Raw genomic sequence first — 96458 nt, 5'->3', positions numbered from 1 at the left:
CCTTCGGCGCTCAGTTGCTCGTAAGCGGCAACCGCCAGTTCCACTTCAGAGCCTGTTGCAATCAGAATTAGCTCAGGTTGGCCTGCACAATCTTTCAGGATGTAACCGCCTTTAGCGATGTTCGCGACTTGCTCTGCGCTGCGTGGTTGCTGCGCAAGGTTTTGACGCGAGAAAATCAGCGCAGATGGCGCATCTTTACGCTCGATGGCCAGTTTCCAAGCCACTGCCGATTCCACTTGGTCACATGGGCGCCATGTGCTCATGTTTGGTGTCATACGCAGAGAAGCGATTTGCTCAACTGGTTGGTGAGTTGGGCCATCTTCACCCAGACCGATAGAGTCATGCGTGTACACTTGGATATTTTGCACTTTCATCAGTGCTGCCATACGCATCGCGTTACGCGCGTATTCCATAAACATCAGGAAGGTTGCACCGTAAGGGACAAAACCGCCGTGCAGCGCGATACCGTTGATGATGGCCGTCATACCAAACTCACGCACACCGTAGTGGATGTAGTTGCCTGACGCATCTTCTGCTGTCAGTGACTTAGAGCCAGACCACATGGTGAGGTTAGAAGGCGCCAAGTCAGCAGAACCACCCATAAATTCTGGCAGCAGTTTGCCGAACGCTTCCAGCGCATTTTGTGATGCTTTACGCGATGCGATGTTGGCAGGGTTAGCTTGCAGGTTAGCGATAATCTCGCTGGTTGCGGCTTCCCAATTCGCTGGCAGCTCGCCCGCTACGCGGCGTTTGTATTCAGCAGCTTCGGCTGGGTAAGCTTTCGCGTAAGCGGCGAATTTCTCATTCCAAGCGGCTTCTTTGCTTGCGCCTGCTTGTTTTGCATCCCACGCTGCGTAGATGTCCGCTGGGATTTCAAACGGAGCGTGTTCCCAACCCAAGAATTCACGTGCAGCTTTGATTTCATCGTTGCCCAGAGGCGCGCCGTGACAGTCGTGTGAGCCCGCTTTGTTTGGAGAGCCGAAACCGATGATGGTTTTGGTACAAATCAGCGTTGGGCGAGAGGTTTCTGCTTTCGCCGCTTCAATTGCTGCATTAATCGCGTCTGCATCGTGACCATCAACCGCTGGGATTACGTGCCAGCCGTACGCTTCAAAACGTTTTGGTGTGTCGTCTGAGAACCAGCCTTCCACGTGGCCGTCGATAGAGATACCGTTGTCATCCCAGAACGCAATCAGTTTGCCAAGGCCAAGTGTGCCCGCCAGTGAACACGCTTCGTGCGAGATGCCTTCCATCAAACAGCCGTCACCCATGAACACATAAGTGAAGTGGTCAACGATGTCGTGACCCGGTTTGTTGAACTGCGCCGCCAGTGCTTTTTCAGCAATCGCCATACCTACGGCATTGGTGATGCCTTGGCCGAGTGGGCCCGTAGTCGTTTCGATGCCCGGTGCATAACCGTACTCTGGGTGACCCGGTGTTTTGGAGTGTAGTTGACGGAAGTTTTTCAAATCGTCAATCGACAGCTCATAGCCGCTCAGGTGTAGCAGCGAGTAAATCAGCATAGAGCCGTGGCCGTTAGACAGTACGAAACGGTCGCGGTCAGCCCAGTTTGGGTTTTGTGGGTTGTGGTTTAAGTGTGAACGCCACAGCACTTCGGCGATATCCGCCATGCCCATTGGGGCTCCCGGGTGGCCAGAGTTAGCTTTTTGAACGCCGTCCATGCTCAGGGCGCGGATAGCATTGGCAAGTTGTTTGCGAGAAGACATGTCGACTCCTAAATGGGAAGTAAGCGAAATGAATGGATGCGGAAAATCAGTGGCGGCTATTGTCGCAAAGCCCCCCTGCTGCTGCAAACGATTTACTGGTGCTTTGCTCCGATTTTGTCACACTTTTTAGCACATTCTCGCTTTGTAGTGGCAAAGCTGACTTTTTTAAGCAAACGTTTGGTTATGCGCTAAATAGAAAAAGAGCTTGTAATTTGAGCGCCCGATACTAGAATAGCCGTCTAGATGTAGAAACGCCTACAAAATGTACTAAATTGATCGATAACGTCATTATCTCTAAGCGACTCGAACCATAGGTCGAAAAGAACTGAGACGTTAGCGAATAACCACAAATATTGGAGCTATCATGGCGATTAAGCACCTGTTTACTTCAGAATCGGTATCAGAAGGCCATCCAGATAAAATTGCAGACCAGATCTCTGATGCAGTGTTGGACGCGATTTTTGAGCAAGATCCTAAAGCTCGCGTTGCTTGCGAAACTTACGTAAAAACTGGCATGGTGATGGTGGGCGGTGAAATCACGACTTCCGCTTGGGTTGATATCGAAGAGATTACTCGTCAAACTGTTCGTGAAATTGGTTACGTGCACTCAGACATGGGCTTCGATGCCAACTCTTGTGCGGTACTGAACACCATAGGTAAACAATCGCCAGACATCAACCAAGGTGTTGATAAAGCCGATCCTAAAGAGCAAGGCGCGGGCGACCAAGGCATCATGTTTGGTTATGCAACCAACGAAACTGAAGTGCTGATGCCAGCACCGATCACCTATGCGCATCGTCTGATGCAGCGCCAAGCTGAAGTTCGTAAAAATGGCACACTGCCATGGCTGCGCCCTGATGCGAAATCTCAGGTGACCTTCCAGTATGACCAAGGCAAGATCGTAGGTATTGATGCTGTAGTTCTGTCGACTCAACACAGTGATTCAATCTCTACCGCAGATCTGCGTGAAGCGGTAATGGAAGAGATCATCAAGCCAGTTCTGCCAGCAGAATGGTTGAGCAAAGAGACCAAATACTTCATCAACCCAACCGGTCGTTTTGTGATTGGTGGCCCAATGGGTGACTGTGGTCTGACCGGTCGTAAGATCATCGTTGATACCTACGGCGGCGCAGCGCGTCACGGTGGTGGTGCATTCTCTGGTAAGGATCCATCCAAGGTTGACCGTTCAGCGGCTTACGCAGCACGTTACGTTGCGAAAAACATCGTTGCGGCGGGTATGGCTGATCGTTGTGAAATCCAACTCTCTTATGCTATCGGTGTCGCGGATCCAACGTCGATCATGGTGGAAACTTTCGGTACTGAGAAAGTGTCGCAAGAGATCATCATTGAAGCCGTTCGCCAGTTCTTCGATCTGCGTCCATACGGTCTGCAAGAGATGCTGAACCTGCTGCAACCTATCTACAAGAAAACCGCAGCTTACGGTCACTTCGGCCGCGAAGAGTTCCCTTGGGAAGCCACCGACAAAGCCGCGCTACTGCGTGACTTCGCTGGTCTAAAATAAGCATTATTTCAACTCATCGCTGACAAACGGCGAGGATTGCAATACAGTTCAAGGCCCTTTCTCATGAAAGGGCTTTTTTTATGACGTCGCAATAGAAGTGAGTACTCGTAATGGTTCGTTTTGATCTGCACTGCCAAGCTGAGCAGAAAATCAAACAGTGTATCGCCACCGCCAGCGAGACTTTACAACGCCCTTTTAAACTACCTAAGCTCAACTACCGTTTACGTGGGCGCGCCGCCGGTAAAGCCTATTTACAGCTGTGGGAAATCCGTCTTAATCCGGTGCTGTTTACCGAAAACGTCGATGACTTCCTCCAGCAAGTGATCCCACACGAAATCGCGCATCTGATTACGTATCAGCTTTATGGCCGAGTACGTCCACACGGAGCCCAATGGCAACAAATGATGAGCCAAGTCTTTAATCTTGAGCCAAAAACCACTCACACCTTTTCTGTCACTTCAGTACAGGGCAAAACCTTCCACTACCGCTGTGCGTGCCGCGAATATCCGCTCACCATTCGTCGCCACAATAAAGTGCTGCGTGGTGAAGCTACCTATCGCTGTCAAAACTGCCAACAAAACTTGATCTACCAAGCCTAACCTTTGATTGGCTGAAGCCACTTCTATAGGTTTTGCCTTGCTCTCGCCAAAAAAACTGACAAAAGCATCAACGACAAAGGCAATTTATGAGTGTTAAACTGATAAAAAACCTACTTATCTACGTCTTTTATGATGATTTTTCGTTTCGTTACCACGCTTGCTGCTAGCTTACCTCTGCTCACCTTTGCCGCCCCCATCTCTTTTAGTCATGCCAAAAATGAAGCGGTGAAGATTTATCGTGATCATCCGGTCTCTTTTTACTGCGGCTGCGAGATTCGCTGGCAAGGCAAAAAAGGCATCCCGGATCTGGAGAGTTGCGGCTATCAAGTGCGTAAAAATGAGAATCGTGCTTCGCGGATTGAATGGGAACATGTGGTGCCGGCTTGGCAATTTGGTCATCAGTTGCAATGCTGGCAACAAGGTGGCCGTAAAAACTGCACTCGTACTAGCCCTGAGTTCAATCAGATGGAAGCCGATCTGCACAACCTCACTCCGGCGATTGGCGAAGTGAATGGCAATCGATCCAACTTCAGTTTCAGTCAGTGGAATGGAATTGATGGCGTCACCTACGGCCAGTGCGAAATGCAAGTAAACTTCAAAGAGCGCACAGCCATGCCGCCAGAGCGTGCACGCGGGGCGATTGCGCGTACATATCTGTACATGAGTGAGCAGTACGGTTTGCGACTTTCCAAAGCGCAAAACCAATTAATGCAGGCGTGGAACAATCAGTATCCGGTCAGCGAATGGGAATGTGTGCGTGACCAAAAGATCGAAAAAGTGCAAGGCAACTCGAACCGCTTTGTGCGTGAGCAATGCCCGAACTGATGGGCAGAATCTCACCCTGCCCCCTTGTATTTTGCCCCACTTGCATCCATGTTAGAGGCCAGATATCCCTCTTCCAACTGAAGTTACCGCTTTACGTTGGAAGACGGTAACCTCGTTTAATGATTAGGAATTATCCGCATGCGCATCCCTCGAATTTATCATCCAGAACCGATCCACCAGCTTGGCACCGTAGCCCTGAGTGAAGATGCCGCAGGGCATATCGGTCGCGTATTGCGTATGCAAGCTGGGCAAGAAGTGCTGCTGTTTGATGGTTTTGGGGCTGAATTCCCAGCCGTGATCAGTGAAGTTGGCAAAAAACAGGTATTGGTCAATATCACTGAGCGCGTAGAAAACAGCATTGAATCGCCGCTCGATCTGCATCTTGGGCAGGTGATTTCACGCGGCGATAAGATGGAATTCACCATCCAAAAATCGGTGGAATTGGGCGTCACTACCATCACCCCTCTGCTTTCTGAGCGTTGTGGCGTGAAGCTGGATGAAAAACGCTTCGAGAAGAAGATCCAGCAGTGGCAGAAAATTGCGATCAGCGCTTGCGAGCAGTGTGGCCGTAATACCGTGCCAGAAATCCGCCCAATTATGGATCTCGAAGCTTGGTGTGCAGAACCCACCGAGGCACTGAAACTCAATTTGCACCCACGCGCTAAATACTCGATCAACACCTTACCCACCCCAGTGAGCAAAGTTCGTTTGCTGATTGGTCCTGAAGGCGGCTTGTCAGCGGAAGAAATTGATATGACTCGCCGTTACCAGTTTGAAGAAACCTTGTTAGGCCCACGCGTACTGCGCACAGAAACTGCGGCACTCACAGCGATAACTGCACTACAAGTTCGTTTCGGCGATCTTGGCTAAATGGAGATAAACCATGATTAAACTCGGTATTGTGATGGATCCCATCGCTTCCATTAACATCAAAAAAGATTCCAGCTTTGCCATGATGCTTGAAGCGCAGCGTCGCGGTTATGAAATCCATTATATGGAAATGAATGATCTACACTTAGAGCAAGGTGTGGCACTGGCCGATACCAAGGTTGTCGAGCTGAAAGAAGATCCCAACGGTTGGTATCAATTCAAATCCGAGCAAACTATCGCCCTTTCTGAATTGGATGCGATTTTAATGCGTAAGGATCCGCCGTTCGACACCGAATACATCTACGCAACCTACATTTTGGAACGTGCGGAAGATGAAGGCGTATTGGTGGTGAACAAACCACAAAGCCTACGCGATTGTAATGAAAAACTGTTCACCGCTTGGTTCCCTGAGCTTACGCCGATCACTATGGTGACGCGCAAAGCCGAGAAGATTAAAGCCTTCCGTGAACAGCATGGGGATGTGATTCTAAAACCCCTCGATGGCATGGGCGGTGCTTCGATTTTCCGCGTTAAAGAGGGCGATCCAAACCTCTCAGTGATCATCGAAACCTTAACCAACCACGGCCAGAATTACTGCATGGCGCAGACCTTTGTACCAGATATCAGCAACGGTGATAAACGCATTTTGGTGGTCGATGGTGAACCTATGCCTTACTGCTTGGCGCGTATCCCCGCCAAAGGGGAAACCCGCGGTAACTTGGCGGCCGGCGGTCGTGGTGAGCCACGCCCACTGAGTGAAACCGATAAGAAAATTGCCCTAGCGGTCGCACCGACTCTCAAAGAGAAAGGGCTGCTGTTTGTAGGCTTAGATGTCATTGGCGATAAACTGACCGAAATTAACGTCACCAGCCCAACCTGCATTCGAGAGATTGAAGCTGCGTACGATATTTCCATCACAGGCAAGCTGATGGATGCCATTGAGCGTCGCTTAAAAGCGACGGCGATGTGAGCAACCATAGCAGTGACATAGAGGTTGGACACAGTATGAATCTTACCAATCATTTTCTGGTTGCCATGCCAAGCATGAAGGATCCTTACTTCAAGCGCAGCGTGATTTATATTTGCGAGCACAACCAAGATGGTGCGATGGGGTTAATGATCAATGCGCCGATCGATATTACGGTCGGCGGCATGCTCAAGCAGGTCGATATTGAGCCCGCTTACCCACAATCGCACCAAGAGAGTCTGAAAAAGCCGGTGTTTAATGGTGGTCCGGTGTCGGAAGATCGTGGGTTTATTCTGCATCGTCCGCGCGATCACTATGAATCGAGCATGAAGATGACCGATGATATCGCCGTCACCACCTCGAAGGATATTCTCACTGTACTGGGTACCGAGGCGGAGCCTGAAGGCTACATTGTCGCGCTGGGCTATTCGGGTTGGTCTGCTGGCCAGTTAGAGGTGGAACTCACCGAAAACTCGTGGCTCACCATAGAAGCGGATCCTGAGCTGATTTTTAACACGCCCGTGCATGAGAAATGGCAAAAGGCTATTCAAAAACTCGGCATCTCCCCTGCGCAGCTTTCCAGCGACGCCGGACACGCCTAACCATATCCAAGGCTGCGATCACGCAGCCTCATTTTTACTGTCATTTTTTATTGAACATTTTTTATTAAAAGAGATATCGCATGTCACGTACCGTTATGGCCTTTGATTACGGCACCAAAAGCATTGGCAGTGCAATCGGTCAAGAGATCACGGGCACGGCGTCTCCGCTGAAAGCGTTTAAAGCCAATGATGGCATCCCCAATTGGGATGAAATTGAAAAACAGATCAAAGAGTGGCAACCCAATTTATTGATTGTTGGCCTGCCTACCGATCTGCACGGCAAAGATCTGGACACCATCACCCCACGCGCGAAGAAGTTCGCTCAGCGTTTGCATGGCCGTTTTGGTTTGCCCGTAGAACTGCATGATGAGCGTCTTTCCACCACCGAAGCGCGCGCAGAACTGTTCGCCATGGGCGGTTACAAAGCACTGAGCAAAGGCAATGTGGACTGCCAATCGGCGGTGATTATTCTAGAGAGTTGGTTTGAAAGTCAGTGGGGCTAACCCCACTGCTTTTCTTGGCCGAGTAGAATCGCTGTGATTACTCAGCCAAACCTTCCAATTTGATCAAAGCAAACTGCTTCTTACCGCGTTGCAACACATAGTAGCGATCAAACAGAGCAAAGCCGGATAACACACCCTCTTGCTGTACTCGCTCACCATTGACGCGAATCGCACCATTCTCCAGCCACTCGCGCGCTTGGCGCTTAGAACTGGCTAAACCTGAGCTAAGCAGAAAATCGAGTAAGGAATCGCTGCGTGATGCCGCCACACAAGGCAAACCATCCAGCTCTAACTGAGCCAACTCACTCAAGCTGAGATAGCTGACATCCCCGCTAAACAGCGCTTGAGTAATCCGCTGCGCCGCGGCGAGTCCCTCTTCACCATGCACAAAACGGGTCACGTGCTCTGCCAAAATCTGCTGCGCTTGTGGCTTGCCTGCACGTAACGCATCGGCTTGGCGGATTTCCTCAATCTCAGCCGTGCTCAAAAAGGTGTAATACGCTAAAAAGCGGTATACATCCGCATCATCACTGTTTAACCAAAACTGGTAGAAGCGATACGGCGAGGTTTTACTGCTCTCAAGCCACACGGCACCACTTTCGGTTTTACCAAATTTAGTGCCATCGGATTTGGTAATGAGCGGCAGAGTTAAACCACACACCTCAGCCCCATTCAGGCGACGGGTCAAATCAATTCCGCTGACAATATTGCCCCACTGATCATTGCCACCAATTTGCAGTGCGCAACCAAACTCACGATTGAGATGCGCAAAGTCATAAGATTGCAGCAAAGAGTAACTGAACTCAGTAAAAGAGATGCCTTGATCCGGACGCGCCAAACGCTGCTTTACCGATTCACGATTAATCATAGTATTGACTGAAAAGTGCTTGCCCACATCGCGGAAAAAATCGATCAGATTGATCTTGCCGATCCAATCGGCATTATTGACGGTCATCAGCGATGCGCAGTTTTCGCTCTGCGAGACCATCAATTGCGTGATTTGCTGGCTTAAATCACTCACCCACTGCTGCACGGTTTGCGCACTATTGAGCACCCGCTCGTTGGCTTTAAAGCTTGGATCGCCAATCATGCCTGTAGCCCCCCCGATAAGCGCAATCGCTTGATGTCCGGCGTTTTGAAAACGCTTAAGCATCAGCAGTGGCACCAAATGACCGATGTGCAAACTGCCTGCGGTGGGGTCAAAACCGCAATACAGCACTTGCGGTGTGGCAAAGCGCTCAACCAGCGCCTCCAAAGGTGTGCTTTGCGCGATCAAACCGCGCTGCTGTAAATCATCAAAAAGTTGCTGTGAATTCATTCTGCCTCCCAAAAGTCTTGGCAAGCAGAGTAACCAACTTTAAACCTGAGGCGCGATGTCCCTAAAGGGACAATCTTGGTGATTGATGACCGAAGGAAGAGAGACAGCCTAATCCGCGGCTGCGCCAATCAGATGATTGAGAAACAGTTGAAACAGCTCGCTTAACGAGCTGACATGCAGCTGCGCATAGATGCGTTTACGATGATTTTTGACTGTGCCGTGGCTGATGGCCAGCGCATCGGCAATTTCTTGTGAGTCTAAACCTTGGATGAGCAGTGCGGTGATCTCCTGCTCTCGCGGGCTTAAACGCTGCGCGCCAAAACTCTGGATCGCCTGTTCAACCCAAGTCCGTAACTCTTGGCTTGGCTGCGCACTTTCCGCTAACCGCAGTGGCTGCTGCTGCCAATGCTGCTGACACAAGGCTTGCAACACGGTAAACCGCTGTTGCAACGCGGCAATCTGTTCGCGTGGAAAAGAGCGCGGCTTAAAGCAGCCGAGATACACCACAATCGAACGCTCGCCATCAAGATTGACCACCAAACTCACTTCATCTTGCCAACCGGTTTGCGCATAAAACTGGTGTTGATAGGCTTTTTGCTGTGGATTGAGCGGCATTAAATCGGAAAGATGAAACACCCCTGAGCGCGTGTTGTGCTGCAAAGCGCTATAGAAAGGATCATCAAGATAAGCATGAGTCAGATAACGCTGAAACAGCAGCTCACGCTGGATCGAGAGCGAGTCATACAGATAAATCGGATGTTTGTTGGGACGATAGCCCAAGATCACCGCGCAATCAAAATCGGCAATACAGCGTAGCACTGCCACAAGATGCGACGTAAATTGCGGCGTCTTTAACGCCGCAATCGCGTCACCTAATGCGAGATACTCTTGAGTCGTGATCGGCATGCGCACTCCACCCATTCAGCCGAGAAAGTGGCAGTATGCCCAATCCAGACTCGAAGCTCTATCCCAAACTCGCTTGAGTTGCAGGGCGTAAAAGCAAAGCGCACAAAGTAACCATCGCTACTCCATATCAATCTTCACATTCTGCAAAGAGCCGCTGCCGTAGTCATCACCACGCTTGGTTTTGAGCATCAAACGCAGATCGTTGGCTGAATCGGCACTGTGCAGGGCATCTTGCTCACTGATTTTGTCATCCACCACAAGCTGGTATAAGGCTTGATCGAAAGTTTGCATCCCCACTTCTTGCGAACGAGCCATGGTCGCTTTCAGCTCATGCAGTTCACCGCGGCGAATTAAATCCGCGATACGCGGGCTATTGAGCAACACTTCAAACACCCCATGTCGACCTTTGCCATTTTTATCGCGCAATAATTGCTGGGCAATCACGCCTTTGAGGTTGAGTGACAAATCGAGCAAAAACTGCTCACGCTGCTCTTTCGGCACTAAATGCAAAATCCGCTCTAACGCTTGGTTGGCGTTATTGGCGTGCAGCGTGGCCATACACAAATGCCCCGTTTCCGCGAAAGTCATCGCGTATTCCATGGTTTCTCGGCTGCGGATTTCACCAATCAAAATCATATCGGGGGCTTGGCGCAGCGAGTTTTTCAGCGCCACTTCATAACTTTCGGTATCCAGCCCGACTTCTCGCTGCGTCACGATACAGCGCTTATGTTCATGTACAAACTCAATGGGATCTTCGACCGTCAAAATATGCCCGGTGCGATGCTGATTACGATAGCCAGTCATGGCTGCCATAGTGGTCGATTTACCCGAACCGGTTGCGCCAACCACCAACACTAAACCGCGTTTGGCAATCGCCAAATTTTGCAGCACTTCAGGCAATTTCAGTTCTTCAAAGGTGGGAATGCGCGTTTCAATCCGGCGGATCACCGCCCCCGGCAATTCACGTTGGAAAAATGCACTGACCCGAAAACGGCCACTGTCACGCACCACAGCAAAGTTCGCTTCGCGCGTCTGCTTAAATTCTGCTTGCCTTGCGTCATCCATCATCGCATGCAATAAGGCCGTCACATCCGCCACGCTGAGCGCTTCACCTTGTGCACGCAATTCACCATCGACTCGATACAAAATCGGTGCACCCACCGTAATGTACAGATCCGATGCTTTATGAGTCAGCATGCTATCCAGATATTGATTCAACTCCATCTGTCTTTACCTACCTAAAATGCTTTTAAATCCAACTCGATTTTGCTCTGTACTTCTTGCGCATCCACCACACCACGAGCGATCAGCTGTTTGGCGTTTTGCTCCATGGTTTGCATGCCGTGTGCGGCACCGGTTTGGATGATCGAATACATCTGCGCCACTTTATCTTCACGGATCAAGTTCCGGATCGCTGGCGTTGCCAGCATGATTTCATGACACGCGACACGGCCACCCCCGACGCGTTTTAGGAGTTTTTGCGCAATAACCGCACGCAGCGATTCCGACAGCATGGAACGCACCATGTCTTTGTCGCTGCCCGGAAAAACATCGATAATCCGGTCAATAGTTTTCGCCGCCGAGCTGGTGTGTAGAGTGCCAAACACCAAGTGACCGGTTTCTGCCGCAGTAAGCGCCAAGCTAATGGTTTCTTGGTCACGCAGCTCACCGACGAGGATCACATCTGGGTCTTCACGCAATGCCGAGCGCAATGCATTTTTAAAACTGTGGGTATCACGGTGCACTTCGCGTTGGTTGATCAAACACTTATTGTTGCTGTGCACAAATTCAATCGGATCTTCAATGGTCAAAATATGCTTATTGTGATGAGCATTGACATAGTTCACCATCGCCGCCAAGGTCGTCGACTTACCCGAGCCCGTTGGCCCAGTCACTAAAACTAACCCTTTTTCATAATTGGCAATTTTGCTGAAGATTTCAGGAGCATCCAGTTGCTCTAGCGTCGGGATGACAGTGGGAATGGTACGAAACACCGCCGAGCATCCGCGCGCTTGATGAAACGCGTTAACCCGGAAACGGCCAACATTAGGCAGTTCAAAAGAAAAATCGACTTCTAATTTCTCTTCATATTCACTGCGCTGGGCATCATTCATGATCTCAAAAATCAAGCGATGTACATCAGAATGGGTAAAAGCAGGCACGCCAAGCTTCCTAACTTCGCCATCAATCCGTACCATAGGCGGAACACCTGCGGAAAGATGTAGATCTGAGGCGTTATGTTTTACACTAAATTCCAGTAACTCAGCGATATCCATTTAAATTCCTTAATAAAGTCTGGCTATGCGTAGTATTCAACAAAACATTGAACATATCACTGCACAGATTGAGAGCGCACAACAAAAGTGTGGACGCGCTCGAAGCAGTGTGCAACTTCTCGCGGTAAGTAAAACTAAACCCGTCGAGGCAATTCTTGAGGCGACTCAAGCAGGTCAACGCTACTTTGGTGAGAATTATGTGCAGGAAGGCGTGGATAAAATCCGCTATTTTGCCGAACATCACCCGCAGTTAGCACTGGAGTGGCACTTTATCGGTCCACTACAGTCGAATAAAACGCGCTTAGTGGCAGAGCATTTTGACTGGGTTCACACCATTGATCGCGAGAAAATTGCCTTGCGCCTCAGTGAACAGCGCCCTGTGGATATGCCACCGCTGCAAGTGCTGATTCAGGTCAACACCAGCGGTGAAGCCTCAAAATCTGGCATCGAACCGCAGCAATTATTTACATTAGCTGAATTGATTTCTCGTCTGCCAAACCTCACCTTAAGAGGGCTGATGTCAATTCCTGAGAACGTGCCGGATTACCCTGCGCAACTGGCGGCATTTTCCCAATTAGCCGAATTGCAGCAACAACTGGCTCAGAAATACCCGCAGATTGACACCTTATCCATGGGTATGAGTGGCGACATGCAAGCAGCGATTGAAGCAGGCAGCACCATAGTGCGTATTGGTACCGCGATTTTCGGCGAGCGCGATTACAGCCGCAACGCTTAACGTTTGGGATGCTCATTGCAACGAGTGCCCCTTTTAAATTTGAGAGTATCGAATGGAACAGAGAAGCATCGCCTTTATTGGCGCAGGTAACATGGCACGCGCCATCATTGCGGGATTGATTGCCAGTGGTTACGCCGCCGATAAGATCATCGCAACCGCCCCTTCACTCACGCGCCGCGAGCCTCTTGAAGCGCAATACGGTATTCGCACCACCAGCGATAACCAGCAAGCGGCGCAACAAGCGGATGTGGTGGTGTTAGCGGTCAAACCGCAGCTGATGGCTGAGGTGTGTAAACCGCTGCAAGCGGTCGATTTCTCTGGAAAGTTAGTTATCTCGATTGCGGCGGGTGTGTCAGTCAAAAGACTCAATGAGATGCTGGCCACCCAGCTCAATTTAGTGCGTGTGATGCCCAATACGCCATCACTGGTAAACCTTGGCATGAGCGGTTTGTACGCCCCTGATTCGGTAAGCGAAGCGGATAAAGCCTTTACCACACAACTGATGCAAAGCGTGGGCGAAGTGTGCTGGGTAGAAAACGAATCCGGCATCAACAGCGTGATTGCCGCCGCAGGGAGTGCTCCTGCTTATTTCTTCTTGTTTATGCAAGCCATGCAGCAAGAGGCGATGGCGCAAGGCTTTGATGAAGCCACCGCCCGTTTATTAGTACAACAATCGGCTCTCGGTGCGGCCGCCATGGTCAAAGCCAACCCTGAACTCTCACTGACCACTTTGCGTGAACAAGTGACGTCAAAAGGCGGCACCACGGCGCAAGCGATCCAGACGTTTAACGATCACCAACTCAGCGACATCGTTGCCAAAGCGATGCAAGCGGCGGTAACACGCGCGCAAGAGATGGAACAACTGTTTTAATGTTTAAGGCGTCCACTCAAACTGAGCGGTCGCCAAATCAATAAGGGCAACTTATGAATTCACTGAGCTTTCTCATCAACACCCTATTTGACCTCTACATCATGGTGGTCATTTTGCGCATTTGGCTGCAAGCCGCGCGCGCTGATTTCTACAATCCGTTTTCTCAATTTATCGTAAAAGCGACCCAACCCGTGGTCGGCCCGCTGCGCCGTGTGATCCCATCGATTGGCAGCATTGATTTAGCCACCATCGTTTTTGCGTACGTCCTATGCGTACTGAAATTCATGGCCTTAGTCTTGATTGCCTCCAGCGGCTCCGTGTCGTTCAGTGCAGATTTCCTCTTCCTCGGCTTGCTCTCTCTGATCAAAGCTGCAGGCGGCTTGTTGTTCTGGGTATTGTTGATCCGCGCTATCCTAAGCTGGGTCAGCCAAGGCCGCAGCCCAATCGAATACGTGTTCCATCAATTGACTGAACCTATGCTCGCGCCGATCCGTCGCATTATTCCGGTGATGGGCGGCTTTGATCTCAGCATTCTGGTGCTGTTTATTGTGCTGCAATTTGCCAACTTCCTGATGGGCGATGTGATTGGTCCTATCTGGTATCAGTTGTAATGGCTGCCGTATGGCGCGAAGGAGATGACTTACTGCTGCGGCTCTATATTCAACCGAAAGCGAGCCGCGACAGCATTGTTGGCCTACATGGTGAAGAACTCAAAGTCGCCATCACCGCGCCGCCGATTGATGGTAAAGCCAACGCACACTTGAGCAAGTATCTCGCCAAGCTGTGCAAAGTGGCGAAAGGTTCGGTGGTGATCGAAAAAGGCGAGCTAGGACGCCACAAACAAGTGCGTATCCTACAGCCAAGCCAGATCCCAGCTGAGATTACAGCACTGATTGAATAATCACACTCCCTCTTTGAGGGAGTTTTTTCACAAGGAGAATCGATTATGCGTAAATGGATGATGTCACTACTGCTCACCCTATTGGCTTTGCCAGCGAGCGCTGAGCAGCAAAAAACCATTAAAGATATTGAAGTTCACTATTCGGCGTTCAACTCAACCTTTTTAACCCCGAAGGTGGCGAGCAGTTATCAGCTGACGCGCAACGGCTATACCGCAATTCTCAATATCAGCGTGTTAGATCGCGCGTCACTCGGCAAACCGGCGACCGAAGCCAAGCTGACCGGCCATGCCAAAAACCTGATTGGTAACTTGCGTGAACTGAGCTTTAAGCAAGTCAAAGAAGGCAACGCGATTTACTACTTGGCGGAAGTGCCGATCAGCAATGAAGAGATGCTGACCTTTGATATTGATGTCGATGCTGGTCTGAAAGGGGCGGGAAAACTGACCTTCAGCCAGAAGTTCTATACCGAACAGTAATTTTATACAAGATCAGGGGAATCTACGACGCAGCCGTCGGGTTTCCCCATATAAACCACAGAGAACAGCATGAAAAAGATCGTTTTAGCCACGGGCAATCAAGGCAAAGTGCGTGAAATGGCTGACCTATTGTCCGATTTTGGGTTTGATGTCGTCGCGCAAAGCGAATTCAACGTCCCTGAAGCGGCAGAAACAGGCACCACTTTTATTGAAAATGCGATCATCAAAGCACGTCATGCCGCGCAAATTACCGGCTTACCGGCGATTGCCGATGATTCCGGTTTGGAAGTGGATTACCTAAACGGCGCGCCGGGCATCTATTCTGCGCGCTACGCGGGCGAGCATGCCAGCGACGGCGACAATCTCAATAAGCTGCTAGCGGCGATGCAAGATGTGCCAGACAACCAGCGCAGCGCGCGTTTTCATTGTGTGCTGGTGTTGATGCGCCACTCCGATGATCCAACGCCTATCGTTTGCCACGGCAAGTGGGAAGGCAAAATCCTCACCGCACCACACGGCAGCAATGGCTTTGGTTACGATCCGATTTTCTGGGTTCCGGAAGAAAACTGCGCTTCTGCTGAGCTAGAACCGGTGCGCAAAAAGCAGCTATCCCATCGCGGCAAAGCCCTGCAAAAACTGTTCAAAGCGATCGAAGAGCAGCGTACATGCTAACGCCTCCACCGCTTAGCCTATACATTCATATTCCGTGGTGCGTGCAGAAATGCCCGTATTGCGATTTCAACTCGCACGCGCAGAAAGGCGATATTCCTGAGCAAGAGTATTTGGATGCGCTGCTGGAAGATCTGGATCGCGACATCGAACGTTACCAGCTCAAGGGAGATCCGCGCCTGCTGCACTCGATCTTTATTGGCGGTGGTACACCGAGCCTTATCTCTGCGGAAGGGATCGCGCGTTTGCTGCAAGGCGTTGCCGAGCGTATTGCGTTTAAGCCAGAGATTGAAATCACCATGGAAGCCAACCCCGGCACGATTGAAGCGCAGCGTTTTGCTGGCTATCGCACCGCTGGGGTTACACGTATTTCGATTGGTGTGCAGAGTTTTGAGCCAGAAAAATTAGCGCGTTTAGGGCGCATTCACGGCCAACAAGAAGCGGTTCGCGCCGCTCAGCTCGCCCACCAAATTGGCCTCAACAGCTTTAATTTGGATTTGATGCACGGCTTACCGGATCAAACGCCCGAGCAAGCACTGGCCGATTTGGATCAGGCGATCGCGCTCAATCCGCCGCATCTCTCTTGGTATCAACTGACGATTGAACCCAACACGCTGTTTTACTCGAAACCGCCTAAGCTACCGGATGAAGATGCGCTATGGGATATTTTCGAGTTAGGACATCAAAAGCTCAGTGATGCAGGGTATGTGCAGTATGAGATTTCTGGCTACAGCAAGCCGGGCTATCAGTGCCAGCACAACCTCAACTATTGGCGCTTTGGTGACTACCTCGGGATTGGCTGTGGCGCGCACGGCAAACTGAGTTTTGCTGATGGGCGCATTGTCCGCACCACCAAAACCAAGCACCCGCGCGGCTACTTGGCAGCGTTGAACAATCTGGCCAAAGCTTATTTGGATAGCGAGCAGTTGGTTGCCGATCAAGACAAGCCGTTTGAGTTTTTTATGAACCGCTTTCGCTTGATTGAGCCCTGCCCGAAAGCCGATTTTACCGCCACCACGGGACTTACGATTGACGTGATCCGCCCAACCTTAGATTGGGCGCTCAATGAAGGCTATCTCAGTGAAGATGATCTGCACTGGCAAATCACAGAAAAGGGCAAACTGTTCCTCAATGATCTGCTCGAAGCCTTTATGGCTGATGAAGAAGAATAACCAAGAGGCGCGTGCGCCTCTTTATTTTTATCTTTTATACCCAAACGACTTGCAGTTGCAGGCAGGCGGCAAACGAGTGACAAATTTGCACAGCCATCGGCTTGCCTTTGGTGAGAGCTAAGGATGGCTCTCATAATCCCCATGAGCATAGATCCACTATGTGATTGGGGTGAGCGAATGCTGCCAACACCGCTGCAGCTTCAAGTAGAAAGGGGATAGCTTAGAAAATTGAGCGACCAATCCGCTGCGCGAGTAACTCTAACGCGCGAGTCCCCGCGAGCGAGTTACCCGATTGATCCAGCGCGGGGGACCACACTGCAATCGTCATTTCTCCCGGCACCACAGCAATAATCCCACCGCCAACACCTGATTTTCCGGGCATACCAACTCGATAGGCAAATTCTCCTGCCCCATCATACAAGCCGCACGTGGCGAGTAAGGCATTGGTTTGTTTGCTTTGGGTTGGGGTGATCACCGTTTCCCCCGTCACCACAGAAACACCTTTGTTGGCAAGATAGCTGAAGGTTTTCGCCAGCTCAACACAGCTCATTTTCAATGCGCAGGCGTGAAAATAGTTGTGCAGTACCGGAATAACCTCATTGTGGAAATTGCCAAAAGAACGCATCAAATAGGCAATCGCCGCGTTGCGATCACTGTGCATCATCTCCGATGCTGCCACGACTTTGTCATAAGCAATGAGCGGCTCACCGCTGAGTTGGCGTACAAACTCCAACAGACGCTGACGAGGTGCAGAGAGGCGACTTTGCAGCATGTCGCACACCACAATCGCGCCGGCATTGATAAATGGATTACGCGGAATTCCATGCTCCATCTCAAGCTGAATCAATGAGTTAAATGCTTGCCCCGAAGGCTCTTTACCCACGCGGCTCCACAGTTCATTTGGCTGATATAAGCCCATCGCGAGCGTCAAGCTCAGCACTTTGGAGATCGACTGAATCGAAAACCCTTCCTGCGCATCACCGGCCGAGATCACTTCCCCTTGGTTGGTGAATACGGCGATGCCCAACTTTTCACTTGGTACTTTGGCGAGTGCGGGAATGTAATCGGCGACTTTACCCTGCCCAGTGAGCGGGCGAACTTCTTCAATAATGCTGGCTAAAATCTCTGCTGTTGGCTTCATGGTTGACTCTTTATTATTAGTTTGTCTCAAGCTACTTCAGCTGTTCAATAGCTCGAGGATTAGGGTCAAAAAAGCCAACATCAAATGTTGGCTTAAGCAAAATTCTCTATACCCAAACTACTTGGAGTTGCAGCTAGGCGGCAAGTGAGTTCATCCCCATGAGCATAGACAGACTATGTGATTGGGGTGAATGAACATAGCCAACACCGCTGCAGCTTCAAATAGGAAGGGGATATTTAAGCAGTGCGTTGGTACTTAATATCCCACACTCCGTGACCTAAACGGTGACCACGCTGCTCAAACTTAGTCAGCGGGCGCTCATCAGGGCGCGGGATGTAATCGCCATCGGTTGCCAAGTTAGCAAAACCGGGTGCTTGATTCATCACTTCAACCATGTGTTCTGCGTAGTTTTCCCAGTCAGTTGCCATATGGAATACACCGCTGCCGATGATGAGCTTTTGGCGTACCATTTCAGCAAATTCAAGCTGCACGATACGGCGCTTGTGGTGACGCTTCTTGTGCCAAGGATCTGGGAAGAACAATTGCAAAGTGTGCAGGCTGTTATCTGGGATCATGTGTGCAAACACTTCCACCGCGTCATGGCACATCACACGCAAGTTAGTGACACCCGCTTCACGCGCCGAAGCCAAACAAGCACCGACACCTGGGCTGTGTACTTCAATGCCGAGGAAGTTTTTCTCAGGTGCGTTTTTCGCCATTTCGACCAAGGACGCGCCCATACCAAAACCAATCTCCAGCACAACCGGATTGTCGTTACCAAACACCTGTTGCCAATCCAACAGCTCTGGCTGGTAATCAATCCCCATGGTTGGCCAGCACTCTTTCATTGCGGCTTCCTGGCCTTTGGTCAAACGACCTTCACGACGAACAAAGCTACGAATACGACGCAGCACTTTGCCATCTTCGGTATATTCCTGGGTGATGACTTCGCTCATTTCTATTGCCTGCACATTACTAAATCAGAGCGGGAATTATCCAAAGAATCGTCAACGGTGCAAGTGTTATTACTGACCGTTCACTATCCTGCCCTCAAACTCTTTGCCGCTGCCGCCAACACCTCCACAGCTTCGAACAGGAATGAGGAGAATATCCCCAATGTTTGTCGGTTTTACTTCACCACCAATCTGTGGTGCAATTTTGCTCCACTAGTTTAGACAATAATAATGAGCAAGTCGTGACTCCTTTTGCACAGGCCATCCTTACTTGGTATGACGCCTACGGCCGCAAAAACCTGCCGTGGCAACAAAATAAAAATGCGTATCGCGTTTGGTTATCGGAAATCATGTTACAGCAGACTCAAGTCGCGACCGTGATCCCCTACTTTGAACGCTTTTTAGAGCGCTTCCCGACCGTACACGCCCTCGCGGCAGCGCCGCAAGATGAAGTGCTGCATTTCTGGACGGGGCTTGGCTACTACGCCAGAGCGCGCAATCTGCATAAAGCAGCGAAAATGGTTGTGAGTGAATATAGCGGCGAATTTCCCACCGATTTAGAGCAGATGAATGCGCTACCCGGTGTTGGCCGTTCCACCGCGGCAGCCGTGCTCTCTTCTGTGTATAAAAAACCACACGCCATTTTGGATGGCAACGTGAAACGCACGTTAGCGCGCTGCTTTGCCGTTGAAGGTTGGCCGGGGCAAAAAAGTGTCGAAAACCAGCTTTGGCATTATGCAGAAATGCACACGCCCAAAGTGGATGTTGATAAATACAACCAAGCCATGATGGATATGGGCGCAATGATCTGCATTCGCAGTAAGCCCAAATGCAGCCTGTGCCCAGTAGAATCGTTTTGCCTTGCCAAGCAGCAAGGCAATCCCCAAGAGTATCCGGGCAAGAAACCGAAAACAGATAAACCCGTCAAAGCCACTTGGTTTGTCATGCTCTATCACGACAATGCCGTCTGGCTTGAGCAGCGCCCGCAAAGCGGAATTTGGGGCGGTTTGTACTGCTTCCCGCAATCAGAGATCGCCAATATTCAAACCACCATAGATCAGCGCGCCATCGGCGATAGCACAATAACATCGCAGAAAACCCTGATCGCATTTCGCCACACCTTTAGCCACTACCATCTCGATATTACGCCGATTTTGCTGCAATTAAGCCGCAAACCGGACATCGTCATGGAAGGGAGCAAAGGTCTTTGGTATAACTTAAGTCAACCCGATGAGATTGGTCTCGCGGCACCAGTGAAACAACTGTTGCACAGCTTACCTTTCGACATTGATAGCCACATTTAAAGAGGAAGAGTGAATGGCTCGCACCGTATTTTGTACCCGATTGCAGAAAGAAGCCGATGGCTTGGATTTCCAACTCTATCCCGGCGAACTGGGCAAACGCATTTTCGACAACATCTGCAAAGAAGCTTGGGCACAATGGCAGACCAAACAGACCATGCTGATCAATGAGAAAAAGCTCAACATGATGGATCCTGAACACCGCAAGTTGCTGGAGCAAGAGATGGTGAACTTCCTGTTTGAAGGTAAAGAAGTCCATATCGAAGGTTATACACCGCCTGCAAAGTAGGAAATTTCGGATTTCATCTGCTTGCAAAAAATGACATCATGCCGCTGGGTTATGATGTCATTTTCGTATCAGGAGTAGCGAAAGCTCGCTTTAGGAGGCGCATGAGAAAGTTAGTGTTATGTATCACCGCTCTATTATTGAGTGGCTGTAGTCGTGAATTTATCGAGAAAATTTACGATGTTGATTACGAACCCACTAACCGTTTCGCCAAGAACTTAGCCGAATTACCCGGACAGTTTCAGAAAGACACCGCCGCACTGGATGCATTGATCAACAGCTTTTCCGGCAATATCGAAAAACGCTGGGGACGCCGCGAGCTAAAAATCGCTGGAAAAAATAACTATGTCAAATACATAGACAACTACCTTAGCCGCTCTGAAGTCAACTTCACCGAAGGTCGAATCATAGTAGAAACCGTTTCACCTATCGATCCTAAAGCCCATTTACGCAATGCGATCATCACGACCTTACTGACTCCCGATGATCCCGCGCACGTCGATCTTTTCTCCTCAAAAGACATTGAACTCAAAGGCCAACCCTTTTTGTATCAGCAGGTACTCGATCAAGATGGTCAGCCGATCCAGTGGTCATGGCGCGCTAACCGTTACGCCGATTACCTCATCGCTAACCATTTGAAAGTGAAGCAAGTCGATTTCAAAAAAGCCTATTACGTCGAAATCCCCATGGTCAAAGATCAAATCGACATCCGTGGCTACAAATACGCCAATATCGTGCGTAAGGCCTCTCTCAAATACGATATCCCGGAAGATCTGATCTACGCGATCATCAAAACCGAAAGCAGTTTCAACCCCTATGCGGTGAGTTGGGCCAACGCTTATGGCTTAATGCAAGTGGTGCCTAAAACCGCAGGACGGGATGTGTTCAAGCTAGTCAAAAACCGCTCTGGCGAACCCAGCCCCGAGTATCTGTTTAACCCAGAAAACAACATTGATACGGGTACGGCCTATTTTTACATCCTGAAAAATCGCTATTTGAAAGAGGTTCGCCACCCCACATCTCTCGAATACAGCATGATTTCTGCCTATAACGGCGGCACTGGCGGAGTGTTGAGTACCTTTAGCAGTGATCGTCAACGCGCCATGCGTGACCTTAATGCCCTGCAACCTAACCAAGTGTATTGGGCGTTAACCAAAAAACATCCGAATGCGGAAGCGCGTCGTTATCTGGAAAAAGTGACCAAATTTAAGAAGGAATTTAACGCGGGATAACAAAAAGCCCGCCGTTTGCTGAAAATAACGGCAATCAAACTGATTTTTCGAAATATTTCAAAAAACAGGTTGACGGGGAAAGGGAAAATCCGTTTAATAGCGCTCCGTTGCCCGGATAGCTCAGTCGGTAGAGCAGAGGATTGAAAATCCTCGTGTCGGTGGTTCGATTCCGCCTCCGGGCACCACGAATTTTAGATTGTTGGTGTAAGACACAAACAGCAAAGGTTACGTGTGCCGGCTTAGCTCAGTAGGTAGAGCAACTGACTTGTAATCAGTAGGTCGCCAGTTCGATTCCGGCAGCCGGCACCACTTAAAATTTGCCTCGATAGCTCAGTCGGTAGAGCAGAGGATTGAAAATCCTCGTGTCGGTGGTTCGATTCCGCCTCGAGGCACCACTATTAAAAGTTGTGCCATAGACACAATAAAAATTGTTCCTCCTTAGCTCAGTCGGTAGAGCGACGGACTGTTAATCCGCAGGTCGCTGGTTCGAGCCCAGCAGGAGGAGCCACTTTTAGAAACCCAGTCCTTGACTGGGTTTTTCTTTATCTGCATTTGGGATTTCGCTTCTCACTTCCCAAACATCCCGCTTCTCACTTAACTCATCGTTCTCACTTCTTCTTTTTTATTTCGAGGCAAAAATTTAATCCAACTCATACTTTCACACTTACTTCGTATCAATAAATAAGCAAGCTCATTACTATCTCGCCGACATCAAACCGCCACAAAAATTTAATCTGCTTACACCTTCCCCATAGGGTTCAAACTATGAAATTAAAAACCCAAGCTTATTTATTATCTGCCATCATTCTCGCCGCTCTTCTCGCGCTAACCGCGACCGGACTGTGGACGTTACGTGTGGCCAGCAATCTCGATAACAAAGCGCGTGTAACCGAGCTGTTTAATAGTGCCTACAGTATTTTGACTGAGGTAGAGAAGCTGGCTCAAGAAGGCAAAATGTCGGAGCCAGAAGCCAAAGCGCTCGCCACCCGCCTAATGCGCAACAATCTCTACAAAGATAATGAATATGTGTATGTGGCAGATGAAAATATGACTTTCGTGGCGACGCCGCTCGACCCACAACTGCATGACACCAGTTTTCACGATTTTAAAGATGGTAAAGGCAATAGTGTTGGCCGCTTAATTCAAGATGTGCTGCGTCATCAATCCGGCAAGTTGGTGGAATATACGTGGACACAAAAGCAAGCAGATGGCTCGATTGAAGAAAAGCTCTCCATCGCGCGCAAAACGCCACACTGGGGCTGGGTTGTCGGCACGGGTATTGGTTTTAACGAAGTGAATGAGCGTTTTTGGTCTACCGCGCAATGGCAACTAAGCTTATGTGTGGTGATCGCCGTTGCGATTTTATCTCTGCTACTGGTCGCGATTCGTAAAATACTGCTGATTATCGGCGGTGAACCAAATGAGGTACGCAGCGCAGTACAAGCGGTGGCACAAGGCCGCATTCGTCGTGAATTTGTGATAAAAGCCCCTAAAGAGAGTATTTATGGTGCAGTGCAGCAGATGAACAGCTCACTTGCAGACTTGGTGGCTAAGCTTGAGCAATCCATGGTTGCTTTACGCTCTGAATTAGCCGGCGCAGGTACTCGTGCCAAAAGCATTGCCGAATTAACGGATAGCCAGCAGCAATCTACCGCCATGATTGCCACTGCAATGACCGAAATGGCCTCTTCAGCGAACCAAGTCGCCGATTCTGCGCGTGATACCGCATTCAACACCGATCAAGCGGATCAGCAAAGCCAGCATACGCAAAAGCTCATCCACAACACGGTAAGCAATATTCAAGGCTTGGCGACCCAATTACAAACTGCGAGCACCGCGGTTGCCGATCTGGATCTGGATGTCAAAAACATCGCTAAAGTACTGGATGTGATTGGTGATATTGCAGAGCAAACCAATTTACTGGCGCTGAATGCCGCGATTGAAGCAGCACGCGCTGGCGAGCAAGGGCGCGGTTTTGCCGTCGTGGCTGATGAAGTGCGTAACTTAGCGGGCCGCACGCAAACCAGTACCAAAGAGATCCAGCAGATGATCCACAATTTGCAGGAAGGGTCGCGTAATGCGATTCAAACCATCCAGATTTGTGGGCAAACCAGTCAAAGCAGTGTGCAAGAGTCAGAAAATGCCGCTTCTGCGCTGGCATTGATTGTCAGCGCACTCGAAAGCGTCTCTTCGATGAGCCATCAAATAGCCACGGCGGCCGCTGAGCAAACCCAAGTCAGCGATGATATTGCGCGCCGAATCAATATGATTGAAGAAAGTGGCTCAAAACTGAGCCGAGTGGTGATGGAGAGCCACAATAGTACGCAAACTCTCACCAAACTCGCCCGCGAGTTAGAACAGTGGGCTGCGCATTTTGAGGTCACTCGTTAAGCATACTTTCAGTTCAGTGAGCGCAAAACGTTTCACTGAACTGATGGGTTACCCGTCGTTATGATACCCAAACTTCTTGACGTTGCCTGTCGTCAGCCAGTGCATTCATCCCATGAGCCTACCTACTCTATGATTGGGATGAATACACTTAACCAACACGGCTGCAGCTTCAAGTAGGAAGGGTATAACTGAAAATATTTATCAAGCAGGTATTTTTACGTACTTTGTGATTTTCTGGCTACGCTTAAAACTCTCTATTTCACTGAGCATGTGGGTCTTGTGGTTCATTTAGCGATATTTTGGTAAACGAAATGGACAAAAACAGGCCATTAAGTATAGAAAAACAACAAACGATATTTTTTTTAGATTTTCATGTTGACGACTACCACGAAAAACCTTTTAATACACCCCGTCGCCCGGATAGCTCAGTCGGTAGAGCAGAGGATTGAAAATCCTCGTGTCGGTGGTTCGATTCCGCCTCCGGGCACCACAATTTTGATTGTTGGTGCTTGCACGAACAATAACAAATGTGCCGACTTAGCTCAGTAGGTAGAGCAACTGACTTGTAATCAGTAGGTCACCAGTTCGATTCCGGTAGTCGGCACCATTAAAAAGAATAATTCCTCCTTAGCTCAGTCGGTAGAGCGACGGACTGTTAATCCGCAGGTCGCTGGTTCAAGTCCAGCAGAGGAGCCAATTTCTCACTTGCCTTGCAAGTAGATTTGCCGACTTAGCTCAGTAGGTAGAGCAACTGACTTGTAATCAGTAGGTCACCAGTTCGATTCCGGTAGTCGGCACCATTAAAAAGAATAATTCCTCCTTAGCTCAGTCGGTAGAGCGACGGACTGTTAATCCGCAGGTCGCTGGTTCAAGTCCAGCAGGAGGAGCCACTTTTAGAAACCCAGTCTATGACTGGGTTTTGTTTTATCTGTCGAAAGTTTTATCTATCGAAAACCGCCCCACTCTAATTGCTCTTTTGCCTGAAAAGAAAGGCAAACAGTTAAGTTTGCCTTAGAAAAGGTAAGCGCATAATGACGATGAGCTTACTTAATGCCTTTCTCCTTTCGGATCAGCTCATAAGCGTGTTGGATTTGCTGAGATTTCTCTTTCGCGACGTTCATCATCTCTGGCGGTAAACCTTTCGCCATCAGCTTATCTGGGTGGTGCTCATTCATCAGCTTACGATAAGCTCGCTTCACCTCTTGCGCACTCGCACTTTCGCTCACCCCAAGCACTTCGTAGGCATCGGCCAATTGATGGCGTGATGAAGGCTGCTGCCATTGCTGCCCACTATGGGATTGCTGCTGCGAACCACCAAAGCCACCACCTTGTTGAAATCGAAACGCCGCTTCCTGCATCCGTAAACGGCGCTCTAACTGCTCGGAAGAAAAACCAAGCCCACGCGCAATACGATGCAGTACTTTACGCTCACTCGGGTGTACATCCCCATCAGCAAACGCGGAAGAGACTTGCAGCTCAAGGAAAAACTGTAGCAGGTCAAAACGCCCGCCCGTGGCGATTTTCACGCGCTCTAACACTTGCTCTAGAGGAAAATCGCTTTCTTTCCCGTCACGAAACGCATCTTGTGCAGCACGTTTTTGCTCTAGGGTCAGGTTCATGCGATCCATCATGATGGTCGCGAGTTGGATCTCTTCTTTGGTGACTTGACCCTTGGCTTTTGCTACATGCCCCATCACCGAAAATGCGGATTTAAAAAACTCCTCTTGGCGCTCCGCTTGGCTAGGACCTGCACCAAATGTACCACTTTGAAAGCCAGCCTGATTTAAACGACGCGCCTTATCAAACTGGTGGCCAAGGAAGATCCCAAAGATTGCGCCAAAAGGGCCACCAAACAGGAAGCCAAAAAAAGCGCCAAGAATTTTGCCAAAAATATGCATTATGTGCTCTCAATCTATGAATTTTTCTGGAGTGAAGCGGTCTGATAGTGGCGCAAGCGTCAATTTCCTTTATGATAAGGACCGTTTATATTTCAGGCTCCTAAGTTCGGAATCCATCAAGTTCAACAGGCCACAAGTTCAACAGGATGTACAACCCCATGTCATGCTTTTCCCGCACGTTTTTAGCCGCTTCGATTAGCGCTGCACTCTTTGCACCTCAGATACAAGCAGAAGCAAGTGTGGATGACAATCGCGCTCAATTACCTAATGGTGAGCAGTGTTTAGTCAACCAGCCTGAGCCTACTAATCCCGGCCAACAGCCTATCAATGTCGAAGCGGATAAGCTAGAGGCAATCAATGGGCAGAAGGCGACCTATTCGGGGAATGTCGTTGTCGTGCAAGGTAAGAAACGCATTGCCGCGGATAACGTGACTTTGCATCAGCAAGAGAATGTGGTTGTCGCTGAAGGTAATGTTCAGTTCAGTGATGGTGAGATAAAAACACACTCCACCAAAGCGACCAACCATCTCAATACCGATGAAATGACGCTGGAAAATACTCGCTACCAGTTTTTGTGTGAACCGGGCCGTGGTGAAGCGGTGTATGTTTCGAAAACGGGCAAAGCCGTGTATGAAATTGAAGATGGCTCCATCACCTCATGTCCTGATGGTGATAATGCATGGCGGATGCGTGCTTCCAGCATTGATGTGGATCAGAATGAAGAGATTGCGACCTTCTACAATCCGCGTCTTGAAGTGCAAAACGTACCTGTGTTCTATCTCCCCTATTTGACTGTGCCAATCGGTGATACGCGTAAAACTGGTTTTCTATACCCGACGGCCTCTTACGGCTCACGAAATGGCTATTCGTTTGAAGTGCCAATTTATTGGAACTTGGCACCCCAATATGACTTAGAAACCACCTTTAACTATATGCAAAAGCGCGGAACACAACTGAATAGTGTGTTCCGTTATCTGACCGATTTTGGTGCGGGTCAAATCAAATCTGAATATCTTGCCGACGATCAGCTGCACACTGAATTAGGCGATCGCTGGGCATTCCAATATGAGCATAACGGCATTTTCCAACAAGCTTGGAAATTTGAAATCGACTACTCCAAAGTCAGCGATATCAACTATTTCTCTGACTTAGATTCGGGAGTCGGTAATCGTGAAGATGGACAACTCATCCAAGAAGGGCGTGCCACTTACCGTAGCGACAACTGGGATTCTGCGCTGTTGGTGCGGGATTTCCAACTACTGACCAAGGATACCACTAGCACGAACTTGCCTTATCGGTTAATGCCCCAGCTCAGCTACAACTACTATGCTCCAGAGACGATGAAGTATCTGGATCTTGACCTTGTCAGCCATGTCTCGCGCTTTGAAACCGATGCAAGAGGCAAACCCTCTGCAACTCGAGTACATATTGAACCTGGGCTCAAAATTCCGTTCAGCAACACTTGGGGCAACTGGACAACCGAAGCACGTGTCTTGGGCACCTACTATCAACAAGATCTTGATAAGACCACAGATGCCAAACTGGAAGAGAGTGTGACACGCGTTATCCCTGAGATTCGCAGTGTAGCGGGCATTGTGCTTGAACGAGATACGGTACTGCTTGATGACTACACTCAAACCCTTGAACCCAAAATTCAATATCTCTACGTGCCAGAAAAATATCAGGACAATATTGGTCTGTATGATTCCACTTTGCTGCAAACCGACTACTACGGGCTATTCCGCAGTCGCAAATACAGCGGCGTAGACCGAATTGAGTCCGCCAACCAAGTCAGCTACGGTGCATCGACTCGTTTCTTTGATAGCAACTATAAAGAGCGCCTCAATATCGCGTTTGGTCAGATTTTCTATCTGGACAGCAAGCTCAATCCGTCCAATAAAAATCCAGACAGCACATCGGATAAAACCAGCTATTCCGCTTGGGCCGTTGAGATGGACTTTAACTTTGCTGACTATCTGTTCTATCACGGCGGCATTCAATACGACATCGATAGCCAAGCCGTTCAACTTGGCAACAGTACATTAGAATATCGAGTCGCCAGCGGTTATATTCAAGCTAACTACCGCTATGTTGCTAAGGATTATATTCGCAATACCGTCGGTGACAGCATTACCAATATTGATGACATTACCCGAGACGGTATTTCACAAGCGGGCATTTTGGCGGGTTACCAGTTGAGTCGTAAATGGTCGGCTAGCGGTCAATATTACTATGACCTGACCACAGACGAGGCGTTAGAGTGGCTGGCTAACCTGACTTACACTTCAGATTGTTGGTATGTGGGCTTTACTTACAGTAACCAATTAAAAAGCTGGAATGGCAACTTTGTTACGGATCCTTACGCGACTCCGATTTATGAGAATAACTTCAGCTTTAACATCGGGATTATTGGTTTTGGCACCAGCATTGGCGCAGGCTCAAGCATGACAGGTGTCGATAGCGCAGGTAACTCACTCGGTTATGGTCGCCCATTCTTCCTGAATAACTAATTCACCTAGCCTGAGGAAACTCAGGCTTAAAACATTTTAGATAGGACTGCACATGAAATTGTGGAAACCCACACTAATTAGCGTTCTCAGTGCGCTGACTCTCTTCAACGCTCACGCAGAGCCCAAACAACTCGATAGCGTGGCAGTGATTGTCAATAGCGGCGTCATACTACAAAGTGATGTGGACAGCGCCCTGAAAACCATCAAAGCCAATGCCAAGCAGAACAAGCAGCCTTTGCCACAAGAAACGGTGCTGCGCGAACAAGTATTGGAAAAACTGATCATCGATACTTTGCAGCAGCAAGAAGCGGATCGGATTGGGGTAAAAATTGATGACAACCGCCTCAACGAAGCGATTAAAGAGATAGCGAAAAACAACCAACAGACTCAGGAGCAGTTGATTGCTTCGGTAGCGCAAGAAGGCTTAACTTACCCAGAGTTCCGTGAGCAAGTCCGTAAAGAGATGGCGGCGAGTGATGCACGCAATGCCTTAGTTCGTCGTCGTATCAACATTCTGCCCGCCGAAGTTGATACGTTAGCTGAGCTGCTGGCGCAGGAAACCGATGCCACCGTGCAATACAAAATCAGTCATATTCAACTGCGAGTCGATGACGGACAAGATAAAAGTACCGCGGAAACCTTGGCCAACAAGCTGGTCAACGACCTAAGAAATGGGGCAGACTTTGCGCAAATGGCGTACGCCTACTCCAAAGGTCCCAAAGCCCTGCAAGGGGGAGATTGGGGATGGATGCGCAAAGAAGAGATGCCAACCATCTTTGCTGATCAGATCAAAATGCAGAACAAAGGCAGCATTATTGGCCCGTTTCGCAGTGGTGTCGGTTTTCACATTTTGAAAATAGATGATGTCAAAGGCCTAGAAACGGTCGCGGTCACAGAAGTTAATGCTCGTCACATTTTGATCAAACCGACCATCATCCTCAGCGATGAAGGCGCGCAAAAGCAGCTCAATGAATTTGTACAGCGCATCAAAAATGGCGAAGTGACCTTTGCAGAATTAGCACAGCAATATAGCCAAGACCCCGGCTCTGCCGCGCAAAAAGGTGAACTGGGCTATCAAACTCCTGATCTGTATGTCCCAGAGTTTAAACACCAGATTGAAACCTTACCCGTAGGCCAAATCAGTGAACCGTTTAAAACCGTACATGGTTGGCACATTGTAGAAGTGCTCGATCGTCGCGAAGTGGACAGAACTGATTCCGCACTGAAAAACAAGGCCTACCGTATCTTGTTCAATCGTAAATTCAATGAAGAAGCCAGTGCTTGGCTGCAAGAGCTGCGTGCCAGCGCCTTTGTTGAAGTATTGAAGGACGAGAAGGATGAGCAGTAAACGCATCATTGTCACAGCCGGTGAGCCCGCGGGGATCGGTCCCGATCTGGTGCTCGCCCTCTCCGCGCAAGATTGGCCACATCAACTGGTGGTGTGTGCCGATAAGGCGTTATTGGCGCAGCGGGCCACGCAACTTGGCATACAGGTTAAGCTACTGGATTATCAACGCGATAATCCAGTGCAAGCGCAACAAGCAGGAACCTTGTTGGTTGAGCATATTCCTCTCGCGGAACCCGTCGTCGCCGGTCAACTCAATCCAGCGAATGGACACTATGTGTTAAAAACGCTGGAAAGAGCGGCAAAAGGCTGTATGAATGGCGAATTTGATGCTATTGTCACCGGCCCTGTGCACAAGGGGGTGATCAACCGTGCGGGGGTGGCTTTCAGCGGTCATACCGAATTTTTTGCTGAACAGTCAAAAACTCCCCTCGTCGTGATGATGCTGGCCACAGAAGGCTTACGTACTGCGTTAGTCACTACACATCTGCCACTCGCAGAAGTGCCGCAAGCGATAACTTGTGAACGTCTAGAACAGATTGTTCATATTCTCCACAAGGATTTAGTCGAGAAATTTGCCATTGCTGAGCCTAAAATCTACGTATGTGGGTTAAATCCACACGCAGGTGAAGACGGTGTATTGGGCATGGATGAGATCGAAACCATCACTCCTACCCTACAGCGTTTGCGTGAGCAATATGGCATGCAATTGGTTGGTCCTTTACCAGCCGATACTATTTTTAGTGAAAAATACTTGCAACAAGCGGATGCCGTTCTCGGCATGTACCATGATCAAGTGCTTCCAGTGCTGAAATACAAAGGCTTTGGCCGCTCAGTCAATATTACGCTCGGGCTGCCTTTTATCCGCACTTCGGTCGATCACGGTACGGCACTCGATCTGGCTGGAACGGGTCAAGCCGATGCGGGAAGCTTTTGGACTGCATTAGCTTACGCAATTGAATTAGTTGATAAAAAAGCGCAATAACTTAGAGAAAACTATGAGAAATGATGTCCACTTAGGGCACAAAGCGCGTAAACGCTTTGGTCAGAACTTCCTCAATGATCCTTACATCATTGATGGTATTGTGTCGGCAATTAATCCCAAACCGGGGCAAAACTTGGTTGAAATCGGCCCAGGGTTAGGCGCCATCACAGAACCGGTAGGACGTGAAGTGGATAAGTTCACTGTCATTGAGCTTGACCGCGATCTGGCAGAACGCCTGCGTAATCATCCAGAATTAGCCAGCAAGTTGACCATTCATGAAGGCGATGCGATGCGTTTCGACTTCAAGCAGTTGGTGAAACCCAATAACAAACTTCGCGTGTTTGGTAACTTACCTTACAACATTTCAACGCCGCTGATGTTCCACTTGTTTGAATTCCACCGTGATATTCAAGACATGCACTTCATGCTGCAAAAAGAGGTGGTGAACCGATTAGCCGCAGGTCCGGGAACCAAGGCCTACGGTCGACTAACCGTGATGGCGCAATACTACTGTAAAGTGGTTCCGGTACTAGAAGTGCCACCTAGCGCATTTGTGCCACCACCAAAAGTGGATTCGGCCGTGGTACGTTTGGTGCCTTATGAAGATCTCCCTCATCCAGCAACCAGCTTAGAGTGGTTAGATCGCGTGGTACGTGAAGGCTTTAACCAACGCCGTAAAACGGTGCGTAACTGTTATAAAGGTTTGGCTGAACCGGAAACACTGGAAACTCTGGGCATCAACCCAGGTATGCGCCCAGAAAATCTGACCTTGGCTCAATTTGTGGCATTAGCGAACTGGCTTGATGCCACACACAAAACTCACGCATAATCGATAAGGACGACATTCAGTCGTCCTTTGTTTATCTGCCAATATCTGACTACTAAGCTGAGGAGTCGCTCATGGATGTTTCGCTGCCCTGTATCAAAATTCAGGTTCAAACTCGCTACATTGAGGAACAATCAAATCCTGAGTATCAGCGCTTTGTGTTCGCCTATCTCATCACCATCAAAAATCTCAGCTCCCAGACCGTCCAACTGATGAGTCGGCGCTGGTTGATCACGGATGCCGATGGCAAACAGACCGTGGTTGAAGGCGATGGCGTTGTGGGAGAGCAACCTCGCATCAAAGCTAACGATGAATATACCTACAGCAGTGGCACGGCCTTAGATACTCCCGTCGGTGTGATGCAGGGGCAATATTTGATGATCGATGAACAAGGTGAGTCTTTCACGGTTGAGATTGAACCATTTCGTTTAGCCGTTCCGCATGTATTGAATTAAGGGAGTTTGTGTGGCGAATTATATCGTTGGAGATATTCAAGGCTGCTTTGACGAGCTACAGCAACTGCTCAAGCAGGCCGAATTTAATTCTCAGCTTGATACGCTGTGGTTTGCGGGAGATTTGGTCGCTCGTGGTCCAAAATCACTAGAAACCTTGCGTTTTGTCTATCAGTTAGGGGATGCAGCACGAGTCGTGCTCGGCAATCATGATTTGCATTTGCTCTCAGTAGCACTCGGTCACCACTCCGCTAAACGGCGCGATCAAACCCAAGCGGTTTTAGATGCGCCTGACGCCGCGCCATTACTCGATTGGCTACGTCAGCAGCCTTTGCTCGCTGAACATCAAGAGTTTGTACTGTGCCATGCTGGCATCTCACCACAATGGGATCTCGCCACTGCACGCCAAGCTGCGCAAGAGGTCGAGTCTGTACTTCGCAGCCCCGAGTGGAGCACCCTGATTGAGCAGATGTACAGTGACCAACCCGACGCATGGCATCCAACGCTACAAGGGATAGATCGCTTGCGTTATATCGTTAACGCATTTACTCGTATGCGCTTTTGTTTCCCAGATGGTCGTTTAGATATGCAATGCAAACTGCCACCGAAAGAAGTGACTGACGGTAGCTTACTACCTTGGTTCCAATTACCGCAGCGTATTGCTCTTGAAAAGACGGTGATTTTTGGCCATTGGGCGGCATTAGAAGGGTATGTGAGTGAAACGGTGATCGGCCTAGATACGGGTTGTGTGTGGGGCGGAACCCTGACTATGCTGCGTTGGGAAGATAAACACTACTTTAGCCAAGCAGCGCTGCCAGCATAAAACAACACCCGTTAATACGGGTGTTGAGTGTATTTTCTCTGACGATACCTGCAATGACGATCCCCAAACGACTTGGAGTTGCAGGTAGGCGGCAAAATAAGTGACAAATGTGTCTAGAACCAATTTGCGCAGCCAACACTGCTGCACATCAAGTAGGAAGGGGATATTGGCGTTCAAAAATCACAAAATCCATCCCGTAGGCATTTTTTTCATCGGCAGGATAATGCTCACGAGAGCGCTCTAGCCAATCACTCCCCCATTCAGGAAACTGAGTATCACCATCCAATTTTGCATGGATCTCGGTAATATACAGTTTATGGGCCATCGGCAAACAGGCCGCATACAAGCTACCACCTCCGATGATCATCACCTCGTCGACCTCACCCGCTTTCGCCAGCGCCGCCTCAATGGAGGTCACCACATCCACCCCCTCAATCTGCAAACTCGCATCACGGGAGATCACAATATTGTGCCGCCCCGGTAAAGGACGTCCGATCGATTGGTAGGTTTTACGCCCCATCACTACAGGCTTACCTAATGTACAGCGTTTGAACCACGCGAAATCAGCCGGTAGATGCCAAGGCATCTGGTTATCTTTACCAATAATGCGCTGGTCTGCCATCGCGGCAATCATACTGATCATCATTTTTCTCTTACCTTAAATAATCGGTTTGCGGCGGTAGAATAACAGTCCAGGTACAGCAAGGCCAACCGCCAAACCCGCAATGATAAACATGGCTTTAAGGAAGTTTTCTAATAAGGCTTCCATCAGCTCGGGCGAAAAACCCACATGGTTAATTTCGACTAACGCGATCATGGCTTTAAATGCAAAAACACCAGGAACCATCGGGATAAGCGCAGCAACCGTAAACACTTTAGGATGAGCCAGAAAACGACGAGACCAATAAACACCAACCATACCCACTAGAGTAGCGGCAAAAAAACTCGCCCACTCAATCGGTACGCCAAAGTGCATCATCAAATAACGCGAGCCATGACCAAGTGCACCACCTAACGCACAATATTTCAATGCGGGCACAGGCACATTGAAGACTAAAGCAAACCCAACCGCCGGAATCGCGGCAAAAAACATGTCGTTGAGTAGTCCGAAAAACAGATCCCAGCTTAACATTACCACCCCCAAATTCCGGTGATGCTCATTGCCGCGACAATACCGAGCGCCGTGGCTAGAGTCAGCAAACTCGCCATCACAAAGCGTGCGATGCCCATATTGATATAACCTTTGAGCATATCTGCGACCGCATTAATTAATGGAAAGCCGGGCACCAGCATTAACACGGAAGAGGCCATGACGATCGTCGGTTTGTTGCCGAGTTGATAAATCACAGCTTGGGCAGAAATCACTGAGGTCACGAAAGCCGTTGCCGCAAAATTGATGAGTGGATTGAACTGACGATGGCCGATTTCTTGGCGAACGATCATCCCAACTGACGAGGCGATCAAGGTAATCAAGAACACCATCCAATCGCCCCCAGCCAAACGGCTGAATGCCGCGCAAGAGAGGCCAATCATGACCACAACTAGCCAACGATTGTAACGCTCTGGACTGATGTGATTGAGTTTTCGCTGCGCTAAGCTGTGATCGAGAATGCCTTTTTCCATCATGATGCAGATCCTTTGAATCTGCGTCACCACACGCATATTGATGCCGCGATCTGGGCTGCGTCGCGCAGTCGTAATGCAGTGCTCTTTATAGACGGTCGTCACCACAAGCGAGCTCGCCGAGAGAGAGACTTCGACTTCACTCATCCCACTCGCCAACCCCATACGGCGCATTATATCGCCGACTAAAGTACTTTCTGCGCCATGCGCTAATAACATCTGCCCTGCCTGAGCAATCAAACGAGAAACGGCTCTCTGTTTGGATTCCATGATTCCTTTCCTAAAACCTAAATATGCCGAAGAGAGAGTAAGTGTGCCCGAAACAAACTTTAGGAAAGTTGATTTAGACACAAAAAAGCCGCAACTAAGTTGCGGCATACCAGTAAGTTAATCAGTCACGAACATAGATAACGTGGCCGTCATCTTCTTCATCGTCCCAATCATCCCAATCGTCATCATCTTCAGTGATCACTTCACGACCAGCCAATCCGTCTTTATGGTTATAATCCCATGTGAAATCGACTTTTTCGGCTTCTGTTTTCTCTTCCGCTTCTCTTGGTAAGGTATCCATGAACTCGGCAAGCTTCATGCACAGCTCTTTGGTGCCTTGACGATTCGCCGCAGAGATTTTGAAGTAATCGCCTTCCCATGCCAGAGCATCGATGATGTTTTGAATGATCTCATCCGCTTCTTCTTCTGACATCAGATCAACTTTGTTGAACACTAACCAACGTGGCTTTTTCGCCAGCTTTTCACTGTACTGTTCAAGCTCATCAATAATGGTCAACGCATTGTGTGCAGGATCGCTTTGATCAGCAGGCATGATATCAATCATGTGTAGCAGCACGCGACAACGTTCAAGGTGCTTAAGGAAACGAATCCCTAAACCAGCCCCTTCCGCAGCGCCTTCAATCAAGCCTGGGATGTCAGCCACCACAAAGCTTTTCTCCGGCAGCACGCTCACCACACCAAGGCTTGGTACTAGCGTGGTAAACGGGTAATCCGCCACTTTAGGTTTAGCCGCAGAAACAGCACGAATGAAGGTCGATTTACCCGCATTTGGCATGCCGAGCATACCAACGTCAGCCAACAGCAGCAGCTCTAAACGAATATCACGCAGCTCACCCTTGGTACCCAAGGTTTTTTGACGTGGAGAGCGGTTCACCGAGGATTTAAAACGGGCGTTGCCCAAACCGTGCCAACCACCTTTGGCGATCATGACTTTTTTGCCATGTTCGGCCACTTCACCAATGATTTCATTGGTGTGAATATCGACGGCACGAGTACCTACCGGTACGCGCAGCTCTTTGTCTTTACCGCTTTTACCTGTACAGTTACCGCCACCGCCGTTTTTACCACGCTCCGCTTCATAAAAGCGCTGGAAACGATAGTCAATCAAAGTGTTGAGGTTTTCATCAGCGACCATATACACATCGCCGCCATCACCACCATCACCACCATCAGGGCCGCCATTGGTAACGAATTTTTCACGCCAGAAGCTCACAACACCGTTGCCGCCATCACCAGCTTGAACTTTAATTACCGCTTCATCTACGAATTTCATTTTTCCTCCACTCAATCTCGTGGGAAATCTTAATCAGTCTAGTAAACCTGAGAACGTAGATCCCAGAAAACAATCGCCTGCTTGGATCAGGCTACATTCAGGTCTAGGGTCTAGGGTCTAGGGTCTAGGGTCGACCACACTTTCGATAAATAAAAAACCCCACCAAACGGCAGGGCTTTTAAATTCATCAAGAAACTTGGCTTATTCAGCAGTTTCGATGCTAACGAATTTACGGTTGTTAGGACCTTTAACCTCGAACTTCACTTTACCATCAGATAGAGCGAATAGAGTGTGATCTTTACCGATACCTACGTTAGTGCCAGCGTGGAACTTAGTACCACGTTGACGAACGATGATGTTACCTGCAAGTACAGATTCACCACCGAAACGCTTAACACCTAGACGTTTGCTTTCTGAATCGCGGCCGTTACGAGTAGAACCACCAGCTTTTTTGTGTGCCATTGTTGAACTCTCCTAATAACTTAAGCGTTGATACCAGTGATTTTCACTTCTGTGAACCACTGACGGTGACCTTGTTGCTTACGAGAGTGCTTACGACGACGGAACTTAACGATTTTTACTTTATCGCCACGACCGTGTTGTACCACTTCAGCAACTACTTTACCGCCCTCAACCAGAGGAGCACCTACTTTAATGTCTTCACCGTTAGCAACCAGCAGAACTTTATCAAATTCTACAGTTGCACCAGTTTCAACGTCTAATTTCTCTAAACGAAGAGTTTGACCTTCGCTTACACGGTGTTGTTTACCACCAGATTGGAAAACAGCGTACATATTTTACTCCGCTCTTTCCGCACAGCCTATGCTTATATTTTATGCGATAAGGGTGTGCGCTAAACTAATCATCAATAGGGCGCAGATTCTACGTGAATGATGTGCCTATGACAAGCCATATTTTGAAAAAAATGGCGAAAAGCTAATCGCCAAACAAAAGTGCCGCAATCATGCCTTTAAGCCATGTATTAATCAATGATTTTTAGTGTATTATGCAGCGATTCCAGAAGACTAAATGCCTTACACGCTCTTATTTCAGCCGGATTTACGATGGATTTTAAAGCTATCCAAGCGCTTACTGCCAATGACATGGCAAAAGTGAACGAAACGATTCACGCTCAACTCAATTCTGACGTTTCCCTAATCAACCAACTTGGTTTCTATATCATCAGTGGTGGTGGGAAGCGTTTACGCCCATTGCTGGCGGTTTTATCCGCCAAAGCGCTCGGTTATCAAGGGTCACATCACACGACTGCTGCTGCGTTTATTGAATTCATTCATACGGCAACCCTGTTGCACGATGATGTGGTCGATGAATCAGACTTGCGCCGCGGTAAAGCAACCGCCAATGCCGCGTTTGGTAATGCCGCCAGCGTATTAGTCGGTGATTTTATCTACACTCGCTCGTTTCAGATGATGACAGAATTAGGATCAATGAAGATCCTGAAACTGATGAGTGATGCAGTAAACGTGATCGCTGAAGGTGAAGTACAGCAATTAATGAACTGTAACGATCCTGATACCACCGAAGCCAGCTACATGCAGGTTATTTACTCCAAAACTGCACGTCTGTTTGAAGCGGCAACCCAGATTGGCGCTATCCTGTGTGATGCTTCTCCTGAAGTCGAACTGGCGATGCAAAACTACGGTAAATACCTAGGCACAGCCTTCCAACTGATTGATGATGTGATGGATTACACTTCAGATGGTGATGAGATGGGTAAAAACGTCGGTGACGATCTGGCAGAAGGCAAACCTACCCTACCACTGCTTTATGCGATGCAGCACGGGAATCCTGAGCAAGCCGCGATGATCCGTGAAGCCATCGAGAAAGCCAATGGCATGTCGCGTCTTAATGAGATTCTCGCAGCGATGGAGCAAACCGGTTCTTTACAATACACCATTGAAAAGGCGCTGCATGAAGCGGATAAAGCCATCGCTGAACTTGCGATTTTGCCAGAAAGCGAATACAAACAAGCCTTGATCACGCTCGCCCATATGGCGGTCAATCGCAGTAAATAGTCTGCAAATTCGGTGAGATGACCACAGCAACTCACTCGAGAATGGATTACGTTTTCTTACTAAAAAACCCCTCAGCTCTACGAGCTTGAGGGGTTTCTTTTATCCGTCCCGAGCTTTAGACAATGTCGACTATGGCATCAACGCTATTTTACCAAGCGCCTTGCCAAAGCATGCCTGCCGCCCCAACGGCAAACAGCAGTAGGGTGCTGGCTCCGACCATTTCTCGGCCGCAGAATGCTTTTACACCTTGCTCACGCTTTGCTTTGAGATAGAAAGCGAAGCCCGGTACATACAACAGGGTTGAGAGCATCAAATAGTGCAAACCTGATGCATACAGCAACCATAGACCATAAGCCGTTGCGCCAAAGCCAATCAATAGCAACTTCCCTCGATCTCTTTGCTCCAGAGCAAGCTTAAGGGTAAAAGCGCCCACCAGAAAATACGGCACTAAAATCATCTCTGAGGCAAAGATCAATAAGCTATCGTAAGTGCTGGAAGTATAGCGCACCAAGATCAAGGAGACTTGGATACAGAGTGTGGTTAAGAACAAGGCATTAACTGGACTTCCCGCTTGATTCTGCTTGGCAAAATGGCGGGGAAACATCTTATCTTTGGCGGCAAGGAAAGGCGCTTCGGAAGCCAATACCGTCCAACTCAAAAACGCACCGCAAACCGAGATCAAAAGCCCAACCGCAATAATGTACTTACCCCAAGGACCAATAATCGTAGTCAACACTTGCGCCATAGAAGGATTCGGGTATTGCGCCAACTGATTGACTTGAATCACGCCCATCGACAACAGCGTGACTAAGACATAAATCGACAGAGCCGTGAGTAACCCAAGAATGGTCGCGCGACCGATGTCTTTACGCTGACGTGCTCGGCTTGATACCACCACAGCACCTTCAATCCCCACAAAAACCCAAACCGTGATCAACATGGTCGCTTTGACCTGACCGAGCAGATCAGCGCCTGAAATGTGATGGAGCCCTGCGAAATCCAAGCTAAATGTGGACCAGTTGAACGCCGCAATCGCAGACACAATGAAAAGTAGCAAAGGCACCATTTTAGTCATAGTGGTGATGAGATTGATCAGCGCGGCGGTTTGCACCCCTCTTAATACTAAGCTGTGAACAGCCCACAATAGTAGAGAAGCGCCACCAATTGACCACCAAGTATTACCTGAGCCAAAGATAATCTGATCAGGCGTATCAAACAACAGTCCTAAAGTACTGAACACAATCACCAGATAAGAGACGTTCGCGACCATGGCACTAAACCAGTAGCCCCACGCCGAGCAAAATCCGGCAAAATCACCAAAACCTTCACGAGCAAAACCAAACACACCACTGTTCACATGGGGTTTATTGACGGCTAAATATTGAAAAGAGAGCGCAAGAAAGATCATGCCGATCCCAGTGATCGACCAGCCGATCATCACTGCCAGTGGACTGGCAACCGCTGCCATATTTTGTGGCAAGCTAAACACGCCCGCACCAATCATTGAACCAATCACTAGCGCCGTGAGAGAGCCTAAACCCAGTTTTTTATCCATTATTTTTTAATCACCAATAACAGAGGTAAAAAGCCATCTTCCCCTTCCAAGCATCAGTCACAAACAAGAGAAAATCCGCCTGCAACAGCCGAAGGGCCACCATTCCACTCACAAGACATGAGTCGAAGCATACAAAAAACAGCGCATATTACACGAAAAGCAGTGGGATGAAATGATAATTAGATAAGTAACATAAGAATTCACTAGTGGAAAACCAATAGCTGGAATTTAAAACTGAAAAATCAAATAATTAATTTTAAGACCTCCCAAATCTCAAACTACTTGAAGTTGCAGGTAGGCGGCAAGTAAGTGAATCCCCATAAGCATAGGCATAGACATAGACATAGGCAAACTATGTGATTGGGGTGAACGAGTGTAGTCAACACCGCTGCAGCTTCAAGTAGGAAGGGGATATCATTGAGATAAAAAAATACCGCTCTTCAAGAGCGGTATTTTCCAATGCTTGAATCGATTGTCGATTATTTTACAAACTCAACACCGATTTGAATGTCGCCTTTGAGTGTATCTAACATGCCATCCAGCGCGGCTTGCTCATAAGCGCTCAGTTTGCCGATATCCAGCAACGCTTCAACGCCATTTTTACCTAGCTTGATAGGTTGGGCAAAGAATGGAGCGTACTCCCCCTCACCTTCTACATACGCGTACTCAACAACATCAGATTCGCCTTGCAGTGCTTTAACCAGTGCAAGACCAAAACGACATGCCGCTTGGCCCATAGAAAGAGTCGCTGAACCGCCACCCGCCTTAGCTTCAACCACCTCGGTACCCGCGTTTTGGATACGTTTAGTCAAAGCGGCAACTTCTTCATCGGTAAAGCTTACGCCTTCTACTTGCGACAACAGAGGCAGAATAGTAACCCCTGAGTGACCACCAATCACAGGCACACGAACTTGGCCCGGATCTTTATCTTTCAGCGCGGCAACGAAGGTTTCAGAGCGGATCACATCCAGTGTGGTGACACCAAATAGCTTACGCTTGTCATACACACCGGCTTTTTTCAGCACTTCGGCTGCGATAGGGACCGTTGTGTTCACTGGGTTAGTAATAATGCCAACACAGGCCTTCGGACACACCACAGCAATTTTTTCTGCCAATGCTTTCACAATGCCAGCGTTCACATTGAACAGATCCGCACGATCCATACCCGGCTTACGTGCAACACCCGCAGAAACCAGAACCACATCCGCACCTTCCAGCGCAGGCGTTGGGTCTTCACCCGCATAGCCTTTGATGGTAACTGGTGTTGGGATATGACTCAGATCCGCAGCGACACCCGGTGTGACAGGCGCAATATCATACAGCGCGAGATCAGAACCAGCAGGAAGACGGTTTTTGAGTAACAGAGCAAGGGCTTGACCAATGCCGCCAGCGGCACCAATAACAGCGACTTTCATCGTAAATCTCCTTGAGAGTAATCTCTTATATGTTTGTAGGGTGATTAGGTGTATCCGACCGTCAAACGCTATAGTAATCACAATCTGATTACAATCAATTAACGTCAGCTTTGCGACTTTGCGCAATACTGCTGAGAAGGCGTTACAGCATCAAAGACGATTATCGGTTAATGTTCAATTGAGACAAAGAGTTATACAGCGATCTAACCTGATAACAAAAACATTTACAGTGACAGTGAAGACAATTTTAGCGAGTCGTTTGGTGTGTCATGCATAGGTATGCGAGAATATGCACAAATCGATCATTTAACCAAAGTAAGAAGAACCATGCGTAACGTAGATAAACAAGACAACCTAGTCCGAGCCTTCAAAGCCTTACTAAAAGAAGAACGCTTTGGCTCACAAGGCGATATTGTTGAAGCGCTAAAAAATGAAGGCTTTGACAACATCAACCAATCCAAAGTATCGCGCATGCTGACCAAGTTTGGCGCGGTACGTACCCGTAACGCTAAGATGGAGATGGTTTACTGCTTGCCTGCAGAATTAGGCGTACCGACAGCGAGTAGCTCACTGCGTGAATTAGTGCTGGATGTGGATTACAACAACGCGTTGGTGGTGATCCGCACAGGTCCGGGAGCGGCACAATTGATCGCTCGCTTGCTCGACTCTCTCGGTAAATCCGAAGGCATTCTCGGGGTAGTCGCTGGCGATGACACGATTTTTATCACCCCGACCTTGGATGTTCCAGTGAAAGAGCTGTTTCACTCTGTGTGCGAATTGTTTGAATACGCCGGTTAACCACTTTCTCATTTAATGATGTTTAGTCACGCCATAGTGCGTGACTAAACTCACATCTTAGAAACATCATTACTCACCACTTAAACAGACTAAGCATTTGAAATTAAAAGAGTATACTTACGGAATACTCAACGCTTTGCTGTTTAATAAATGAGTCAATCACACTATAAATTTTAACAGTTGTGTAATTATCTGTTGTTTTTTTGGTATGATTCCGCTGCTTTATCGTTCTTTGCCGCGAATAAAGCAACGTTTCTCAGGCAGGAAAGCTCGAAGCCGCGCTGACGCTTTGGGTTACATTACCAATGAAGGAAGGGAAATTCATGTCATTACCTAAAATAATCAAAATGGGTGCTATCGCAGCCGCAGTTATCGGCTCTGGTGTCGCCAGCGCACAGGATTTCATTACTATCGGTACCGGTTCGGTTACTGGTGTTTATTACCCTACGGGCGGCGCTATCTGTAAATTAGTGAACAAGGATCGTAAAGATCACAACATTCGTTGTTCCGTTGAATCGACTGGCGGCTCTATTTACAACGTCAACACTATCCGTTCTGGCGAATTGGATTTCGGTATTGTGCAATCAGATTGGCAGTACCATGGCTACAACGGTACGAGCGAATTTGCAGAACAAGGCCCATACAAAAAACTGCGCGCAGTATTCTCAATGCACACCGAGCCTTTCAATATCATCGCGCGTGCTGATTCAGGCATTGAAAACGTGAAAGACCTCGCGGGCAAGCGCGTCAACATTGGTAACCCAGGCTCAGGCGATCGCGCCACTATGCAAGTGGTGATGGATGCCTTCGGTTGGAATAACGACAGCTTTAAACTGGCGGCGGAGCTCAAAGGTTCAGAGCGCTCACAAGCGCTGTGTGACAACAAGATTGATGCCTTCATCTACATGGTTGGCCATCCAAATGGTGCCATCAAAGAAGCGACCACCTCTTGTGCTGCCAAACTGGTTCCCGCTACGGGCCCTGAGATCGAAAAGATCGTCGCCAACAACCCTTACTATGCATACAGCGTTGTACCGGCTGGCATGTACAGCGGCACAGATCAAGAAGTGAAAAGCTTTGGTGTGGCAGCAACGTTAGTCACCACGGAAGAGGTGTCTGAAGCGGTCGTCTACAACCTGACCAAAGCGGTATTTGAAAACTTCGATACCTTTACTCGCCTCCACCCAGCGTTTGCTAACTTGAAAAAAGAAGACATGGTAACCGCAGGGAACTCTATCCCACTCCACCCAGGTGCAGTGAAATACTACAAAGAAGCGGGTTTGATTAAGTAACGCGTTTCAACTGAGAAGGGAGAGGAAATCCTCTCCCGTAAAAATAACAAAAGAGGAGGCAAATGCCTCCTCCTTAGTATCACGTTCACGTTTGGTGATACTACTTTCAGGTACAACACTCTCAGTACCGATGACAAGTCTATGGAACATCAATAATAAGGATAAGGTACATGACGCAGACAACAACACCGTCGCAAGATGTGCAAGAGATGGTGGCGCAAGCAGACACTGGCGCTCGAGCCCCCAAAGGGCTTCCGGGGCGTGTGCTTTGGTTTGTTCCGCTCTGTTGGTCACTTTTCCAACTTTGGTACGCTTCACCACTCCCCTTTATCTTCGACTTCGGCGTACTCAATGATACGCAAGCTCGCTCCATTCACTTAACGTTTGCCGTTTTTCTCGCCTTCACGGCCTATCCGGCAATGAAAGGTTCGCCGCGCGATCGTATTCCTTTAACCGACTGGCTTTTAGCACTCGCGGGCAGCTTTTCCGCTGCTTATATCTATCTATTTTACGCCGAGCTCGCAGGACGCTCAGGCGCACCCACTCAGTTTGATGTGATCGCCTCTGTGGTCGGCATGGTATTACTCCTCGAAGCGACACGCCGGGCATTAGGCCCACCACTGATGATGGTGGCCGCGCTCTTTTTACTTTACACCTTCGCTGGCCCTTACATGCCCGATGTGATTGCCCACAAAGGGGCGAGCCTAAATAAGGCGATGTCACACTTGTGGCTCACCACCGAAGGGGTATTTGGTGTCGCACTTGGGGTATCTACCTCATTCGTGTTCCTGTTCGTGCTTTTTGGTGCCATGCTGGAGCGGGCTGGCGCGGGCGCTTACTTCATCAAAGTGGCTTTCTCGATGCTTGGGCACATGCGTGGTGGTCCAGCCAAAGCGGCCGTGGTAGCGTCAGGCCTTTCCGGATTGGTTTCTGGCTCTTCAATCGCCAACGTGGTCACCACGGGAACTTTCACCATTCCTTTAATGAAACGTGTCGGCTTTCCCGGCACCAAAGCGGGTGCAGTGGAAGTAGCCGCCTCCACCAACGGCCAACTAACCCCACCGATTATGGGCGCAGCAGCTTTTTTAATGGTGGAATATGTCGGGATTTCCTATGTTGAAGTGATCAAAGCGGCGATCCTACCCGCACTGATTTCTTATATCGCACTGATTTATATCGTTCACCTTGAAGCGTGTAAGGCGGGCATGAGTGGTTTACCTCGTCGTCATCAATCGACGGTGGCTCAAAAGCTGCTCTCATTTACCGCCACGATTCTTGGTTTATGCGTGATAAGTGCCGTGGTTTATTACGGTATCGGCTGGACTAAAGAAGCCTTTGGCGACGCAGCAACGCCCATCCTCACTGTGGTGTTATTGGCCGCTTATGTTGGCTTAGTGAAAATATCCGCCCCCTACGCCAAAGAGGGTTTAGGGATTGATGAGAATTTGCAGTACGTCCCCGATGTCGCCCCGACGTTAAAATCCGGCCTGCACTACTTGCTGCCGATTGTGGTATTGGTGTGGTGTTTGACGGTTGAGCGATTCTCGCCCGGCTTATCGGCCTTCTGGGCCAGCGTGTTTATGATTTTCATCCTACTCACGCAACGTCCACTGATGGCTCTCTTTAATCGCACGGGTTCACTGGGTGATGCGGCGAAAGAGGGCGTGACTGACCTTTTGGAAAGCTTAGTCTCAGGTGCCCGCAATATGATCGGTATTGGGGTCGCGACCGCTGCCGCTGGCACAGTCGTGGGGGTAGTTACCCTGACTGGGATTGGTTTAGTGATGACCGACTTTGTCGAGTTTATCTCTGGCGGTAACTTGATGCTGATGCTGATTTTCACTGCCGTGATCAGCTTAATTCTGGGTATGGGCTTACCAACGACCGCCAACTACATCGTGGTTTCCACCTTGATGGCTCCAGTCATTGTCACTCTAGGCGCTGAGCATGGCTTAATCATCCCACTGATTGCGGTGCATCTGTTCGTATTCTATTTCGGTATTTTGGCCGATGATACGCCTCCGGTCGGACTTGCCGCATTTGCCGCGGCGGCGATCGCCAAATCCGACCCGATCCGCACCGGTATCCAAGGCTTTGCCTACGATATCCGCACCGCGATTTTGCCTTTCATGTTTGTGTTTAATACCCAGTTGCTGCTGATGGGTATTGATAGCTGGTGGCACTTAATGCTGACCATACTCTCTTCCATCACCGCCATGTTGCTGTTCTCGGCGGCAACCCAAGGGTGGTGGTTAACCAAAACCAAATGGTGGGAAGTCGTCGCGCTACTGGTGCTGACCTTCACCTTCTTCCGCCCCGGTTTTTGGTGGGACATGGTTTATCCCGCGCAAGTCATGTATGCCGGCACTAAGTTAGAGCAGATTGTCGAGCAAGCTCCCGTTGGACAACCGATCCAGATGATCGTCGCGGGAGAGAATCTTAAAGGCGAATACACCTCTAAAACCGTGCAACTGCCGTTTGAAGATCGCGCTGTCAGCGCTCAAGAGCGGATCGCCTCAATGGGCTTAACTCTGCTTAATGATAAAAACCGCATGCTAGTAGAAATGGTTGAGTTTGGCAGCCCAGCCGAAGCAGCGGGCATCGATTTCGATTGGGAAATTCGCTCAGTGGTGGTCGATAGCGATCGACCAATGAAAGAGTGGGTATTCTTGCCTGCGATTTTGCTGACCTTACTGCTGGCTTGGAACCAAAAAAGACGGATAAAAAAGGCGTAACAAGGTGCTACGTCAATATGCCTGAGTCAAATCAGGCATATACTTATCCCGTCAATCAATCATCGCCAACGCATCCCTAAGACGCATGTTGCGGGATGACGAATAAACCCTAGAGAGCGTCATGTATAAACATATTCTTGTTCCGGTTGATTTGAATGAACAAGGCTTTGCCGACAAAGCGGTGCAACTTGCTGTCTGGCATGCTAAGCATTCCAATGCCGAAATTCACTTGCTGAACGTGTTGCCTGGTATTCACATGTCCATGGTGGCGACTTATTTTCCTAAAGACGCGGCCGCGCAGATGAAAAATGATGTGCGAGCACAACTCAAAGCCTTTGCGGAGAAGCACATCGCTGAAGAGGTGGTGTACAAACTCCACATCGCCGAAGGCAAACCTTACGCCACTATCCTTGATTATGCCGAGCGCTTAGGGGCTGACTTAATTGTTATGCCAAGCCACAAACGCTCACGCATCGATAAAGTGATGCTCGGCTCCGTGGCCAGTAAAGTGGTAGAAAATTCGCCTATTAATGTCATGGTCGTCAAACCACAAGGTTAATCGGCACTCATCTTCAATCGTTTATTCAAGGCGCATATTGCGCCTTTTTTGTTCACCGATTCCTATCACACTAATTGGTTTTGCCTGTTTGAATAACTGAGAACGATTATCGATAATCAACTCATCGAACAAGATCAGGTGGACTGAATCATGAAAAAGACATTAAGTTTTGCAGCAATACACTTTACCATCGCGTTTACGGTAGCGTATGTACTGACAGGCGATGTCATCATCGGCAGCCTGATTGCAATGCTCGAACCTATGGTGAACACCGTTGCGTTTTACTTCCATGAAAAAGCATGGGTGAAATCCGCTGCTTTACAACGCTTTGCGGGCGACCCAAGAATCAAAACGGCCAGCTTCGCGACGATTCACTTTACCGTAGCGTTCAGCGTGGCTTACCTGTTGACGGGCAGTTGGTTGGTCGGTGGAGTGATGGCGATGATTGAACCCAGCATCAACACTTGTGCCTACTACTTTCATGAGAAAGTTTGGCAAAGCAAACACGCAGGCCATCTTGGCTGTGCTCACTAAGTGTGATGCCAAAGCATCTTCAAACGCCTTCTTGATGAAGGCGTTTTGTATTGTTGATGCAAAAAACGTTACAGCGGGAAATGGCTAACACAATGCGCTTCACTCAAGCCCAGTCGGAAACGCTTAACTTGTCCATCCAACTGCACGGTGATCAGATACAGATCTTCTGCTCGCGGGTGGCGCACATCGTAGATCTTAGGGGCATCAACCTGAAAGAGTACGCTCGCATGATCGCTACGCACATCAATCGGCACTTGATAGGTTCGCCCATCAAATTTTACCGCAGCGGAAACCAAGCCCGGCGAATAGGTGGTGAAAAACAGGTTTACCAGCAACTCGCAGCCGCTGTGGTGCCAGATTTGCTCAGTTGAAACATGGGTCAGACGCAAATGACGGATGCATTGTAGATAAGGCGCTTTCCAGATCCCCATTCGCTGATCATAACTGGGCACATCCTGCTCGCCCAAGAAACACAACTCGCTCTCCTCTTCATCCAGCAACCCATCCTCATCCACTTCTAAAAATAGAATTTCAAATCGGTTGCGACCCGGCTTCAATAATGAACGAATCTCTTTGCGGTAAATCGCTTGTGAGCCATCACAGTCAAACAGCGCCACACCGTTAAGGCGCACTTCAGCGTGGTAATCAATGCCTTCAATCACCAAATCAATAGCGGCAAAGCTCAACAAATCGTCATCCACCTCTATATCGTGCATTAAATGCCACTCTTGCTGCGCAATATCGTCTTCGCTCAATGTTTTGGGCAAAACGGCACTTAATGGCGCTGGAAAGGTGATGTCATCTTGAGGGATGGAGAGATCCGTCAGTGGAGAGAGTTGCCAAAGGCCGGCGAGTGAGAGCTGCATAAGGTTCCAATTCCTGTTGGTTTGCGCGCATTATACCCGAAGTGAAATCTATTGCAGCGTCCATGTAACACAGTGATTGTGGCTTACAATCGATTGGTACAGGCAAAAAAATACCAGCCCTGTGGCTGGTATCTTAGACTCGAGGATTAATGCTCGTCGTCTTCATCCTCATCTTCGTCAGAGTACAAAGCGTCTTCGCCTTCGTAATACGTACCCCAACCGTCATAAATGATGTCAAACTTTTCAGCCAGATTGACCAGTTTTTCCACTTGTTCATCAATCAGTTTGGCATCTAATGCAGACTGCATGGTGGCATCAAAGCAGAGCAGCTTATTACCATCTTCATCTTCCGTTTCTTCCGCTTCCAGCACTTCAAAACCCATTTTGAACGCTTCAACGGCCGCTTTTTCCAGCTTATCGAAATCTTCTGCAAACAGATGGTGTTCAATCTCATACAAGGCATCTGGATCACTGCCATCTTCGAGCAGGGCCTGAATAATGTCGCGAGTCTCTTCCTTTTGGATCTCGATTAATTCTTCTACAGATAGATAATCATCTTGGTGAGACATGATGTGCTCCAGATAGTCAATGGGATCGGAAATTTGTGCGGCGCACTATCGCATGGATTGAAGGGAATTTCTAGCCACAAAACGATCTGGGAAGATCTTTCACTGAACTCACGATCCTTTCTTTATAAGGTTTTTAACATTTTTTTATCAAATGCCAAATTCAGCATAATCTGTGCTCTCTCTATCCGTTGAAATCGAGCGGCTGATTGCCTGTTTATGGAAAGATAATGCATAGCTAAAAAACGACTAAAAAAGGAAAAAATGCCACCCTTCCCTTCAAGCACTCACCCATTGTGAATAAATAGTTAATTTAAGAACCAAAAATGCATAAACACATCGGCTTATGCTGCGCATAGCTAAGCAAATTGAGCAACAACACACTTCTTAGGTGCAAAAAGAATACAGCGCTAAAAATCACAGTCAAAAAAGACAAATAATCTAAAAAATAAAAATAAAGCGAAGTTTAATAACACAAAGCCAACTTGCAACTTCATAAAAATCTCTTCATAACTATATCGAACCGAAGAATTGGCAAGCAGGATGCTTGTTATACCCAAACTACTTGGAGTGGCAGGTAGGCAGCAAGAGAGTACATCCCCATGAGCATAGATAAACACTGCGACTGGGGTGAACGAACGTAGCCAACACCGCTGCAAATAGGAAAGGGATAAGCCATCGCTACCTACACATCGCAATGGGTGGCACAAAAGAGAGGAAGGAAACCCGATGAATCGTTTGTATGTGGGCTCTGAAGTGGGGCAACTGCGCCGTGTATTGCTAAATCGTCCGGAGCGGGCACTCACCCATTTAACCCCCTCTAACTGCCATGAACTCTTGTTTGATGATGTACTGGCCGTTGAAGCGGCGGGCGTTGAGCACGATGCCTTTGCCAATACGTTGCGCACGCAAGATGTGGAAGTGTTACTGCTGCACGATTTACTCGAAGAGACACTCGCCATTCCTGAAGCCAGACAGTGGCTACTGAACACTCAGATCAGCGATTTTCGCTTTGGTCCAACCTTTGCTCGCGAGCTGCGCCACGCTCTAAACCATCTTGATGATCATCATCTCACCACGCTTTTACTGGGCGGGCTCGCTTTTTCTGAATTGCACCTCGAATCGGATTCCATGCTACCGAAAATGCGCCAGCCACTCGATTTTGTGATTGAGCCGCTGCCCAATCACCTGTTTACTCGTGATACCTCCTGCTGGGTGTATGGAGGGGTGTCACTCAATCCAATGATGAAACCGGCTCGCCAGCGTGAAACCAACCATTTGCGCGCGATTTATCGCTGGCACCCGATTTTTGCCCAGCATCCTTTTATCCACTATTTCGGTATTGATGATCTGCACTACGACAACGCCAATATAGAGGGTGGTGATGTGCTGGTGATCGGCAAAGGCGCGGTGTTGATTGGAATGTCTGAACGCACTTCACCACAAGGAGTGGAAAATTTAGCGGCCGCACTCTTTAAACATGGTCAAGCCAGCAAAGTGATTGCGATCAACCTGCCCAAACATCGCTCGTGCATGCATTTAGATACGGTGATGACTCATATGGATGTGGATACTTTTTCCGTTTATCCAGAGGTCATGCGTAAAGATCTGCCGACTTGGCGACTCACCCCCAAGGGCAATAACGGCGATATGCGCGTTGAGCAAGTCCCCAGCTATTTACACGCCATTGAGCAAGCACTTGGGGTCGATTATTTGAAAATCATCACCACAGGTGGCAACAGTTACGAAGCCGAACGCGAGCAGTGGAATGACGCCAATAATGTCCTCACTGTCAAACCTGGGGTAGTGATTGGCTACGAACGCAACGTTTATACCAATGAGAAATACGATAAAGCAGGCATTAAGGTACTGACCATTCCCGGCAATGAGCTAGGACGAGGCCGCGGCGGCGCACGCTGTATGAGCTGCCCAATTGAGCGTGACGGGATTTAAACTCTCAACGCAAAACCACCGCGAATGGCGGTGGTTTTGTGTCGTAGTGTCTATTGTCAGACTAACGGTTAGGCCAACGAACCAGCAAAATTCGGTTACTCTGTCCCACCCACGGTCAGGGCATCCAACTTCAGAGTTGGCTGGCCAACGCCCACAGGCACGCTTTGTCCGGCTTTACCACACACGCCAACACCACGATCCAGCGCCAGATCGTTACCGACCATAGATACCTGCTGCATGGCTTCAATACCAGAACCAATCAGAGTTGCGCCTTTGATTGGACGGGTGATTTTGCCATTTTCAATCAAGTAAGCTTCAGAGGCCGAGAACACAAACTTACCGGAGGTGATATCGACCTGACCGCCACCAAAGTTCGGCGCGTAAATGCCTTTTTTCACCGAAGCGATGATCTCTTCTGGTGTGTGCTCGCCCGGTAGCATGTAAGTATTGGTCATACGCGGCATCGGCAGATGAGCGTAAGATTCACGGCGTCCGTTACCCGTTGGTGCCACGCCCATTAAACGAGCATTGAGCTTGTCTTGGATGTAGCCTTTCAAAATACCTTTTTCGATCAGCACGTTGTATTGACCACTTACCCCTTCATCATCAACGTTGAGAGAGCCGCGCAGATCTTTGAGTGTACCGTCATCGACAATCGTACACAGATCGGAAGTGACTTTTTTGCCGACTTTGCCTGCAAATACCGACGAGCCTTTACGGTTAAAATCGCCTTCCAGGCCATGACCCACCGCCTCATGCAGCAACACACCCGGCCAACCAGAACCGAGTACCACAGGCATGGTTCCGGCAGGAGCGGCTACCGCTTCAAGGTTAACGAGCGCTTGACGAATCGCTTCATCGGCGAAAGAAAACGCGATTTTTTGTCCCGCTTCTTCTTGTAAGAAATAGTCGTAACCAAAACGGCCACCACCACCGGCGCTACCGCGCTCACGGCGATCGCCTTTTTGCGCCAACACACTGATCGAAAGACGAACCAGAGGACGAATATCCCCTGCGTACGTGCCATCGGTAGCCGCCACGAGGATCTGCTCATGCACACCACTTAGACTGACTGACACTTCGGTAATGAGAGGCTCTTTAGTACGAATGTACGCATCCAGTTGTTTCAGCAGTTCGGTTTTTTGCTGTTTTTCCCAACTTTCCAGTGGGTTATGCGCGCCATAAAACGCAGGATGTTGCGCGCGCTTAAACGCTTGTACGGTGAGGTTTTGGCCTTGTTGAGCAATCCCACGCGCCGCGATGGCACTCTGCTTTAAACCTTCTAACTGAATTTGGTCGGAATAAGCAAAACCGGTTTTTTCACCACTGACGGCGCGCACACCGACCCCACAATCAATATTGAATGAGCCGTCTTTAATGATGCTGTCTTCCAGCACTAGAGATTCATGCCAGCTGGATTGGAAATAAATATCGGCATAATCAATCTGGCGAGTCGCAATACTGGACAGCGTATCGGCAATATCCTGTTCAGTGAGCCCAGCGGGTGCCAGCAGTGCCGTTTCAATTTGGTTCATCGTCATCAGTGTGTGTTCTCTATTAATTGATGGGTAAAACGCGTGTGCTGTGTAATGGGCATTGCGCGTCTCACAGAATCGAGCGTTGCAAGATCGAACTCGACCACTTTACTTTGTACTTCGGCGCCTAAATTGGCGATCACTTCACCCCACGGGCTAATCACCATGGAATGTCCCCACGTCTCTCGTCCGCATGGGTGATGTCCAGTTTGACCCACGGCAATCACCCAGCATTGCGTTTCAATGGCTCGGGCGCGTAATAAGACTTCCCAGTGGGCTTGGCCCGTCACCGCAGTAAAGGCCGCAGGAACCAGCAAAATCTGTGCACCTTGGCGCCGTAAATCTGCGTACAAGTGCGGAAAACGCACATCGTAGCAAATCGATAGGCCCAACGCTCCAAACGGCGTTGAGGTGACGACCACCTGTTGCCCCGGCGTAAAGGTTTCCGATTCGCGATAACGCTGATGGCCATCAGCGACATCGACATCGAACATATGCAGTTTATCGTAAACCGCCACTCGCTCACCTTGTGCATTCCACAATAGGCTACTGGTAGTAACCCCCTCAGCGTGGCGGATCGGCATACTGCCTATCAATAACCATACACCATATTCTTTGGCGAGGCTCGCTAAGGCGTGCTGAACTGGGCCGTGATCCAGTGATTCGGCTTGTTGATGGTATTGTTCACGATTCCCCAACAGCAGGGCATTTTCTGGTGTCACAATCCATTGTGCTCCTTGCTGAGCAAGCTTGGCCACCTCTTGTTTGAGATAAGTCAGATTACGACTTATCTCAGGGCCTGAGGTCATTTGCACCAGTCCAACTCGTTGCATTTTCTTCCCTATTCAGTCAGTTTACGCAGCTTTTCCGGCAACTTGAATTCGCCTTTACTGCGCGAAAGCTCTTTCACTGTCGGTGAATCGAGCGGTCCTTTTACTTCATAGTTGACTTGAGTAAACACTTCCACTACCGGAGAGATCACCGTAGTGATCGCCAGCACATACAAGGCGGTTTGAGGTGTCACCGCAAACGCCGTCAATACCGGAATGCCTGATGTAATGTCTGGGACGAAATTCACTTCTGCATCGACCGTGCGCGTATTGAGATCGGCGAGACCTTTAATCGTCATCTCTCCGGCCACCGCATCCATTTTGATGTTATTGGTGACAAAAATTCCTTGGGAAAGCTCACCACTGCCGGAGATCGAATCAAACGCCATCCCTTTATCAAATACATCGCTAAAGTCGAGCTGCATTTTGCGTATGATTGAATCAAGGCTAAATAGACCAAGTAACCTTGCCGCCCCACTCACATCGGAAATCACCCCTTTTCCAAGTTTGGTATCCACCTTGCCTTGCAAAGTGTTGACCTGCATTGACCACGGAGCGCCATCCCATTGCGTGCTTGCGGTAATCTCAAACGGCGCACGCTGGATACCTGAGTTGATCCCAAAACGTGCCATCAAGTCACTGTTGTTATCGCCCTTCATATCCAAATTCATTTGAGTTCGGCTCTGAGTATCGGTCAGCGTCCAAGTGCCATTAACATGCAGTTGGTTGGTACCACTAGTGAAATCAATGCTCTTCCACAGCAGCGTATCCCCTTGGCGCTGAAAATCGACATTGGCTTGGCCGATTTTGTAGCCTTGCAACCAAAAGTCTTTGATGGTCAACGTAAGGTTAGGCATCCATTGATGGAATTTACGATCAAAATCGGTGATAAGCGGTAATTTCTGGCGATCAAGATCGACCAGCAACGCCTCTTCCCCCGCCTCGAGCTGAGGCAAAAACAGATGCAGGCGCTCAAGCGCAATACTCAAATCATAAGGCTCAATATAATTGGCTTGGCCTTTGATCTCTTGGCTATCCAGATTGAGAAGCCAGCCGAGGTCTTTGCGCCGCGCATTAAGATCCACGTCATGCCAATCCAACCCTGCAAAGGTCAGCTCTTTAACCGCCGCATCCACTCGCTCCGGCATTGGAAATGCAGGCGTATTTAAACTGGCTAGCTTAGATTTTCGCGATTTAGGCGCAGGCTTTTCATTCAAAATGGAGAGCCAATCATCCAGATTGAACGCTTGGCTACGCAACTGGACATGATGCCCCACCACTGGGCTAATTTTAAAACTGCCCTGCCCAAGCACCAGATTCGTGGCTTTCAGAACCGGTACTTTAGGCGTTAAATCAATCTCGGCCTGATATTTTGCTTGCGGCAGTTGCAAGCGCGCGGAAACCATCTCTTGATTGCCCGAGGCTTGCAACAGAGCCTGCCCTTTCACTTTGAGTGCTTTTTTAAGTGGGAAGGGGTAGCGGCTCTCTAACCCGCGCAAATCCGCCTTACCATCCAATTGGTAAGTAAAGCCCACATCATTGAGTTGAATGTCAACGCTCGCCTGCCAAGGTGCATGGCCTTTCACTCGGCTTAACCAGCGTTCGCCCACAAACGGGATCAGCGGTTTGACTTCCCAATCCCCAACCATATCAATGCCAACCGCATAACCTCGCTTGGCATCTTCGCCTTTAAAATCGATCGAGACGGGCTGTTTGAGCAAACGGGCATCAAGCCCCGCTGCACTCACGCGGTCATTATCGAACTCGATTTTGCCAGACACAGAGGTAAGGCTCATCGGCGGTGTATCAATATCCACCGCGTTATTGCTCAGCTCGGCAAAGCCCCAAGCCCGCGGCTCTGCGCCACTGTGGAATGGAATATTGAGTTGAAACTCTGAGCGCACCGGTCCTTTAACTTGAATCGTGGTCAGCGCCGCGCCTACGGAATCGACTAACGGGGTCGCCATCATGTAATTGCGAATCGCGTTACCTTGCTGGGCACTGGCTACCGCTTCAATCTCAATGTGACCCAGCTCGGCCAATTCAGGAATACGACCGGTGATCCGTTCAGCACTGACTTCCATCAAGGTAGCAGAGCGCGAGTCGAGATACATGGCGTCATTTTCAAACAGCAGATCGAGCTGCAAATCGGTGATCGGTGGCCAAGCCGTATCAAAGGCAAATTTGGCCTCTTTTAAACCAACCCAAGCTTGGAACACGCCATTGTGCATACGATAAGGAAACTGATCTAACGCGCCATACCAGATCAGTTTCGCGGTATTGACTTGTCCCGCTTGAATCGCGGTCGAGAGATAATCGGTCAGCTCACGGCCTAACGCCAACGTCGGCAAGTAGCGCCATGTCTCCCCAGCATTAAAGAGATCGGCTTCGGCATAAAATGAGAGGAATGGGCTAGCATCATCCGGGAAATCGAGGCGAAATGCGCCCAGCGCTTGCAGATCCGGCGTCGCTACCGTGACTTTATCGGACCAGAGCGACCATCCATATTGCTCTTGCTGCCAGACCAGATTCACTGCGCCTTGGCGGATATTCAGAGGAGCTTGGAACACCTCACCATAGGGCAAGACGTCATCCACCATGCTGGCTTTAATGAGTGCTTTGCTCGGTGAACCTTGAATTTGCGCTTGCAAAGCATTGACTTGGGGTAGCAACTCCCATTGCGCTATTCCGCCATCAATTAATGATGCCGAATAACGTAATGATTCCAACGTTGCGCCTTTGGCAATCCGCACATCTTCCAAAGTCCCTTTCGGCTTTAAGGTTGTCAGCCAATGATTGAGCGTTTGTGACTCGGGGATCAACTTAGCCAGAGGTAACAGGTTCTCAATATTGAGCTGAGAGAGATTAAGCCGCCACTCATCGGGCTGCCAATCCATCGCCACATCCAACAGCGGCCATAGCTCATCATCACTTCGTAAACGCAGTGAGTGGGCATTCACTTGCCAACCTTTCTCGGTTGGTTTGAGTTCGACAATCCCTGACTCAAGCAGCAGTTCATGGGTCTGCTCACCGTTTTGCCACACCAACTCCGAAGGCTTAAATTCGACATAGCCATCTTTCGGCTGATTGTGTTCAAGGGTCGCCCAAGCATTTAAGCTTACTTGGCCTTTTTGAATGCCAGTTTGATCTTTTAAATATCGTGTTAACCAAGGTAATACGCGCACTTTATCCGCGCTGACATAGAAATCGCCCGACACATCGCGCAGCGAACCATGATCAATAAAGTTAGCGCTTACCAACAAAGAGTTGATGTTGATGCCTGCAATACTGACCACCCCTTCAGCAAAGTGGCGTAGACCTTGGTTTTGCCAACGCAGTTTTTCAATATCGAGTTGGCGCAGATCGCCGGCAAAAGTGCGATACAAAATCGCTGAGTTTTTGAGGGTGAAATCATCCAGTTGACGCAGTAAGAGATCATCGAGCTGTTTGACTACGCGGCCTTGACGCGACTGTTTCGGATTAGGATTTTGCTCTAAGGCCAGCCAGTCGATCGCCCGTAAATCAAGGACTAAACCATTGACAGTAAGATCGGCAACCACAGGTTGCCGCTGCCACAGTGATTGCAGCAGGTCGAACTCAATCTCGACACTGGCCGCGTTCAGCTGAATATCGTTACTGTCCGGCCAATGGGCTTGTAAGGTTTGCAGTGAGAGGGAGGGGTGCGTATTGCGCCAGTAACCTTGTACATCAGCAATCGCCACTTGTACCGACGAGTTTTGATTCAGCCAATGCTGAATCTCCGCCTGAAAACGGTTCATCTGTGGCAGCAAAATGCGCAGGGCTGTGACGGCCAAAGCCAGCACAATCAGCAGGCTGACCAGCAGCCACATAAGGATCCGCCCGAGGCGGGTTACTGTCGAAATCACCCGATGCCCTATTTACATCATCACAACATCAAATTGCTCTTGGTTGTAGAGTGGTTCTGCTTGAATTCGCACTTCTTTACCAATGAACACTTCCAACTCGGCCAAGGCATGTGACTCTTCACCTTGCAAAGTATCGGCCACTGCCGGTGAAGCATAAACCACGAATTTGTCCGCATCATAGGCTCGATTCACGCGCGTAATTTCGCGCAAAATCTCAAAGCACACCGTTTCCACAGTTTTCACGCTGCCTCGCCCTTCACACGTTGGACAAGTCGAACAGAGCACATGTTCAATGCTTTCTCGAGTTCTTTTACGCGTCATCTCCACCAACCCAAGCTGAGTAAAGCCGTTGATGTTGGTTTTGACCCGATCTTTCATCAACGCTGTCTCTAAAGAGGTGAGCACTCGCTTACGGTGCTCATCCGACGCCATATCGATAAAGTCAATAATGATAATCCCACCCAGATTGCGCAGACGCAGCTGACGAGCAATGGCTTGAGTCGCTTCAATATTGGTGTTGAAAATGGTCTCTTCGAGATTACGGCGGCCAACAAACGCGCCCGTATTGATATCGATGGTGGTCATGGCTTCGGTTTGATCGATGATCAGATACCCCCCCGATTTGAGCTCCACTTTGCGTTCGAGAGAGCGCTGAATCTCATTTTCCGTATCGTACATGTCAAAAATGGGCTTATCGCCGTGGTACAGCTCTAATTTAGCCGTCAGCTCAGGGACATATTCGGAGGTAAACTCTTTGAGGTTTTCGAACTCTTGTCGTGAATCGATGAGAATTTTGGTCAGTTCGGTGCCGACAAAGTCACGCAAAATGCGCTGCGCCAAACCAAGCTCGCCATACAGCATAGAGCGGTTCTTGTATTTGCTGCGCCGCTCAATCACTTTTGACCACAAACGCTTAAGAAACGCCGCATCTTGAGTCAACTCTTTTTCGTTTGCCCCTTCTGCTGCGGTTCGGATAATGAACCCGCCATGCTCATCGCAATAATGAGAAACGATTTTCTTTAGGCGCTCGCGCTCCGCTTCGCTTTCGATGCGTTGTGATACGCCAACATGGCTTGCCCCCGGCATAAACACCAGATAACGAGAAGGGAGCGTAATATCGGTAGTTAAGCGAGCACCCTTAGTACCAAGCGGGTCTTTGACCACTTGCACCACAATATCTTGCCCTTGGCGCACCAGCTCGGAAATATCGCGCACTTGGAACTGCTGCTTCTCACTTTCGGCAACACACTCGGTGTGGGGCACAATATCCGAGGCATGTAAAAAAGCGGCCTTGTCGAGTCCAATATCCACAAAAGCAGCTTGCATGCCCGGTAATACCCGGCTGACTTTGCCTTTGTAAATATTGCCAACAATGCCGCGTTTGGCTTCACGTTCAATATGGATTTCCTGAAGGATTCCCCCTTCAATCATCGCCACCCGAGTTTCACTCGGGGTGACGTTTAACAGCAACTCTGCACTCATGAGCGCACCTCAATGATTAAAATGATTAGAATTTGTGCAGAAGCTGGTCAGTCTCGTAGAGTGGCAATCCGACTACCGCGTGGTAGCTGCCTTCAATCCTCGTAACAAATCGTCCACCCAATCCCTGAATGCCGTAACTGCCAGCTTTATCGCAGGGCTCACCACTTTGCCAATAGGCTTCTATTTCTTGTTCTGACAAAGTTTTAAACCACACCTCCGTGGTCACCACCACGGAGTGAGTGATGCCGCGGCAAGTCACACTCACCCCGGTCATCACTTGGTGTTGGCTACCGGAAAGTTTGAGTAACATGCGTTTTGCATCAGCAAAATCACGCGGCTTTTCCAACACCTGTTGATCTTTCACAACTATCGTATCTGAACCAATCACGACCGCCTCGGCCGCGACCAAGGCCGCTCCCGCTAAGGCTTTATCGCGAGAAAGCCGTTCAACATATTGCGCTGGCGACTCAGCCGCTGCGCGTTTCTCTTCGACATTCGGAACCACGACTTCAAACTGGTAGCCCATTTGAGCGAGCAGTTCACGACGTCTAGGGGATCCCGAAGCCAACACTAATTTCGATATTGTCATTTCACATGCCAATGGCGTCGAACTCGGCGCAGTAATAAAAACATCCACGGCCAAAGTATACAGGCAATCACTCCACTCCAGAGTGACAACGGATTGAATGTCACATTCTGGATCAGGTACTCACCACAGAAAATCAGCACTTCCAATCCCATCGACAGCAAACCAATCACAATCGCTTGCTGCCATAGAGCCATGTTGCGCAGTACCAAGAAATTCATCGCGACCAGATAGATGATGATCGACATCATCATGCCGCGAATACCTAAGGTGGAACCGAGTAACAGATCCCACAATAAGCCCATGACCAAAGCGCTGCCGACATTCACTCGGTGCGGCAGTGCCAATACCCAGTAACAACAGACCAGCAGCAGCCAAGGTGGCCGGAACAGATCTAAGGTTCCCGGCCATGGGATGGTTTGCAAAATCAGCGCCAGTAAAAATGAGGCAAGAATGACCATGCGGCCTTTAATATCACTGCTGAGCATTGGCTTCTTCCTCTAATAGCACCTGCGGATCAGCCTGCATCACTTTTTGTAAGCGATCTTCGTTTGGCCAAATCAGCAATAAGTAGCGCAAGCGATCAAATTCTACTACAGGATCGGCTTTGATCGAGGCAAACTCACGGCGCGTGTCTTTATCCACCTGTGACACAATCGCCACTGGGTAGCCTTCAGGGTAAACCCCACCCAAGCCAGAGGTGACGAGCATATCGCCGACTTCAATATCGGTACTGGTAGGTATATGTTCCAGTTGGATTTGATCGGTTTGTCCATTGCCTGAGGCGATGACTCGAATATCATTGCGAATGTTCTGTACCGGAATCGCGGTATTAGGGTCAATCAGGAGCAAGACTCGGCTATTGTGCGCCGCCACAAAGGTGACTTGTCCAACAATGCCTTTTTCATTGATGATCGGCTGACCTTCGTACACTCCATCTACCCGGCCTTTATCGATCACAACTTGGTGACGATAGGGCGACGTATCGACCGCCATCACTTCGGTCACCACCTTTTTCTCATCACGCAAAAAGGAGGATCCGAGTAACTTACGCAGCCGTTGGTTCTCTTCTTTGTACTGCTCAAGCAGTAACAGATTACTTTTCAGGGTCAGGACTTCACGTTTTAGCAGTTGGTTATTTTCCCGTAACTGCTGATGAGAGCTGATGCTGTCATAAAAATCGTCAAACAGTACGCGCGGCAGATCCGCTGCGTACTGAATAGGCGCAACCAGACTATTGAGCAGAAAGCGTACATGTGAGAATGCACCTAAACGACTATCAGCCAGCATAAGGCTGGCTGATAGCATAACCGCAAAAAATAGCCGTAGCTGCAGAGAAGGTCCTCGACCAAAGATAGGTTTCATCCAATAACCATCCTAACTCTGAGCAAAGTGCCATGCATAAGGCACAACACTACGGTTTATTCTTCGCTAAACAGATCGCCGCCGTGCATATCGATCATTTCTAAGGCTTTACCACCCCCACGCGCCACACAGGTCAGCGGGTCATCGGCGATCACCACAGGAATGCCAGTCTCTTCCATTAGCAGACGATCCAGATCTTTCAGCAGTGCACCGCCGCCTGTGAGAACCATACCGTTTTCAGAGATATCTGAAGCCAGCTCTGGTGGACACTGCTCGAGTGCAACCATCACCGCAGACACAATCCCCGTCAGCGGCTCTTGCAGCGCCTCAAGGATCTCGTTCGAATTCAGTGTGAAACTGCGTGGTACACCTTCTGCTAGGTTACGACCGCGCACTTCGATCTCTTGCACGTCATCGCCCGGATAAGCTGAGCCAATTTCGTGTTTGATCTTTTCTGCAGTGGCTTCACCAATCAAGCTACCGTAGTTACGGCGCACATAATTAATGATCGCTTCATCAAAACGGTCACCACCGATACGCACAGAAGAAGAGTAAACCACGCCATTGAGCGAGATCACCGCCACTTCCGTCGTACCACCACCGATATCAATCACCATTGAACCGGTTGGCTCAGAAACGCGCAAACCAGCACCGATGGCGGCCGCCATTGGTTCATCAATCAAGTAAACCTCACGAGCGCCCGCACCCAGTGCCGATTCACGGATCGCACGACGCTCAACTTGGGTTGAACCACAAGGCACACACACCAGTACGCGTGGGCTTGGCTTTAACACGCTGTTGTCGTGCACTTGGCGAATAAAATGCTGCAGCATTTTTTCAGTGACGTAAAAATCAGCAATAACACCGTCTTTCATTGGGCGAATGGCTGAAATATTACCAGGGGTTCTACCGAGCATCTGTTTTGCGGCATGGCCAACCGCTGCAACGGTTTTACCGCCACGACCTTTGTCTTGACGAATTGCAACAACAGAAGGTTCATCAAGAACAATTCCCTGTCCTTTGACATAAATAAGTGTGTTGGCGGTACCTAAATCGATCGATAGGTCGTTAGAAAACATGCCACGAAGTTTTTTGAACATATTCTTCGTTCGTCCTGCAAGAAATGAGAAAAGGAAAATTGCACTAAATGTACCAATGCCTTGCCATCACAGCAAGGCGTTGATCCATAAACATGGACTGAAACACGCAATTTCTAACAGTTCTCTAACGGAATGAGAGAAATCTGGATCCATTGAGTGCTTAATCATTAATTCGATTCGCGCCACCAGATCACCCGATCACTGCCGCGATACAAGCCAAATTGCGCTCGACCTTGGGTGGTTTGATCAAAATTGTTGTCGCCATCTTTGTCTTCGGCAAGCCACAGCAAGTTGTGCGCATTGAGATCCAACACCGAATCAATCACACCAAGAGCCCCTGCTCCCGGCGCACTAAAGCGAATGGCGCGCTGACCTGAGTTTAAATTAGCCGCCGAATGCTCAGCCAAGACTTGGGGAGGAACCGCAACGCCAGTGGTCAATACGGTATAACCGTTGTTATTAGGATCCGATTGCAAGGTAAAGCCTGTGATCGCAGGCAGTGCGGTGCAACTGTCCTCAATCGTACGAACAAAACCATTGTTGGTGAAATGCTCGACATAGATGGGTTGCTCTGAGGCTTGAGTCTCTGGCCCATACACATCTTGAATGACTAATTTGCCCCAATACAGCGGCATAGCTCCATCAATGTGTGAAAACGTATATCCCAAACAAGGGGATGACGCATTTTGTCGGTAACAAACCCCATCCTGATCCGTTAAGTTAGAGGCATTCAAAGTCAAATCAAACGCTGAATTAAACACCGGTTTAGGTTGTAACGGTTTTTGATACCACACCCTTTCCCCATTTAAGACAATGCCACTGTTGTTTAATGCCTGTCTGCTGATGGGCGAAGTCTGCAGATTATCGAAACCAAGATTCACACCGTTTGCGCTATCACTGTAAGTGCGACCATTCCATTGATTGTTATAACGCCACCAAGGGTCGATGAGGTAATTTTGCGTATCCGCATTATTGGCGGATTTAGGCTGTAAATAGAGTCCCGGGCTATTGGAATACTCGAACGGCTGACCGAGATAACTAAAGGCATTACCGGTTTTACATGCCGCATCTAAGGTGACATTACTCATCGGAGATACCGAAAAGTAAGCGGGAATAAAGCGCCCAATCGATCCTGTTGACGTCACCGCAATCGGTAGATTGGCGCTGGCTAAGTCAAGGCCAAGATAATGGGTGGGTGCGAACAAAGAGAAATCAAACACCCCGACTTCACTCACTTTTTGCGCAATAGTCGTTGTACCCCCAAGTAGATGAGTGTATTCATTTACGCCTAACACACCCGACTGCCCTGCCGATGGCTGCACCAGAGTGTGTTGTAGCGCGATATTTTGTTGCTGGTAGTTATAAGCCGTTAAATTGTTTGTGAAATCATTATCTTCAATGGGCGCAGCAACAACGGCTCGAATAATCAGATCAAAGTTTTCATCGGCTCTCGCAAAAACATTACAACTGATATTCTCAGCAGAGCATTGGCCATTTGGATGTGTCGGGTTATATGGATTATTCGCACTGAGTACCAATGCCCTAGGAACACGGATAAAACTATCTTGCCCTTCAAGCAACAGATCTTGCTCATCACCGCTGCCCGTGAAACGAGCATGCAGAGCTAGACTACCCACTTCACGATAAGAGATCGGGAAACTCGCCTCACCATTTTGATTAAAGTTCAAACTTATCGAGGTCGCGTTATTTGCAGACTGACCAATTGGCGTTCCATTTACCCCCACACTGACAGATTGGAATCCACTATTATTGGCCGTCGGATTGAGGTATTCACTCCAAAACGCCACTGATTTTTGGACATTGCCAAAACTTGGTAAGCATTGTTGTGAAGCATTATCTTTGCGCACCGCTTTTATGGTGCCCGTCACCGTCTGGTTAGCATAAGCATTGGGTACATCGACAATAAAACCGCTGTCTGCAAAATTGACCGTACAATTGGCCGTCGAATAACTGTTGGGATTGTTCGTGTAGCTACAGAGGTTGACCTGAAAAGGCTTACTGGCAGGAGTCGAGCCAAGTACGTTGACTGACACATTCCCTACACTATTACGTCTCAGTTGCGCCGTGGCAATTCCATTATTGAAATTCACTTGTGAGCCACCCAACCAACCACCAGTCGCACTCGGTGCTGAATTTGGGGAGAGCGTAGCCGTCACAGGATCCGTGTACAGCTGACTACAATTGTCATTCGCACAAGCTTTGATCTGAACCTCAGAAGCGCTACAAGTCAGCCCTTGCTGTGGCAGAGTGAAACGGAAGTGGTCAATTAATTGTCCAACTGGGCGAGATTTCAATGCGCACACTTTGAAGTTCTCAATTTCATGGTTATTGACTGATGCGCCTGTCGAGCCCGCGAGAGAAAGTAGAAAGTCCGCGGGGGTTGCCCCTTGATTGGGATTACTCAACACGTTATGCCAATCAATGACCGTTTGCATAGTGCCATTCACAGAGCGATCGACACGAACCCAAACGCCCCCCCCACTGCGCGAATCGATGGTGATGAAATAACGATGGCCGGGGCCTGCACCAGAAAAAGAACATCCCCACCATTGACATGTCCGACGCACATCTAATTTAGGATTGAGGTTGGCAGCAGTGCCCACTAAATATTGATAATTCGCTGACTCAGAGCCACGAATCGCCACAGCTTGCTGACGAAAACCGGGGCCACCTTGTCGCCCTTCCGTCGCGTTCGAATAGTTACCCCATTCATCTAAGCCGACACCCAACCATCCCCCCGCAAAACCTGGTGTATCAGGATTAGTATCGGTTCTTTGCGCATAACCTAGAGAGCCACCAAAACCGCCCGTTCTCGGAGTGACCGTCGCATCCGAAAAAATTACCGAGACCCCATCGGCTCCATTACCGGTTAAATTCGCCCATGCATAATAATCAAACTCTACGGTAACCAAATTGCCTGCTGCAGGAAAAATACGCTGATAAGTCACTGCTGTCGCTTGATTGGTAATCGCTTCTGTTAAGCGCATTCGGTTACTAATAATACTCGGTGTGAAATTACCGCTACTGGTGTAGGGAATCCAATTTTGTCCAAGAGATGAGCGATTAAAATCATCGGTAAAACAAGCATAGCCTTGCTGTTCATTTTGGTTAATCTCAGTATTAGCCTCCATAAATAATCGACGACTTGTGACCCGTCCATTAATGACAGATGTGTTATGCAGAGTTAATGTGCCACCGACATAGAGATAAGCCTTTACCTGATTCGATTGATTTAATGTGATGTTGTTATAACCAACAATGGTTAAATTGCCTGATCCTGAGACATTAATCTGTGCACTATTCCAATCAGAATTATTGCGAATAAAAAGGCGTACATCCCCATCCACAACGACTTCACCTCCTTGGTTAAGTTGCAGAGATTCAATCCAGTAATCACCGCTGGAAAGAACAAGAGTCGCACCACTTCCCATATCCAAAGATTTAATTTTATATTCAGTCTGTCCGGTAAAACTTAATGTACATGAGGCATAAAGTTGTACAGTCCCAATATTCGTTTTTGATAGAAGAATACTTTGCCCACTATTACACCAACCTATTTCCGTTCCACTAACGCTTGATGTTTTAAATGCATTAATCCCAGCAAGGCTAAGCGAAGGCACAGTATTACCAGAAACTTGGCAAAGATTATTATCACAACGAGTATTAGGCCGTTCATTGGTAGCATTAATAGAACAAAAATCTACAACTGAATTATTCGTTCCGTTAATTCTTGCGCTGTTGTACTGAATTAACTGCGGATTTGGTGCGCCACTACAACTGCCATGGCCTTGAACAACACTGGGAAAATAAATTGAGTGATCAATATCCTGAAATGCCAAAGCATAAGCAGAGAGCAATGCAAAACATCCCAATCCCACTAGCGTTTTGGCTAACCACTTATTCACTTTTCACTCCTACTTCAATAATGCGTTGTAAGCTCCAATCTCCTACCTGACAACGCCCTGTTGCACTGAGCTGATACACCGCTTGCCCATTATCCAATGCCCCAAGAGACAGACATGATACGGTTGCCTCACATTGTGCTAATCCTTCCCCTGCAAAATCCATAGATTGAGGAGATGTCGTGTAGCAACTGCCCGCGCTCTTATTGCTTTGATAAAAACGACTGAGCTCGATATTAAGTGCCGAGCGGGCGGCCATTTCCGCGCGAGTACCAAGCACCATAGACACCAGTTGTTGGCTACTACGCGCTTGATTGCGATTGGCCACCAGCGCAACAAATCCAACCACTACGATAATAAAAACCACGAGAATCAAGGCATTGCCCTGCTGCTTACGGTGTGTTGTAGACCAGAGCATCATGATCAAACCTTACTTGCTCACCTTTATCGGCAAAAGTCAGCTCAATTTTGACTAATCCATTGCGCTGCAACTGTGGGGCTAACACACTGAAATTGGCTCCACTCAGGCTCTGCGCCATTAACACCCCATTCCCTAAATAGGCAGGTGACAAGGCCGTTCTATTCAAACTATAGCCTGCATAGCGGTAGATGCTGTTACCTTGGTAACAATATGCCACGGGGGTAGTATAAAAATAGGCGCGATTCGCGGGCGACTGTAGGGTAAACAAAGTGCCCTGACTAAGGGGACATTCACCATAGTGCGATCCTGTGGTGGGGTGAAATCAACAGTACTGGCGACTTCGGCAATTTGCCCCGCTGCTGGTAAGAGAGCGGCGCGTAACGCAGCAGGATCATTGGGAGAAATCACTAAACGCTCTCCCGCTTGGATCGACTTAGTGATGGGCAAGAGGCGCAGAGTATTCACGGTATTCGTCGGTAATGACTGATAAATCGCGCTGTTTACAATCGGCAGAAACTCAATACAACCATTGGCCACGATTACGCTATTGGGTACAGCTTCACGCAGTTCACGGCTCATACGTTCCGTTAAAAAACGCCCTTGCTGGATTAAGGCTTCACGCGCAGTGGTATCGACGTAAATCCCCATCGCTTGCCCAGCAATATTGCCCAGAAATAAGCCAACAATGCCAAGCAAGATAATAGTGATCACCATTTCGATTAGGGTGAAACCACGGCTCATCAGTAGTTCCCCTTAATCGCAGCAAACGGATACGCATTACCTTGCGGATCGTAAATCACTAATGCAATACGTTTGTAGTGGGTTCGCTCTGTAGCAGGCGTTGCCGAAAATTGACCGCCATTATCTGATACATAAAACACTTGTATCGATACGCTAAAGCGTTGGTATTCAGAGGAAATATCCGTACCCAGCACATCAGTGACGGGTATTGGGCTTGATGTGATGTAATCATCCACATCGTTGAATTCTGTGTTATTGGATTCACCTGTATCTTTACCTAACGCGGATGGTGCACTGCAAAGCGTACGTCCAGCCGTTTCCGTAATCACACATTCAGGTAAGCCACCATTCGGGCCTGAGTGTTGATCAAAAGCACGCCCCAAAACTTCATCCAGTACTGCCCGCCCCAATTCTGCGGCTTTCACCGATAACACTTGCTCAGCACTCTGTTTGGAGCGTGGATATAACGAGGTGGTTACGCCGACCAGTGCAACGCCCAACACCACAATCACGATGATCATCTCAACCAAGGTAAAACCACGCTTAGCAATCATCGGCTTAACAGGCATAGATATACCCTTCGGTATTGATGCAGACTTGGCGAACCTCATTGTGCGTCGAACTGCTGATGCTCACCGTGCACCCAGCACTGATACATTGCGTAGCACGGCCTAAACTATCGAAATCAAGAAAAGAAGCCCCACCCGAACCCGCCAAGGAAAGCGCCACACCACTGACGGCGGCATCCACCCACGAAGGATCGGTAGGGTTACTGGGAAAAACGCTAAGACAACTGCCTTGCATAGCCTGCGGAGAAACTTGAATGGCGGCGTTGCTGGTCAAAAGCCAACGATTACAATACCCCGTACGCTGCATCGCGCGGCTTTGGGTTAACCGCAGTGAGGCTAATATTTCACTCTGCGTGGTTACCACCGCAAAGGAGGAAGGCCCCAAAAATCGGCTTGCCGCATAAGCAGAGAGTATCCCTAGTAGGATAATCACCACTACCAGTTCAATAAGGGTAAAACCTTTACCTATAATTTTCATAAAATAGGCTCGTTACATGCACGAGCCATATTTAAATTATTGCGCTGGTTTACCACAAGCAGTTCCAGCAACCCCAGTCTGCATAGCAACCGTTGCAGGATTATTAGAGGTTGCAGCTGTATAACGGACACATAGATCGTTATAACCATTGAAGCCTATGTCAATCCATAAATTAGCTTGATTACTATTTGTTCCTGTAGACGATTGCAACGCAATAAACTCACTCGAAGTATCTAGCGTTTGCATAATACCACCTAGATTTGCTGTTGAATCATTTACTGCCGTTGGATAACCAAACTTATGGGCAATGCCATCAATAACTGTTCCAGGTGTATTTGCATCTGTATATGCTGTGTAGTCTAACGTTTCAATGCCTTTAATTGCAGCTCGTCCATATGAGATACCCATTGCACCAGCAACTGCACCTCGAAGACCTTCTAAAGACGCTTCTCGCGCATCGCCTTGCAGGTTTAAGAAACGTGGCGCTGCTGTGACGGCCAAGATACCGAGAATTACAATCACCACGACCAATTCGATTAGGGTGAAACCACCTTGTCTTTTCATTATTACCATCTCTCTTTCATGTGAATACGCAGCATTACTGCAAGGTTACGGTCACGCGACCAGTGTTAACTTCATAAACAAATTCATGTTGGCTGCCTTTTTCATTTTGCGCATAAGTGCATGTGGCAGCACCACTATTCGCTTTCGCTGAATATTTGTAATTAGAATTGCTCGCCGCTTGAGTTTCCGTGCCCACTTGAGGTGGGTTTTGCAGCAAATTGTTCATTAAATCTATACAAGCCTGATCCGTGAGACCTGAAGGATAAGTCGCATCATCGGTATTCAAGCCCAAAGGATAACCATCACGATAGCCGCTGGTTGCGGAGGTGGTTAACCAAAAATTAACTCCATCATAATTAATGGAAGGGTAATTATTGGCGGTCAACGTGGGGCGAGCTTGCGCCTCCCATTGCGCTCGTGCAGAGAGAACACCAGTGGCAAAGCCCCCTGCAACCCCCTCAATACTGGCTTTCTTCGCCTCATCGGTCACATCAAGAAAACGGGGCAAAGCGGCGACAGCCAGTAACCCAACCACCACAATCACGATGACCAGTTCCACCAATGAAAAGCCTTGCTGCATTTTCTTCATATTTTTCAACTCACTTACGTAACGTACGGCGTGCATTATACGCCTATTTTTAGCTTTGATGTGGTTAAAGTGTCAAAAATTCAGCGCATCAAAAAACTGGCATTTATCGCAAAGTAGCGATCCTTCAATTCCACGTCGAGTTGCACCCTATCACCGTATTGATAACGGCACTGGTAGCCATTCGCGCGCTGGAGGGCAGTCACTCTTGGTAACCAATCCAGCACCTTACGATCAGGATAGAGCAAAAATAGCACTTTTTCACAATCAACTCCTTGATCGAGCTTGGGAAAAACCCACCCATGTTGCATTGGAATCTCGGCTTGTTCTATCTGTAAGAGTGCAGGACGCCCTTGCAATACCCACTCTTGCTTATAAGTGTTTGCCCGATCAATCAGTTGCAACCTTGTCATCTCTAAGGCGGTGTGTAGCATATCACTGAACATCGACCGCCATACCGAAAACATCGCCGTCAATAAAACCACCACCAAGACAAACCAGAGAACAAATCGGACGCGCTCAAATCCTATTTTCATTATCAGCCCTTGAGTGCATCCATCATGCCCCACATAGGAAGGAAGATGCCCAGCGCCAATACCAGTACCATGGCCGCGACAAACACCAATAAAATAGGTTCAATACGTGCCGTGAGTGTTTTTAAATCATAGTCGACTTCACGATCATAAAAATCGGACACTTCCAACAGAAGTTCATCGATACGCCCGGTTTCTTCACCTACCGACATCATCTGAATCACTAGAGGGGTAAAAATGTTGGCATTGATCGCCGTAGCAGAAACCGCCACCCCAGATTCAATCTGGCTTTTCATCTCTAAAATACGCTGCTCTAGAAACTTGTTGTCTATCGCTTCTGCCGACAGCGCTAGCGATTGGTTGAGCGGCACGCCGGCCGAAAGCATCAAGGAAAAAGTACGCGCAAAACGTGAGAGCTGCGCACGATTCACTATGTCTCCCACAATCGGCATACGCAGACGCAAATGATCCCACCGAATGCGGCCATTCGTGGTATTAACCCAAGCCCGAAACGCAAACAATAAACCGACTATGATGCCAAGCAGTAAGCCCCAGTAGTTCACAAAGAAATCGGACGTGGTAATCAAAATGCGCGTTGGTAAGGGTAAGTCGACCCCAAAGCGGCTAAACATGCTGGTAAATTGTGGGATCACTTTGACGTTCAAAATAAACATCGCCAACAACACAAACGTAATCACGAAGGTCGGGTAGCGCATCGCCGTTTTGATTCTTTTGCGCGTTTCCACTTCTTGTTCGTAATAGCCAGCCAATTGCAACAAAGCCTGATCTAATCGCCCTGTGTTTTCTCCCACTTGAATCATGGAAACAAACAAAGGACTAAAAATCGCGGGATGCAACTGCATGGAAGCCGACAAGTTGCGGCCATTGGTCAGCTCATTACAGACTGAATCAAGCGCTGCTTTGAGCTGCTTATTGTGGCAGTTCTGGGCTAAGCCGCGCATAGAGCGCAGTAAAGGCACCCCTGCTTTGGTTAAGCTGAACATTTGTCGGCAAAAAATCACCAACACTTCCAGCGGCACGGAGGGAGTCAGTAGCGCTTTCCAGTTAAAATCGAAGGCACTTTTTTCCGCCGCCCCCTGCGCAATCGAAGTGGGCACAATACCTTTGTTGAGCAGCATTTCTGCGGCTAATTCCTCAGTGGCAGCCTCGACTAACCCAGAGGCTTTGCTGCCATCGGCATTACGCCCCTGATAATAAAACGTCGCCATGCCTACTCCTACAGATAAATCGGTTCAACCAAACCAGAGGAATCACCTTCACCCAGCGACATCACTTCATCAAGACTGACGATGCCTTGTAGCGCTAACTCCATCGCCGAAGCCAGTAGCGGTTTATAATCTGTGTTACTGCGTGCGGCTTTAGAGAAGGCCACAGCATCATTTGCCCGCAAGCAATCCATCATCGGCTGATCCAGCTCAAGCATTTCAAATACACCGATCCGGCCGCGATAACCGGTTAAGTTACAGTTCTGGCAGCCGCGTCCACGAGTGAATTTGGCGGCAGCTTGATTAGGGAAACGCGTCACAAGCCATTGGCGACGCGCTTCATCCACCTCATCATGTCCACTACAATCTGGACAGACTTTTCGCACTAAACGCTGCGCAACCACGGCACGTACCGCACTGGCAACCAGATAACCGGGCGCCCCCATATCAATCAAACGCAGCGCGCTATCGACGGCATCATTGGTGTGCAGAGTACTTAAGACTAAGTGACCGGTTAATGCAGCGCGCAGGCCAATTTCGACCGTCTCTTGGTCACGCATCTCACCGACCAAAATAATATCTGGGTCTTGGCGCAAGAAAGTGCGCAGTAACGTCGAGAAATCGAGATTGATTTTCGGGTTCACTTGCACCTGATTGATCCGTGAAATCCGGTATTCCACCGGATCTTCCGCAGTAATGATTTTTTTGCCGGACGTATTGAGCTCGTTGAGTGCGCCATACAAGGTGGTGGTTTTCCCCGAGCCGGTAGGCCCAGTCACCAGAATCATGCCATGAGGGCGTTTCAACTGATGGCGCAAACGCAGCAATAAATGAGGCGGAATACCTGACTCTTCGAGCTTTCTAACCCCTGCAGATTGGTTGAGCAAACGCATCACCACCGATTCACCGTGCTGGATAGGCATGGTTGACATCCGGATATCGACGGATTGTCCTTTTACACGGATGTTAAAGCGGCCATCTTGCGGAAGGCGTTTTTCTGAAATATCCAGATTCGCCATTAATTTTAAGCGCAGCACTAAGGCTGAGGCGATATTCACTTCATGGAGCAAGGTTTCATGCAATACCCCATCGATCCGTTGGCGCAAACGCAGTACGTTGGCATCCGGCTCAATATGTATATCCGAGGCTCCCACTTGAATCGCATCTTCAAACAGCGAGTTGATCAGTTTAACAACCGTCACTTCATCGCTATCTGAATCGGTGATCTCAAAATCAAAACTATCATTGGTTTTGTGTTCGGCATGCAATTGCTCGGCAAACGAGACAATTTCTTTGGTGCGGCGATAGTAACGATCAAAGCCATCGACCAACTGCTTCTCAGGGGCGATGACAAACTCAAAACCATAATCAGGCAACTGGTTGAGCAAGGCTTCTTGAGCAAACAAATCCGCAGGATCACTCATGGCTATGCGCAGCGTATCACCACTGCGGCCTATCACCAGCGCACGCAAACGGCGGGCATGAACTTCAGGCAGTAAAGGAACAGCATCAATATCGACATGGGCACGGCTCAGATCGATCACTGGCAAACTCAATTGCTGCGCCAAAAAGTTCAGCAACTGGGTTTCGCTTAAAAAGCCAAGCGAAATTAAGGTATCCCCTAAGCGGCGTCCGGTATTTTTCTGGGCATTGAGCGCTTGTTCAAGCTGCGCTTCGCTCACAATCCCCTCTTCAACCAGCAAGTCACCAAGCCGTTTACGCAGTTTATTAATTGGCACTTTGTGTCTCCTCTAAACTGGCCAGTAATTGCAAGCGTTGATGAATAAAAGCTTGTGATTGACTGGATAATCCGACTTTATTGAGAGCCTGTTGATAGGCGTGCTGCGCCGCCGGCCATTGCAGAGCGCGCTCTTGTTGAATCGCCAACCCCAGCCACCAACGGCCATTATTGGGATCTTTTTCCGTCAGTTGCTGATAGCTTTCTCGCGCGATCTCATCTTGTTTGGTTTTCTGCGCGAGAGCAGCACGCAGTGACAGATACTCAATCGAGGGCTGCGAAGGAAGATAAGCCAAAGGTACCAAAGCCGAGGCCTCTTGCTTTTCTTTGACCAGTAACTTAGCGAGCGCCAAACGCAGCACTTCACCGTCAGGATTACGTTCAATCCCGGCTTGCATCAGATCAAACGCTTTGCGCCCATCGCCTTTGCCATAATAGAGTGCCGCCAGTTTTTGCCTGGCCATTTCATCATGCGGGGTATAACGCAGCGCTTCCGTGTAGGCGGAGACCGCCGTCTGTAACTCATTACTTTCCATCGCTTTTTGCGCGCGTTGCAGGGCTTTTTGCGCTAACTGTTCCGGCGTTAATGAGACTTGCTCTACGATCATCACCGGCGATGAGCTCGGTAAGCTTGAGACCTCTTCTTCGAAAAAGCTCGGCTCTGAATTATCGACAAGATTCAGAACTGGTTCTGCGTTTAGCTCAGACCCTAGCGCGGTTTGCTCTCGCTGACGATTCGCAGTCTGCTTGAGTGAGGTGGGTGAGCCTTCTACCTTAGCAAGTACTGCGTTTTTGACACTAGTTTCGTTCTTGGGCAACGTTTCTTTTTGGACCAAAGTTTCATTCTTAACCAAAGCTTCGCTGTTAACCGGTGCTTGATATAAGGCGATACTTTGCTGTGTGGTCTTTTGGGTCGGTGACGGCACTTCTGGCCGCACAACCTCCGCTGACGACGGAATAGTATCCACCGATTGCAATGAGATAGACCAACCACCAACGGCAAGACTCACGCCAAAACCTAGCATCACCCATAACCACGCTGGACGAGCTTTCGGCTTTGCAACATCAATCCGCTCAATATTCGAAAGGCGTGAGTGACTTCGCTGCGCACTCTTTGCTAATGCTTCATTCACCACACTCATGGTTTGCTCCATCCCCACAAAATTGGGGTTTTAAATCTTGGTTTGCAGCTGTCATAGGTGTCATGAATCGCTGCAAAAAGATGATGTTGATTGACCAACGGGCTCTGCTCATGCCAAGCGAGTAACAGCGCCTTATGACAAATTTGATTGATCAAACGCGGGATCCCTTGTGATGCACGCCAGACGGCTTTTTTCAGGGTCGCATTGAACAGCGGATACGGCGCTTGGGCTTTCTGTAAACGGCTCTCAATGTACACCTCGGTTTCAGCTTGAGTTAACGGGCGCAAATTGGCGTTAAAAGTGATCCGCTGCCGAAACTGACGCAAGTGATGCTGCGCGAGTCGAACATCGAGTTCAGGTTGCCCAATTAAGACAATCTGCAGCAGCTTAGTTTGTTCCGTTTCTAAGTTGCCAAATAAGCGCAAAGTTTCTAGCGCCTCATCAGACAACGCCTGCGCTTCATCGACCAAAGCAACCACACGTTTACCTTGTTGGTGAAGCTCAATCAGTCGTGTTTGGATCTGCTCGACCACTCGCACGGGCGATGCTACATCCAACTGTAATTCCGCGGCGACCGCCTGCCTTAATTCTTCGCCGCTCAGCATAGGATTCGGCAGATAAATCAGCGCCACCTCATCGCCTAAGTGCGTCAACAGCATGCGGCAGACCATGGTTTTTCCAGTACCGACTTCTCCAGTGAGCTTGCTGACACCTTCCCCCATCTCAATCGCCGCACTTAAGGTTTGAATCGCCTCAAAGTGCGGTGCGAGCCCCAGAAACAATTCGGTATCCGGAGTCAGATGAAAAGGTAACTGTTCAAGGCCAAAGTGCGATAAATACATACGCTTATTGACTATCCGGGAACCATTCCTGTAGCAAACTGCGCGAGCGCTCCAGCTCTTTTTGCCAAGTATTTACCCCAACGACCGTCGGCTTGAGCAAAATAACCAGTTCTGTTTTCTGTGTCAGTTTTGTGGTGTTACGGAACAGATGCCCTAACGCGGGAACATCGCCTAAAAATGGCACTTTTGACACTTGGTCAACGGTATTTGACTTCATCAAACCACCGATCACCACTACATCGCCGTCTTTCGCCCGAATAACCGAATCCGACTCTCTAATTGAACTTCTCGCCAATGGCAGCTCAATCTCTTCACTTCGGTATAAAATTTTCTTGGTTTGCTGCTCGACTTCAATCACCGCAGGATGCACATGCAGTAATACGTTGCCTTGATCGTCAATTTGCGGCGTGACATCCAATGAAATCCCAGAGAAGAAAGGCGTAAGCGTAATATCTGGCGACGCTTGCGCGTTATCCCCAGTTCCAACCACACTGGATAAGTCGGTCACATAGTATTCATCCGTCCCGACTTTGATCACCGCTTTCTGGTTGTTGGACGCAGTTACTCGCGGGCTAGACAGAACATTTAAATCACCTTGCGTCGCCATAAAACTGATCACGGCATCAAAGCTGCCACTGGAGATCACCACATTGGATTGACCACCTAACAAATTACCTATCGCATCTAAGCCAGGTAATACAGAAGTGATAGGATTGCCATTACTGTCTTGAGTAATGGATCCGGAACCTATCTTGTAATTGGCACCATTGGAGGAGAAGGCTTTACTCCAATTAATCCCCTGCTGGTAACCATCACTGAGGGTCACTTCAAGAATCTTAGCTTCGAGGATCACTTGTCGATGCATTCGCTGTTGCGAGATCCCCAGAAACTCGTTTACTTGACGAATTTCATCGGGATAAGCGCGCAGGGTTAATACTCCCGCCTGTGGATTGACAATGACCGTTTGGCCACCGCTACCGCCAAGCAACTGAGCCACCGCCTTTTCTAACAAAGGCCAGAAATCACTCTCGTTCGTGGTTTCAATTTCCGTTCCGCCACGAGCATCGCTTCTGTTGGAATTAGAATTGCTCGAAGAACCATCCGAAGAGCTATTACTACTGATGCTGGACGAGGAGCTACTACTTGAATTTGAGTTATTGGTGTCCGTATTGGTGATGGTGCCCGTCGTAATCGACGTTAACGAACGCCCTGTGCGTTTAAATTGCAGATAATCAACCGGAATCGTGACCGTACGCAATCCAGCCGGATAGACTTGGATCACTTTACCCTCTTTTACCACCTCAAAACCGTACAAATCACGCACGACACCTAAGGCTTCATCTAGGGTAACGTCGGTCAAGTTGAGAGTAATTCGCCCAGTCACCGCAGGGTGGATTGCCGCACTGTACTCGGTTCCCTGCACTAAACTGGCAAAAAAGGCCTTGGCTTCGACATCCTCAGCTTGGATTCGAAAACGCTGCAAAGTTTTCGGCTCACTGGCAGTAAGAGTATCCATATCAGGCATCAAATCAGCCTCTACCGAAGGCGGTAATTGGTCAATTTGACGACTGTTCGTCTCGTTAATAGCTTGGTTCAGGGCTTGTTTAGCTTCAACAGGATCACGATGTCCCATTGAGCATCCCACCAAAGAAGTCACCACTGAAGCGAGTACGATTTTACGCATAAGACTCTGTTACCTTATTGTTTTATATCGAGCGTAAACAGGGCTAATCGCCACTCTTTACCTGCCCGGGTGAGTTTCACCTGATCGGGATGGATCGTTGCCACACGATACCCATTCACCACATCCCCCTGTGCTACGACTCTTTGTTCAATGATCGCATAGCAGCTTCGTCCTTCTGCACAAACAATGCTTTGCAGAGTCGGCACCGGATAACTCGGCTTTTGCAATTCGGGTTTAGCGGGGCTTACCCAACCTAAAGGCGCTGTCGGATCTTCACCTGCATAACTGTAGGTGACGGCAATTAACGCCAAGAGCACACCATATCTAACCACCGATAAACTCCTCTCGACTGCCTAAAGTATAGACTTCTAGGATCACCCGAGCCTGTGGGTAGCTTTCCACTCGATAATGAAAGTGACGCCAATAATATTTCACAGGCAAAGCTTCCAAGGCTTGCAGATAATCTCGGATAGCAAAATAGGAGCCAGTTAACTCCATACGCACAGGGTGAATATAGTATTCAGACTCCGATCTCGATTCCGTTGCGCGCACAATCGGCTCTGCGGGTAAGGACTCCAAGGAGACCAACTTCAACTGTTGCCCTTGTTTTAATACGCTTTCGAGCAAATTAGGCATCTCTGATGGAGCAACCATCGAGGTCATTTTGGCCGCCAGCAGCTCGGAAATTTCCTGACTTTGCAACGTCAGTTGGCTCAGCTCCACATCCAACTCTTGGTCTGGATTTTTCGCCAACTGCGCTTGCAGCGCCATGATTTCGCCTTGAAGTTGCAGGTTGCTTGACGTCAGGGTTTGCATTTGCAATTGACGTGCTTGGCCCTGTTTTAAGGCGGGCTCAATCAATCCCAGCAATAGCATCATCACAATAAGCACGCTACCGCACAGCGTAATTAACACCTTCTCTCGTTGCGACAGTGCGGAGAAGCGACTTTCAAAGTTTTGCCAACCCGATTTCATCTTTGTTCTCCTCGCTGAGTGTTGAGTTCAAAGGTGATCATGTCTTGATCATTACGGCCAATTTTCAGTTGCTCAAAGCTTCTGCCCATCAGATGCAGTTCTTGTTTAAATTGACTGATCCAGTTTGGAATCGCGGCAGGATCACGAGCGAGTCCCTGCACATTTAATTGCGAGGAATCCAAAGTAATACTGCTTAAAGAGATATCGCTACGCGCCAATTGAGCCAAAGAGTTCAATACGCCGGAATAGCCCGTTTGCTGAGCCACATCAAACTGCCCAATCGCGTCTAATGCTTGCTGTTTGCTAGAGATCTCTTGCTTTATGCGCCCTATCGCCGCCTGTTTAGCGGGCGAAGGAAGATGAACCGCCACCTGCTGACGTAAGTGAGCCGCTTGTTCTGTTAACGATTGATTATGTTGTTGCTGCTCTTGCCACTGCTGTTGGATCACCCAGTTTTGATAACCCACCCCTGCGTACCCAAGCAATAACACAACGCTCAAGGCCAACCACGCTAACAAGAGATTGGTTAAGGTGAACTTTTCACGCTTCGGCTTGAGGTGATCTTGATAGAAATTGATGGTTTCTTGCGGGATATTGCGCGCATAACGTGCCAGTTGTTCACCACAGATGGTCGCTTCACCATCCAGTCCTGACGCTCGCACACTTAAGCGCTCATTGAGTCCGGTGATCAAAGCCTGTTGATCTTCACCATCACAACACACTTTTAGCTGTTGTAAAGAGCCGCCCTTTAACTGGGCGGATAAGTAATCAATCGAGCGCTGTAGCTCTAACGCCAAGCTATCTAACTGAAGGGCACTGGCTGCGTTATCAGTCACAGGCGCAGTGATCCCACGTAAAGTGCGTTGAAAACTGCACTGACGATCAACGAAAGCATCCAGCTTAAAGCTGCCACCCATGCTGCGATGCAGCAACAGGAAGTGGCTCAATTCTCCGCCCACCAATCCCCAAATCGCTTGCTCGGGGATCACTCGTCCTAGCGTTAATCCCGCCGACACCGCCATGCTTTGCAACTCAAGAATAGTACGCTTGCTGATCACATAGGCTTGTACTTTACCACTGCCGGGAAGAGGGTGAGCATCCGCCACTACATCCGTCACTTTCTCACTCAACATATCTTTGAGCAAGAAAGGCAAGGCTGCCGACCACTCTTCACGCGGAATACTCGGCTGTTCAATCTGATAAGTTTGATAAAGCTGTGAATGCAGTACAAGGTGGATTTGTACATCATGGACAGCGTGCTTTTGCAGCGTTTGCACCAATACCGCTTGCCAACTTTGTTGCTGTAACGGCTGGGGAGGAATAGGCGATAAATCATCGGATGTGAAGTGCAGGTGCTCTGGCTGCACCACAACATATAACTGTTGCGAGGCAACCTTAGGGGCAATCAGTTTCTCTATCCAACTCGGTTTCTTCATTCTCTACCACTGCTATTTGGTTCGCCATCGATTACGTTTGCCGATGGGCTTTACAGAGAGACGCGGGGGGCGTTTCAATGGCTCTGGTGGCAAAGGAGGCAACATCTGTTGCTCCTCATCAAACAAGCGACCTTGCACACCACTGACACCCAGCATCTGTAAGGTTTGCCACTCTTGAGTAGTTTCAACCCCAACCGCAACCACTTCTGCTTGGGTACCGCCACATACACCTACCAAACTGCGAACGAACAGCTGATTTTCATGGCGTTGGTCAATTTTCTTTATCAAACTCCGATGAAGTTTAAGATAGTTGACTTTTAAGTCTTTGATATAGTGCGTGCTGACAATTGTTCGTCCCGCTTGTCCCACCACTATCTTGCAACCCAGCCCCGCCAACATGCGAATGATGGGGCGCATATAGTCTAAATGGTTGACCAAATGCGCTTCTGAAAACTCAAAAGAGAGCGCCGTTCTAAGAGAAAAAGGCATCTGCATCAATTCGTTGCGAATCCAGCGAGCATACCGTTTATCGTTAAATGGAACAACGTGCAAGTTTACCGAGAGTGGTTCAACCAGTTCAGAGCGCTTCAAAAAACTCACGACAGAGCTGAATACGGCACGATCCAACATGGCTTCATAGCCGACCGTTTCTAAAGCTGAGCTAAAACGCGACGCTTTGAGAATGCCTTGTTGCGGATCCTGAATACGCGCAAATAACTCATAATGTAGGAACTCCCGCTCTCCATTAGCAGAAATACGATAACAGGCTTGGCGATAGAGCAAAATCTCTTCCGGACGAAGCACCTGTTCAAACAATGTACGCCACCGAACGCTACCGCGATCCTCTTGTAACTGTTTAGGTTTTTGAAAACGGCTCCACGCATTCACCCCTTGCAGTTGAGCACTTTTGAGCGCGGTTTCCATCTCATCAATAATCCGTCCACGCCGCTCACCTTCTTGATACATGGTTACACCAATGTGGAACCAATTGTCTTCTGGCAGTGGCTCAGGGGGATTGATGCGCTCAATCAACTTAATCGCCTGTGTCGCTACTTGAGCAATATCTTTACTACCCTGATGAGGAATAAACAGCGCAAACACATCCTCATAGTAGCGAGAAAGTATGGCATCCGGATAACGCTGTACTATGTTGGATAAACACTCCCCCACCTCAATGATAAACTCATCGAGCGTACGTTTAGGGCTCTCTTCTCGCGCTGACTCTAAGTCATCGACCCGCAGCATCATAACGCCGCCGTGAGCGCCACTCTCCAGTAAAGCCGATTCCAGCTTACTGTCATACAACACCCGATTCGCCGTCCCGGTCAGTTGATCGAGGAAGGTTTGGCTACGAATAAAGGTATCAAAACGGCTACGTTCTTGACGGGCATCTTGCAACTCTTCAATCAAGCGATCTAAGGCTTCACTTGCGGTGAAAGGCCACTCTCGCGGATCCCCCTTGGCATGTTGCTCCACTCGTCCAGCAAGAATCATCCGTCCTCGCTCTTCCAGTAACTCCGATCCTAGTAGTTGCTCTTTCAACCATTTCAGACCGCGGATCAAGAAAAATACGATCAGTAGCACCGCTAAGGTGGTCGACCACATGGCTTGCAGTGAATAGTTGTAATTGAGGTAGGGAGGCACCGCTTTAAAATGCATCACATAACCGGGATTACGTTTGAGCGGTAAAGCGACTTGATGCAAACGTGAAGCTTCAATGGTGTTGGTGGTGTCTTTAAAACGGTAGATGGGGCCCGCTTCGGAAGTAAGCTGCATTTCAATGATGCCACTCGCTTGAAGCATTTTGGGCATCCAACGCTGCATAGAGTAAGCGGCGTCTGGATCTTCCATCTCCTTATCGACAACCTCAACTATCCCTTGTAGATAGTGGTTGAGGTATTCCTGCCCCAAACGCTGAAAAGATAAGGTGCCACCAAGGAACAGGATAAACATGGCACTGATCACCGTCATAGTGACGAACGCCACTAACCGAGTGCTCAGTTTTAATGTCGGTGTATACCTCATTTGTGCCACGTTCCTTATGTGCGCCGCTACCTATCATTCAGAGGCGAGAAGTGTACATTAAACAATTGAGATAACTATATAAAAAAGCCGCGGAATCCGCGGCTTTTTTCGTCAATTACAATACTAAAACGGGATGTCGTCATCAAAATCCATCGGCGGCTCATTATACTGCGGTTGCGAGTACTGTTGAGGCGCAGATTGTTGCATAGGCTGATGCTGCTTCGCCGGTTGTTGTGGTTGTCCCCAACTTCCTTGCTGCGCAGGAACATTCATGCCGCCTTGGGCTGGCATTCCACCTTGCTGTGCACGTCCACCCAGCATCTGCATGATACCGTTATAGCCTTGTACAACCACTTCGGTTGAGTAGCGATCTTGACCACTTTGATCTTGCCACTTACGCGTTTGCAGTTGGCCTTCAATGTAAACTTGAGAACCTTTACGCAAATATTCACCAGCCACTTCTGCCAATTTTCCATACAGAGTAACTCGGTGCCATTCGGTTTTTTCCTTCTGTTCACCTGTGGCTTTATCACGCCAGGTTTCGGAGGTCGCGATGGTGATATTCGCTACTGCGCCGCCGCTTGGCATATAACGCACTTCAGGATCTTGGCCTAAGTTACCAATCAAAATTACTTTGTTCACGCCACGGCTTGCCATGTTTTGCTCCGTAATCAAGTCATGTCTATCAATTTGAAGTAGTCGGCAAGGATAACACCGTTTTGCTCACTGAACCAATCGAATTCCCTTATTCTGATGGTCGCCGAACTCATTTCACTGACCTTGTTTGCCCATTTTCAAGGCGGCTTCACCGAAATAACTCACTGATAAACTTATCGGTTACTTAGCCTATTGAGGTGCTCCGCAAACTGCTTTTATCGCATAGCGCCAAAATCTATTTTTCGCCATATTAAGTGCATTATTTCATATTAACTGAGTCTGTAATTCATCATGCAACGAGCCAACTATGCACGCACGATTTATTTATTAACGACACAGCCAAAAGCGTTACATCCCAGTATTCAAGCCGCCATTGAGCAGTTGAATCTGCCCGTCCCGGTGATTGAACCAGAACGCTTATTGCGCGAGTATCAATCCGATAAACACAAAATATTGTTGCTCGACCATGCGGAAAATGGCCTGATTCGCCAGCAATTGGGTCCCCTAAAGCTTACCAGCCCGTACTTCGAAACCATCTTGTTTAATGTCGAGAAACGGTTAAGAACAGAAGATCTGCTCACTTTTGGCAACCTCAAAGGTCTGTTTTATGCCAATGAAGACACAGGCTTTATTGCCCACGGTCTTGGGGAGATCATTAATGGCCAAAACTGGCTACCTCGCCACGTCAGCAGTCAGTTGCTGCATTACTATCGTTACGCTTTCCAAAGCCATCAAGTTCAAGCCACGGTCGATTTGACTGCACGTGAAATTCAGATCCTGCGCTGTTTACAAACTGGCGCATCGAATATGCAAATCGCTGAGAATTTATTTATTAGTGAGTTCACGGTGAAATCGCATCTTTATCAGATATTTAAAAAGCTAAACGTGAAAAATCGAGTCAAAGCGATCGCTTGGGTTAATCAAAATTTACTGTAAAGGCGCTCAACCTAGCGGAGTGAATTCACCATGAGTGAGTGGAGAAAAATGTAGTAACAATGCGACTTCACACACATTTTTTCGGCCAAGAGCCTCAACGTAATGCAGTCGCGAATCAGAAGTGGTAGAGTCAGCAAAAAATTTCTCCCTAGCACACCATAGAGCAAAAATGATGATTAAGAAGTGTCTATTTCCGGCAGCTGGCTACGGTACCCGATTCCTACCAGCGACTAAGTCGATGCCCAAAGAGATGATGCCTGTTGTTAACAAACCGCTGATTGAGTACGGTGTTGATGAAGCGATTCAAGCGGGTATCACAGGCATGTGTATTGTGACAGGTCGTGGTAAGCATTCGATCATGGATCACTTTGACATGAACTACGAGTTAGAGCACCAAATCCGCGGTACGAATAAAGAAGAGCTATTGGGTGATATCCGTAAAATCATCGAAAGCGCTAACTTTACTTTTATTCGCCAACGCGAAATGAAAGGCTTGGGTCACGCTATCTTAACGGGCAAAGAGCTGGTCGGTGATGAGCCGTTTGCCGTTGTGCTAGCGGACGACCTGTGTGTGAACGAAGAGCAAGGCGTACTGGCACAGATGGTTGCACTGTACAAACAGTTCCGCTGCTCTATCGTCGCTGTGCAAGAGGTTCCAGAAAACGAAACTCACAAATACGGCGTGATCGCAGGTGAGATGATCAAAGACGATCTGTTCCGCGTCGATAACATGGTCGAAAAACCAGAGCCGGGCACAGCGCCAAGCAACCTCGCCATCATTGGCCGTTATATCCTCACGCCAGATATTTTTGATCTGATTGAGCAGACCGAGCCGGGCAAAGGCGGTGAAATTCAAATCACTGACGCGCTGCTCAAACAAGCCAAAGCGGGTTGTGTACTGGCTTATAAATTCAAAGGTAAGCGCTTCGACTGTGGTAGCGTTGAAGGCTATATCGAAGCCACCAACTTCTGCTACGAAAACATGTACAAGAAAAACGACCAAAAAGTGGAGTTGGCTAAAAAGTCGACGCACAAAGGTCAGTAATTCGCTATCTAAACAATGCATTTAAAAGCCAACCTGTAACCTCTCAGGTTGGCTTTTTTGCTTTTGATACAACTGTTTTTTTATCCAGTAATTGCTTGCACTTTGTTCACGCTATGTAATACTTGCTGCACTTCGTTTAGCAAAGAGCAACCCAGATGGACAAAATCGAAGTACGCGGCGCTCGTACCCATAACCTCAAAAATATCAATCTGACCATTCCTCGTGACAAATTGATTGTCATCACCGGCCTCTCTGGTTCAGGTAAATCCTCACTGGCTTTTGATACGCTGTACGCAGAAGGTCAACGGCGTTATGTCGAATCACTCTCGGCTTATGCGCGCCAATTCCTTTCTCTGATGGAAAAGCCGGATGTAGACCATATTGAGGGGCTTTCACCCGCGATTTCGATTGAGCAGAAGTCCACTTCCCATAACCCACGCTCTACTGTGGGTACGATTACGGAAGTGTATGACTATTTACGTCTACTCTACGCTCGGGTTGGTGAGCCACGCTGCCCCGAACACCAAGTGCCACTGAAAGCGCAAACCATCAGTCAGATGGTAGACAAAGTATTGGAATTGCCAGAAGGCAGCAAAATGATGCTGCTGGCAACCATAGTCAAAGAGCGCAAAGGCGAACACGTTAAAACATTGGAAAACCTTGCTGCGCAGGGCTTTATTCGTGCGCGTATCGATGGTGAAACCTGCGATCTGACCGATCCACCGAAACTCGAACTGCACAAAAAGCATACCATTGAAGTAATTGTCGACCGTTTCAAAGTGCGCAGTGATCTGCAGCAACGCTTAGCCGAATCCTTTGAAACCGCCTTGGAACTTTCCGGCGGTATCGTCGTTGTCGCCCCGATGGAAGGCGATGGCGAAGAGCAGATTTTCTCGGCTAACTTTGCTTGTCCACATTGCGGTTACAGCATGCGCGAACTTGAACCACGCCTGTTCTCCTTCAACAACCCAGCCGGTGCTTGTCCAACCTGTGATGGTTTAGGAGTACAGCAGTATTTCGATCCAGATCGAGTGATTCAAGATGCCAATTTAAGTTTGGCACAAGGTGCGATCCGCGGTTGGGATCAAAAGAACTTTTATTATTTCCAGATGCTGACTGCACTGGCCGAGCACTACGATTTTGATGTACACACGCCCTTCAATAAGCTGAGCAAAAAGATTCAGGAAATCATTCTGCACGGCTCTGGTCGCACCGAAATTGAATTTAAGTACATCAATGATCGGGGTGATATTCGCCTTAAAAAACATCCTTTTGAAGGAATTTTGCATAATTTGGAGCGCCGCTATCGCGATACCGAATCCAACTCGGTACGTGAGGAGCTGGCAAAATACATCTCCAACAAGCCTTGCAGCAGCTGTGATGGTACGCGCTTAAAAATCGAAGCACGCAATGTGTTTATTAATGATACTGCGCTGCCAACGATTGTAGAACTGAGCATTGCTGATGCGCTAACGTTCTTCCAAGAGCTCAAACTGGAAGGCCAACGTGCACAAATCGCTGAAAAAGTGATGAAAGAGATTAATGACCGGCTGCAATTTTTGGTCAATGTCGGGCTCAATTACTTAAATCTCTCGCGCAGCGCCGAGACGCTTTCCGGTGGCGAAGCTCAGCGTATTCGTCTAGCCAGTCAGATTGGTGCGGGTTTAGTCGGTGTGATGTATGTCCTTGATGAACCCTCGATTGGCCTCCACCAACGCGACAACGAACGCTTGATGCAAACCCTCACCCACTTACGCAATCTAGGGAATACCGTGTTAGTGGTTGAGCATGATGAAGATGCGATTCGCATGGCAGATCATGTGATTGATATTGGCCCAGGTGCTGGCGTACACGGCGGCATGGTGGTTGCCGAAGGCAATGTGGAGGAAATCATCGCCAATCCAAACTCACTCACAGGTCAATATCTCAGTGGCGTGAAAAAAATCGCGGTACCAGAGCAGCGCACACCAAAAGATGCGAAGAAAACGGTAGAGCTTAAAGGCGCAGTCGGTAATAACTTAAAAAATGTTGACCTGTCTATTCCTGTTGGCCTGTTTACTTGTGTGACGGGCGTTTCAGGTTCGGGAAAATCCACTCTGATCAACGATACCTTCTTTAAGATTGCCCATACAGCACTCAATGGCGCGACGACGGCGACACCTGCGCCTTATCGCTCCATTCAAGGTCTAGAACACTTTGATAAAGTGATCGATATCGATCAGAGCCCAATTGGTCGCACTCCTCGCTCCAACCCTGCCACTTACACCGGAATCTTCACTCCAATCCGTGAATTATTTGCAGGAACACAAGAGTCTCGCTCGCGTGGTTATCAGCCGGGACGCTTTAGTTTTAACGTCCGCGGAGGGCGCTGTGAAGCGTGCCAAGGCGATGGCGTGATCAAAGTTGAAATGCACTTCTTACCCGATGTGTATGTGCCTTGTGATGTGTGTAAAGGTAAACGCTATAACCGAGAAACACTGGAAGTGCGCTACAAAGGCAAGACGATTGATGAAGTTTTGGACATGACCGTTGAAGACGCACGCGAGTTTTTTGACCCCGTACCTGTGATAGCACGTAAGCTGCAAACCTTGATGGATGTTGGATTGTCCTACATTCGTCTTGGGCAATCAGCCACCACCTTATCAGGAGGTGAAGCGCAGCGGGTAAAATTAGCGCGTGAACTCTCCAAACGAGATACGGGCAAAACCCTGTATATTTTGGATGAACCAACCACGGGCCTACACTTCCACGATATTCAGCAACTATTGAGCGTTCTGCACCGCTTGCGTGACCATGGCAATACCGTGGTGGTGATTGAGCATAACTTGGATGTGATCAAAACGGCTGACTGGATCATCGATTTAGGCCCCGAAGGCGGCCAAGGCGGCGGACTGATTATTGCAGAAGGAACACCAGAAGATGTGGCGCAGATCGAAGCTTCACATACCGCACGTTTCCTCAAGCCTTTGTTGAATTAGAAAAAAAGGCTAAAGTAATGAAACCAGCGAACTGTGCGCTGGTTTCTTTTTTAAGGTGAACTGCATGGCAACTTTGCTGTTAAGTGGCACTCGGTTGGAACCTCACGCTCCGAACCTACCACTCAATAAACCGTTTCTTTTTGCCTTGGCCGTGGTTTATCTGCTCGCCATGCATTTCTTTATGCCTAACCCCGGCGGTGCTGGACTGGCACTCTCCTTCAATACTACGGTCTGGATCGCGACCAGCATAACACTGGCGATTGGTCTGTATCAGTTGGCGAATAATCAAGCGCTGCGTTATTCCAAGCTGACCACTGGACTTTGGTTAAGCTGTGCTCTGCTAACCCTACCCATCACTTACTCGAATGCCGATTGGTTTCATACTCTTGGCCGCTTAGTGGGTCTCTGGGCTGGATTTACTCTGTTTCTCGTCTTACAACAATTTCGCTTTAGCAACAAACATAAACAGCGTTTGATGTGGTTTATTCTACTGGGTAGCGTCATTGAAGCCGTGATCGGTTTAATTCAATACTTTTGGTTAGAGCCGGGTAACCCCTTTGGTTATGACACCGAAGCAAATCGACCGTATGGTATTTTCCAGCAGCCAAATGTGATGGCCAGTTTCCTCGCAACAGGGCTGGTGTTGTCAGGTTATTTGCTGGCCAGACAACCGGAAAAATATGACTCGCGCTGGAGCAAAATCGGCATCCTTTACGCGACACCGCTACTCACGGCTCCCTTACTGGTCGTACTCGCCTCTCGCACTGGGTGGCTGGCCAGTTTATTGAGTATCGCTCTGGTTGCCCCTTACTTATATCGATTCGCTTCACGTCGGCGCTTTACGCTCTGGCTTCTTGCCATAACTCTTGGGATTTGTGCAGGTTTTACCGCTATGTATGGCCAAGGAACCTCTGGTTTTGTCGCGAATAAGGCTGACTTAGAAAGCCCACGTCGTTTCACATTTCCACAAACCATAGATATGATCATCGAAAAGCCTTTTACAGGCTATGGTTATGGCAAATTTGAGGCGCAGTATCTGCTTTATACTGCTCGCCAACATCAGTTAAATAGCAGCTATCCAGCAGGCTTAGCATCGATGGATCACCCACACAATGAGCTGTTGTATTGGGGGGTAGAAGGCGGATTACTACCTGTAATGGGTATATTACTCGCCGCCTGTTTTTGTGCTCTACGCATTTATGCCGCCAAACGTGGCACTCGCATGGCCATGCTGGCTCTGTTTGTGCCGATCACCTTACACGCTCAATTGGAGTATCCGTTTTACCACTCCGCAATTCACTGGATCACCTTTATCATCCTAATCTACTGGGTAGATCAACGGGTCGCACGCTATCGACTGGCCAGTTTCACCACGCTCACCAAATCTTTATTGCGTATTACCAGCTTAGTGCTGCCGATTGTCACCAGCTTGTATATGGTCACAGCGTTACACACCAACTATGTGTTAACGCAATTTGAAAAATCTCAGCCACTCAATCCTGAATTGCTGAAAAACGTGACTAACCCATTGGTATGGCAAGACCGATTTGATTGGGATATCTACAGCACCTATCTGAACATCGGGCTCCATGAACAAAAAGCGGAGCTTATCCAACCCTATATCGATTGGTCGTTACAGATCATTCAACATAAACCGCGCCCGGCCTTCTATTCAAACCTGATTTTGGCTTATCAAGGTTTAGGCGATACGAGCCGTGCGCAGCAAATCCGCCGCGAGGCCGAATTTCTGTTCCCCAATCAAGATTTCAGTACAGTCCAGTACCACCCCTCGATAAAGGTCAACAGTGCCACATCTGATGCTGAGGTTCCCTCAGCCGCGACACCCTAAGCTCTGCGAGAAACAATAAGGGTGGCTTTTAAGCCACCCTTATTTCTCTTTCATACAGCTTTTCTCTTGCGTATGGTATTAACGCAGCGACTCTTCGAGCGCTCGCAAACAGAGCGCGATATTTTCTGAACGCGCGCCATAGCCCATAACCCCAATGCGCCACGCTTTGCCGGCTAATGCCCCGAGCCCAGCACCAATTTCCAAATTGTATTCATTGAGTAGATGGCTGCGTACTTTGGCTTCCTCAATACCTTCCGGCACATAAATCGCGTTCAACTGCGGTAAACGATACGGCTCTGCGACCACAAATTGAAAACCGAGTTGCTCTAACCCTTGTTTAAGCTTCTCATGCATCAGACGATGGCGCTGCCACGCGTGCTCTAAACCTTCTTGTTGCAAAAGCAGTAACGCTTCGTGCAGCGCGTACAAACTATTAACCGGAGCGGTATGGTGATAACTACGTTTGCCCGCGCCACTCCAATAACCTAATACCAAGCTTTGATCGAGGAACCAGCTTTGAATCGGTGTTTTTCGCGATTGAATCTTCTCAATGGCACGAGGTGAAAACGTCAACGGAGCCAATCCCGGCACACAAGAGAGGCATTTTTGGCTGCCAGAATACACCGCATCCAGTTGCCACTCATCCACCAGCAGGGGAACGCCACCGAGCGAGGTCACCGCATCAACAATCGTCAACAAACCATGCTGCTTCGCTAGAGCACCTAACGCTTGCGCATCACTTAAGGCTCCGGTTGACGTTTCTGCTTGTACAAAAGCCAGTATTTTCGCATCCGGATGCTCATCTATCGTGGCTTGCACTTTTTCAACGCTGACTGGGCAACCCCATTCATCATCAACCACCACAACTTCGGCCCCACAACGCACAGCGTTATCGCGCATCCGCTCACCAAACACCCCATTGCGGCAAACAATCACTTTATCGCCCGGCTCGACGAGGTTAACAAAACAGGCTTCCATACCCGCACTACCCGGCGCAGAAACGGCAATCGTAAATTCGTTTTCCGTTTGGAAAGCATATTTCAAGAGCTGTTTCAGCTCATCCATCATACCGATAAATAGTGGATCAAGATGACCAACCGTTGGGCGGCTGAGCGCTTGCAGGACTTGAGGGGAAATAGCCGAAGGTCCAGGGCCCATCAAAATCCGATGCGGGGGAATAAAACTGCGAATTGTCATAACGACTCCTTGTTGTGGCGACCAGAACCACTAGCCTAATGCAATTCAGTAGCAGCAACAATTCGACCTATGTCCAGAGTGTTAATCCTTGTCACACTAATGTCATTTTTATTTGCACTTTTAGAACATTTTGTCGTTGACAAGATTTCGCCAACACCGTTCAATGTGTGAGCTATCTAGCAGAAGAGGAGCACTGCCCAGGCAGATGTTTTGTGGAGCCTCAACTCCAATACAGAACATTCAGGGGGAGTAGTGCCGAGGTGAATCAAAGTTGTGGCTTTGGTTTATCGGTTGAACGGGCTGAATCCCTTCAACTGTCATCAGCTCGAATCTGATGAAGAGCTTCTGAGGGAAATCTTTCTATAGTCACTCCTCTATTTTGCTCTATAAAAAACACTCTCTTCACAACATTGGACGTTGGGTTACCAACAACTCGTTTTTCAGGAAGTCTGGGAGAATTGCCGTGAGCACATTTAACGTCGCCAAATTTGGTGGTACTAGTGTCGCCAACTTTGAAGCCATGAGCCGTTGTTCGGCCATTATCGAAAACAATCCACAAACACGCTTAGTGGTCAGCAGCGCCTGCTCTGGGGTGACCAATTTATTGGTCGAACTCGCCAATGGCGTGGCCTCAACTGAACGCCGCCAAGCCATTTTGCAACAGTTGGCCGATATCCATTATGTGATTATCGACCAGCTCGCCGATCCGACACGCGTCGAAAAAGAAGTCAAAGCCGTGCTAGATTCTGTGGCCAGTGCTGCAGAAGCGGCGTCATTTCAATCCAGTAAAAAACTGACCGACCATCTCGTCGCCTGTGGTGAGCTCATCTCCACCTACATCCTCACTCAACTGATGCGTGAGCGTGGTGTCGACGCGGTACGTTTTGATATCCGCGAAGTGCTACGCACTGACGATCATTACGGTCGCGCCGAACCTCAATTGAAAGAAATCGCTCAATTAGCCAAAGAAAAACTGGTGCCACTGTGTGAGCAATATGTCGTCGTGACTCAAGGTTTTATCGGCTCTGATGCGCAAGGTAATACCACCACTTTAGGCCGCGGCGGCAGTGATTATTCAGCCGCTTTGATTGCCGAAGCCGTGCAAGCAAGTGGTTTAGAGATTTGGACTGACGTACCGGGAATCTACAGTACCGATCCACGTATCGCGCCAAAAGCGGCGCCGATTCCTGAGATAAGCTTTAGCGAAGCCTCAGAAATGGCCAATTTTGGTGCCAAGATTTTGCATCCATCCACCTTGCTTCCAGCGGTACGCCATGGCATTCCCGTGTTTGTTGGCTCATCAAAAGAACCGGAAAAAGGTGGCACTTGGATCCGTAAACAAGTCGAAAGCGCGCCACTGTATCGCGCACTTGCACTACGCTGTAATCAAACCATGGTGACACTGCGTAGCGCGCAGATGTTCCATGCTTACGGTTTCCTCGCCAAAGTGTTCGAAATTCTCGCCAAGCATAAAATTTCGGTCGATCTCATCACCACATCAGAAATCAGCGTGTCACTGACACTGGATAAAACCGATACCTCAGGCGGTGCGCCAGAATTGCCTGAAGCGGTGCGCGCCGAGTTAGAGGAGCTATGTACGGTCGAAGTCGAATACAACCTGTGTCTGATTGCTCTGATCGGCAACAAGATGAAAGAGAGCCGCGGCTACGCGAAGCAAGTGTTCAGTGTATTGGAAGATTACAACCTCCGTATGATTTGCTATGGCGCCAGCGCGCATAACCTCTGTTTCTTGCTGCATGAATCTGTCTCTAAACAAGCGGTGCAGAAGCTGCATAAAGAGCTGTTTGAGCAAGAGTAAAATCAAACTCACGAGATAAAACCAGAGGCCACATGATGTGGCCTCTTTTATTGTGGATGGAGGTCTTACTGATTAAGCATCAAGGTTAGGCGCTAGCCACTTTTCAGCTTCTTCCAAACGCCAACCTTTACGCTCAGCGTAGCTGTGCAGTTGATCTGGTTGGATCTGCGCTACCGCAAAATAGCGAGAATCGGGATGCGAGAAATACCAACCGGATACCGAAGCGCCCGGCCACATCGCATAGCTTGTGGTCAGTGACATACCTATGGTCTCTTCGACATTTAGCATCTGCCACAAAGTCGCTTTCTCGGTATGCTCAGGACACGCGGGATACCCCGGCGCGGGTCGAATGCCCTGATAACGCTCACGGATCAGGTCATCATTGGAGAGATTTTCATCGCTCGCATAACCCCAAATCTCTTTACGCACTTTTTCATGCAGATATTCCGCAAAGGCTTCCGCCAAACGATCGGCTACCGCTTGGATCATGATCGCATTGTAATCATCACCCTGAGCTTTATAAGCATCGGCCAAGGCTCGCTCACCAATGCCACCAGTTACTGCAAACGCGCCAATCCAATCACGTTTACCGCTCTCTTTCGGAGCAACATAGTCCGACAAACAGTAGTTGGCCCCTTTCGGTTTCTCAGTCTGCTGACGCAAGTTGTACAGCACATGCGCGACTTGCGTACGCGATTCATCACTGTACACCTCAATGTCATCGCCCACGCTGGCTGCTGGAAACAGTGCACACATACCACTGGCTTTCAGTAGTCCTTCTCGCTCTACTTTATCAAGTAAGGCATTGGCATCATGAAACAGACGTTTGGCCTCTTCACCGACCTCTTCATGCTCCAAAATGGCAGGGTATTTGCCCATAAGCGACCAAGTCATAAAAAAAGGCGTCCAATCGATATAAGGACGTAGTGTGGCTAACGCAATGTTTTCAAACACATGCACACCCGGTTTCGCAGGAGCGGGCGGCGTGTAATTTGCCCAATCCAGCGCCGCTTTATTAGCACGTGCCTGCTCTAACGTGACTGGGCGCGATTTGGGCGTTTTACGAGCATGCTGATCACGCGTGCGCTCATAATCGAGATCCAAACGTTCGATAAATCCGGGGCGCTGTTCATCAGACAATAATGATGTGCACACCCCTACCGCGCGCGACGCGTTATTCACGTACACTACAGGCGCATGATAATTCTGTTCAATCTTCACCGCAGTATGCGCTTTAGACGTTGTTGCCCCACCAATCAAAAGTGGCAGTTCAAACCCTTGTCGCTCCATCTCTTTCGCCACGTGTACCATCTCATCCAAAGACGGCGTGATAAGCCCAGAGAGACCGATGATATCGACATTTTGCTCGCGTGCGACTTTGAGGATCTGCTCGCAAGGCACCATCACACCAAGATCGATGATCTCGAAGTTATTACACTGCAGCACGACGCCAACAATGTTCTTACCAATGTCATGCACATCGCCTTTTACGGTCGCCAGCAAAATCTTACCATTTGAAGTGCTACCACTTTTTTGCGCATTAATGAAAGGCTCAAGATACGCAACGGCTTGTTTCATGACACGCGCTGATTTTACGACTTGCGGTAGGAACATTTTCCCTTCCCCGAACAAGTCACCGACCACGTTCATACCATCCATCAGCGGCCCTTCAATCACTTCCAGTGGTTTACTGGCTTGCTGACGTGCTTCTTCAGTGTCTTGGACGATAAATTCGGTGATGCCTTTGACTAAAGCGTGCTCTAGGCGCTTAGCCACAGGCCATGCGCGCCACTCTAATGCAGAAGCATCCTCTTCTTTACCAACACTGTTTTCGCGATACGCTTCGGCGATCTCAAGCAGTCTTTCCGTGCCATCGCTACGTCGATTGAGGATCACATCTTCCACTGCCTCACGCAGTTTCAGCGGAACGTTATCGTAGATTTCAAGCTGCCCTGCGTTGACAATCCCCATGTCCATGCCGTGTTTGAAGCAGTGATAAAGGAAAACAGCATGGATCGCTTCACGCACATAGTTGTTGCCGCGGAAAGAGAAGGAAACGTTAGAAACACCGCCAGAAATCATCGCATGCGGCAGCTCACGCTTAATGTCCGCCACTGCATTAATGAAATCCAGTGCGTAGTTATTGTGCTCATCAATTCCGGTCGCAACAGCAAAGATGTTCGGGTCAAAAATAATATCTTCCGGTGGGAAGCCCACCTCATCGACCAAAATATGGTAAGCCCGACGACAGATCTCTAATTTGCGCTCACGGGTATCGGCTTGGCCCACTTCGTCAAATGCCATCACAATCACCGCGGCACCGTAGCGGCGCACCAATTTGGCTTGGGCAATAAACTTCTCTTTCCCTTCTTTTAGAGAGATAGAGTTGACGATGCCTTTACCCTGAATGCATTTCAGACCCGCTTCAATGACTTCCCATTTAGAGGAGTCGACCATCACCGGAACTTTGGATATTTCTGGTTCAGAGGCGCATAGATTCAAAAAGCGCACCATACACGCCTCGGCGTCCAACATGCCTTCATCCATGTTGATATCAATGATCTGCGCGCCGTTTTCGACTTGCTCACGCGCCACATCGAGCGCTTCGTCGTATTGCTCTTCTTTAATTAAACGCTTAAAACGCGCAGAACCGGTGACGTTAGTACGTTCGCCCACGTTAACAAACAAGGTTTCAGGGCCAATATTGAGCGGCTCTAAACCCGAGAGACGACATTCTACTTTCAGATCTGGCAGAGCCCTTGGTTTTACACCCTCGACGGCTTTGGCAATGGCGGCGATATGCTCAGGTGTAGTTCCACAGCAACCACCGACCAAATTCAAAAAGCCAGCTTGTGCCCATTCCGCAATATGTTCTGCCATTTCCTCGGCAGAGAGATCGTATTCACCAAACGCATTGGGCAGTCCGGCATTTGGGTGCGCGGAAACATAGCATTCTGAAATGCGTGAAAGCTCTTCCACGTACTGGCGCAGCTCATCAGGACCTAACGCACAGTTCAAGCCAAACGAAATCGGCCGTACATGACGCAAGGCGTTGTAGAAAGCTTCCGTTGTCTGTCCTGACAGAGTTCGCCCAGAGGCATCGGTAATCGTGCCGGAAATCATCACAGGTAAGCTGATGCCCAGCTCTTCAAATACGCTATCGACCGCAAACGCACAGGCTTTGGCGTTAAGTGTATCGAAGATGGTTTCAATGAGGATCAGATCGCTGCCACCTTTGATCAAAGCGCGCGTCGATTCGGAATAGGCTTCAACAAGCCCATCAAAAGTGACGTTACGAAATCCTGGATCGTTCACATCTGGCGAAATAGAGCAAGTACGGTTGGTTGGCCCAAGCACACCAGCCACATAGCGTGGCCGACTTGGATCTTTAGCCGTCCACTCATCCGCGACTTCACGTGCAAGCTTAGCCGCGGCAAAGTTAATTTCAGCACTGAGCGATTGCATGTCATAGTCTGCCATGGCAATCGTGGTTGAGTTAAAGGTGTTGGTCTCAAGAATATCCGCCCCCGCTTCAAGGTAAGCGGAGTGAATCTCTTTAATAATTTGCGGCTGAGTAAGCACTAAGAGGTCGTTATTTCCTTTCAAATCACAGTGCCAATCGACAAATCGTGCACCGCGATAGTCTTCCTCTTGTAACTTATAACTCTGAATCATGGTACCCATACCACCATCAATCAGTAGGATACGTTGTTTCAATTGCTGTTCGAGTTGTTGTCTTACTTCTTTTCCCACAATACCGCCTCATTCCTTATGCGTTTGCCACATCCTATCACACAAAATTCAGAAATCTAGACGTCTAAAACAGCCATTCTTTCGTGACTCACCTTGACGATGTGAGCAGAACCCTATGTGATGAAAAAGTATTTGCTATTTACTCAACAGAGAAAGACAATTTCGTTCACAAATTGTTACACACACTGAGAAGAGAATGTCCGTCTACTACACTTTGTGCTTCCTCTCTGCGGCAGCCATGTTGATTGCATTTATTAATAGCAAGATCAGCCGAATGCAGACTACTATCGCAATCACCGCAGGTTCGATGATGTTATCGTTACTGATCTTGATCGCGGGTCAAAACGACTGGTTTCATCTCAATCAAATCGCCACCGAAACCGTCACCAGTATTAACTTTGAAAATTTTCTACTCAAAGGGATTTTAGGGTTTCTTCTTTTCGCTGGAGGTCTTGGCATTAAGCTGCCAAATCTAAAAGATCAGAAATGGGAAATTACGGTATTGGCTCTTGGCGCAACGCTGTTTTCGACTTTCTTTATTGGATTTACTCTCTATGGTTTCTGCCAATTAATCGGTATCCAGTTTGATTTGGTTTACTGCTTGTTATTTGGCGCACTCATTTCCCCCACCGACCCAATTGCTGTCCTCGCGATTGTCAAAAAGCTCAAAGCACCGAAACGTATTTCTACCCAAATTGAAGGCGAATCACTGTTTAACGATGGTTTTGGCTTGGTTATCTTCGTGACCATCTTTACCATCGCTTTCGGGCATGAAACACCAACGGTTGGCAGCGTTACCCTTCTCTTCATCCAAGAAGCGATCGGTGGCATTGTTTACGGTTTCTTATTAGGTCTCCTGTTCCACTACCTGATTTCAGCAACCGATGACCACTCTATGGAGCTGTTGCTGACGATTGGTATTCCGACCGCTGGTTATGCATTTGCCGATGTGATCCATGTTTCTGGTCCACTCGCTATGGTCGTATCTGGGATCATGATTGGTAACTGGACTCGTTTCATAGGCTTCTCAAAAGAGAGTGAAGAGCATCTCGATCACTTCTGGGAACTCGTAGACGAATTTCTCAACGGCGTCCTATTCCTGCTGATTGGTATGTCAATGCTACTGTTTGAGTTCCATCAAGAAGACTGGATTTTAATGGCTTTTGCAGTTCCACTGGTGTTATGTGGCCGCTACCTCAGCGTATTTGTCTCCTACATCGGATTTAAACGCTACCGTAGTTACAACCCTTGGTCGATTCGTATTCTGACTTGGGGTGGCTTACGTGGGGGACTCGCGTTAGCGATGGCGCTCTCTATACCTTCTGGAATCATGGTAATTCCCGAGAAATTGATTGATGTAAAAGAGCTGATTCTGGTGATGACTTACGCCGTGGTAGTGTTTTCTATCCTAGTTCAAGGCTCAACCATTACTCCTATGATTGAGAAAGCTAAAAAGGCTGAAAAAGCCCTCCAAGCTGAAAGAAATACAGACAATCAATCCCCTATGCCTCAGCAAGAACAACAACACTAATCTCCGTTGTTTAATCGACAAACCGCAGTTAAACACTGCGGTTTTTTATTACCCTCAGAATCCTTTCCCAGATGACTAGACCACTTAAACGACTTGGAGCTGCAAGTAGGCGATAAATGAGCAAATTCTTATGCGCATAGATAAAGTCTTAATGACCTAAGCCTTGGTTTGTGGACTTGAAGCTACAGCGGTTTCTGCTGCATTTGCTTACCTGCTTACCGAGTTTTCTCCAAGCATATAGTGCATATAGACTCTGATGGATAAGCTTAAGGATAACGTTGATAAAGTACACTCGTAGGATAAACGTAAAAAGAGAAAGACAAAAAGAGCAGTAAGAAGAGTTGGACAGCTTGGGATGATTGAACATCGTAGAGGATGAGTACTGGGATAGGCGATAAGCGGTGATTAAAATCTGGCGTTCAATGAGTTCCAGATAGCAAAAAAC

At 48.7% G+C, this 96458-nt stretch carries 82 protein-coding genes, 9 tRNA genes, 1 pseudogene and 1 riboswitch; of the genes and pseudogenes, 46 read left to right on the top strand and 46 right to left on the bottom strand.

Annotated features, from left to right (window positions below; genetic code table 11):
• On the bottom strand, positions 1-1727 hold a 1727-nt coding region (gene tkt, locus T411_RS0111030), incomplete at its 3' end, for a transketolase (RefSeq protein ID WP_032473792.1).
• A gap of 364 nt (positions 1728-2091) precedes the next feature.
• Here tkt and metK point away from each other — a divergent pair.
• The 7 genes from metK (at position 2092) to ruvX (ending at position 7615) form a co-directional block, all read left to right on the top strand.
• On the top strand, positions 2092-3249 hold the full coding sequence (gene metK, locus T411_RS0111020) for a methionine adenosyltransferase (RefSeq protein WP_000985183.1): 1158 nt from the start codon (positions 2092-2094) through the stop codon (positions 3247-3249).
• 110 nt (positions 3250-3359) lie between these two features.
• Positions 3360-3848, top strand: coding sequence for a SprT family zinc-dependent metalloprotease (locus T411_RS0111015; RefSeq protein ID WP_000251292.1), 489 nt, complete (start codon positions 3360-3362; stop codon positions 3846-3848).
• 129 nt (positions 3849-3977) lie between these two features.
• The gene (gene xds, locus T411_RS0111010; protein ID WP_000972597.1) at positions 3978-4673 is read left to right on the top strand and encodes an extracellular deoxyribonuclease Dns; all 696 of its coding nucleotides are present in this window, start codon (positions 3978-3980) and stop codon (positions 4671-4673) included.
• Between the two features lie 138 nt (positions 4674-4811).
• Positions 4812-5543 (top strand): 16S rRNA (uracil(1498)-N(3))-methyltransferase, encoded by a 732-nt coding sequence (gene rsmE / locus T411_RS0111005; RefSeq protein ID WP_001222497.1) that lies wholly within the window; start codon positions 4812-4814, stop codon positions 5541-5543.
• A gap of 13 nt (positions 5544-5556) precedes the next feature.
• Positions 5557-6513, top strand: a complete 957-nt coding sequence (gene gshB / locus T411_RS0111000) for a glutathione synthase (protein WP_000593310.1) — start codon at positions 5557-5559, stop codon at positions 6511-6513.
• 35 nt (positions 6514-6548) lie between these two features.
• Entirely contained in the window at positions 6549-7112 is a 564-nt protein-coding gene (locus T411_RS0110995) for a YqgE/AlgH family protein (RefSeq protein ID WP_001054771.1), read from the top strand.
• An 80-nt stretch (positions 7113-7192) separates the two neighbouring features.
• Positions 7193-7615: a Holliday junction resolvase RuvX gene (gene ruvX, locus T411_RS0110990; protein WP_000091869.1), complete on the top strand. Its 423-nt coding sequence runs from the start codon at positions 7193-7195 to the stop codon at positions 7613-7615.
• A gap of 37 nt (positions 7616-7652) precedes the next feature.
• Here the strand turns inward: ruvX and tyrS are convergent, their stop codons facing one another.
• The 4 genes from tyrS to T411_RS0110970 form a co-directional block, all read right to left on the bottom strand.
• Complete coding sequence (gene tyrS / locus T411_RS0110985; protein WP_001088158.1) at positions 7653-8933, bottom strand: tyrosine--tRNA ligase; 1281 nt, start codon at positions 8931-8933, stop codon at positions 7653-7655.
• A gap of 108 nt (positions 8934-9041) precedes the next feature.
• Positions 9042-9839: a helix-turn-helix transcriptional regulator gene (locus tag T411_RS0110980; RefSeq protein ID WP_001123216.1), complete on the bottom strand. Its 798-nt coding sequence runs from the start codon at positions 9837-9839 to the stop codon at positions 9042-9044.
• Positions 9840-9956: 117 nt separating this feature from the next.
• Positions 9957-11063 carry a PilT/PilU family type 4a pilus ATPase gene (locus T411_RS0110975; RefSeq protein WP_000422577.1) on the bottom strand — a complete coding sequence of 369 codons (1107 nt, stop codon included), beginning with the start codon at positions 11061-11063 and terminating at the stop codon, positions 9957-9959.
• Between the two features lie 14 nt (positions 11064-11077).
• Positions 11078-12115: a type IV pilus twitching motility protein PilT gene (locus T411_RS0110970; RefSeq protein ID WP_000350195.1), complete on the bottom strand. Its 1038-nt coding sequence runs from the start codon at positions 12113-12115 to the stop codon at positions 11078-11080.
• A gap of 25 nt (positions 12116-12140) precedes the next feature.
• On the opposite strand from T411_RS0110970, the gene T411_RS0110965 reads away from it, so the two are divergent.
• The 7 genes from T411_RS0110965 (at position 12141) to hemW (ending at position 16941) form a co-directional block, all read left to right on the top strand.
• The gene (locus T411_RS0110965; protein WP_001256647.1) at positions 12141-12851 is read left to right on the top strand and encodes a YggS family pyridoxal phosphate-dependent enzyme; all 711 of its coding nucleotides are present in this window, start codon (positions 12141-12143) and stop codon (positions 12849-12851) included.
• Positions 12852-12903: 52 nt separating this feature from the next.
• Positions 12904-13722 carry a pyrroline-5-carboxylate reductase gene (proC, locus tag T411_RS0110960; RefSeq protein WP_000437951.1) on the top strand — a complete coding sequence of 273 codons (819 nt, stop codon included), beginning with the start codon at positions 12904-12906 and terminating at the stop codon, positions 13720-13722.
• A 53-nt stretch (positions 13723-13775) separates the two neighbouring features.
• The gene (locus tag T411_RS0110955; protein ID WP_001087261.1) at positions 13776-14333 is read left to right on the top strand and encodes a YggT family protein; all 558 of its coding nucleotides are present in this window, start codon (positions 13776-13778) and stop codon (positions 14331-14333) included.
• Entirely contained in the window at positions 14333-14623 is a 291-nt protein-coding gene (yggU, locus tag T411_RS0110950) for a DUF167 family protein YggU (RefSeq protein ID WP_000741915.1), read from the top strand. The genes T411_RS0110955 and yggU overlap by 1 nt, the downstream gene beginning before the upstream one ends.
• A gap of 45 nt (positions 14624-14668) precedes the next feature.
• Entirely contained in the window at positions 14669-15100 is a 432-nt protein-coding gene (locus T411_RS0110945; protein ID WP_001233674.1) for a DUF4426 domain-containing protein, read from the top strand.
• A 69-nt stretch (positions 15101-15169) separates the two neighbouring features.
• Entirely contained in the window at positions 15170-15772 is a 603-nt protein-coding gene (locus T411_RS0110940; RefSeq protein WP_000725015.1) for an XTP/dITP diphosphatase, read from the top strand.
• Positions 15766-16941 carry a radical SAM family heme chaperone HemW gene (hemW, locus tag T411_RS0110935; protein ID WP_000957331.1) on the top strand — a complete coding sequence of 392 codons (1176 nt, stop codon included), beginning with the start codon at positions 15766-15768 and terminating at the stop codon, positions 16939-16941. The genes T411_RS0110940 and hemW overlap by 7 nt, the downstream gene beginning before the upstream one ends.
• A gap of 220 nt (positions 16942-17161) precedes the next feature.
• Here the strand turns inward: hemW and glsB are convergent, their stop codons facing one another.
• On the bottom strand, positions 17162-18082 hold the full coding sequence (gene glsB, locus T411_RS0110930) for a glutaminase B (RefSeq protein ID WP_000805055.1): 921 nt from the start codon (positions 18080-18082) through the stop codon (positions 17162-17164).
• A 236-nt stretch (positions 18083-18318) separates the two neighbouring features.
• Positions 18319-19038 (bottom strand): tRNA (guanosine(46)-N7)-methyltransferase TrmB, encoded by a 720-nt coding sequence (gene trmB, locus T411_RS0110925; RefSeq protein WP_000005583.1) that lies wholly within the window; start codon positions 19036-19038, stop codon positions 18319-18321.
• A gap of 239 nt (positions 19039-19277) precedes the next feature.
• Between trmB and mutY the strand changes: the two genes are divergently transcribed.
• The 13 genes from mutY to T411_RS0110860 all read left to right on the top strand — a co-directional run bounded on the left by mutY (position 19278) and on the right by T411_RS0110860 (position 25135).
• Complete coding sequence (gene mutY, locus T411_RS0110920) at positions 19278-20339, top strand: A/G-specific adenine glycosylase (RefSeq protein WP_000187372.1); 1062 nt, start codon at positions 19278-19280, stop codon at positions 20337-20339.
• Positions 20340-20352: 13 nt separating this feature from the next.
• Complete coding sequence (locus T411_RS0110915; protein ID WP_000124738.1) at positions 20353-20625, top strand: oxidative damage protection protein; 273 nt, start codon at positions 20353-20355, stop codon at positions 20623-20625.
• Between the two features lie 101 nt (positions 20626-20726).
• Complete coding sequence (gene mltC / locus T411_RS0110910; protein ID WP_001230171.1) at positions 20727-21854, top strand: membrane-bound lytic murein transglycosylase MltC; 1128 nt, start codon at positions 20727-20729, stop codon at positions 21852-21854.
• A gap of 109 nt (positions 21855-21963) precedes the next feature.
• Positions 21964-22039 (top strand) — tRNA-Phe (locus T411_RS0110905).
• 48 nt (positions 22040-22087) lie between these two features.
• Positions 22088-22163 (top strand) — tRNA-Thr (locus tag T411_RS0110900).
• Between the two features lie 10 nt (positions 22164-22173).
• Positions 22174-22249, top strand: a tRNA-Phe gene (locus tag T411_RS0110895).
• Positions 22250-22286: 37 nt separating this feature from the next.
• Positions 22287-22362, top strand: a tRNA-Asn gene (locus T411_RS0110890).
• A gap of 257 nt (positions 22363-22619) precedes the next feature.
• The gene (locus tag T411_RS0110885) at positions 22620-24245 is read left to right on the top strand and encodes a methyl-accepting chemotaxis protein (RefSeq protein ID WP_000769922.1); all 1626 of its coding nucleotides are present in this window, start codon (positions 22620-22622) and stop codon (positions 24243-24245) included.
• Positions 24246-24659: 414 nt separating this feature from the next.
• Positions 24660-24735 (top strand) — tRNA-Phe (locus T411_RS0110880).
• 41 nt (positions 24736-24776) lie between these two features.
• Positions 24777-24852 (top strand) — tRNA-Thr (locus tag T411_RS0110875).
• A gap of 14 nt (positions 24853-24866) precedes the next feature.
• Positions 24867-24941, top strand: a tRNA-Asn gene (locus T411_RS0110870).
• Positions 24942-24969: 28 nt separating this feature from the next.
• Positions 24970-25045 (top strand) — tRNA-Thr (locus T411_RS0110865).
• 14 nt (positions 25046-25059) lie between these two features.
• Positions 25060-25135, top strand: a tRNA-Asn gene (locus T411_RS0110860).
• 153 nt (positions 25136-25288) lie between these two features.
• Here the strand turns inward: T411_RS0110860 and djlA are convergent.
• Positions 25289-26143: a co-chaperone DjlA gene (djlA, locus tag T411_RS0110855; RefSeq protein ID WP_000546921.1), complete on the bottom strand. Its 855-nt coding sequence runs from the start codon at positions 26141-26143 to the stop codon at positions 25289-25291.
• Between the two features lie 158 nt (positions 26144-26301).
• Between djlA and lptD the strand changes: the two genes are divergently transcribed.
• The 6 genes from lptD (at position 26302) to T411_RS0110825 (ending at position 33084) form a co-directional block, all read left to right on the top strand.
• Entirely contained in the window at positions 26302-28653 is a 2352-nt protein-coding gene (gene lptD / locus T411_RS0110850) for an LPS assembly protein LptD (RefSeq protein WP_001277601.1), read from the top strand.
• 52 nt (positions 28654-28705) lie between these two features.
• The gene (gene surA / locus T411_RS0110845; protein ID WP_000780524.1) at positions 28706-30001 is read left to right on the top strand and encodes a peptidylprolyl isomerase SurA; all 1296 of its coding nucleotides are present in this window, start codon (positions 28706-28708) and stop codon (positions 29999-30001) included.
• Positions 29991-30983, top strand: a complete 993-nt coding sequence (gene pdxA / locus T411_RS0110840; RefSeq protein WP_000095773.1) for a 4-hydroxythreonine-4-phosphate dehydrogenase PdxA — start codon at positions 29991-29993, stop codon at positions 30981-30983. Before surA ends, pdxA begins: the two co-directional genes overlap by 11 nt.
• 13 nt (positions 30984-30996) lie before the next feature.
• Positions 30997-31812 carry a 16S rRNA (adenine(1518)-N(6)/adenine(1519)-N(6))-dimethyltransferase RsmA gene (rsmA, locus tag T411_RS0110835; protein ID WP_001243262.1) on the top strand — a complete coding sequence of 272 codons (816 nt, stop codon included), beginning with the start codon at positions 30997-30999 and terminating at the stop codon, positions 31810-31812.
• 71 nt (positions 31813-31883) lie between these two features.
• Complete coding sequence (apaG, locus tag T411_RS0110830; protein WP_000383338.1) at positions 31884-32264, top strand: Co2+/Mg2+ efflux protein ApaG; 381 nt, start codon at positions 31884-31886, stop codon at positions 32262-32264.
• 10 nt (positions 32265-32274) lie between these two features.
• Positions 32275-33084, top strand: coding sequence for a symmetrical bis(5'-nucleosyl)-tetraphosphatase (locus T411_RS0110825; protein WP_000035032.1), 810 nt, complete (start codon positions 32275-32277; stop codon positions 33082-33084).
• Between the two features lie 148 nt (positions 33085-33232).
• Here T411_RS0110825 and folA read toward each other — a convergent pair whose 3' ends face one another.
• The 6 genes from folA to rplU form a co-directional block, all read right to left on the bottom strand.
• Positions 33233-33730 carry a type 3 dihydrofolate reductase gene (folA, locus tag T411_RS0110820; RefSeq protein ID WP_000973535.1) on the bottom strand — a complete coding sequence of 166 codons (498 nt, stop codon included), beginning with the start codon at positions 33728-33730 and terminating at the stop codon, positions 33233-33235.
• A gap of 12 nt (positions 33731-33742) precedes the next feature.
• The gene (locus T411_RS0110815) at positions 33743-34216 is read right to left on the bottom strand and encodes a threonine/serine exporter family protein (RefSeq protein ID WP_000954087.1); all 474 of its coding nucleotides are present in this window, start codon (positions 34214-34216) and stop codon (positions 33743-33745) included.
• Positions 34216-34977, bottom strand: a complete 762-nt coding sequence (locus T411_RS0110810; protein ID WP_000444259.1) for a threonine/serine exporter family protein — start codon at positions 34975-34977, stop codon at positions 34216-34218. The genes T411_RS0110815 and T411_RS0110810 overlap by 1 nt, the downstream gene beginning before the upstream one ends.
• Positions 34978-35098: 121 nt before the next feature.
• Positions 35099-36271: an Obg family GTPase CgtA gene (gene cgtA / locus T411_RS0110805; protein WP_000673586.1), complete on the bottom strand. Its 1173-nt coding sequence runs from the start codon at positions 36269-36271 to the stop codon at positions 35099-35101.
• Positions 36272-36472: 201 nt separating this feature from the next.
• On the bottom strand, positions 36473-36733 hold the full coding sequence (gene rpmA / locus T411_RS0110800; protein WP_000940599.1) for a 50S ribosomal protein L27: 261 nt from the start codon (positions 36731-36733) through the stop codon (positions 36473-36475).
• A 20-nt stretch (positions 36734-36753) separates the two neighbouring features.
• Positions 36754-37065 (bottom strand): 50S ribosomal protein L21, encoded by a 312-nt coding sequence (gene rplU, locus T411_RS0110795; protein ID WP_000271393.1) that lies wholly within the window; start codon positions 37063-37065, stop codon positions 36754-36756.
• Between the two features lie 270 nt (positions 37066-37335).
• Here rplU and ispB point away from each other — a divergent pair, with 270 nt between their 5' ends.
• Positions 37336-38307 carry an octaprenyl diphosphate synthase gene (ispB, locus tag T411_RS0110790; protein ID WP_000345929.1) on the top strand — a complete coding sequence of 324 codons (972 nt, stop codon included), beginning with the start codon at positions 37336-37338 and terminating at the stop codon, positions 38305-38307.
• A 148-nt stretch (positions 38308-38455) separates the two neighbouring features.
• Here ispB and T411_RS0110785 read toward each other — a convergent pair whose 3' ends face one another.
• Both T411_RS0110785 and mdh read right to left on the bottom strand, forming a co-directional pair.
• Positions 38456-39862: a basic amino acid/polyamine antiporter gene (locus T411_RS0110785; protein ID WP_000358606.1), complete on the bottom strand. Its 1407-nt coding sequence runs from the start codon at positions 39860-39862 to the stop codon at positions 38456-38458.
• A gap of 479 nt (positions 39863-40341) precedes the next feature.
• The gene (gene mdh / locus T411_RS0110780; protein ID WP_000861563.1) at positions 40342-41277 is read right to left on the bottom strand and encodes a malate dehydrogenase; all 936 of its coding nucleotides are present in this window, start codon (positions 41275-41277) and stop codon (positions 40342-40344) included.
• A 327-nt stretch (positions 41278-41604) separates the two neighbouring features.
• On the opposite strand from mdh, the gene argR reads away from it, so the two are divergent.
• The 5 genes from argR (at position 41605) to T411_RS0110755 (ending at position 47195) form a co-directional block, all read left to right on the top strand.
• Positions 41605-42075, top strand: coding sequence for a transcriptional regulator ArgR (argR, locus tag T411_RS0110775; protein WP_001246635.1), 471 nt, complete (start codon positions 41605-41607; stop codon positions 42073-42075).
• A gap of 323 nt (positions 42076-42398) precedes the next feature.
• Entirely contained in the window at positions 42399-43367 is a 969-nt protein-coding gene (locus T411_RS0110770) for a TAXI family TRAP transporter solute-binding subunit (RefSeq protein WP_000056631.1), read from the top strand.
• A gap of 170 nt (positions 43368-43537) precedes the next feature.
• Positions 43538-46102, top strand: a complete 2565-nt coding sequence (locus tag T411_RS0110765) for a TRAP transporter permease (RefSeq protein ID WP_000195227.1) — start codon at positions 43538-43540, stop codon at positions 46100-46102.
• Positions 46103-46223: 121 nt separating this feature from the next.
• Positions 46224-46661, top strand: coding sequence for a universal stress protein (locus T411_RS0110760; protein WP_000276487.1), 438 nt, complete (start codon positions 46224-46226; stop codon positions 46659-46661).
• A 150-nt stretch (positions 46662-46811) separates the two neighbouring features.
• Positions 46812-47195 (top strand): DUF2061 domain-containing protein, encoded by a 384-nt coding sequence (locus T411_RS0110755; protein ID WP_000753231.1) that lies wholly within the window; start codon positions 46812-46814, stop codon positions 47193-47195.
• Between the two features lie 68 nt (positions 47196-47263).
• Here the strand turns inward: T411_RS0110755 and T411_RS0110750 are convergent, their stop codons facing one another.
• Both T411_RS0110750 and rraB read right to left on the bottom strand, forming a co-directional pair.
• Entirely contained in the window at positions 47264-48061 is a 798-nt protein-coding gene (locus T411_RS0110750) for a glycosyl hydrolase 2 galactose-binding domain-containing protein (protein WP_001177221.1), read from the bottom strand.
• A 146-nt stretch (positions 48062-48207) separates the two neighbouring features.
• Positions 48208-48630, bottom strand: coding sequence for a ribonuclease E inhibitor RraB (rraB, locus tag T411_RS0110745; protein WP_000019331.1), 423 nt, complete (start codon positions 48628-48630; stop codon positions 48208-48210).
• Between the two features lie 726 nt (positions 48631-49356).
• Between rraB and arcA the strand changes: the two genes are divergently transcribed.
• Positions 49357-50580: an arginine deiminase gene (gene arcA / locus T411_RS0110740; protein ID WP_001081182.1), complete on the top strand. Its 1224-nt coding sequence runs from the start codon at positions 49357-49359 to the stop codon at positions 50578-50580.
• 95 nt (positions 50581-50675) lie between these two features.
• On the opposite strand, the gene tldD is transcribed toward arcA, so the two are convergent.
• The 26 genes and pseudogenes from tldD to T411_RS0110610 all read right to left on the bottom strand — a co-directional run bounded on the left by tldD (position 50676) and on the right by T411_RS0110610 (position 80905).
• On the bottom strand, positions 50676-52121 hold the full coding sequence (gene tldD / locus T411_RS0110735; protein ID WP_000178532.1) for a metalloprotease TldD: 1446 nt from the start codon (positions 52119-52121) through the stop codon (positions 50676-50678).
• Positions 52121-52948: a carbon-nitrogen hydrolase family protein gene (locus tag T411_RS0110730; protein ID WP_001189984.1), complete on the bottom strand. Its 828-nt coding sequence runs from the start codon at positions 52946-52948 to the stop codon at positions 52121-52123. The genes tldD and T411_RS0110730 overlap by 1 nt, the downstream gene beginning before the upstream one ends.
• Positions 52949-52956: 8 nt before the next feature.
• A complete protein-coding gene (locus T411_RS0110725; RefSeq protein WP_001883253.1) occupies positions 52957-56832 on the bottom strand; it encodes a YhdP family protein in 3876 nt (1291 codons plus the stop codon).
• Positions 56833-56844: 12 nt separating this feature from the next.
• Positions 56845-58314, bottom strand: coding sequence for a ribonuclease G (gene rng, locus T411_RS0110720; RefSeq protein WP_001271880.1), 1470 nt, complete (start codon positions 58312-58314; stop codon positions 56845-56847).
• 25 nt (positions 58315-58339) lie between these two features.
• Positions 58340-58903 (bottom strand): Maf family protein, encoded by a 564-nt coding sequence (locus T411_RS0110715; protein ID WP_000155857.1) that lies wholly within the window; start codon positions 58901-58903, stop codon positions 58340-58342.
• Positions 58900-59388, bottom strand: coding sequence for a rod shape-determining protein MreD (mreD, locus tag T411_RS0110710; RefSeq protein ID WP_000952871.1), 489 nt, complete (start codon positions 59386-59388; stop codon positions 58900-58902). Before mreD ends, T411_RS0110715 begins: the two co-directional genes overlap by 4 nt.
• Positions 59375-60265, bottom strand: coding sequence for a rod shape-determining protein MreC (gene mreC / locus T411_RS0110705; protein ID WP_000802448.1), 891 nt, complete (start codon positions 60263-60265; stop codon positions 59375-59377). The genes mreD and mreC overlap by 14 nt, the downstream gene beginning before the upstream one ends.
• 56 nt (positions 60266-60321) lie before the next feature.
• Positions 60322-61365 carry a rod shape-determining protein gene (locus T411_RS0110700; protein WP_000473772.1) on the bottom strand — a complete coding sequence of 348 codons (1044 nt, stop codon included), beginning with the start codon at positions 61363-61365 and terminating at the stop codon, positions 60322-60324.
• A 167-nt stretch (positions 61366-61532) separates the two neighbouring features.
• Positions 61533-65291 carry a DUF6701 domain-containing protein gene (locus T411_RS0110695; RefSeq protein WP_001045819.1) on the bottom strand — a complete coding sequence of 1253 codons (3759 nt, stop codon included), beginning with the start codon at positions 65289-65291 and terminating at the stop codon, positions 61533-61535.
• On the bottom strand, positions 65284-65706 hold the full coding sequence (locus T411_RS0110690; RefSeq protein WP_000964762.1) for a hypothetical protein: 423 nt from the start codon (positions 65704-65706) through the stop codon (positions 65284-65286). The genes T411_RS0110695 and T411_RS0110690 overlap by 8 nt, the downstream gene beginning before the upstream one ends.
• Positions 65681-66450 (bottom strand): annotated as a pseudogene (locus T411_RS01000000119315) (PilW family protein). Before T411_RS01000000119315 ends, T411_RS0110690 begins: the two are co-directional and overlap by 26 nt.
• Entirely contained in the window at positions 66450-67019 is a 570-nt protein-coding gene (locus tag T411_RS0110680) for a type II secretion system protein (RefSeq protein ID WP_001144509.1), read from the bottom strand. The pseudogene T411_RS01000000119315 and the gene T411_RS0110680 overlap by 1 nt, the downstream one beginning before the upstream one ends.
• Positions 67009-67497 (bottom strand): pilus assembly FimT family protein, encoded by a 489-nt coding sequence (locus T411_RS0110675; RefSeq protein WP_000691266.1) that lies wholly within the window; start codon positions 67495-67497, stop codon positions 67009-67011. Before T411_RS0110675 ends, T411_RS0110680 begins: the two co-directional genes overlap by 11 nt.
• A gap of 36 nt (positions 67498-67533) precedes the next feature.
• On the bottom strand, positions 67534-68061 hold the full coding sequence (locus T411_RS0110670; RefSeq protein WP_000828585.1) for a type II secretion system protein: 528 nt from the start codon (positions 68059-68061) through the stop codon (positions 67534-67536).
• 34 nt (positions 68062-68095) lie between these two features.
• A complete protein-coding gene (locus T411_RS0110665; RefSeq protein ID WP_000738708.1) occupies positions 68096-68650 on the bottom strand; it encodes a prepilin-type N-terminal cleavage/methylation domain-containing protein in 555 nt (184 codons plus the stop codon).
• A gap of 80 nt (positions 68651-68730) precedes the next feature.
• A complete protein-coding gene (locus T411_RS0110660; RefSeq protein ID WP_000689647.1) occupies positions 68731-69183 on the bottom strand; it encodes an MSHA biogenesis protein MshF in 453 nt (150 codons plus the stop codon).
• 2 nt (positions 69184-69185) lie between these two features.
• Positions 69186-70409: a type II secretion system F family protein gene (locus T411_RS0110655; protein ID WP_000190444.1), complete on the bottom strand. Its 1224-nt coding sequence runs from the start codon at positions 70407-70409 to the stop codon at positions 69186-69188.
• Positions 70410-70417: 8 nt separating this feature from the next.
• Complete coding sequence (gene mshE, locus T411_RS0110650) at positions 70418-72145, bottom strand: MSHA fimbrial ATPase MshE (protein WP_001122154.1); 1728 nt, start codon at positions 72143-72145, stop codon at positions 70418-70420.
• Positions 72135-73286, bottom strand: coding sequence for a tetratricopeptide repeat protein (locus T411_RS0110645; RefSeq protein ID WP_000117841.1), 1152 nt, complete (start codon positions 73284-73286; stop codon positions 72135-72137). Before T411_RS0110645 ends, mshE begins: the two co-directional genes overlap by 11 nt.
• On the bottom strand, positions 73283-74128 hold the full coding sequence (locus T411_RS0110640) for an ExeA family protein (RefSeq protein WP_000281360.1): 846 nt from the start codon (positions 74126-74128) through the stop codon (positions 73283-73285). The genes T411_RS0110645 and T411_RS0110640 overlap by 4 nt, the downstream gene beginning before the upstream one ends.
• A 4-nt stretch (positions 74129-74132) precedes the next feature.
• Positions 74133-75812 (bottom strand): pilus (MSHA type) biogenesis protein MshL, encoded by a 1680-nt coding sequence (gene mshL / locus T411_RS0110635; RefSeq protein WP_001227124.1) that lies wholly within the window; start codon positions 75810-75812, stop codon positions 74133-74135.
• 14 nt (positions 75813-75826) lie between these two features.
• The gene (locus T411_RS0110630) at positions 75827-76144 is read right to left on the bottom strand and encodes an MSHA biogenesis protein MshK (RefSeq protein ID WP_000252812.1); all 318 of its coding nucleotides are present in this window, start codon (positions 76142-76144) and stop codon (positions 75827-75829) included.
• The gene (gene gspM / locus T411_RS0110625) at positions 76137-76787 is read right to left on the bottom strand and encodes a type IV pilus inner membrane component PilO (RefSeq protein ID WP_000835144.1); all 651 of its coding nucleotides are present in this window, start codon (positions 76785-76787) and stop codon (positions 76137-76139) included. Before gspM ends, T411_RS0110630 begins: the two co-directional genes overlap by 8 nt.
• Positions 76784-78223: a PilN domain-containing protein gene (locus T411_RS0110620; protein ID WP_000743246.1), complete on the bottom strand. Its 1440-nt coding sequence runs from the start codon at positions 78221-78223 to the stop codon at positions 76784-76786. Before T411_RS0110620 ends, gspM begins: the two co-directional genes overlap by 4 nt.
• A 12-nt stretch (positions 78224-78235) precedes the next feature.
• Positions 78236-80248: an RNase E specificity factor CsrD gene (gene csrD / locus T411_RS0110615; protein WP_001918202.1), complete on the bottom strand. Its 2013-nt coding sequence runs from the start codon at positions 80246-80248 to the stop codon at positions 78236-78238.
• A 123-nt stretch (positions 80249-80371) separates the two neighbouring features.
• On the bottom strand, positions 80372-80905 hold the full coding sequence (locus T411_RS0110610) for a single-stranded DNA-binding protein (RefSeq protein ID WP_000168289.1): 534 nt from the start codon (positions 80903-80905) through the stop codon (positions 80372-80374).
• Between the two features lie 291 nt (positions 80906-81196).
• Between T411_RS0110610 and T411_RS0110605 the strand changes: the two genes are divergently transcribed.
• The 4 genes from T411_RS0110605 to T411_RS0110590 all read left to right on the top strand — a co-directional run bounded on the left by T411_RS0110605 (position 81197) and on the right by T411_RS0110590 (position 87713).
• The gene (locus T411_RS0110605; protein WP_001188316.1) at positions 81197-81841 is read left to right on the top strand and encodes a LuxR C-terminal-related transcriptional regulator; all 645 of its coding nucleotides are present in this window, start codon (positions 81197-81199) and stop codon (positions 81839-81841) included.
• A gap of 172 nt (positions 81842-82013) precedes the next feature.
• Positions 82014-82886: a UTP--glucose-1-phosphate uridylyltransferase GalU gene (galU, locus tag T411_RS0110600; RefSeq protein WP_001920788.1), complete on the top strand. Its 873-nt coding sequence runs from the start codon at positions 82014-82016 to the stop codon at positions 82884-82886.
• A 155-nt stretch (positions 82887-83041) separates the two neighbouring features.
• On the top strand, positions 83042-85864 hold the full coding sequence (gene uvrA, locus T411_RS0110595) for an excinuclease ABC subunit UvrA (RefSeq protein ID WP_000357704.1): 2823 nt from the start codon (positions 83042-83044) through the stop codon (positions 85862-85864).
• 64 nt (positions 85865-85928) lie between these two features.
• Positions 85929-87713 (top strand): oligosaccharyltransferase, encoded by a 1785-nt coding sequence (locus T411_RS0110590; protein WP_000212618.1) that lies wholly within the window; start codon positions 85929-85931, stop codon positions 87711-87713.
• A 78-nt stretch (positions 87714-87791) separates the two neighbouring features.
• Here T411_RS0110590 and T411_RS0110585 read toward each other — a convergent pair whose 3' ends face one another.
• Positions 87792-88910, bottom strand: coding sequence for a pyridoxal-phosphate-dependent aminotransferase family protein (locus tag T411_RS0110585; RefSeq protein WP_000155556.1), 1119 nt, complete (start codon positions 88908-88910; stop codon positions 87792-87794).
• 175 nt (positions 88911-89085) lie between these two features.
• Positions 89086-89263: riboswitch (Lysine riboswitch) on the top strand.
• Positions 89264-89373: 110 nt separating this feature from the next.
• Between T411_RS0110585 and lysC the strand changes: the two genes are divergently transcribed.
• A complete protein-coding gene (gene lysC / locus T411_RS0110580; RefSeq protein ID WP_000102995.1) occupies positions 89374-90729 on the top strand; it encodes a lysine-sensitive aspartokinase 3 in 1356 nt (451 codons plus the stop codon).
• A gap of 72 nt (positions 90730-90801) precedes the next feature.
• On the opposite strand, the gene metH is transcribed toward lysC, so the two are convergent.
• Entirely contained in the window at positions 90802-94482 is a 3681-nt protein-coding gene (gene metH / locus T411_RS0110575) for a methionine synthase (RefSeq protein ID WP_000514261.1), read from the bottom strand.
• A gap of 196 nt (positions 94483-94678) precedes the next feature.
• On the opposite strand from metH, the gene T411_RS0110570 reads away from it, so the two are divergent.
• On the top strand, positions 94679-96013 hold the full coding sequence (locus T411_RS0110570) for a cation:proton antiporter (protein ID WP_000118232.1): 1335 nt from the start codon (positions 94679-94681) through the stop codon (positions 96011-96013).
• Positions 96014-96458: the final 445 nt, after the last annotated feature.

This window comes from Vibrio cholerae ATCC 14035 (genome assembly GCF_000621645.1).
In the GTDB taxonomy this organism is placed as follows: Bacteria; Pseudomonadota; Gammaproteobacteria; order Enterobacterales; family Vibrionaceae; genus Vibrio; species Vibrio cholerae.
The sequence above is the reverse complement of the archived record's forward strand: the minus strand, read 5'-3'. Positions and strand labels throughout refer to the sequence as shown.

Coding starts and splice junctions, on each gene's coding strand:
- metK (WP_000985183.1), top strand. CDS start 2,092: ATGGCGATTAAGCACCTGTTTACTTCAGAATCGGTATCAGAAGGCCAT.
- T411_RS0111015 (WP_000251292.1), top strand. CDS start 3,360: ATGGTTCGTTTTGATCTGCACTGCCAAGCTGAGCAGAAAATCAAACAG.
- xds (WP_000972597.1), top strand. CDS start 3,978: ATGATGATTTTTCGTTTCGTTACCACGCTTGCTGCTAGCTTACCTCTG.
- rsmE (WP_001222497.1), top strand. CDS start 4,812: ATGCGCATCCCTCGAATTTATCATCCAGAACCGATCCACCAGCTTGGC.
- gshB (WP_000593310.1), top strand. CDS start 5,557: ATGATTAAACTCGGTATTGTGATGGATCCCATCGCTTCCATTAACATC.
- T411_RS0110995 (WP_001054771.1), top strand. CDS start 6,549: ATGAATCTTACCAATCATTTTCTGGTTGCCATGCCAAGCATGAAGGAT.
- ruvX (WP_000091869.1), top strand. CDS start 7,193: ATGTCACGTACCGTTATGGCCTTTGATTACGGCACCAAAAGCATTGGC.
- tyrS (WP_001088158.1), bottom strand. CDS start 8,933: ATGAATTCACAGCAACTTTTTGATGATTTACAGCAGCGCGGTTTGATC.
- T411_RS0110980 (WP_001123216.1), bottom strand. CDS start 9,839: ATGCCGATCACGACTCAAGAGTATCTCGCATTAGGTGACGCGATTGCG.
- T411_RS0110975 (WP_000422577.1), bottom strand. CDS start 11,063: ATGGAGTTGAATCAATATCTGGATAGCATGCTGACTCATAAAGCATCG.
- T411_RS0110970 (WP_000350195.1), bottom strand. CDS start 12,115: ATGGATATCGCTGAGTTACTGGAATTTAGTGTAAAACATAACGCCTCA.
- T411_RS0110965 (WP_001256647.1), top strand. CDS start 12,141: ATGCGTAGTATTCAACAAAACATTGAACATATCACTGCACAGATTGAG.
- proC (WP_000437951.1), top strand. CDS start 12,904: ATGGAACAGAGAAGCATCGCCTTTATTGGCGCAGGTAACATGGCACGC.
- T411_RS0110955 (WP_001087261.1), top strand. CDS start 13,776: ATGAATTCACTGAGCTTTCTCATCAACACCCTATTTGACCTCTACATC.
- yggU (WP_000741915.1), top strand. CDS start 14,333: ATGGCTGCCGTATGGCGCGAAGGAGATGACTTACTGCTGCGGCTCTAT.
- T411_RS0110945 (WP_001233674.1), top strand. CDS start 14,669: ATGCGTAAATGGATGATGTCACTACTGCTCACCCTATTGGCTTTGCCA.
- T411_RS0110940 (WP_000725015.1), top strand. CDS start 15,170: ATGAAAAAGATCGTTTTAGCCACGGGCAATCAAGGCAAAGTGCGTGAA.
- hemW (WP_000957331.1), top strand. CDS start 15,766: ATGCTAACGCCTCCACCGCTTAGCCTATACATTCATATTCCGTGGTGC.
- glsB (WP_000805055.1), bottom strand. CDS start 18,082: ATGAAGCCAACAGCAGAGATTTTAGCCAGCATTATTGAAGAAGTTCGC.
- trmB (WP_000005583.1), bottom strand. CDS start 19,038: ATGAGCGAAGTCATCACCCAGGAATATACCGAAGATGGCAAAGTGCTG.
- T411_RS0110915 (WP_000124738.1), top strand. CDS start 20,353: ATGGCTCGCACCGTATTTTGTACCCGATTGCAGAAAGAAGCCGATGGC.
- mltC (WP_001230171.1), top strand. CDS start 20,727: ATGAGAAAGTTAGTGTTATGTATCACCGCTCTATTATTGAGTGGCTGT.
- T411_RS0110885 (WP_000769922.1), top strand. CDS start 22,620: ATGAAATTAAAAACCCAAGCTTATTTATTATCTGCCATCATTCTCGCC.
- djlA (WP_000546921.1), bottom strand. CDS start 26,143: ATGCATATTTTTGGCAAAATTCTTGGCGCTTTTTTTGGCTTCCTGTTT.
- lptD (WP_001277601.1), top strand. CDS start 26,302: ATGTCATGCTTTTCCCGCACGTTTTTAGCCGCTTCGATTAGCGCTGCA.
- surA (WP_000780524.1), top strand. CDS start 28,706: ATGAAATTGTGGAAACCCACACTAATTAGCGTTCTCAGTGCGCTGACT.
- pdxA (WP_000095773.1), top strand. CDS start 29,991: ATGAGCAGTAAACGCATCATTGTCACAGCCGGTGAGCCCGCGGGGATC.
- rsmA (WP_001243262.1), top strand. CDS start 30,997: ATGAGAAATGATGTCCACTTAGGGCACAAAGCGCGTAAACGCTTTGGT.
- apaG (WP_000383338.1), top strand. CDS start 31,884: ATGGATGTTTCGCTGCCCTGTATCAAAATTCAGGTTCAAACTCGCTAC.
- folA (WP_000973535.1), bottom strand. CDS start 33,730: ATGATGATCAGTATGATTGCCGCGATGGCAGACCAGCGCATTATTGGT.
- T411_RS0110815 (WP_000954087.1), bottom strand. CDS start 34,216: ATGTTAAGCTGGGATCTGTTTTTCGGACTACTCAACGACATGTTTTTT.
- T411_RS0110810 (WP_000444259.1), bottom strand. CDS start 34,977: ATGGAATCCAAACAGAGAGCCGTTTCTCGTTTGATTGCTCAGGCAGGG.
- cgtA (WP_000673586.1), bottom strand. CDS start 36,271: ATGAAATTCGTAGATGAAGCGGTAATTAAAGTTCAAGCTGGTGATGGC.
- rpmA (WP_000940599.1), bottom strand. CDS start 36,733: ATGGCACACAAAAAAGCTGGTGGTTCTACTCGTAACGGCCGCGATTCA.
- rplU (WP_000271393.1), bottom strand. CDS start 37,065: ATGTACGCTGTTTTCCAATCTGGTGGTAAACAACACCGTGTAAGCGAA.
- ispB (WP_000345929.1), top strand. CDS start 37,336: ATGGATTTTAAAGCTATCCAAGCGCTTACTGCCAATGACATGGCAAAA.
- T411_RS0110785 (WP_000358606.1), bottom strand. CDS start 39,862: ATGGATAAAAAACTGGGTTTAGGCTCTCTCACGGCGCTAGTGATTGGT.
- mdh (WP_000861563.1), bottom strand. CDS start 41,277: ATGAAAGTCGCTGTTATTGGTGCCGCTGGCGGCATTGGTCAAGCCCTT.
- argR (WP_001246635.1), top strand. CDS start 41,605: ATGCGTAACGTAGATAAACAAGACAACCTAGTCCGAGCCTTCAAAGCC.
- T411_RS0110770 (WP_000056631.1), top strand. CDS start 42,399: ATGTCATTACCTAAAATAATCAAAATGGGTGCTATCGCAGCCGCAGTT.
- T411_RS0110765 (WP_000195227.1), top strand. CDS start 43,538: ATGACGCAGACAACAACACCGTCGCAAGATGTGCAAGAGATGGTGGCG.
- T411_RS0110760 (WP_000276487.1), top strand. CDS start 46,224: ATGTATAAACATATTCTTGTTCCGGTTGATTTGAATGAACAAGGCTTT.
- T411_RS0110755 (WP_000753231.1), top strand. CDS start 46,812: ATGAAAAAGACATTAAGTTTTGCAGCAATACACTTTACCATCGCGTTT.
- T411_RS0110750 (WP_001177221.1), bottom strand. CDS start 48,061: ATGCAGCTCTCACTCGCCGGCCTTTGGCAACTCTCTCCACTGACGGAT.
- rraB (WP_000019331.1), bottom strand. CDS start 48,630: ATGTCTCACCAAGATGATTATCTATCTGTAGAAGAATTAATCGAGATC.
- arcA (WP_001081182.1), top strand. CDS start 49,357: ATGAATCGTTTGTATGTGGGCTCTGAAGTGGGGCAACTGCGCCGTGTA.
- tldD (WP_000178532.1), bottom strand. CDS start 52,121: ATGACGATGAACCAAATTGAAACGGCACTGCTGGCACCCGCTGGGCTC.
- T411_RS0110730 (WP_001189984.1), bottom strand. CDS start 52,948: ATGCAACGAGTTGGACTGGTGCAAATGACCTCAGGCCCTGAGATAAGT.
- rng (WP_001271880.1), bottom strand. CDS start 58,314: ATGAGTGCAGAGTTGCTGTTAAACGTCACCCCGAGTGAAACTCGGGTG.
- T411_RS0110715 (WP_000155857.1), bottom strand. CDS start 58,903: ATGACAATATCGAAATTAGTGTTGGCTTCGGGATCCCCTAGACGTCGT.
- mreD (WP_000952871.1), bottom strand. CDS start 59,388: ATGCTCAGCAGTGATATTAAAGGCCGCATGGTCATTCTTGCCTCATTT.
- mreC (WP_000802448.1), bottom strand. CDS start 60,265: ATGAAACCTATCTTTGGTCGAGGACCTTCTCTGCAGCTACGGCTATTT.
- T411_RS0110700 (WP_000473772.1), bottom strand. CDS start 61,365: ATGTTCAAAAAACTTCGTGGCATGTTTTCTAACGACCTATCGATCGAT.
- T411_RS0110690 (WP_000964762.1), bottom strand. CDS start 65,706: ATGCTCTGGTCTACAACACACCGTAAGCAGCAGGGCAATGCCTTGATT.
- T411_RS0110680 (WP_001144509.1), bottom strand. CDS start 67,019: ATGCCTGTTAAGCCGATGATTGCTAAGCGTGGTTTTACCTTGGTTGAG.
- T411_RS0110675 (WP_000691266.1), bottom strand. CDS start 67,497: ATGAAAATTATAGGTAAAGGTTTTACCCTTATTGAACTGGTAGTGGTG.
- T411_RS0110670 (WP_000828585.1), bottom strand. CDS start 68,061: ATGAAAAGACAAGGTGGTTTCACCCTAATCGAATTGGTCGTGGTGATT.
- T411_RS0110665 (WP_000738708.1), bottom strand. CDS start 68,650: ATGAAGAAAATGCAGCAAGGCTTTTCATTGGTGGAACTGGTCATCGTG.
- T411_RS0110660 (WP_000689647.1), bottom strand. CDS start 69,183: ATGAAAATAGGATTTGAGCGCGTCCGATTTGTTCTCTGGTTTGTCTTG.
- T411_RS0110655 (WP_000190444.1), bottom strand. CDS start 70,409: ATGGCGACGTTTTATTATCAGGGGCGTAATGCCGATGGCAGCAAAGCC.
- T411_RS0110645 (WP_000117841.1), bottom strand. CDS start 73,286: ATGAGTGTGGTGAATGAAGCATTAGCAAAGAGTGCGCAGCGAAGTCAC.
- T411_RS0110640 (WP_000281360.1), bottom strand. CDS start 74,128: ATGTATTTATCGCACTTTGGCCTTGAACAGTTACCTTTTCATCTGACT.
- mshL (WP_001227124.1), bottom strand. CDS start 75,812: ATGCGTAAAATCGTACTCGCTTCAGTGGTGACTTCTTTGGTGGGATGC.
- gspM (WP_000835144.1), bottom strand. CDS start 76,787: ATGAAATCGGGTTGGCAAAACTTTGAAAGTCGCTTCTCCGCACTGTCG.
- T411_RS0110620 (WP_000743246.1), bottom strand. CDS start 78,223: ATGAAGAAACCGAGTTGGATAGAGAAACTGATTGCCCCTAAGGTTGCC.
- csrD (WP_001918202.1), bottom strand. CDS start 80,248: ATGAGGTATACACCGACATTAAAACTGAGCACTCGGTTAGTGGCGTTC.
- T411_RS0110610 (WP_000168289.1), bottom strand. CDS start 80,905: ATGGCAAGCCGTGGCGTGAACAAAGTAATTTTGATTGGTAACTTAGGC.
- T411_RS0110605 (WP_001188316.1), top strand. CDS start 81,197: ATGCAACGAGCCAACTATGCACGCACGATTTATTTATTAACGACACAG.
- galU (WP_001920788.1), top strand. CDS start 82,014: ATGATTAAGAAGTGTCTATTTCCGGCAGCTGGCTACGGTACCCGATTC.
- uvrA (WP_000357704.1), top strand. CDS start 83,042: ATGGACAAAATCGAAGTACGCGGCGCTCGTACCCATAACCTCAAAAAT.
- T411_RS0110590 (WP_000212618.1), top strand. CDS start 85,929: ATGGCAACTTTGCTGTTAAGTGGCACTCGGTTGGAACCTCACGCTCCG.
- T411_RS0110585 (WP_000155556.1), bottom strand. CDS start 88,910: ATGACAATTCGCAGTTTTATTCCCCCGCATCGGATTTTGATGGGCCCT.
- T411_RS0110570 (WP_000118232.1), top strand. CDS start 94,679: ATGTCCGTCTACTACACTTTGTGCTTCCTCTCTGCGGCAGCCATGTTG.